110 protein-coding genes and 3 tRNA genes (1 of these 113 only partly in view) are annotated in these 112,770 nt (G+C 59.6%); 44 read left to right on the top strand and 69 right to left on the bottom strand.

Features of this window, described 5'->3' with window-relative positions:
- Positions 1-30, bottom strand: the 5' portion of a protein-coding gene (locus tag B5F28_RS07185; RefSeq protein ID WP_087294746.1) for an NAD(P)-dependent malic enzyme. 1,146 nt of this gene lie to the left of the window's left edge; only the first 30 of its 1,176 coding nucleotides appear in the window; the start codon lies at positions 28-30; the stop codon falls past the left edge of the window.
- A gap of 353 nt (positions 31-383) precedes the next feature.
- Here B5F28_RS07185 and B5F28_RS07180 point away from each other — a divergent pair, with 353 nt between their 5' ends.
- On the top strand, positions 384-581 hold the full coding sequence (locus B5F28_RS07180) for a hypothetical protein (RefSeq protein WP_087294744.1): 198 nt from the start codon (positions 384-386) through the stop codon (positions 579-581).
- Between the two features lie 70 nt (positions 582-651).
- Here B5F28_RS07180 and B5F28_RS07175 read toward each other — a convergent pair whose 3' ends face one another.
- On the bottom strand, positions 652-1,464 hold the full coding sequence (locus tag B5F28_RS07175) for an HAD family hydrolase (RefSeq protein WP_087294742.1): 813 nt from the start codon (positions 1,462-1,464) through the stop codon (positions 652-654).
- Positions 1,465-1,643: 179 nt separating this feature from the next.
- Here B5F28_RS07175 and B5F28_RS07170 point away from each other — a divergent pair, with 179 nt between their 5' ends.
- Positions 1,644-2,195 carry a PadR family transcriptional regulator gene (locus B5F28_RS07170; RefSeq protein WP_087294740.1) on the top strand — a complete coding sequence of 184 codons (552 nt, stop codon included), beginning with the start codon at positions 1,644-1,646 and terminating at the stop codon, positions 2,193-2,195.
- A 9-nt stretch (positions 2,196-2,204) separates the two neighbouring features.
- Entirely contained in the window at positions 2,205-3,221 is a 1,017-nt protein-coding gene (locus tag B5F28_RS07165) for a transglutaminase domain-containing protein (protein ID WP_087294738.1), read from the top strand.
- Between the two features lie 82 nt (positions 3,222-3,303).
- On the opposite strand, the gene B5F28_RS07160 is transcribed toward B5F28_RS07165, so the two are convergent.
- The 8 genes from B5F28_RS07160 to B5F28_RS07125 form a co-directional block, all read right to left on the bottom strand.
- Positions 3,304-3,531, bottom strand: a complete 228-nt coding sequence (locus tag B5F28_RS07160) for a hypothetical protein (RefSeq protein WP_058965216.1) — start codon at positions 3,529-3,531, stop codon at positions 3,304-3,306.
- 66 nt (positions 3,532-3,597) lie between these two features.
- Positions 3,598-4,722: a carboxynorspermidine decarboxylase gene (gene nspC / locus B5F28_RS07155; protein ID WP_087294736.1), complete on the bottom strand. Its 1,125-nt coding sequence runs from the start codon at positions 4,720-4,722 to the stop codon at positions 3,598-3,600.
- Complete coding sequence (locus B5F28_RS07150) at positions 4,722-5,981, bottom strand: saccharopine dehydrogenase family protein (protein WP_087294734.1); 1,260 nt, start codon at positions 5,979-5,981, stop codon at positions 4,722-4,724. Before B5F28_RS07150 ends, nspC begins: the two co-directional genes overlap by 1 nt.
- 63 nt (positions 5,982-6,044) lie before the next feature.
- Entirely contained in the window at positions 6,045-6,899 is an 855-nt protein-coding gene (speB, locus tag B5F28_RS07145) for an agmatinase (RefSeq protein WP_087294732.1), read from the bottom strand.
- Positions 6,880-7,740, bottom strand: a complete 861-nt coding sequence (gene speE, locus B5F28_RS07140; protein WP_087294730.1) for a polyamine aminopropyltransferase — start codon at positions 7,738-7,740, stop codon at positions 6,880-6,882. The genes speB and speE overlap by 20 nt, the downstream gene beginning before the upstream one ends.
- 13 nt (positions 7,741-7,753) lie before the next feature.
- The gene (locus B5F28_RS07135) at positions 7,754-9,202 is read right to left on the bottom strand and encodes an aminotransferase class I/II-fold pyridoxal phosphate-dependent enzyme (RefSeq protein WP_087294728.1); all 1,449 of its coding nucleotides are present in this window, start codon (positions 9,200-9,202) and stop codon (positions 7,754-7,756) included.
- A 31-nt stretch (positions 9,203-9,233) separates the two neighbouring features.
- The gene (gene speD, locus B5F28_RS07130; RefSeq protein ID WP_087181086.1) at positions 9,234-9,992 is read right to left on the bottom strand and encodes an adenosylmethionine decarboxylase; all 759 of its coding nucleotides are present in this window, start codon (positions 9,990-9,992) and stop codon (positions 9,234-9,236) included.
- Between the two features lie 569 nt (positions 9,993-10,561).
- Positions 10,562-10,894: a hypothetical protein gene (locus B5F28_RS07125; RefSeq protein WP_087294726.1), complete on the bottom strand. Its 333-nt coding sequence runs from the start codon at positions 10,892-10,894 to the stop codon at positions 10,562-10,564.
- A gap of 218 nt (positions 10,895-11,112) precedes the next feature.
- On the opposite strand from B5F28_RS07125, the gene B5F28_RS07120 reads away from it, so the two are divergent.
- The gene (locus tag B5F28_RS07120) at positions 11,113-12,264 is read left to right on the top strand and encodes an aminotransferase class I/II-fold pyridoxal phosphate-dependent enzyme (RefSeq protein ID WP_158097544.1); all 1,152 of its coding nucleotides are present in this window, start codon (positions 11,113-11,115) and stop codon (positions 12,262-12,264) included.
- A 10-nt stretch (positions 12,265-12,274) separates the two neighbouring features.
- On the opposite strand, the gene pth2 is transcribed toward B5F28_RS07120, so the two are convergent.
- A complete protein-coding gene (pth2, locus tag B5F28_RS07115; RefSeq protein WP_087294722.1) occupies positions 12,275-12,697 on the bottom strand; it encodes an aminoacyl-tRNA hydrolase in 423 nt (140 codons plus the stop codon).
- 255 nt (positions 12,698-12,952) lie between these two features.
- Between pth2 and B5F28_RS07110 the strand changes: the two genes are divergently transcribed.
- From B5F28_RS07110 to B5F28_RS07100, 3 genes are all read left to right on the top strand, one after another.
- Positions 12,953-14,305: an MATE family efflux transporter gene (locus B5F28_RS07110; protein WP_343212746.1), complete on the top strand. Its 1,353-nt coding sequence runs from the start codon at positions 12,953-12,955 to the stop codon at positions 14,303-14,305.
- A gap of 104 nt (positions 14,306-14,409) precedes the next feature.
- Entirely contained in the window at positions 14,410-16,350 is a 1,941-nt protein-coding gene (locus B5F28_RS07105; RefSeq protein ID WP_087294720.1) for a BMP family ABC transporter substrate-binding protein, read from the top strand.
- Positions 16,351-16,377: 27 nt separating this feature from the next.
- Positions 16,378-17,043: a metallophosphoesterase family protein gene (locus B5F28_RS07100; RefSeq protein WP_087294718.1), complete on the top strand. Its 666-nt coding sequence runs from the start codon at positions 16,378-16,380 to the stop codon at positions 17,041-17,043.
- An 82-nt stretch (positions 17,044-17,125) separates the two neighbouring features.
- On the opposite strand, the gene B5F28_RS15295 is transcribed toward B5F28_RS07100, so the two are convergent.
- The 5 genes from B5F28_RS15295 to B5F28_RS07080 all read right to left on the bottom strand — a co-directional run bounded on the left by B5F28_RS15295 (position 17,126) and on the right by B5F28_RS07080 (position 21,736).
- Complete coding sequence (locus tag B5F28_RS15295; protein ID WP_275532611.1) at positions 17,126-17,254, bottom strand: hypothetical protein; 129 nt, start codon at positions 17,252-17,254, stop codon at positions 17,126-17,128.
- A 195-nt stretch (positions 17,255-17,449) separates the two neighbouring features.
- On the bottom strand, positions 17,450-18,571 hold the full coding sequence (locus B5F28_RS07095) for a hypothetical protein (RefSeq protein ID WP_087294716.1): 1,122 nt from the start codon (positions 18,569-18,571) through the stop codon (positions 17,450-17,452).
- 162 nt (positions 18,572-18,733) lie between these two features.
- Complete coding sequence (fsa, locus tag B5F28_RS07090; RefSeq protein ID WP_087294714.1) at positions 18,734-19,390, bottom strand: fructose-6-phosphate aldolase; 657 nt, start codon at positions 19,388-19,390, stop codon at positions 18,734-18,736.
- A 202-nt stretch (positions 19,391-19,592) separates the two neighbouring features.
- Positions 19,593-21,038 (bottom strand): family 43 glycosylhydrolase, encoded by a 1,446-nt coding sequence (locus tag B5F28_RS07085; protein WP_087294711.1) that lies wholly within the window; start codon positions 21,036-21,038, stop codon positions 19,593-19,595.
- A 23-nt stretch (positions 21,039-21,061) separates the two neighbouring features.
- A complete protein-coding gene (locus tag B5F28_RS07080) occupies positions 21,062-21,736 on the bottom strand; it encodes a Crp/Fnr family transcriptional regulator (RefSeq protein WP_087294709.1) in 675 nt (224 codons plus the stop codon).
- Between the two features lie 179 nt (positions 21,737-21,915).
- Between B5F28_RS07080 and B5F28_RS07075 the strand changes: the two genes are divergently transcribed.
- A complete protein-coding gene (locus tag B5F28_RS07075; RefSeq protein ID WP_087294707.1) occupies positions 21,916-23,097 on the top strand; it encodes an iron-containing alcohol dehydrogenase in 1,182 nt (393 codons plus the stop codon).
- Positions 23,098-23,154: 57 nt separating this feature from the next.
- Here the strand turns inward: B5F28_RS07075 and B5F28_RS07070 are convergent, their stop codons facing one another.
- Positions 23,155-24,027 (bottom strand): AraC family transcriptional regulator, encoded by an 873-nt coding sequence (locus tag B5F28_RS07070; protein WP_087294705.1) that lies wholly within the window; start codon positions 24,025-24,027, stop codon positions 23,155-23,157.
- 191 nt (positions 24,028-24,218) lie between these two features.
- Between B5F28_RS07070 and bilR the strand changes: the two genes are divergently transcribed.
- From bilR to rlmD, 5 genes are all read left to right on the top strand, one after another.
- Positions 24,219-26,141 (top strand): bilirubin reductase, long form, encoded by a 1,923-nt coding sequence (gene bilR, locus B5F28_RS07065; protein WP_087294703.1) that lies wholly within the window; start codon positions 24,219-24,221, stop codon positions 26,139-26,141.
- Between the two features lie 43 nt (positions 26,142-26,184).
- Entirely contained in the window at positions 26,185-26,796 is a 612-nt protein-coding gene (locus tag B5F28_RS07060) for a hypothetical protein (RefSeq protein ID WP_087294701.1), read from the top strand.
- 221 nt (positions 26,797-27,017) lie between these two features.
- Complete coding sequence (locus B5F28_RS07055; protein ID WP_087294698.1) at positions 27,018-27,854, top strand: AraC family transcriptional regulator; 837 nt, start codon at positions 27,018-27,020, stop codon at positions 27,852-27,854.
- 20 nt (positions 27,855-27,874) lie between these two features.
- Positions 27,875-28,870 carry a LacI family DNA-binding transcriptional regulator gene (locus tag B5F28_RS07050; protein WP_087294695.1) on the top strand — a complete coding sequence of 332 codons (996 nt, stop codon included), beginning with the start codon at positions 27,875-27,877 and terminating at the stop codon, positions 28,868-28,870.
- A 14-nt stretch (positions 28,871-28,884) separates the two neighbouring features.
- Positions 28,885-30,246, top strand: a complete 1,362-nt coding sequence (gene rlmD, locus B5F28_RS07045; RefSeq protein WP_087294692.1) for a 23S rRNA (uracil(1939)-C(5))-methyltransferase RlmD — start codon at positions 28,885-28,887, stop codon at positions 30,244-30,246.
- 78 nt (positions 30,247-30,324) lie between these two features.
- Here rlmD and B5F28_RS07040 read toward each other — a convergent pair whose 3' ends face one another.
- The 3 genes from B5F28_RS07040 to prfB form a co-directional block, all read right to left on the bottom strand.
- Entirely contained in the window at positions 30,325-32,877 is a 2,553-nt protein-coding gene (locus tag B5F28_RS07040; RefSeq protein WP_087294690.1) for a heavy metal translocating P-type ATPase, read from the bottom strand.
- Positions 32,878-32,936: 59 nt separating this feature from the next.
- On the bottom strand, positions 32,937-34,088 hold the full coding sequence (locus tag B5F28_RS07035) for a helix-turn-helix domain-containing protein (RefSeq protein ID WP_087294687.1): 1,152 nt from the start codon (positions 34,086-34,088) through the stop codon (positions 32,937-32,939).
- A gap of 223 nt (positions 34,089-34,311) precedes the next feature.
- Positions 34,312-35,433 (bottom strand): peptide chain release factor 2, encoded by a 1,122-nt coding sequence (gene prfB / locus B5F28_RS07030; protein WP_087294685.1) that lies wholly within the window; start codon positions 35,431-35,433, stop codon positions 34,312-34,314.
- 185 nt (positions 35,434-35,618) lie between these two features.
- Here prfB and B5F28_RS07025 point away from each other — a divergent pair, with 185 nt between their 5' ends.
- Positions 35,619-36,689 (top strand): RING finger protein, encoded by a 1,071-nt coding sequence (locus B5F28_RS07025; RefSeq protein WP_158097543.1) that lies wholly within the window; start codon positions 35,619-35,621, stop codon positions 36,687-36,689.
- A 168-nt stretch (positions 36,690-36,857) separates the two neighbouring features.
- Here B5F28_RS07025 and B5F28_RS07020 read toward each other — a convergent pair whose 3' ends face one another.
- The gene (locus B5F28_RS07020; RefSeq protein ID WP_087294681.1) at positions 36,858-38,552 is read right to left on the bottom strand and encodes a carbon starvation CstA family protein; all 1,695 of its coding nucleotides are present in this window, start codon (positions 38,550-38,552) and stop codon (positions 36,858-36,860) included.
- 300 nt (positions 38,553-38,852) lie between these two features.
- Positions 38,853-39,071 (bottom strand): hypothetical protein, encoded by a 219-nt coding sequence (locus B5F28_RS07015; protein WP_087294679.1) that lies wholly within the window; start codon positions 39,069-39,071, stop codon positions 38,853-38,855.
- Between the two features lie 212 nt (positions 39,072-39,283).
- On the opposite strand from B5F28_RS07015, the gene rpsF reads away from it, so the two are divergent.
- The 3 genes from rpsF to rpsR are packed head-to-tail and all read left to right on the top strand — an operon-like array spanning position 39,284 to position 40,337.
- Positions 39,284-39,568: a 30S ribosomal protein S6 gene (gene rpsF, locus B5F28_RS07010; protein ID WP_058966576.1), complete on the top strand. Its 285-nt coding sequence runs from the start codon at positions 39,284-39,286 to the stop codon at positions 39,566-39,568.
- A 14-nt stretch (positions 39,569-39,582) separates the two neighbouring features.
- Positions 39,583-40,050: a single-stranded DNA-binding protein gene (locus B5F28_RS07005; protein WP_087294677.1), complete on the top strand. Its 468-nt coding sequence runs from the start codon at positions 39,583-39,585 to the stop codon at positions 40,048-40,050.
- Between the two features lie 32 nt (positions 40,051-40,082).
- Entirely contained in the window at positions 40,083-40,337 is a 255-nt protein-coding gene (gene rpsR, locus B5F28_RS07000) for a 30S ribosomal protein S18 (RefSeq protein ID WP_187120513.1), read from the top strand.
- A gap of 133 nt (positions 40,338-40,470) precedes the next feature.
- Here the strand turns inward: rpsR and B5F28_RS06995 are convergent, their stop codons facing one another.
- From B5F28_RS06995 to B5F28_RS06985, 3 genes are all read right to left on the bottom strand, one after another.
- Positions 40,471-42,171, bottom strand: a complete 1,701-nt coding sequence (locus B5F28_RS06995) for a PASTA domain-containing protein (RefSeq protein WP_087294675.1) — start codon at positions 42,169-42,171, stop codon at positions 40,471-40,473.
- A gap of 268 nt (positions 42,172-42,439) precedes the next feature.
- On the bottom strand, positions 42,440-43,177 hold the full coding sequence (locus B5F28_RS06990) for a YebC/PmpR family DNA-binding transcriptional regulator (RefSeq protein ID WP_087294673.1): 738 nt from the start codon (positions 43,175-43,177) through the stop codon (positions 42,440-42,442).
- Between the two features lie 119 nt (positions 43,178-43,296).
- Positions 43,297-44,658 carry an RsmB/NOP family class I SAM-dependent RNA methyltransferase gene (locus B5F28_RS06985; protein ID WP_247643428.1) on the bottom strand — a complete coding sequence of 454 codons (1,362 nt, stop codon included), beginning with the start codon at positions 44,656-44,658 and terminating at the stop codon, positions 43,297-43,299.
- Between the two features lie 124 nt (positions 44,659-44,782).
- Here B5F28_RS06985 and B5F28_RS14710 point away from each other — a divergent pair, with 124 nt between their 5' ends.
- Complete coding sequence (locus B5F28_RS14710) at positions 44,783-44,920, top strand: hypothetical protein (RefSeq protein WP_158097542.1); 138 nt, start codon at positions 44,783-44,785, stop codon at positions 44,918-44,920.
- A 176-nt stretch (positions 44,921-45,096) separates the two neighbouring features.
- On the opposite strand, the gene B5F28_RS06980 is transcribed toward B5F28_RS14710, so the two are convergent.
- The 14 genes from B5F28_RS06980 to B5F28_RS06915 all read right to left on the bottom strand — a co-directional run bounded on the left by B5F28_RS06980 (position 45,097) and on the right by B5F28_RS06915 (position 60,471).
- Positions 45,097-45,519, bottom strand: a complete 423-nt coding sequence (locus B5F28_RS06980; protein ID WP_087294669.1) for a Mini-ribonuclease 3 — start codon at positions 45,517-45,519, stop codon at positions 45,097-45,099.
- 45 nt (positions 45,520-45,564) lie between these two features.
- Positions 45,565-46,833: a GTPase ObgE gene (gene obgE, locus B5F28_RS06975; protein WP_087294667.1), complete on the bottom strand. Its 1,269-nt coding sequence runs from the start codon at positions 46,831-46,833 to the stop codon at positions 45,565-45,567.
- Between the two features lie 324 nt (positions 46,834-47,157).
- Positions 47,158-47,409 (bottom strand): 50S ribosomal protein L27, encoded by a 252-nt coding sequence (gene rpmA, locus B5F28_RS06970; protein ID WP_058966590.1) that lies wholly within the window; start codon positions 47,407-47,409, stop codon positions 47,158-47,160.
- Between the two features lie 20 nt (positions 47,410-47,429).
- Positions 47,430-47,741, bottom strand: coding sequence for a 50S ribosomal protein L21 (rplU, locus tag B5F28_RS06965; protein WP_058966591.1), 312 nt, complete (start codon positions 47,739-47,741; stop codon positions 47,430-47,432).
- Positions 47,742-47,906: 165 nt separating this feature from the next.
- Positions 47,907-48,758 carry a bifunctional methylenetetrahydrofolate dehydrogenase/methenyltetrahydrofolate cyclohydrolase FolD gene (folD, locus tag B5F28_RS06960; RefSeq protein WP_087294665.1) on the bottom strand — a complete coding sequence of 284 codons (852 nt, stop codon included), beginning with the start codon at positions 48,756-48,758 and terminating at the stop codon, positions 47,907-47,909.
- A 41-nt stretch (positions 48,759-48,799) separates the two neighbouring features.
- Positions 48,800-49,996 carry a prolipoprotein diacylglyceryl transferase gene (gene lgt, locus B5F28_RS06955; protein WP_087294663.1) on the bottom strand — a complete coding sequence of 399 codons (1,197 nt, stop codon included), beginning with the start codon at positions 49,994-49,996 and terminating at the stop codon, positions 48,800-48,802.
- Positions 49,993-51,267 carry an EF-P 5-aminopentanol modification-associated protein YfmH gene (gene yfmH / locus B5F28_RS06950; protein ID WP_087294661.1) on the bottom strand — a complete coding sequence of 425 codons (1,275 nt, stop codon included), beginning with the start codon at positions 51,265-51,267 and terminating at the stop codon, positions 49,993-49,995. Before yfmH ends, lgt begins: the two co-directional genes overlap by 4 nt.
- Positions 51,257-52,537, bottom strand: a complete 1,281-nt coding sequence (gene yfmF / locus B5F28_RS06945; RefSeq protein ID WP_087294659.1) for an EF-P 5-aminopentanol modification-associated protein YfmF — start codon at positions 52,535-52,537, stop codon at positions 51,257-51,259. The genes yfmH and yfmF overlap by 11 nt, the downstream gene beginning before the upstream one ends.
- Positions 52,538-52,582: 45 nt before the next feature.
- A complete protein-coding gene (locus B5F28_RS06940; protein WP_414600596.1) occupies positions 52,583-53,362 on the bottom strand; it encodes a M15 family metallopeptidase in 780 nt (259 codons plus the stop codon).
- A gap of 375 nt (positions 53,363-53,737) precedes the next feature.
- Positions 53,738-54,946: an aspartate kinase gene (locus B5F28_RS06935; RefSeq protein WP_087294655.1), complete on the bottom strand. Its 1,209-nt coding sequence runs from the start codon at positions 54,944-54,946 to the stop codon at positions 53,738-53,740.
- 114 nt (positions 54,947-55,060) lie between these two features.
- A complete protein-coding gene (gene thrB, locus B5F28_RS06930) occupies positions 55,061-55,954 on the bottom strand; it encodes a homoserine kinase (protein WP_087294653.1) in 894 nt (297 codons plus the stop codon).
- Positions 55,955-55,969: 15 nt separating this feature from the next.
- On the bottom strand, positions 55,970-57,187 hold the full coding sequence (locus tag B5F28_RS06925) for a homoserine dehydrogenase (protein WP_087294650.1): 1,218 nt from the start codon (positions 57,185-57,187) through the stop codon (positions 55,970-55,972).
- An 81-nt stretch (positions 57,188-57,268) separates the two neighbouring features.
- Positions 57,269-57,694 carry an ACT domain-containing protein gene (locus tag B5F28_RS06920; RefSeq protein WP_087181131.1) on the bottom strand — a complete coding sequence of 142 codons (426 nt, stop codon included), beginning with the start codon at positions 57,692-57,694 and terminating at the stop codon, positions 57,269-57,271.
- A gap of 200 nt (positions 57,695-57,894) precedes the next feature.
- Positions 57,895-60,471: a transglycosylase domain-containing protein gene (locus B5F28_RS06915; RefSeq protein WP_158097541.1), complete on the bottom strand. Its 2,577-nt coding sequence runs from the start codon at positions 60,469-60,471 to the stop codon at positions 57,895-57,897.
- A 239-nt stretch (positions 60,472-60,710) separates the two neighbouring features.
- On the opposite strand from B5F28_RS06915, the gene B5F28_RS06910 reads away from it, so the two are divergent.
- The 6 genes from B5F28_RS06910 (at position 60,711) to B5F28_RS06885 (ending at position 65,410) form a co-directional block, all read left to right on the top strand.
- Positions 60,711-61,016 (top strand): BofC C-terminal domain-containing protein, encoded by a 306-nt coding sequence (locus B5F28_RS06910; RefSeq protein ID WP_087294646.1) that lies wholly within the window; start codon positions 60,711-60,713, stop codon positions 61,014-61,016.
- Between the two features lie 131 nt (positions 61,017-61,147).
- Positions 61,148-62,926: an HAD-IIIC family phosphatase gene (locus tag B5F28_RS06905; protein ID WP_087294644.1), complete on the top strand. Its 1,779-nt coding sequence runs from the start codon at positions 61,148-61,150 to the stop codon at positions 62,924-62,926.
- Between the two features lie 15 nt (positions 62,927-62,941).
- Positions 62,942-63,184, top strand: coding sequence for an acyl carrier protein (locus B5F28_RS06900; protein ID WP_058966615.1), 243 nt, complete (start codon positions 62,942-62,944; stop codon positions 63,182-63,184).
- A 78-nt stretch (positions 63,185-63,262) separates the two neighbouring features.
- Positions 63,263-63,679, top strand: coding sequence for a MaoC family dehydratase (locus tag B5F28_RS06895; protein WP_087294641.1), 417 nt, complete (start codon positions 63,263-63,265; stop codon positions 63,677-63,679).
- A 10-nt stretch (positions 63,680-63,689) separates the two neighbouring features.
- The gene (locus B5F28_RS06890; RefSeq protein WP_087294639.1) at positions 63,690-64,421 is read left to right on the top strand and encodes an SDR family NAD(P)-dependent oxidoreductase; all 732 of its coding nucleotides are present in this window, start codon (positions 63,690-63,692) and stop codon (positions 64,419-64,421) included.
- Complete coding sequence (locus tag B5F28_RS06885) at positions 64,418-65,410, top strand: hypothetical protein (RefSeq protein ID WP_087294637.1); 993 nt, start codon at positions 64,418-64,420, stop codon at positions 65,408-65,410. The genes B5F28_RS06890 and B5F28_RS06885 overlap by 4 nt, the downstream gene beginning before the upstream one ends.
- A gap of 76 nt (positions 65,411-65,486) precedes the next feature.
- Here the strand turns inward: B5F28_RS06885 and bilS are convergent, their stop codons facing one another.
- The 4 genes from bilS to B5F28_RS06865 all read right to left on the bottom strand — a co-directional run bounded on the left by bilS (position 65,487) and on the right by B5F28_RS06865 (position 69,164).
- Positions 65,487-65,990 (bottom strand): flavodoxin family protein BilS, encoded by a 504-nt coding sequence (gene bilS / locus B5F28_RS06880; RefSeq protein ID WP_087294634.1) that lies wholly within the window; start codon positions 65,988-65,990, stop codon positions 65,487-65,489.
- A 60-nt stretch (positions 65,991-66,050) separates the two neighbouring features.
- Positions 66,051-66,536 carry a bilirubin utilization transcriptional regulator BilQ gene (bilQ, locus tag B5F28_RS06875; protein WP_087294632.1) on the bottom strand — a complete coding sequence of 162 codons (486 nt, stop codon included), beginning with the start codon at positions 66,534-66,536 and terminating at the stop codon, positions 66,051-66,053.
- 152 nt (positions 66,537-66,688) lie between these two features.
- Positions 66,689-68,035, bottom strand: coding sequence for a redoxin family protein (locus B5F28_RS06870; protein WP_087294629.1), 1,347 nt, complete (start codon positions 68,033-68,035; stop codon positions 66,689-66,691).
- Positions 68,036-68,261: 226 nt separating this feature from the next.
- Positions 68,262-69,164, bottom strand: a complete 903-nt coding sequence (locus B5F28_RS06865; protein WP_087294627.1) for an RICIN domain-containing protein — start codon at positions 69,162-69,164, stop codon at positions 68,262-68,264.
- Positions 69,165-69,565: 401 nt separating this feature from the next.
- Between B5F28_RS06865 and sfsA the strand changes: the two genes are divergently transcribed.
- Positions 69,566-70,264, top strand: coding sequence for a DNA/RNA nuclease SfsA (sfsA, locus tag B5F28_RS06860; RefSeq protein ID WP_087294625.1), 699 nt, complete (start codon positions 69,566-69,568; stop codon positions 70,262-70,264).
- Between the two features lie 60 nt (positions 70,265-70,324).
- Here the strand turns inward: sfsA and B5F28_RS06855 are convergent, their stop codons facing one another.
- The 4 genes from B5F28_RS06855 to B5F28_RS06840 all read right to left on the bottom strand — a co-directional run bounded on the left by B5F28_RS06855 (position 70,325) and on the right by B5F28_RS06840 (position 72,315).
- A complete protein-coding gene (locus B5F28_RS06855) occupies positions 70,325-71,653 on the bottom strand; it encodes a putative ABC transporter permease (RefSeq protein WP_087294623.1) in 1,329 nt (442 codons plus the stop codon).
- Positions 71,654-71,907: 254 nt separating this feature from the next.
- Positions 71,908-71,983: transfer RNA gene (locus B5F28_RS06850), tRNA-Trp, on the bottom strand.
- 175 nt (positions 71,984-72,158) lie between these two features.
- Positions 72,159-72,234: transfer RNA gene (locus tag B5F28_RS06845), tRNA-Thr, on the bottom strand.
- A 4-nt stretch (positions 72,235-72,238) separates the two neighbouring features.
- Positions 72,239-72,315 (bottom strand) — tRNA-Asp (locus B5F28_RS06840).
- 233 nt (positions 72,316-72,548) lie between these two features.
- Between B5F28_RS06840 and B5F28_RS06835 the strand changes: the two genes are divergently transcribed.
- Positions 72,549-72,932 carry a hypothetical protein gene (locus B5F28_RS06835; protein ID WP_087294620.1) on the top strand — a complete coding sequence of 128 codons (384 nt, stop codon included), beginning with the start codon at positions 72,549-72,551 and terminating at the stop codon, positions 72,930-72,932.
- Between the two features lie 69 nt (positions 72,933-73,001).
- Here B5F28_RS06835 and B5F28_RS06830 read toward each other — a convergent pair whose 3' ends face one another.
- From B5F28_RS06830 to B5F28_RS06810, 5 genes are read right to left on the bottom strand one after another with little or no spacing between them, the layout of a single operon-like run.
- Complete coding sequence (locus tag B5F28_RS06830; protein WP_087294617.1) at positions 73,002-74,243, bottom strand: hypothetical protein; 1,242 nt, start codon at positions 74,241-74,243, stop codon at positions 73,002-73,004.
- Between the two features lie 13 nt (positions 74,244-74,256).
- Positions 74,257-75,513 (bottom strand): hypothetical protein, encoded by a 1,257-nt coding sequence (locus tag B5F28_RS06825; RefSeq protein WP_087294615.1) that lies wholly within the window; start codon positions 75,511-75,513, stop codon positions 74,257-74,259.
- On the bottom strand, positions 75,510-76,256 hold the full coding sequence (locus tag B5F28_RS06820; RefSeq protein ID WP_087294613.1) for a hypothetical protein: 747 nt from the start codon (positions 76,254-76,256) through the stop codon (positions 75,510-75,512). The genes B5F28_RS06825 and B5F28_RS06820 overlap by 4 nt, the downstream gene beginning before the upstream one ends.
- The gene (locus B5F28_RS06815; protein WP_087294611.1) at positions 76,253-77,653 is read right to left on the bottom strand and encodes a sensor histidine kinase; all 1,401 of its coding nucleotides are present in this window, start codon (positions 77,651-77,653) and stop codon (positions 76,253-76,255) included. The genes B5F28_RS06820 and B5F28_RS06815 overlap by 4 nt, the downstream gene beginning before the upstream one ends.
- On the bottom strand, positions 77,650-78,309 hold the full coding sequence (locus B5F28_RS06810; RefSeq protein WP_087294608.1) for a response regulator transcription factor: 660 nt from the start codon (positions 78,307-78,309) through the stop codon (positions 77,650-77,652). The genes B5F28_RS06815 and B5F28_RS06810 overlap by 4 nt, the downstream gene beginning before the upstream one ends.
- Before the next feature lie 223 nt (positions 78,310-78,532).
- On the opposite strand from B5F28_RS06810, the gene B5F28_RS06805 reads away from it, so the two are divergent.
- The 4 genes from B5F28_RS06805 (at position 78,533) to htpG (ending at position 82,464) form a co-directional block, all read left to right on the top strand.
- Positions 78,533-78,907, top strand: coding sequence for a GntR family transcriptional regulator (locus B5F28_RS06805; RefSeq protein WP_087294606.1), 375 nt, complete (start codon positions 78,533-78,535; stop codon positions 78,905-78,907).
- 4 nt (positions 78,908-78,911) lie between these two features.
- Entirely contained in the window at positions 78,912-79,766 is an 855-nt protein-coding gene (locus tag B5F28_RS06800; RefSeq protein ID WP_087294604.1) for an ABC transporter ATP-binding protein, read from the top strand.
- Positions 79,763-80,419 carry an ABC-2 transporter permease gene (locus tag B5F28_RS06795; protein ID WP_087294601.1) on the top strand — a complete coding sequence of 219 codons (657 nt, stop codon included), beginning with the start codon at positions 79,763-79,765 and terminating at the stop codon, positions 80,417-80,419. Before B5F28_RS06800 ends, B5F28_RS06795 begins: the two co-directional genes overlap by 4 nt.
- 122 nt (positions 80,420-80,541) lie before the next feature.
- On the top strand, positions 80,542-82,464 hold the full coding sequence (gene htpG, locus B5F28_RS06790) for a molecular chaperone HtpG (RefSeq protein ID WP_087294599.1): 1,923 nt from the start codon (positions 80,542-80,544) through the stop codon (positions 82,462-82,464).
- A gap of 311 nt (positions 82,465-82,775) precedes the next feature.
- Here the strand turns inward: htpG and B5F28_RS06785 are convergent, their stop codons facing one another.
- The 12 genes from B5F28_RS06785 to B5F28_RS06730 form a co-directional block, all read right to left on the bottom strand.
- Positions 82,776-84,098, bottom strand: coding sequence for a pyrimidine-nucleoside phosphorylase (locus B5F28_RS06785; protein ID WP_087294597.1), 1,323 nt, complete (start codon positions 84,096-84,098; stop codon positions 82,776-82,778).
- 18 nt (positions 84,099-84,116) lie between these two features.
- A complete protein-coding gene (locus tag B5F28_RS06780; RefSeq protein WP_087294595.1) occupies positions 84,117-85,061 on the bottom strand; it encodes an ABC transporter permease in 945 nt (314 codons plus the stop codon).
- A gap of 3 nt (positions 85,062-85,064) precedes the next feature.
- Positions 85,065-86,132: an ABC transporter permease gene (locus B5F28_RS06775; protein ID WP_087294593.1), complete on the bottom strand. Its 1,068-nt coding sequence runs from the start codon at positions 86,130-86,132 to the stop codon at positions 85,065-85,067.
- Positions 86,125-87,624: an ABC transporter ATP-binding protein gene (locus B5F28_RS06770; RefSeq protein WP_087294778.1), complete on the bottom strand. Its 1,500-nt coding sequence runs from the start codon at positions 87,622-87,624 to the stop codon at positions 86,125-86,127. Before B5F28_RS06770 ends, B5F28_RS06775 begins: the two co-directional genes overlap by 8 nt.
- 205 nt (positions 87,625-87,829) lie before the next feature.
- Positions 87,830-88,672 (bottom strand): YjjW family glycine radical enzyme activase, encoded by an 843-nt coding sequence (locus tag B5F28_RS06765; protein ID WP_087294591.1) that lies wholly within the window; start codon positions 88,670-88,672, stop codon positions 87,830-87,832.
- Position 88,673: 1 nt separating this feature from the next.
- Entirely contained in the window at positions 88,674-90,215 is a 1,542-nt protein-coding gene (locus B5F28_RS06760) for a YjjI family glycine radical enzyme (protein WP_087294589.1), read from the bottom strand.
- A 277-nt stretch (positions 90,216-90,492) separates the two neighbouring features.
- Positions 90,493-91,566, bottom strand: a complete 1,074-nt coding sequence (locus B5F28_RS06755; RefSeq protein ID WP_206423057.1) for a BMP family ABC transporter substrate-binding protein — start codon at positions 91,564-91,566, stop codon at positions 90,493-90,495.
- Positions 91,567-91,767: 201 nt separating this feature from the next.
- Positions 91,768-92,181, bottom strand: coding sequence for a cytidine deaminase (locus B5F28_RS06750; RefSeq protein WP_087185243.1), 414 nt, complete (start codon positions 92,179-92,181; stop codon positions 91,768-91,770).
- A gap of 2 nt (positions 92,182-92,183) precedes the next feature.
- Positions 92,184-92,903 (bottom strand): purine-nucleoside phosphorylase, encoded by a 720-nt coding sequence (gene deoD / locus B5F28_RS06745; RefSeq protein WP_087294585.1) that lies wholly within the window; start codon positions 92,901-92,903, stop codon positions 92,184-92,186.
- A gap of 59 nt (positions 92,904-92,962) precedes the next feature.
- Positions 92,963-93,751: a tyrosine-protein phosphatase gene (locus B5F28_RS06740; protein ID WP_158097540.1), complete on the bottom strand. Its 789-nt coding sequence runs from the start codon at positions 93,749-93,751 to the stop codon at positions 92,963-92,965.
- 210 nt (positions 93,752-93,961) lie between these two features.
- Positions 93,962-95,944, bottom strand: a complete 1,983-nt coding sequence (locus tag B5F28_RS06735) for a fructose-1,6-bisphosphatase (protein WP_087294581.1) — start codon at positions 95,942-95,944, stop codon at positions 93,962-93,964.
- A 140-nt stretch (positions 95,945-96,084) separates the two neighbouring features.
- Complete coding sequence (locus tag B5F28_RS06730) at positions 96,085-96,954, bottom strand: DMT family transporter (protein ID WP_087294579.1); 870 nt, start codon at positions 96,952-96,954, stop codon at positions 96,085-96,087.
- 194 nt (positions 96,955-97,148) lie between these two features.
- Between B5F28_RS06730 and B5F28_RS06725 the strand changes: the two genes are divergently transcribed.
- Positions 97,149-98,042, top strand: a complete 894-nt coding sequence (locus tag B5F28_RS06725) for a radical SAM protein (protein WP_087294577.1) — start codon at positions 97,149-97,151, stop codon at positions 98,040-98,042.
- Position 98,043: 1 nt separating this feature from the next.
- On the top strand, positions 98,044-99,948 hold the full coding sequence (locus B5F28_RS06720; protein WP_087294575.1) for a hypothetical protein: 1,905 nt from the start codon (positions 98,044-98,046) through the stop codon (positions 99,946-99,948).
- A gap of 60 nt (positions 99,949-100,008) precedes the next feature.
- Here B5F28_RS06720 and B5F28_RS06715 read toward each other — a convergent pair whose 3' ends face one another.
- From B5F28_RS06715 to B5F28_RS06705, 3 genes are all read right to left on the bottom strand, one after another.
- A complete protein-coding gene (locus B5F28_RS06715; protein ID WP_087294573.1) occupies positions 100,009-101,118 on the bottom strand; it encodes a THUMP domain-containing class I SAM-dependent RNA methyltransferase in 1,110 nt (369 codons plus the stop codon).
- Between the two features lie 121 nt (positions 101,119-101,239).
- Entirely contained in the window at positions 101,240-101,719 is a 480-nt protein-coding gene (locus B5F28_RS06710) for a DUF1648 domain-containing protein (RefSeq protein ID WP_087294571.1), read from the bottom strand.
- A gap of 1 nt (position 101,720) precedes the next feature.
- Complete coding sequence (locus B5F28_RS06705) at positions 101,721-102,704, bottom strand: Gfo/Idh/MocA family protein (RefSeq protein ID WP_087294569.1); 984 nt, start codon at positions 102,702-102,704, stop codon at positions 101,721-101,723.
- A gap of 152 nt (positions 102,705-102,856) precedes the next feature.
- On the opposite strand from B5F28_RS06705, the gene B5F28_RS06700 reads away from it, so the two are divergent.
- Together B5F28_RS06700 and B5F28_RS06695 are read left to right on the top strand one after the other, a co-directional pair.
- Positions 102,857-103,309 (top strand): MarR family winged helix-turn-helix transcriptional regulator, encoded by a 453-nt coding sequence (locus B5F28_RS06700; protein WP_247643427.1) that lies wholly within the window; start codon positions 102,857-102,859, stop codon positions 103,307-103,309.
- On the top strand, positions 103,296-104,366 hold the full coding sequence (locus B5F28_RS06695; protein ID WP_087294776.1) for an FUSC family protein: 1,071 nt from the start codon (positions 103,296-103,298) through the stop codon (positions 104,364-104,366). Before B5F28_RS06700 ends, B5F28_RS06695 begins: the two co-directional genes overlap by 14 nt.
- Positions 104,367-104,814: 448 nt before the next feature.
- Here B5F28_RS06695 and B5F28_RS06685 read toward each other — a convergent pair whose 3' ends face one another.
- Positions 104,815-105,483: a hypothetical protein gene (locus tag B5F28_RS06685; RefSeq protein WP_143424701.1), complete on the bottom strand. Its 669-nt coding sequence runs from the start codon at positions 105,481-105,483 to the stop codon at positions 104,815-104,817.
- Between the two features lie 18 nt (positions 105,484-105,501).
- Entirely contained in the window at positions 105,502-106,386 is an 885-nt protein-coding gene (locus tag B5F28_RS06680) for a hypothetical protein (RefSeq protein WP_143424700.1), read from the bottom strand.
- A 196-nt stretch (positions 106,387-106,582) separates the two neighbouring features.
- Between B5F28_RS06680 and B5F28_RS06675 the strand changes: the two genes are divergently transcribed.
- From B5F28_RS06675 to B5F28_RS06630, 10 genes are all read left to right on the top strand, one after another.
- Entirely contained in the window at positions 106,583-106,927 is a 345-nt protein-coding gene (locus B5F28_RS06675; protein WP_087294561.1) for a sigma-70 family RNA polymerase sigma factor, read from the top strand.
- Between the two features lie 108 nt (positions 106,928-107,035).
- Positions 107,036-107,686, top strand: a complete 651-nt coding sequence (locus B5F28_RS06670) for a hypothetical protein (protein ID WP_087294559.1) — start codon at positions 107,036-107,038, stop codon at positions 107,684-107,686.
- A 173-nt stretch (positions 107,687-107,859) separates the two neighbouring features.
- Positions 107,860-108,252 (top strand): rhodanese-like domain-containing protein, encoded by a 393-nt coding sequence (locus tag B5F28_RS06665; protein WP_087294557.1) that lies wholly within the window; start codon positions 107,860-107,862, stop codon positions 108,250-108,252.
- A 150-nt stretch (positions 108,253-108,402) separates the two neighbouring features.
- Positions 108,403-108,975 carry an SGNH/GDSL hydrolase family protein gene (locus B5F28_RS06660; RefSeq protein WP_087294555.1) on the top strand — a complete coding sequence of 191 codons (573 nt, stop codon included), beginning with the start codon at positions 108,403-108,405 and terminating at the stop codon, positions 108,973-108,975.
- Entirely contained in the window at positions 108,972-109,382 is a 411-nt protein-coding gene (locus B5F28_RS06655; protein ID WP_087294553.1) for a peptide deformylase, read from the top strand. The genes B5F28_RS06660 and B5F28_RS06655 overlap by 4 nt, the downstream gene beginning before the upstream one ends.
- Before the next feature lie 12 nt (positions 109,383-109,394).
- The gene (locus tag B5F28_RS06650) at positions 109,395-110,117 is read left to right on the top strand and encodes an SDR family oxidoreductase (RefSeq protein WP_087294551.1); all 723 of its coding nucleotides are present in this window, start codon (positions 109,395-109,397) and stop codon (positions 110,115-110,117) included.
- Positions 110,114-110,581, top strand: coding sequence for a flavodoxin domain-containing protein (locus tag B5F28_RS06645; RefSeq protein WP_087294549.1), 468 nt, complete (start codon positions 110,114-110,116; stop codon positions 110,579-110,581). The genes B5F28_RS06650 and B5F28_RS06645 overlap by 4 nt, the downstream gene beginning before the upstream one ends.
- Positions 110,578-111,036 (top strand): metallophosphoesterase family protein, encoded by a 459-nt coding sequence (locus tag B5F28_RS06640; protein ID WP_087294547.1) that lies wholly within the window; start codon positions 110,578-110,580, stop codon positions 111,034-111,036. The genes B5F28_RS06645 and B5F28_RS06640 overlap by 4 nt, the downstream gene beginning before the upstream one ends.
- On the top strand, positions 111,036-111,548 hold the full coding sequence (locus B5F28_RS06635; RefSeq protein WP_087294544.1) for a DUF6933 domain-containing protein: 513 nt from the start codon (positions 111,036-111,038) through the stop codon (positions 111,546-111,548). Before B5F28_RS06640 ends, B5F28_RS06635 begins: the two co-directional genes overlap by 1 nt.
- A gap of 147 nt (positions 111,549-111,695) precedes the next feature.
- Positions 111,696-112,544: a hypothetical protein gene (locus B5F28_RS06630; RefSeq protein ID WP_087294542.1), complete on the top strand. Its 849-nt coding sequence runs from the start codon at positions 111,696-111,698 to the stop codon at positions 112,542-112,544.
- Positions 112,545-112,770 lie beyond the last annotated feature (226 nt).

Genomic DNA, 112,770 nt, shown 5'->3' with positions numbered 1-112,770 from the left:
CATTTCCAGCGCTTTTTTATAATAATCCATCAGAGTTTCGCCATCCTTTTCTTATGGCAATACCGCATAATTCACGCCTCTCGGCTCAGGCGGCGTATCGCGCCAAAATTTTCCGGCGCGCTCCGCCACCTGGAATTGTGCGGTATCGCTGTAGTTTTTTCCTGTTCCAGTATACAAAAGTTTCACGGGCTTGTACAGTCTGCCGGGCATAAGTCGCACTACTGTTTCGCTGCCCCGGTGCATACCATTTTATCAAAAGCGCGCACAGATTTTACAAAAGCAGGCTATCGCCCCGGCCGCCCGGTCTGGTACACTGAAGCCAGGTTCACAAAGGCAGCACGCCTTATGGGCGGCTGCGTTGCCCTGAAAGGAGTTGCATCGTTATGATTCCCTGCCGTTCCTCCTGCCCTCACTATGCCGAGGGCTGCCACAAAACTTGCACCTACTGGAAAAACTACCAGCGGGAGCTGCAGGACCAGCAGCGCAAAAAAATGCAGTGGCTCAAGGCCCAGAACGAGGTATGCACCACCGTTCTGCGACAGTATCTGGCCATGAGTAGGGTGCGCCCCACATATTTTTGATTGGTTTCCTCCTTTTGCAAAAGGGCCGGGCCCCAGACCGCTTATATGCGGCTGAGAGCCCGGCTCTGATTCATTTTTCCTGCAAGATCCATCTATCAATGGCATAGGCTACCCCGCTGTGCCGGTTGGTCCGGCTCACCTGGCTGGCCTGTGCCTTGAGCGGCTCCACTGCGTTGCCCATGGCAATACGCAGCCCTGCCGCCTCGAACATGGGCAGATCGTTCTCGCCGTCACCGATGCAGGCGATCTGCTCCTTTGGAATGTTCAGCCGGGCAGCCAGTGCAGACAGCGCAGCGCCCTTGGAGGCATTGCGGGAGAACACCTCCACATACTGGTCAGTAAAAGCCCAGCGGCAGTCCGGCGCATAACGCTCCATCATGCAGCGCAGCCTTTGGCCGGTGCGTTTGGTGAAGAAGTAGAACTGCAGCTCCTCCACATCGCTGGAACGCAGCCGCAACTGCCGGTTCATGTTGTTTACGCACAGGCTTGCGGCGGCATCCGGACCAAAGGCCAGCCGCCCCAGCAGCCAGAAGGCGCGGCCACGCACCAGATATTCCTGCTCCACATGGGCGGTGATGCTCACCGGCAGGCTCTGGGCCAGCTGAACCAAGCGCATGGCCCGCTGCTTCGGGATAAGCGCCTGAAACAGACTTTCGCCCGTGTACAGATCGGTGACCTGCGCCCCATTGGAGGAAATCACATAGCGGAAGAATTTCTCGCCGCGCAGCCGGTGAGGCAGGCAGGAAAGGCTGCGCCCGGTGGTGGGCACCACCAGAATGCCCGCCTCCGCAGCCCGACGCAGGGCCGCCAGATTTTCGGCGCTCATACGGCTGCGGCTGTCCAGGCAGGTGCCGTCCATATCCACAGCAAGCAATTTGATCACGGGATATTTCCTCCATTTCGCTGGGTATTTGAACTCACTTTACTCCCCTCGTACAGTTTTGTCAAGCATTTTTGTTTTTGCTGCAAATACACACAGATGGACTCACCACTTTCTATATGTTTTTTCTCTAAAATTTGTGCTATAATTTCATCAAAAACGACCAATACAGGAAGGGCACCATGCGCACATTGAAATATGCCATCCTGGGCATGCTCAGCCGCCGGGAGCTAACCGGTTACGATATGATGAAGGAATTCGACCGAGGACTTGCCAATTTCTGGTACGCCAGCCACAGCCAGCTGTACCCAGAGCTGAACCGACTGGCGGGTGAGGGGCTGATCCAGTACGAGACCTCCATCAAGGGCGAAAGTCTGGAACGGAAGGTTTACCGCATCACGCCGGAGGGCATGGCCGACCTGCGCCAGTGGCTGGAACAGGATGAGCCCCTGCCCCCCACTCCGAAAGATGTATTCCGGCTGCGGATGTATTTTGGCGATAACATCTCCCGTTCTCGCCTTCTGGAACTGACCCTGGCTCAGCTGGAGCGCCGACAGCAGAAGCTGGCCTTCCTGCAAACCTCACTGGAGCATGCCGCTCCGCCCACCGGCCGCTTTGATGCCGCAATGGCTGACCGCCTGGTGCTGGAGGGTGCGGTGATGCGCGAAACCACCATGGTGCAGTGGCTGGAACACTGCATCGAGACTCTGGAACACTGCGAAAGCGAGGAGTGAACCCCCTCCATGGAAGCTTACTATTACAATCAGCTGGACAAATCCAGCCAGGCTGCCTACCATGCCATGCTCACCGGGCTGCGGGCCATTGCCCCCTCTTTTCCGGTGCCGCGGCTGGAGCCGGGGCAGCTTTCCGAAATCTTTTTGAAGCTGCGGCTGGATCATCCGGAAATTTTCTACGCCGTGCGCTTCACCTACCGGTACTATCCCCAGGCCTCCAGCGTGGAGATGGTGCCGGAATATCTGTTTGAAAAGAGCAAAATTCAGGAGCACCAGAAGGCCATGACCGCCCGCATCCAGAAGCTCACCCGCCCGGCCATGAGCCTGAGCGACCGGGAGAAGGAGCAGTTCGTGCACGATTTCATCTGCCGGAATGTGAGGTACGACAAGCTGAAAAAGCCCTATTCCCACGAGATCATCGGTCCGCTGGGCCAGGGTGTGGGGGTGTGTGAGGGCATTGCCAAGACCGTAAAAGTATTGTGCGACGCGCTGGGCGTCTGGTGCATGGTAGCCCTTTCCGAGGCAAACCCGGAGCAAGGCGTAAAATACCGCCATGCCTGGAACATCGTGAAGCTGGACGGGGCGTATTATCATCTGGACGCCACCTTCGACAACACCCTGGGCAAGGCCGGACCCATCCGCTACGACTACTTTAATTTAAACGACGAGAAGCTGCTGCGGGACCACGAGCCTCTGCACTACCCTGCCCCCGCCTGCACCACCGGCGACCGGTTTTATTACCGGGAGAAAAAACTCTCGTTCACGAAACTGGAGGACGTGGAAAAGCGGGCAGCACAGGCCATCCGAAAAAATCAGCCGCTGATCTTCCACTGGCGGGGCGGACCGCTGACCCGCAGCGTTGTGGTTGAACTGACCACCGCGCTGGAAAACGCTGCCCGGCGCAAGGAGCTGCACCCCCGTATCGGCCTCAACTGGCCCCAGGCAGTGTTTCAGGTGAGCTTTGTGAGCCAGACTCCCGACCAGGAAATCACCGAGGAACAGGCCAACGAGGGCGAGACTCTGTGACCCTTTTCTCTGTTTCAACAAGCAAAATGCCCGCCCGGGCTTCCCTGAACACAGGGGCCCGGGCGGGCGTTTGTTTTTGCTTTTAATCCAGGCTGAAATCCTCCGCCGAGAATTCCGGCAGCTTGGGCTGGCGGCGGGGCACCCGCCGCAGCGGATCGTAGCTGAACTTTTTGCAGTGATAATAGGGCGAAACCACGCCCTTCTTGGCACACAAGATCATCCGGGGGTCCGCCGCCTTCTGGCCGAACTCACAATAGGTGCAGGCCGGCTGGATGTTGGCCCCGAACATTGGCTTTTTGCGCAGCAGCATATGCTTGCAACACCTCGCTTTGCTGGTTTCTATTATACCCGCGCCGCGGCCCGGTGTAAAGCCGTTTCAGGAAAGGCGGTTCTTGAAGTCCTCGTAACCGAAAGCCTTCACCAGCTTTTCCTGCCCGTTTGCATCCCGCCAGACAATGGCGGGCAGGGGCATGCCATTGAAGGTGTTGGTCTTGACCATGGTGTAAAGGGCCATGTCCTCAAACACCAGCCGGTCGCCCTCGTTCAGGGTCGCGTCGAAGGAGTAATCGCCGATCACGTCCCCCGCCAGGCAGGTGGGGCCGCCCAGCCGGTAGGTGTAGGCCTTTTCCCCGCTCTCGCCGGAATTTTTCAGCGGCGGGCGGTAGGGCATCTCCAGCACGTCCGGCATGTGGCAGGCGGCGGAGGTGTCCAGAATGGCGATGTCCATCCCGTTGTGCAGGGTCTCCAGCACGCTGGTCACCAAAAAGCCCGCGTTCAGCACCACGGCCTCGCCCGGCTCCAGATAGACCTCCACCTGATAGGTGTCCTTCAGGTGCTTCACGATGCGCACCAGCCGCTCCCGGTCGTAGTCCTTGCGGGTGATGTGGTGACCGCCGCCCAGGTTGATCCATTTCAGCCCGTGCAGGTATCTGCCGAACTTCTCCTCAAAGGCAGCCACAGTGGTTTCCAGATCGTCCGAGTTCTGCTCACACAGAGTATGGAAGTGCAGACCGTCCAGCAAAGGCAGCAGTCTCTCGTCGAAGTTGGCCAGCGTGGTGCCCAACCGGGAGCCGGGGGCGCAGGGATCGTAGATGGCGTGGCCCTCCTGGGTGGAGCACTCCGGGTTCACCCGCAGGCCCACCGCCTTGCCCGCCGCCTTCGCCGCCGGGCCGAACTTTTGCAGCTGCCGGGGCGAATTGAACACGAAGTGATCGGCGTAGTTCAGCAACTCCTGGAACTCCTCCGGTTTGTAGGCCGGGGAGAACACATGGGTTTCGCCGCCAAAATGCTCCTTGCCCAGCCGGGCCTCGTAAAGGCCGCTGGCGGTGCTGCCCGCCAGATAGCGGCGCAGCAGCGGATAGCAGGAAAACATGGAAAAGGCCTTCTGGGCCAGCAGGATCTTGCAGCCCGCCTGGTCGGCCACCTGGCGCAGGATCTCCAGATTCTGCACCAGGCGAGTCTCATCCACCAGAAAATAGGGTGTGGAAATGGTGCTCTTCATCAGTCCACCAGCTCCGGGTTATCGTTGACCTGCCAGGGCAGACCCCACTTGTTCAGGGCGTCCATGTACGGGTCCGGATCAAACTCCTCCACGGTGTACACGCCGGGCTTGTTCCACTTGCCGGTGAGCAGCATCATGGCGCCGATCATGGCGGGCACGCCGGTGGTGTAGGAGATGGCCTGAGAGCCAACCTCTTTGTAGCACTCCTCGTGGTCGCACACATTATAGATGTAGGCGGTCTTGTCCTGGCCGTCCTTCTTGCCGGTGAAAATGCAGCCGATGTTGGTCTTGCCCTTGGTGCGGGGGCCCAGGGTGGCGGGATCGGGCAGCAGAGCCTTCAGGAACTGGATGGGCACGATCTCGTGGCCCTCGAACTGGATGGGAGTGGTGGACAGCATGCCCACATTCTCCAGACACTTCATGTGGGTCAGATAGCTCTGGCCGAAGGTCATGAAGAAGCGGATGCGCTTTACACCCGGGATGTTCTTGGCCAGGGACTCGATCTCCTCGTGGTGCAGCAGGTACATGTCCTTCTGGCCCACCTGATCGAAGTTGTACTCCCGCTTGATGCTCATGGCGGGAATCTCCACCCAGTGGCCGTTCTCCCAGTAGGAGCCGGGGGCGGACACCTCGCGCAGGTTGATCTCCGGGTTGAAGTTGGTGGCGAAGGGATAGCCGTGGTCGCCGCCGTTGCAGTCCAGAATATCAATGGTGTCGATGGTGTCGAACAGGTGCTTCTGGGCCCATGCGCAGTAGGCCTGGGTCACGCCCGGGTCAAAGCCGGAGCCCAGCAGGGCGGTGAGGCCGGCCTTCTCGAACTTCTCCTTGTAAGCCCACTGCCAGGAGTAGTCGAAGTAGGCGGAGAAGCCCTCTTCCTTGCAGCGCTTCTCGTAGGCAGCCTTCCACTCGGGGTCATCCAGGTTCTCGGGCTCGTAGTTGGCGGTATCCATGTAGTTCACGCCGCAGGCCAGGCAGGCGTCCATAATGGTCAGGTCCTGATAGGGCAGGGCGATGTTCATGACCAGATCAGGCTGAACCTCCTTGATCAGGGCAATCAGCTGGTTCACATCGTCCGCGTCCACCTGGGCGGTGGTGATCTTGGTGGAGGTGGTGCCCTCCAGCTTGGCCTTCAGGTCATCGCACTTGGACTTGGTGCGGCTGGCGATGCAGATCTCGGTGAATACTTCGCTGTTCTGGCAGCACTTGTGGATGGCAACGCCGGCAACGCCGCCGCAGCCGATGATCAATACCTTGCTCATGGTTTCATCCTCTTTCTGTGTTTGATTCTCTATGTTATAAAAATGAGTTTACGCTTGTTTTCCTCAGGGCTGCAGAGCCAGCAGCATCTCCCGCACGATCTTGCAGGCCACGATGGTGGACACACCGCTCTGGTCGTAGTGGGGGCTCAGCTCGTTCACATCGCAGCCCACAACCTTGGCCCGGCTGCACACCAGGGTCACCGCCTGACGCAGAGCGTCAAAGGTCACGCCGCCGGGCTCGGGAGTACCGGTGCCCGGGAAGATGGAGGGGTCCATCACATCCAGGTCCACGGTGAAATAGACAGGCTTGCCCTCCAGCTCCTTCAGGGTCTCTTCCAGGCCCTCGAAGTCGAACCGGCGGGTGCTCACATGGCTGCGGCCCCAGCTGAATTCCTCCCGGTCGCCGGAACGGATGCCGAACTGGTAAATGCGGCCGTCGCCCACCAGCTCCCAGCAGCGGCGCAGCACGCAGGCGTGGGAGAGCTTTGCGCCCAGGTAATCGTCCCGCAGGTCGGCGTGGGCGTCAAAGTGGATGATGTGCACATCCGGGTACATGGCGGCCACTGCACGGAAGGCACCCAGAGTTACCAGGTGCTCGCCGCCCAGCATGAAGGGCCGCTTGCTGGCGTGCAGGATGTGGCGGGTGCGCTCCTCAATGCGGTCCAGCGCCTTATTCACATCGCCGAAGCACAGCTCCAGGTCGCCCAGATCGATCACATTGGCGTCCTCCAGGTCCTTGTCCTGGTAGGGGCTGTAGCTCTCGATGCCGTAGGACTCATGGCGGATGGCCGCGCTGCCGAACCGGGTGCCCGGCCGGTAGGAGGTGGTGGAATCAAAGGGTGCGCCGAACAGCATGGTGGACGCGAAACGGGGGCCCTTGTCGCACCCCAGGAAAACCTCAACATTCTTGCTCAACATCTCTTAAAAGCTCCTCTACGTATGCGGGCAGGTAAAACGCGCCCTTGTGCAGTGTGGTGGTGTAATAACGGCAGGTCAGCCCGCGCATGTTCCAGCGGGTCTCGTCCAGATCCTTCAGCGGGTGATATTTCTTGGAGGCAAAGCCGAACAGCCAGTGCCCGGAGGGATAGGTGGGAATGTGCGCCTGATACACCCGGCTGATGGGGAAGGATTCCACGATCCGCTTGTGGGCGCGCTGGCAGGCCACCGCGTCCTCGGCGTAGAAGGGGCTCTCATGCTGGTTGACCATGATGCCGTCCTCCCGCAGGGCGTTGTAGCAGCTGCCGTAGAACTCCCGGGTGAACAGGCCCTCGCCGGGGCCGAAGGGGTCGGTGGAGTCCACGATGATCAGGTCGTACTGATCCTTGCAGGAGCGGATGAACCGCACGCCATCCTCGTAATGGATGGTCAGGCGGGGATCGTTCAGCCGGCAGGAGGTCTGGGGCAGATACTTCTTGCACACCTCCACCACCAGCGGGTCGATCTCCACCATGTCGATGTGCTCGATCTCCGGGTAGCGGGTCAGCTCGCGGATCACGCCGCCGTCGCCCGCGCCGATGACCAGCACATCCCGCACCTTGGGATGTACCGCCATGGGCACATGGGTGATCATTTCGTGGTAGATGAACTCATCCTTTTCGGTGAGCATCATATAACCGTCCAGCGTCAAAAAGCGGCCGAACTCCGGCGCTTCAAACACATCGATGCGCTGGAATTCGCTCTTGCCGCTGAACAGCTGCTTGTCCACCTTGATGGACAGCTTCACGTTCGGGGTCTGCGCCTCGGAAAACCAAAAATCCATCGCTTCCTCCTTTTTATTTGAGCACGTTCAGCCGCAGGATGTCCGCATCCTCGGGGCCGGTCATGGAGCAGCCCTTGGCCTTCGCGTACTGAATGTAGTCCAGAATTTCCTTGGTGATGCGCTCGCCGGGGGCCAGAATGGGAATTCCCGGAGGATAGCACATCACGAATTCGCTGCAGATGCGGCCCGCGGTGTCCTCAATGGGCAGCGACTCCTTCTCGGCGTAGAAGGCTTCCTGGGGGGAAGCCGCCACGATGGGGTCGATGTACTCCTGCTGCATCAGGCCCGCCTTGCTGCCGCCAAACCGGCGGCGCACCTCGGCCAGCGCGCTCACAAGCCGCTCCACCTCGCGGGGACGGTCACCGATGGACAGATAGGCCAGAATGTTGCCCAGGTCGCCGAATTCGATCTGGATGTCGTATTCGTCCCGCAGCAGGTCGTAGACCTCGATGCCGGCCAGGCCCACATCCAGCGTGTTCACCGAAAGCTTGGTGGTATCGAAATCAAAGATGCTGTCGCCGTTGCACAGCTCCTTGGAGAAGGCGTAATAACCGCCGATGGCGTTGATCTCCTTGCGGGCGTATTCCGCCAGCTCGCTCACCCGCTTGAACTCCTGCTTGCCCCGCAGCGCCAGGTTGCGCCGGGAAATGTCCAGGCTGGACAGCAGCAGATAGGAGCCGCTGGTGGTCTGGGTCAGATTGATGATCTGGCGCACATGGCCCTCCGGCATGGCCGGGCCGGTGAGCAGCAGCGAGCTCTGGGTCAGGCTGCCGCCGGATTTGTGCATGGAGACGGCGGCCATATCTGCCCCCGCCGCCATGGCGGACACGGGCAGGTTCTCGCCGAAATAGAAGTGGGTGCCGTGGGCCTCGTCCGCCAGGCAGAGCATGCCGTTCTCATGGGCCAGCTTTACGATGCTACGCAGGTCCGAGCAGATGCCGTAGTAGGTGGGATTGTTCACCAGCACGGCCTTGGCGTCCGGGTTTTCCCGGATGGCCTTTTCCACCGCCGAGACGCTCATGCCCAGCGGGATGCCCAGCCGGTGGTCGCATTCCGGGTTCACATACACCGGCACCGCGCCGCACAGCACCATGGCGCCCATTACGCTGCGGTGCACGTTGCGGGGCAGAATGATCTTTTCGCCCCGCTTGGCCACCGACAGGATCATGCTCTGCACCGCGCTGGTGGTGCCGCCCACCATCAGAAATGCGTGGGCCGCACCGAAGGCCTGCGCGGCCAGGATCTCCGCGTCACGGATCACCGAGATCGGGTGACACAAATTGTCCAGCGGCTTCATGGAGTTCACATCCATGCTTACACACTGCTGGCCCAGCAGCTCCGCCAGCTCCGGGTTTCCTCGCCCGCGCTTGTGGCCGGGCACGTCAAAGGGCACCACCCGCATCTTGCCGAAGCGCTCCAGCGCCTCGTAGATGGGGGCCCTTTGCTGATCCAAACGTTCCATTGCTCTCTCCCCCTGCCTCTTTTGACAAACGTTAGTAGATATTGCGGCCGCTGAAGATCTCGATCATCTCGCGGCGCAGGTTGTTCATGATCTCCAGCCGGGTCTTGGGCGGGAGCTCATACACATCGGTCTTGAACAGATAGTTCTGCAGATCCACTTCCTTGAGCATCATCTTGGTATGGAAGATGTTCGCGTCGTAGACATTGATGTCCACCGCATCGTACCGGCGCAGCAGCTCCGGCTCGATGTAGTCCTGAATGCTGTTGACCTTGTGGTCCAGGAACAGCTTGCGGCCGTTCATGTCCCGGGTAAAGCCACGCACCCGGTAGTCCATGGTGATGATGTCTGAATCGAAGGAGCGGATCAGGTAATCCAGCGTGGACAGCGGCGTGATCTCGCCGCAGGTGGCTACATCGATGTCCACCCGGAAGGTGGCCAGACAGGTCTCCGGATGATACTCCGGGTAGGTGTGCACCGTCACATGGCTCTTATCCAGATGGGCCAGCTGAGTCTCACCCATGGGCAGCATGCTGCCCTCGGCGATCAGAATGGTCACCGATGCGCCCTGCGGATCGTAGTCCTGCCGGGCGATGTTCAGCACCTTGGCGCCAATCATATCGGTGAGGGTGGTGAGGATATTGGTCAGACGCTCGGAATTGTACTGCTCATCGATATAGGCGATGTAGTCCTTCTGCTCCCGGGCGGTTTTTGCGTAGCATACGTCGTAGATGTTGAAGCTCAGCGCTTTGGTCAGGTTGTTAAACCCGTACAGTTTCAGCTTTTCTCCCATCGGTTTCCTCCTGAAATTGACATCGCCTTTTTGCCCGGCGGCAACAAAAAACAGGCAATGTGTATTTTTGCATACACATTGCCTGTAAACGAATCATATTCTGGTGATACAGCGCGGGCCCCGAAAACCGACAAGTTTCCGGATGGACACAGCAGGATACAGCGAATCAACGCCGTCTGGGCGCAGCCCGGCTTGCTTTCACACAGAGTCTATATAGCAAATACTTACTTTTACTACTCTTATTGACCGTTTTACAAGTTGATGTACGCAGAATACGCACTGGTTGTAAAGTAACCAACTTATAAAATTGAGCTTTTAACTCAATCAATAATGGCGGTATCGCACCGCCCATCGGCAGTTGACCCGGCTGTCCGTATGGCCTTTAACCCACGATTGGGTGGTCAGAAGAAATATTTGCATGGATACTCTGTATGAAAACTCATATCGCATGACGGAAAAAGTATACCCTGTTTTTTTGCCGTTTGTCAACGGCTTTTTTCAGTTTTTAGCAAAATTTTAACGCTCGTTTTCCCTGCTTTTTTCATGGGATTTTCCAGCTTTTGGAATAATTATACATGAATCAACTGCAGGCCGTTGGCCTCCATCAACGCCTGCATTTCAGCGTCCGTCAGGCTGTATTCCACCTTTTTGGTCATGGCCTCGTCGGCAAAGGCCGCCACCCAGCCGCCCTCAGCCTGCTGGCAGAAGGCCACGGTGTCCGCCAGGTCCAGACCCTGCTGGGCCAGCTGCCCGCGCAGCGGCTCGGCCAGCTCCACATTCACAAAAAAGGTGGTCAGCCCGTGGCCTTCGTTGTACTGAAATGCCCCCTTCACACTGTTCTCTCCGGCAGCAGCCGTCCGGGGTTGAATGGCCTGCAGCCAGGCCGGTTCCATTGCTTCCATCTCATTGCCTCCTGTTCTGAGCAGACAGGGCCTTATGCCCGCCGCCTTCTATTTTACGCTCTGCTTTCTGCAGAACGCAAGGCCCGCCCTGCTTTTGTGTTTGTTTATTCACAAAATGCAGATTTTCATACACTGATTTGTGCAAAAGAGCACTGCCCTTTTGCGTGCTGATGTGCTATGATAAAAAAGAATGTTTTGGAAAAAAGGAGAGCATTGCCATGAGGAATTACATCGCCCGCCGCTTCCAGACCGCGCAGGACAGCGTGATGGCCAGCGCAGCCGCCGAGAAGGGCGCATACAGCGACCTGATCGACCTGAGCATCGGCGACACCGATTTCACCACCGACGAGCGGATCATCCGCGCCGCCATGGAGGATGCCCTGGCCGGGCATACCCACTACACCTCGCCCCAGGGTGACCCGGAGCTGATCGACGAGATCCGTACTTATTATAAAACTGCCCACAATATGGACCTGGCGCGGGAACAGGTGTTCATCTCCGCCTCCAGCTGCTTCGGCATGGAGCTGGCGCTCATGAGCATTCTGGACCCGGGCGACGAGGTGATCCTCTTCGCGCCCTACTTCTCCCCTTACAAGGAACAGGTGGAGCTGACCGGCGGCGTTGCCGTGGAGGTGCCCTGCCTGGAAGAGGAGGGCTTTGCCATCAACGCCCAGCGGCTGCGTGCGGCCATTACCCCCCGCACCAAGGCCATGATCGTGAACAATCCCTGCAACCCCACCGGTGCGGCCTACGACCTGCAGACCTACCAGACCCTGGCCCAGGTGGCTGAGGAGTTCGACCTGGTGGTGATTCTGGATGAGATCTACACCGATTACATGTTCGAGGAGCCCTTCCGCCCCTTCCGTGGCCTGCCCGGCATGGCGCAGCGCAGCATCACCCTGAACAGCTTCTCCAAGAACTACATCATGACCGGCTGGCGCGTGGGTTCCATCATTGCCGAGCCTGCGGTGATCGACACCATCAAGCGCATCAACGAGAACATGGTCTACTCGGCGCCCTCGGTCTCCCAGCGGGCGGCCATCCATGCGCTGCGGCTTCGCAGTGAGATCGGCGACAAGTACACCGGGGAATACCGCCGCCGGGTGTTCTACACCGCTGAGCGCATCAACGCCATCCCGAAGCTCTCGGTGCGCGAGCCCCAGGGCACCTTCTACCTGTTCATGAACATCAAACAGACCGGTCTGGACTCCATCGCCTTCTGCCAGAAGTGCGTGAAGGAAGCCCATGTGGCCATGGTGCCCGGCGTGGCCTTCGGCGCAGCGGGCGAAGGCTATGTGCGCATCGCCTGCACCACCAGCGAGGAAAAGCTGGGCGAAGCCTTCGACCGCATTGCGGCTCTGAAATTCTGAGTGTGGCTGTTCAATACAGCGGCAGGCCGCCGGTGAATTCGTCGGCCTTCTCCGCCGCCAGCGGCTCCAGCGCCAGGCAGGTATAGGTGGGCTCGCCGTGAAATTCAGTCATGCCCGCGTCCTGAATCAGGGCGCTGATGACCCCGGCGGCCTGTGCCTTTTCGTGCAGCCGCAGCAGCTCCTCCTCGGAATCCACATACACACAGATCTTGGCCACTCCCTTGTCGAACCACTCGCTCAGGGGGGTGGCCTGCTGTTCGCTTGCAGCCAGACCCACCCAGCCATCGGCCACCTGCACCTGGCCCAGGCGGCCCTCCTTCTGCAGGGCCATCAGGGTGGCGGTGACGCAGGCATGGCCCGCCTGAGCGGCGATCTTACCCTTGCGCATCTTCAGATCCCGGCGCATTACAATCATCTGCTTGGATGAATACATTCTGTTTCCTCCTTACCACTAGCCGGAAAAAATTTTCCCGGCGATTCCCTGCTATTATACCAGCGCTCGGTCATGGCTGCAACGCCGCTTTACCGCTCTGCTCCAATAGCACAGCACCATCTTGCGCATTCCCCCGTGCAGATGGTATGATAGAATTGAAAATATATTGTCACGCCTGTTTCGCGGTCCTTCCGGGTGCACTTTGTGCCCATGGGCCGTTTTTTATGCGCGATGCGAAAGCGAAGTGGCTACATTATGACAAACGATCAAAATCTTCTGACAGTGGGCAGCGTTCCCAAAAAGATTCTGCTGTTCGCGGTGCCCATTTTCTTCAGCAATCTGTTCCAGCAGCTGTACAACGCGGTGGACTCACTGATCGTGGGCAACTTCATCGGCGAGCAGGCGCTGGCGGCGGTGGGCTCCTCCGCCAGCCTGATCATGCTGATGATCGGCTTCATCAACGGTGTTTCACTGGGCGCGGGCGTTCTTGTGGCCCGGCTTTACGGTGCGCAGGACCACAAGACCCTGAAGCAGGCGGTACATACCACCGTGGCGCTGGGCCTGGTTGCCGGTGTGCTGCTCTCGATTCTGGGTATCCTCTTCACACCCCAGATCCTGCGCTGGATGGGCACCCCCTCTGATGTGCTGCCTCAGTCCGTGCTGTATTTCCGGGTCTACTTCATGGGCTCGCTGTCGGTGGTCATGTACAACATGGGCGCCAGCATTCTGCAGTCGGTAGGCGACAGCCGCAGCCCCATGAAATATCTGATCATCGCCTCCATCACCAATGTGGTGCTGGACCTGGTGTTCGTGGCCGGCATGGGCCGCGGGGTGGAAAGTGCCGCCCTGGCCACCATCATCAGCCAGACCCTCTGCGCCTTCCTTGCCTTCCGCAAGCTGACAGTGGTGCAGGCACCCTACCGCATCACCTGGAAGGAGGTGGGCTTCCGGGCGGACATGCTGCGCCAGGTGCTCACTCTGGGCGTTCCCTCCGGCGTGCAGAACTCGGTGATCTCGCTGGCCAATGTGATCGTGCAGTCCAACATCAATGCCTTCGGTTCCGCCGCCATGGCGGGCTGCGCCGCCTACAGCCGGGTGGAGGGCTTTGCCTTCCTGCCGGTAACCTGCTTTGCACTGGCGCTTTCCACCTTCGTGAGCCAGAACATCGGCGCGGGCCGCTTTGACCGGGTCAAGCAGGGCATGCGCTTCGGCCTGATCTGCAGCCCGCTGCTGGCCGAATGCATCGGCCTGATCATCTTCACCTTCTCGCCCCAGCTGATCGGTGCCTTCAACAATGAGCCTCAGGTGGTGGCCTACGGCGTGGCGGATGCGCACACCGTGGCGCTGTTCTACTTCCTGCTTGCCTTCTCTCACTGCTGCGCGGGTATTCTTCGGGGCATGGGCCGGCCCATTATTCCCATGACCATCATGCTGAGCATCTGGTGCGTGCTGCGCATCTGCTACATCACCATTGCGGTTCGCCTGATCCCGGACATTCATATGGTCTACTGGGCCTACCCCATCACCTGGACCATCAGCTCGATCCTGTTTGCCCTGTGTCTGACCAAGCTGCGATTCCCGCCCATGGCAGCTCAGCCGGAAAATTGAGACGAGCCGGGTATTGTAATTTGAACGAACATGCTTTACCATAAAGTGGGGCCGTAACGGCGGCTCTGCGATTCAGCTTCTTATTATTAAGGAGGGATCTTACTTTGGCAATTGAAGATTACAAAAAGGCCCAAAAAATGGGCCAGCGAAACTTCCGGGCCTGCGTTTCCAAGGGGCAGTACCCTTATCTGCAGGTGCTGGATGATATTCTGGAAAACAGCGAGCTGGACGGCACCCAGCCTCTGGGCGTGGTGAACATCCCCCTGGATTCCATCGTGGGCACCAAGACCGAGGGGCGCAAAACCGCCTTTGCCCGGAACTTCATGCCCCTTCTGGGCGAGCGCACCGAGTTTGCAACCAAGTGGAGCGCCCTGTGCGATTCCCAGATGGAGGAAGGCATCCGTGACCCCATCGAGGCAGTGGAGTTTCTGAACCGCTTCTACGTGGTGGAGGGCAACAAGCGGGTATCGGTGATGAAATACTTCGGCGCAGCCAGCATTCCCGGCACCGTGACCCGCTACATTCCCAAGCGCAACGGCTCCAAGGAAGTCAACATCTACTATGAGTTCCTGGATTTCTACAAGCTGACCCAGATCAATCTGCTCTGGTTCACTGAGGAGGGCCGCTTCGCCAAGTTCGTGGCCGCGGCGGGCAAAGCCCCCGGCGAGCGCTGGAGCGATGACGACAAGAGCATGCTCTCCTCGATGTATTACCGGTTCCGCTCGGTGTTCATGCAGCGCGGCGGCGACCGACTGCCCATTACCCCCGCCGACGGCCTGCTGGCCGTGATGGGGGTCTACCCCTACCGGCAGCTGTGCGGCATGAGCATGCCGGAGCTGCAGCAGGCAGTGGAACGGGCCTGGAGCGAAATCCTGGTGCTGACCCGCCCGGATGCGGTGGAGCTTTCCATGGAGCCTGCGCTGCCGCCCCAGAACACCGGCCTGTTCTCCCGGCTGCACAACCCCATCGCCTTCCAGGCTCCCAGCCTGAAGGTGGGCTTTGTGTACGAGAAGAGCGCCGACACCTCCCCCTGGACCTACGCCCACGATTTTGGCCGCGGCGAGCTGGAGGAACACTTCGGTGGCCGGGTGACCACCCTGTGCTACGATCATGTACAGCCGGAAACAAACGGTGACGAGGTGCTGGAGAAGGCTGTGGCCGATAGCTGCGATGTGATTTTCACCACCACACCCAAGCTGATCAACGCCAGCCTGAAGGCCTCGCTGGCTCACCCGGAAGTGAAGATCATCAACTGTTCACTGAATATGTCGCACCCGTCCATCCGCACCTATTACGGCCGCATCCACGAGGCCAAGTTCCTGCTGGGTGCCATCGCAGGCGCGCTGGCGGATGACAACAAGATCGGCTATGTGGCCACCTACCCCACCTACGGCATGATTGCGGCCATCAACGCCTTTGCTCTGGGCGCGCAGATGACCAATCCCCGGGCAAAGGTATATCTGGAGTGGACCTCGGAAAAGAACGTGGACATCGCCGCCCGTTTTGCAGAAAACGGCGTGACTCTGATCTCGGACCTGGATAACCGGGCTCCCCAGCAGCCCCCCTGGAAGTTCGGCCTCTACCGGCTGGAGGGGGACCACATCTGCAATTATGCAATGCCCTTCTGGAACTGGGGCGAATTTTATGTGCGTATCGTGCAGTCCATCATGAACGGCGGCTGGTCCGCCGGCAACAGCGGTGAGCGTGCGCTGAACTACTGGTGGGGTATGGATGCCGGCGTGATTGATGTGCTGTGCTCCCGCAGCCTGCCCGTCGAGACTCAGCGTCTGGTCAATCTGCTGCGCCAGGCGGTCTGCAGCCGGGATTTCGATCCCTTTGCGGGTGTGCTTTATGCCCAGGATGGCCATGTGGTGATGCCCGAAGACCACAGCCGCCTCACCGCGGAGCAGGTCATCACTATGGACTGGCTGGCCAGCAACGTGATCGGCCGCATCCCCCGCTTCGACGAACTGATCGATGAAGCCAAACCGTTGGTTTCTCTGATCGGCGTTCACAAGGACGAATCAACCACCAAGATCCTGTAATACAGGCTCGGCGAGGAGAAGTCAAACATGAAAATTTTGCTGCTGGCGGATGAAGAATCAAAGTATCTGTGGGATTTTTTCAGCCCGGACAAGATCCGCGGCTATGATCTTATCATCTCCTGCGGGGATCTGAACCCCCATTATCTGACCCTGCTGGCCACCTTTACCTCTGCCCCTCTGCTTTATGTACACGGCAACCACGATACTCGTTATCTGCACGATCCGCCGGAGGGCTGCATCTGCATTGAGGATGATATTTTTGAATACCGCGGAATCCGTGTTCTGGGGCTGGGCGGATCCTTCCGCTATAAGGAGGGGCCCTTTCAGTACACCGAGCGTCAGATGTCCAGTCGCATCCGGCGGCTTCGCCGCAAGCTAAAAAGCTACAAGGGCTTTGATATTCTGGTCACTCATGCACCCGCGCGGGATCTGAACGACGGGGAAGACCTGCCCCATCGGGGCTTCGAGTGCTTCAACCACCTGCTGGAGGAATATTCCCCCAGTTATTTCGTGCACGGCCATGTACACATGAGCTACAATTCCAATCTTCCCCGCTGCTGCCAGAAGGGCAGCACCACCGTGGTAAATGCCTACGAAAAGCATGTGATCGAGATCGAGCCGGACCCGAACCGGCCGGTCCGCCCCGACTGGTGGCAGGTTTGGAAGCGTCTTCCCATCGTCAGCCAGCTGTAAGCAGCAAAAAACTCCGCTCCCGCACCCTGGATTCCAGGGCTTGCGGAAGCGGAGCTTTTCTTTTGTCAGAATGTTTGACCGCTCAGCGGCGCGCACGGGCCCGAACCGGGCGCAGCCACTGGGGGATAAAAGGCAGTTGTTCCAGCCAGGCCAGCACCTGTACCGAGGGGCCGAGCCGAACCAGGGCCTGCTGCAAAAACGATTGGATCATTGTGGTGCTCTCCTTTGTCAGTTTCTTCTGGGAAAATCCATCGATTGGATTTCCTATCTACATGGTAGCAGATTCATCTGTCGGCTGCGGTAACTTTATCACCAAAGCCTTGACTGCTTTGACCATGGTTTTACTATACCAGTTGAATTTGAACAGAATATGAGCACACTGCGAAAGATCCGCGAAATGCCCGGCTCAGCGGCCTTTGCGGGACAATGCAACCAGCACCAGCAGACAGAACAGCACCACACCGCCCAGGGCCCAGGGCAGCCAAGCATGCTTCTGCATGGTCTGTGCCAGCGAGCTTTGCCCCAGAACCGGGGCAGTGGACTGGGCGGGCTCCGGCTGGGTGGGCTGCTCGCCGCTCTCCGTCTGGCCGGCCTGCGATTCACTCGTCTGTGCCGGAGCTTCGGTCACCTTCGCGCCGCCCAACATATCAGCCAGTGTATCAGCGGTCAGGCTGCACACTGCATTCAGCGGTGCATCCATGGAATCCACCGCAACGATGTTCCGCTCCTCGTCCAGCGTCATCTGTTTCTGACTGAGCAGGAGCAGCTGAACACCGGAATCCGCGAAAAATTTATCCTTCACCTGCTGGCGGAAGGCCTCCCGGTCACCGGTATCCGCCTCCCCGAACTGAGCCAGCACAAACTGCCGGGCACGCTTCTCATCGGTAATGTCCTGATAATACTGCCCGATGGCTTCGGACAGATCGCTGCCGCTGCTCAGTGTGATTCCAATGTTCACTCCGTCCAGATCTGCCAGCCAGTCGCTCTGCGGCATCAGGCTTGCGTTCTCGTCCTCGCAGACAAAGTAGGGCTTCAGCTGCTGGATGCAGCCCTCCTCGTCCGCGCCGGTTCCCTGGATGCTGCCCGCCAGCTGGATGCAGTCGCCGCCCCAGGTACACACCACCGGCATCCGCTTGTAGGTGGCCCCGATGCCCGCCACCAGATGCACAAAGTCCACCGGCTCACCGGTGGCCGGGATCTGCACGTTTTCCAGCGTTTGCAGCTGCTCCAGCTCCGGGTCCTGCCCGGCCACAAATTGGGCAAACTCCTCACTGGGCGCGCCCAGAATCATATCCCAGCTGGCATCCGCGTAGCGCTGGGTGCGTATGTAGTTGATCGTGAGCATCAGCGGATCGCTTTCGCTCTGCTGGCCGGCGGCATATTCCTCCGCCAGCTGCTGCAGGCGGGCGGTCTGGTCCAGCGCATCGGCCAGCGAAGCGGTTTCGGCCGCATAGACCGGCATGAGCATACAGACTGCCAGCAATACGGCACTCAGTGCGCTCAGTCCTCTTTTTATCATCTGTTTCATGGCTTCTCCTTTGCCCCTCATTTTCGTGTGGTTCGTGCCTTATTATACCGAATGCTGCCCGCAATGCAATGAAAATTTTGTAAAACACCCCTTCGCAGGCACGAAAAAAGCCGCGTGTGCAGCCCCTGAAGGAGCACGCCCGCGGCTTTTTGCTTTTTGGAATTACTGACCGAACACCGCCAGGTAATCCTTTTTGAACTTTTCGATGCCCTGATCGGTGAGAGGATGCTTTGTCATCTGCTCGATCACCTTATAGGGCACGGTGGCAATGTCCGCCCCGGCCAGAGCGCAGTCGGTCACGTGGATGGGGTTGCGCACGCTGGCGGCAATGATCTGGCAGTTGATGTCCGGATAGTTGGCGAACATCTGGCAGATCATCCGGATCAGATCAATGCCGGGCTGGCTGATGTCGTCCAGACGGCCCAGGAAGGGCGACACATAGGTGGCACCTGCGCGGGCGGCCAGCAGCGCCTGGTTCGCGCTGAAGATCAGGGTGCAGTTGGTCTTGATGCCCTCGGCACTCAATGTCTTGATGGCCTTCAGGCCTTCGGTTGTCATGGGGATCTTCACCACCATGTTGGGATGCATGGCCGCAATGGCCCGGCCCTCGGCAATCATGCCCTCGGCATCCTCGGTGGTGGCCTTCACCTCACCGGAGATGGGCCCGTCCACAATGGCGGCAATCTCCTTCAGTGTTTCGGCGTAATCCCGGCCCTCCTTGGCGATCAGGCTGGGATTGGTTGTCACACCGGCGATCACGCCCATCTCGTTGGCTTTGCGGATTTCGTCCACATTGGCAGTATCAAGAAAGAATTTCATGGCTTGCATCTCCTTTCGGCTCTTGTTGCGCCATTTGCCATATATTCCAAACCTTGCCGAAGCATTTTTCGTAACCCGTCACGGAACCGTTCGGCAGCTTTTGCGGCTTCATCCTGCTTTAAGTGTACCGGTCCGAAAAGCCGCGCACAATATTCAGATTCCACAAAATCCGACTCTGTTTTTTTACCCTTTGCCCAAGCTCTCATTCCAGAGAAAATCCGATAAAATCCACTGCGTCCATACCACGGAACACAAAATACAGCGGGCGTACTCCGGCCTTTGGGCAGAGCCTTGCCGGATGCAGCAGGGATTTGTCCTCAGGGATCGGGATCACCGCCAGCGGCTGACTGCCATCCTCCCGGTGGGAAACCCGCATCACACCCCGCCCGCGGCCCCGCAGCTGTAAGGCGATGCGCCGCTCCTCGCCGGTAAAGGCAAAGGACAAAAAGCCCGCGCTGCTGCCGCTGCGCATGTTGGCGATGTACTGGTCCGGCCGCTCTTCCCGGTCCGCGCCGGTCTGGGTGAAATAGGGGTGCGCCGCCAGCCGGAGCCGGGGCAGGCGGATGTCATACCGGGCCGCACCTTTGGCACTGCGCAGATGGCAGGCAATTCGGGCCTCATAGCTGCCCCGATCCGGCAGGGGCTCTATCCGCAGGCCGGTGCTGCTGAGGGGCGCCTGGAAAAAGCCGCCGTCCGGCCTGCGGCGAAGCGGCTCGGCACAGGCCTGGCGGGAATAGGAATGCCGGTTTGTCTGCCGGTGATAGAACACATACCACTGCCCCCGGATGCAGGCGATGCTGCCGTGGGTGTTGCCCAGATAGTTGACCGCCTGTTCCTCGTCGGGCCGACCGGGCAGGAATACATCCCCGATGTCCACCAGCGTTCCGCCGAAGGTAAACGGTCCGAAGGGATGGTCCGCCATGGCGTAGCAGAGCTCGTGATTGTGCTCGGAGGAATAGATAAAGCAATAGCGGCCGTCCACCTTACGGATGGAGCTGGCCTCAAAGAAGGCGTGGTTTTCAAAGGCGCCGGGCAGCCCCTTGCGGGGAAACAGCAGCCGCGGCCCCTGCCGGATGGTGCGCATGTCCGGCTCCAGCTCCACCGCCACGCCGCCGGGATTTTCCAGCTGGCGAAAGCCGGTGACCGGCGCCGGGATGCGGGTGGCAAACCCGGAATACAGGTAGACCCGGCCGTCGTCATCCACCAGCACGCCCGGGTCAAAGGGGAAGGGCTCCCCGGACCGCTCGCCCCAGAGGTGCCCATCCGGAAAGGCCACATGGCCGTAAAATTGAAACGCGCCCGCCGGTTCGTCGCACACGGCTACCCCGATGCGGCCCATAAAGTCGAAGGCATAGTAAAGATAATACCGCCCGTCCGGCCCCTGCACCACGTCCGGCGCATAGAGGCAGCGCCGCCCGCCCGGGTTCATGGGGTCCTGGTCCTTGCGGTAGATCACGCCCTCAAACCGCCAGTCGCTCAGGTCCTCCTCCGGGGCGGACCAGCACACATAGTCGTTCATGCAGAACAGCGGCCCGCCGAAGCGGTCATGGGAGCCATACAGATACACCCGCCCGCCGAACACCCGAGGTTCGCCGTCCGGCACATATTCCCAGCTGGGCAGATACGGATTGAACACTTCTTTTTTCATAACTTTCCTCTCCCTTGCCCGGCTCAGAATTCCCGGGGCAGCTCCAGCAGTTCAAACTCCTTTTTGCGGCAGCGCAGAATCCCCTGGCGCTGAAGCTTGGACAGCTCGGTGCACATGGCGCTCCGGTCCACCGACAGATAGTCCGCCAGCTCCTGCCGGTCATAGGGGATGGAAAACCGGGCGCTGCCCGCCCGCTGCGCCTCGCCGGAAAGATAGGACAGCAGTTTTTCACGGGTGGTTTTCTGGGCCATGTGCTCCACCTTCTGGGTGAGCATCAGGTTGCGGCCTGCCAGCACCTGGGTAAGATTCTGGATCATCTGTGTGTGAAAGCCGCAGGCCGTGGAGCAGGTCTGAAACAGACGGCCCACATCCAGAAACATCACCCGGGTGGTGGCGGAGGCCACCACGCTCACCGTAAGGTTCTCACTGCCCAGGCAGGCGTAGGATTCCGCAAACAGCTGCCCTGGGCCGGATTGTCCCAGAATTACCCGGTTGCCCCAGAAGTCCTCCTTGATGATATGCGCGGTGCCCTCCAGCACAATGCCCATTCGCCGGGTAGGCTCACCCCGATGCAAGATGAACTCCCCTTTCTGATACGTATTCACCACCGCGCACAGGCAATGCAGCAGGCTCCGGATCTGGTCCGGCTGGATGTCCTGGAACAGCTGCGACGACTGCAGAACTTGAATGTCTTCCATAAGCGCTCCTTTTGTTGGATTTGCAACTCTCTTGCCTTCATTGTAGTGCTGCCTGATTTTTCTGTCAATGCTCCGGCCAAAGCACTGTTTCCCCTTTCTCTTGCAAAGTCCCTTCCCCTTTTGTAGAATAAAAGCAGCAGTGGGGCTGTTCCGCCCCGCACAGAGAGGAGCGTTTGGCAATGCAGGCATTTGTTTATCATATCCCCACCCGCGTGATTTTCGGCCAGGGGACCGAGGCGCAGACCGCAGAGCAGATCGGGCTGGCGGGTGCAAAGCGGGTCTTTCTGGTATACGGCGGCGGCAGCGCAAAGCGCAGCGGCCTGATAGACCGGATTCTGGCGGATCTTGCCCGGGAGGGCATCGCCTGCATGACGCTGGGCGGCGTTCAGGCCAATCCCCGACTGGGATTGGCCCGACAGGGTGTGCAGCAGGCCGTGGAATTCGGGGCCGACCTGATCCTGGCGGTGGGCGGCGGCAGCGTGATCGACACTGCCAAGGCCATCGCCCACGGTGCGGCCTGCCCAGGCACCGATATCTGGGAGTTCTGGCTGGGCCGCCAGAAGGTGACCGCCAGCCTTCCGGTGGGTGTGGTGCTGACCATTTCCGCCGCCGGAAGCGAGACCAGCGATTCCGCCGTACTCACCGATGAATCCACCGGCACAAAGCGGGGACTGAGCACACCGTTCAACCGGCCGCTTTTTGCCATTCTGGACCCGGAGCTCACCTACACGCTTCCCCGCTACCAGATCGCCTGCGGCATTGTGGACATTATGATGCACACCATGGACCGGTACTTCACCCCCACCAAAGGCAACCAGCTCACCGACGCCTTTGCCGAGGCGCTGCTGCGCACGGTGATTGCCAACGGCCCCGCCGCGCTGGCAAACAGCAAGGATTACCAGGCCATGAGCGAGCTGATGTGGTGCGGCAGCGTTTCCCACAATGGGCTCACCGGGCTGGGTGCTGCAGTCGATTTTACCCCCCACAAGCTGGGCCATGAGCTGAGCGGTCGGTTTGATGTGGCGCACGGAGCCAGTCTTTCGGCAATATGGGGGCACTGGGCCCGGTACTGCCTGCATCAGGACCCCGCCCGCTTCGCCCGATTCGGCCGACAGGTCTGGAATGTGACTGAGCCAGACGACCAGAAAGCTGCGGAGCAAGCCATCCAGTGCACCGTGGATTTCTTCCGTTCGCTGGACATGCCCACCTGTTTTTCCGAACTGGGCATAGGCGTGCAACCGGAAGAGGTGCTCTATCAAATGGCAGACAAGGCCACCCGGGGCGATACCTTCCTGCTGGGCAGCTTTTTGCCTCTGAACCGGGAAAAGGCCCTGGAAATCTACCGGCGTGCCAATTGCTGAGCTGTTTTAAAAATCAATCCCCCGCGCAGCCGATGTGGTCTGCGCGGGGGATTTTTGTTATGTATCGTTTTTCTTTGTTTCCGGCAGGGCTTCCTCCGGGTATTCCCGGGCGCGCTGGCAGCACTGGCGGTAATATTCCGCCGGGGTCACACCAAACTCCTGCTTAAAGCTGCGCAGCATGGCACTGTAGCCGGAAAAGCCGCACTGCATCCAGATGGCCGACAGCGGCACTCCGTTGCACAGCAGCTCCCGGCAGCGGCTCAGCCGGGCTTTTATGATGTATTGATGCAGGGTCTGACCGGTGCGCTGCTTGAACTGGCGGGCCAGATGTTCCGGGCTCACATAAAAATGAGCGGCCAGGTCCTTCAGCTGCAGCGGCTCAGCCAGATGAGCGTTGATATAAGCGAACACCTCATCCACCACCAGCCGCTTGCGTCCCACCAGGGCGGTCTTGCGCTCCTCGTTCACACAGCAGCGCAGCACTCCGGCCACCAGAAGCTCCACCAGCCCCCGGCGATAGACCCCACCGGCCAGTGCCCCCGGCTGTTCGGTCTCCTTTTGCAGCATGGAATACAGACGTCGCAGCAGGGTGGCATTCTGGGTATTCAGCCGGACCACAGCGCACCGGAAAGGTACCACCGAAAAGCAGGCTTCCAGATCGCAGCCCGGGCAGGAGATCTCCTCCAAAAGGCCCTGCTGCAGCCGAAGCTGCCAGAGCTCCAGCCCCCGCTCACCCGCACGGGCCCGGGCTGTGGCACCCGGCCGCAGCAGGGCGATGCTGTCTGGCTCCAGGACCGCTTTTCGGCCGGACCATTGCAGCTGACCACTGCCGCTGTTCACCAGAACGATCAGCTGGCCGCTTTGTGCATCCAGCTCTTTTTCGTCGCCTTTCTCCAGCGGCCACTGCTTCAGCCGATACCTCTCCTCCATGGAAATTCCCTCCAGTTTTTCTCCCAATCCTTTTGTTTATTTTATCAAAAGCGCGCTTTTTCATCAAGTTTTGCCTAATTCACATCAAGAAACGAGATATATTTTTAACAATCCCCGGGCTTATAATGGCCTTAGAAAGCGGGATGAAGTCCCGCGCCGCTGCTTTTTGAGATCGGAAAGGAGATCGCATCATGGAACTGCTCACCCCCATCAAGGTTGGCAACATCACCCTGAAAAACCGCATCATGTTCCCCCCGCTGACCACCGGCTACGAAGGCCGTGACGGCAGCATCACCGAACAGAGCAAAGCCTTCTACACCCGCCTGGCCAAGGGCGGCGTTTCCTACATCGTACTGGGTGACGTGAGCCCCGTGGCCTCCTTCTCCCCCACTCCCCGCCTGTTCCACGACGGCCAGATCGCCGGCTTCAAGGACCTGGCGGACAGTGTGCACGCCTACGGCGCCAAGATCGGCGTGCAGATCTTCCACCCGGAGTACGACGTGAACGCCTTGATCGAGCTGTTCCAGAAGAAGGACATGATGGGCGTGCGCCAGAAGATGCACCATGACATGGAGCATTACGTGACCGACGTGACCGAAGAGCAGCTGATGGACATCATCCAGAAGATGTGCGACTGCGCTGTTCGCGCCGAAAAGGCCGGCATCGACTTCGTGCAGGTCCATGGTGACCGGCTGGTGGGCTGCCTGTGCAGCCCCCTGATGAACCGCCGCACCGACAAGTTCGGCGGCAGCTTTGAGAACCGCACCCGCTTTGCCGTAATGCTGGTAAAGGCGCTGCGTCAGGCGGTTCCGGGCATGGGCATTGACTACAAGTTCTCTGTCATCACTCCCGAGCGCGGCAAGGGCGGTATCCCCCTGGCCGAGGCCGTGGACTTTGCCAAGCTGCTGGAGGAGGCCGGTGTGGACATGCTGCACGTGGCCCAGGCCAACCACACCGGCAACATGGCCGACACCATTCCTCCCATGGGCGTGCAGCCCTACGGCTTCTTTGTGGACATCGCCGGTCAGGTGAAGCAGGCCGTGAACGTTCCCGTGAGCTGCGTGGGCCGCATCATTGATCCCGAGATGGCCGAGCGCGCACTGGACAGCGGCAAGGCCGACATCGTTGCGCTGGGCCGTCCTCTGCTGTGCGACCCCGACTGGGTGGTCAAGCTGGAGGCCGGTAAGGGCTGCGACATCCGCCGCTGCATCTCCTGCAACAAGGGCTGCACCGACAACATCCAGAACCGCAGCTTCCTGTCCTGCGTGCTGAACGCCGAAAACGGCTACGAGCTGACCCGCTCCATCACCCCCGCCCAGACCAAGAAGAAGGTTGCCGTGATCGGCGGCGGCGTGGCCGGCATGGAGGCTGCCCGTGTGGCCGCTGCCAAGGGTCACGATGTGGTTCTGTTCGAAAAGAGCGCACAGCTGGGCGGCCAGCTGAACATCGCCTGCGTACCTCCCCGCAAGGAGGAGATGCGCCGCGCCACCGCCAACCTGGTTCACCAGGTCACCAGCGCCGGTGTGACCCTGCGCATGGGCAAGGCCGTCACCGCCGAGGACGTGCTGGCCGAAAAGCCGGACGCTGTAATTCTGGCTGTGGGTGCCTCCAGCTTTGCTCCTTCCATTCCCGGCAAGGAGAACACCAACGTATGCGATGCCTGGCAGGTTCTGGCCGGCGCCCAGCAGGTTTACGGCAAGGTGGCCGTGATCGGCGGCGGCATGGTAGGCTGTGAGACCGCCGAGTACCTGGCCGAGCGTGGCTGCAAGGTAAGCGTTGTGGAGATGATGGACAAGATCGCCAGCGGCGAGAGCAACACCATCCTGCCCACTCTGATGGAAAACTACGCCCGCTACGGCGTGGAGCAGTATGTAAACCACAAGGTCAGCCAGATCGCCCTGGACCACATCCTGTGCGAGGACAAGGACGGCAACACTGTGACCATCCCCTGCGACTACGTGGTTCTGGCCGTGGGCGCCCGCCCGGTGGCCTTTGACGCCGAGCCCCTGAAGGCTGCCGGTATCCCGGTGATCGCCGTGGGCGACTGCGGCGAGCGCGCTGCGGATATCTCCAATGCCATCCGCACTGCCTACGACGCGGCCAACAGCCTGTAATCCATTTAACGGATTTAATAAAAAAGGAGAATTCTGTATCACCATGAAAAAACTTGCCATTGCACTGCTCACCCTGACTCTGGTCTTCAACCTCTGCGCCTGCGGCCAGAGCAGCAGCTCCACCGCGACCACTTCTTCCACCACCTCCACCAGCACTTCCACCAGTGAGGCTGCCAACGAGACCACTTCTTCCGAGGGCGCCTCCAGTGAAACCGCTGCCAGCGAGACCTCGGTTTCCGCCGATGCCGCCGCTACCGCCAGCGCCACCACCGGCCTGTACACCAACCTGGATCAGGCCGCTCTGCTGGAGGCCATTGGTCAGTTCAAAGGCCTGTGCAATGTGTCCACCGTGAACGCAGACGGCACCCCCAACATTGCCATCGTTGTGCCCGGCGTGGCCGATGACAGCCACATCTTCTTCAACTGGGCCGACAACGCCACCAAGGCCAACGTGCTGCGGGAGAAGACCGCCATTATGAGCTACGACATTGCCGACCCCACCGCTGAGGAAAAGGCTGGCCGTCACTCCGGTGCCGTGGTCAAGCTGGAGCTGGAGGAGGACGCCGAGGTCCTGGCACAGCTGCAGGAGGCCAACGAATCCGTAAGTGAAGCCAGCGTGGTGCTCAAGATCGTTGAGGTCCTGCCGGTGGGCTGATCCCCCTGTTTTTTGCACCAATCTTTCATGCCGTGCCCCTGTTTTTCAGGGGTGCGGCATTTTTTATGGACTTTTGTTGAATTTTCTGTTATACTGGGTATCAATGCGGAAGCCCGCCGGAAAAGCATCCGTCTGAACCGGCTTATCGGCCGCGCCTTTCCCCGCGTGTCCCCCCGGCTGCCGCCTTTTTCTTTTTGATACCTTGCGGAGGTGCCCTCGTTATGGCGGAAACCTATAAACAATCCTTTAAACAGCACTACACAGACAATGTGGAGCTGTCCATCTTCAACTGCGGGCTGCAGTCCTGTGCGCCCTCACACACCTGGGGTCCCGGCGTGCGGGACCATTATCTGATCCATCTGGTGGTGAGCGGCCACGGCCAGTACACCGTGAACGGCCGCAGCTTTACCCTTGGCCCCGGTGACCTGTTTCTGGTCAAGCCCAACCAGCTGGTGAGCTACTGTGCCGATGCCAACGATCCCTGGGAATACTACTGGGTGGGCTTCAACGGTGCGTTTGCCAACAAGCTGGTACAGCAGACCCCCTTCACCGATCAGTCCCCGGTGTATCATTGCGGGGAATCGGAATCTCTGAAGCAGGCTTTGCGCTCCATCTACGACTGCCGTGGCCCGGAATCCCACCACGAGGCCGCCATGGTGGGCCATCTGTATCTGTTTTTGTCCTGCCTGATGAAGCAGGCCCACGAATGCGACCCCCGGGTGAGCAACACCAGCTCCCAGTATGTGCACGGGGCCATCAAGTTCATCCAGTTCAATTATTCCCACGACATCAGCATCGACGACATTGCCAAGGCGGTGGGCGTGAGCCGCAGCCACCTGTACCGGGTGTTCATGAGCAATGTGGGCCAGAGCCCCATCGATTACTTAACCAACTACCGCATCGGCGAGGCCTGCAATCTTCTGCGGGATTCCAAGCTTTCCATCGCCGAGATCGCCGTTTCCGTGGGCTTTTTCGACCAGTTCTATTTTTCCCGGGTCTTTAAAAAGACCAAGGGTGTGCCGCCCAGCCGCTATCTGAGCAGCATCGAAAAGTCTTGACCTTTTCAGGAGACCTGCCAATGAAACGAATCGCGCTTATCCTTGCCAAGCTGTTTGCCGTCTGCGCCGCCCTGGGGCTGTGCATTCTTCTGTACCTGTTCAGTGTGGGTTATTTTGACCCCCAGCCCGCCATCGGTTATCTGCACTCGCCCAAGGAGCTGCCCTACGTGGACCTGGACGCGCTGGAGGATCGCTTTGCGGAAAACGGAGTTCGTTTTCTTCTGGGGGATGAATCCGCCGGCTATGAGCCCGCCGCCCGGGAGCTGATCGAGCAGGGCGCGCAGGTGCTGATCGTAAGCGAGGACGAGGACATTCTGGACCCGGCGCTGCTGCGCCTTGCCCGCCGCCACAGTGTACCGCTGGTGGTGGTCGGCCGCAGCCCTCAGCTGCAGGAGATGGAGGACTACGACAAGCTGTGGTATGTGGGCAGCAATCCCGCACTGGGCGGCGAGCTGCTGGGCGAGGAGATGGCCATGGGCTTCCGTGATGGTACCATTGCGGATGCAAACGGCGACCTGCTGCTGCAGTACAGCCTTTATCTCAGCGACATCGGCCCCTATCACCAGGCGCTGAGCTACTATGCTTTGCAGGAATGCGAGCATTATGGGGTCTATTCCAACCTGCTGGAATACCTGGACGAGAACGACGACCCCCTGCCCTTCACCGCTGAGGCGCTGGCCGGGCAGCAAAAACCCGAGCTGCTTTTGTGCACCACCGCCGGGGATGCCCGGTTCCTGTATGACCTGGCTGAGCAGCTGGGCTGGCTGGAGGGCGATGCGCCGGTGCGCATTGCCGCCGTGGCCGAGAATCCCGAACTGGCCCAGGCTCTGGTGAACGACGGCGTTGCCGTGGCCGCCTCCTACTACGACATTGACCAGATTACCCAGGTGGCGGGACAGCTTGCTCTGAACGCCCTGGACAAACAGTTTGCAGGCCAGGGCCTGGAGCTGCAGCCCGACGAAACCGGCCGCTTCTTCATCCCCTTCGGCCTGGTCACCACCATTGAAGACGAATAAAAAGGAGCGTTTTTGTGCCCATTCACAAGAATTCCATCATCCCATTGACCATCGAGAGCCTTTCCAGCGACGGCAGCGGCGTGGCCCATTACGAGGGCAAGGCGGTGTTTGTGCCTGCCACCGCCCCCGGTGATGTGCTGAACGCCCGCATCGTGAAGGACCTGGGCCGCTATTCCTTCGCCATTGTGGAGGAGATGTTGCAACCCTCTCCCGCTCACATCGAGCCGGATTGCCCGGTATGCAAGCCCTGCGGCGGCTGCTGCTTCCGCCATCTGAACTATGAGACCGAGGCCCGGGCAAAGCAGAGCTTTGTGGAGGATGCCTTCCGGCGCATCGGCGGGCTGGATACCCCGGTGCTGCCCATCTTGTCCTCTCCGCTGGAGGAGCGCTACCGCAACAAAGTCCAGTTCCCGGTGGGGCTGGATGCGGAGGGCCATGTGATCGCAGGCTTCTACGCGGGCCGCACCCATCGCATCGTGCCCTGCGCCGACTGCAAGCTGCAGCCCGCTGAGCTGAATCAGATCGCCGCCTTTGTGTGCGAGTTTATGGAAGCCCACGGCATTGCCCCCTATCGGGAAGAAAAGCACACCGGCCTTGTACGCCATATTTTCCTGCGCAAGGGCTGGCACAGCGGCGAGATTCTGGTCTGTCTGGTGGTGAACGGCCGCAAGCTGCCCCACGCGCAGGAGCTGTGCACGGCGCTTACCGAACAGTTCCCCGCCATCCGCAGCATCGTGCTGAACGTGAACCGCCAGAAAACCAACGTGATCACCGGTCTGGAGAACATTTCCCTGTACGGACCGGGTTATATTGAAGACACCCTGTGCGGTGTGCCGGTGCGGCTGGGTCCGCTCTCCTTCTATCAGGTGAACACCCCCGCTGCCGAGCAGCTGTACGGTGTGGCCCGGCAGTTCGCTCAGCTTCAGCCCGGCGACACCCTGCTGGACCTTTACTGCGGCATGGGCACCATCGGGCTTTCCATGGCGGCGGACTGCAAGGAGCTGATCGGCGTGGAGATCATTCCCGAGGCGGTGGAAAGCGCCAAGTTCAACGCGGCCGCCATGGGCGTGGAGAATGCCCGCTTCTTCTGCGCCGACGCAGGCAAGGCCGCTGCAAAGCTGGCGGACGAGGGCCTGCGACCGGATGTGGTCTGCCTGGACCCGCCCCGCAAGGGCTGCGACGCGGCGACCCTGAACGCGGTGATCGCCATGGGTCCCCGGCGCATCGTAATGGTAAGCTGCAACCCGGCCACCGCCGCCCGGGACTGTCGGTATCTGGCCGACCGGGGCTACCGCCCGCTGCGGGCCCAGCCCGCGGACCTGTTCCCCCGCACCAGGCATTGCGAGTGCGTGGTCGAGCTGGTCCGGGAAGACTGATTTTTCTGATAGTACTACGAACAAAAAGGCACGCAGCCGGTTGAAGGGCTGCGTGCCTTTTTCTGTTCGTTGCGGGGCTTATTCGATGCCGGTCACTTCGTAGCCTGCCTCGGTCACGGCGGCGGCCAGGGTCTCGTTGGACACATCGGCGCTCAGGGTCACCCGGGCGCACTTGCCCTCCAGATCAGCCACGGCCTGAACGCCCTCGATGGCGTTCAGGGCTTTCTCCACGTGGGCGGTGCAGTGGTGGCACATCATGCCCTCAATGTGAATCGTCTTTTCCATGTGTAAAACTCCTTTCGGCGGCTGTGCCGCGGGAATATGAGGGGTTGCCTCCTCACTGGGCAGGGCGGCGGATTCCGCCCGGCTTGCTTTGAAGAAGTTGAGCCGCAGCGCGTTGGATACCACGCACACGCTGGAAAGGCTCATGGCGGCGGCCCCGATCATGGGGTTCAGCACCAGACCAAGGCCATAGAACACACCGGCCGCCACCGGAATGCCGATACTGTTATAGAAGAAGGCCCAGAACAGGTTCTCCCGGATGGTGCGGATGGTGGCCCGGGAGAGCCGCAGCGCGTTCACCAGGTCCCACAAATCGCTCTTCATCAGCACCACATCGGCACTGTCGATGGCCACATCGGTGCCCGCGCCGATGGCGATGCCCACATCCGCCCGGGCAAGAGCCGGGGCGTCGTTCACGCCGTCGCCCACCATGGCCACCCGGCGGCCCTGGGCCTGCAATGCGCGCACCTGGGCCTCCTTATCCTGGGGCAGCACCTCGGCCACCACCTGTTCAATGCCCAGCCGGCTCTGGATGGCCGCGGCGGTGCGGGCGTTGTCGCCGGTGAGCATGACCACCGTCAGGCCCATGGCCTTCAGCTGACGGATGGCCGCCGCGCTGGTGGGCTTGATGGGGTCTGCCGCCGCCACGATGCCCAGCAGCCGTTTGCCGCTGGCAAAGAACAGCGGGGTCTTGCCCTGCCGGGCCAGTTCCTCGGCTCGCTTTTCCGCATCGCCCATCTCTACGCCGGACTCCTGCATCAGCCGGGCGTTACCCGCCAGATATTCCACGCCGCTCAGGGTGGCCCGCAGGCCCCGGCCGGGCAGCGCCTCAAAGCGCTCCGGGCCTGGCAGCTCAGTGCCCTCCGCCGCACTCAGAATCGCCTCAGCCAGCGGGTGCTCGCTGGGCTTTTCCAGACTGGCGGCAAGACCCAGCAGCTCGCCCTCGCTCTGGCCCGCCAGCGGGATCAGGTCGGTGAGCACCGGCTTGCCGGCGGTGATGGTGCCGGTCTTGTCCAGCACCACGGTGTCGATCTTATGGGCGTTTTCCAGCGCCTCCGCATTCTTATAAAGGATGTTCAGCCGGGCACCCTTGCCGGTGCCCACCATGATGGCCACCGGGGTGGCCAGGCCCAATGCGCAGGGGCAGCTGATGACCAGCACCGAAATGGCCCGAGCCAGTGCGAACTCCAGCCCCTGGCCCAGCAGCATCCAGACCACAAAGGCCAGCAGGGCAATGCCCATGACCACCGGCACGAAGACACCGCTGACCCGGTCGGCCAGCTTGGCGATGGGAGCTTTGGTCGCGGCGGCATCCTGCACCAGAGCGATGATCTGGGCAAGGGTGGTATCCTCGCCCACCTTTTCGGCCCGGAAGGTAAAGCTGCCCGCCTTGTTCAGCGAGGCGGCGATCACCTTATCGCCGGGGCCCTTTTCCACCGGGATGCTCTCGCCGGTGACGGCGGCTTCATCCACGCTGGACAGACCGGCAAGGACCACGCCGTCCACCGGGATGCGCATGCCGGGCTTGATGACCACGGTATCGCCCACGGCCACCTCGGCCGCCGGGATCTCCACCTCCTGCCCCTGCCGCAGCACCAGCGCGGTCTTGGGTGCAAGGTCCATCAGTGCCCGGATGGAGGCACTGGTGCGCCCCTTGGCCCGCGCTTCCAGATATTTGCCCAGAGTAATCAGGGTCAGAATCGTTCCGGCGGACTCAAAATACAGGTCCATCCGGTAGCGGTCCACCAGAGCCAGGTCACCGGTGCCCAGGCCCCAGCCGATGCGATAGAGGGCGAACACGCCGTAAATCACGGCCGCGCCGCTGCCCAGAGCGATCAGGCTGTCCATGTTGGGCGAGCGGTGCCACAGGCTTTTCAGGCCTACCTGATAAAATTTGCGGTTCAAATAGAGGATGGGCAGCACCAGCAGCAGCTGAGTCAGGGCAAAGGGCACCGCACCTGCCTGCCCGTGCATCCAGGCAGGCAGCGGCAGGCCCATCATGTGGCCCATGGACACGTACATCAGTGGCGCCAGGAACGCCAGTGAAGCAATGAGTCGGTGCTTCATCCCGGCCAGCTCGGCGGCCACCGGGTCTTCTTCGGCGGTCTGAGGTCCAGCGGTTTTTGCAGCCGCCGGGGCATTGGCCGGGCTTGCGCCGTAGCCTGCCTGCTCCACCGCCTTGCAGATGCCCGCGGCGTCCAGCGCGGTCTCGTCGTACTCCACCTGCATGGAATTGGCCAGCAGGTTCACCTGGGCACTTTTCACGCCGGGCAGCTTGTTCACCGCCCGCTCCACCGCCGCTGAACAGGCCGCGCAGCTCATGCCGGTTACGTTGTATTTTTCCTTCACGGGTCTTTCCCCCACTTCCTGAATGGATTCCGATTCTATTATAGCGCCATCCTCGCTTCTTACACAATGGAGGTGCAGTTTGAATCGCACTCTGTTTTTTCAACTTTAGTTCCAGCTGGGCAGGAGTTTTCCTCCGCGCGGGCATCCTGTACCGCCTGCTCCAGCCGTTCCACCGCCCTCTGCCAGGCCGGTTGTTCGGTAAGCCGGGCAGGCAGATTGGCTTCGGTGAGCATCTGCAGCGCGTTCTGCATCAAAAAGGCTCTGCTCACACCCCTATTGCAGGCCGGGCAGCTGCCGCCGCAATCGCCCTCCGGTGCCCGGATGCTGTCAGCCACAAACCGTTCGGTCTCCCGCTGGGCCTCCTCCCATCGGCCAAGGTCCGCATACAGCTCCACCCGGCGCAGCGAGGCCACCCGGCCGATGCCCTGCCCGCCCTCCGGGGCCGGGAACAGCTCGATCAGCCGGTTGATCCGGTCCAGCAGCTCCAGCTGCTTTTGTTCGTCGTCCCGCTGTTTGGCAATGTTGGCAAGCCCCAGCAGGCTGAGCTGGGCGTTGTGCAGATGAACGGAGAGGTTCGCGGTCTCCAGCTGTTCGGCCTCGTCCAGTTTGCCCTGCCGCAGCAGGATGGAGGCCCGCATGTTCTGTGCGTCCTGATTGCAGCCGGGCAGCCGGTCCAGCGTGGCCATGGCATCGTCCAGCCGGTCCTCCAGCACATACAGCCCCGCCAGCGACAGCAGCGCCGCCCGCTGACTTTCCTCCTCGGGGATGGCACAGGCCCGCTCTATCAGCTGGATGGCCCGGCGCAGCTGCTTTTGGGACTGCTCCTCCTCGCCGCTCACTGCCAGATACTTGGCATACAGCCCGCCGCAGCGAAACGCCAGATACAGATCGCCGGGATATTCCCGCAGCCGCCCCTCGCAAAAGTCCCATGCCTTCTGCCACTTGCCCGCCTGGAACATGCACTCGGCGGTCTCGCCCAATGCGTCCACCTCCTGCTCGGTGAGCTGGGGCTTGAAGTCCAGCAGCTCGTCCGGCGTGCAGTCCAGCGCGCGGGCCAATGGACAGAGCAGCGCCACATCCGGCAGGGCGCTGGCCGTCTCCCATTTGCTCACCGCCGCGCTGCTCACTCCCACCAGCTGGGCCAACTGCTCCTGGGTCATGCCCTTGGCCCGGCGTTTTGCCTGAATCACCTTTCCCATGGTCTGTTCCATTTTCTTCGCCCCTTTCCCGGCTTTTGCCGCTCGTCGATTGTCCTTTGTTCTGATTTTATGCTACCACGGTTTTCGCTTCGGCACAATGGAGCCGTTTTCCGAACAACAGTTGAAAAACAGGAGCACTATTCTATATTTCCATGAAAATGCGCACAGAAAAGGCACAGGGCGAATCCCCTGTGCCTCTAGGTTGCTTGGTATCCGTGCCGGGTATGCAAAAGGATTATACGTCCTGCAGCTCGTTCCGGCTGGCCGCCTTCAGATAGGCATTGATGAAGCCGTCCAGATCGCCGTCCATCACAGCCTGCACGTTGCCGCTCTCGTAGCCGGTGCGGTGGTCCTTGACCATGGTGTAGGGCATGAAGACGTAGCTGCGGATCTGATGGCCCCAGGCGATCTCCTTCTGAACACCCTTGATGTCGCTGATCTTATCCAGATGCTCCTGCTCTTTAATCTGATACAGCTTGGAAGCCAGCATCTTCATAGCAGTGTCGCGGTTCTGGAACTGGCTTCGCTCGGTCTGGCAGCTCACCACGATGCCGGTGGGCTTATGGATCAGACGCACCGCGGAGGAGGTCTTGTTGATGTGCTGACCGCCGGCGCCGGAGGAACGGAACACCTGCATCTCCACATCCTCGGGACGGATGTCCACCTGGATGCTGTCGTCCATCTCGGGCATTACCTCCAGAGAAGCAAAGCTGGTCTGACGGCGGCTCTGGCTGTCGAAGGGGGACACGCGCACCAGACGGTGCACGCCGTTCTCGCTCTTCAGCATACCGTAGGCGTTGGGGCCCTCCACCAGAATGGAGGCGCTCTTCAGACCGGCCTCATCGCCGTCCTGATAGTCCAGAGTGGAAACCTTGTAGCCGTGGGCAGTGCCCCAGCGGTTGTACATACGGAACAGCATGTCGGCCCAGTCCTGAGCCTCGGTGCCGCCGGTGCCTGCGTGGAAGGTGAGGATGGCGTTGTTCTTGTCGTACTCACCGCTGAGCAGGGTGATCATCTGCAGCTCGTCCACCGCATGGGCCACCGCCTCCACGGCGCTCTCGGCCTCAGGAATCAGGTCCGGGTCGTTTTCTTCCTCGCACAGCAGCAGCATGGTCTCGGCATCGTCATACAGGCCCTTCAGCTTGGTGTATCGCTCCAGCTTGCCCTTCAGCGAGCTCATCTCGGCAAATACCTTCTGGCTGGCCTCGGTGTCATCGTAAAAGCCGGGCATGGTCATTTTATGCTCCAGCTCGGCCACCCGCTTCTCGCTGGCGGCGATGGCCAGGGCGTCGCCCAGCTCGTCCACCGCGTTCTTGTGGCCGCCCATCTGCATTTTCAATTCGTCGATCGTGATCATATGGGAAAACCTTTCTGTTATAAAATATACATGAATACAAAATTATACAGCTAACAGTATACCGAAAAATCCTGCCAAAAGCAAGGGGAAACCTGCCTTCCCGGGGGATTTTTGTTTTGCATTTTGCAGCGATTTGCGTTAAAATGTGTTTACCTGTATTTTTCCCATCCGGGAGGTTTATTTCTATGTCCAATTACATCGGCTGCAAGTGCCCTGTGTGCCAGCAGCCCTTCACCGAAACCGACGACATCGTGGTCTGCCCCGAGTGCGGCGCGCCCTACCATCGGGCCTGCTACCAGAAGCAGGGCGGCTGCGTGTATGCATCCAAGCACGGCACCGGCTTTGAGTGGAAGCCGGACCCCGCCGCCAACCAGGCGGCGGAAGCAGGCCGGGCAGACTCCGCCCGCTATTCCGATCCGCAGGTGGCCTGCCCGGTATGCGGCGCACCCAATCCGACCACCGGCCTGTTCTGTGAAAACTGCGGCGCTCCCCTGCGCGGCATGCAGGACGGACACGGCCCGGCCACCGGCCAGACGCCTCCGGCCTACGGCGACTATGGCAGCTTTGGCGGCGGTCAGGCCCCGCCCCAGTACGGCCCCGGCTCCGGTCAGGAGGACCCCTTCGCTCCCCGTGAGCCGGACTTCTCCAACCCCTTCGGCGCGTTCCAGGCGAACTTTGTTTTCAGCGGCATGCGGGTGGACCCGGAGGAGGAGCTGGAGGGCGTGAAGGCACGCCACTGGGCAGCCTATCTGGGCAAAAACGCCTCCTTCTACCTGAACGGCTTCAAGGCCATGAAAGAAACCGGCCGCAAGGTGGTCGCCTCCTTTGCCGCCTTCTTCTTTGGTCCCTTCTATTTCTTCTACCGCAAAATGTGGACCGAGGGCCTGGCGCTGCTGGCCATTAACGCGGTGCTGCGCATTCCTGTTGTGCTGCAGCTCATGTCCTATGCAGGCCATCCTCTGGCGGTTGCCATGCCTGAGCAGACACTGAACATTCTGCTGGCGGTATCCAGCACACTGAACATCGTGCTCATGTTCCTGCAGGGTATGTTCGCTCTCTGGCTTTACCGCCGACGGGGTGCAGCAAACATCCGCCGTATCCTGAAGAATTCCCAGAACGCTGACCCCACTGCTGCGCTGGCAAAAGCAGGCGGTGTAAGCGTGGCAGGCACCTTGATCAGCGTGGTCGCCTGCACCGCGCTCACCTATGCGGTTTCCGTGTTCGCCCTGTGGCCGGTCCTGACCACCATGCTCTAAGTTCATAAAACAGTGAATCCCCGGCCGGACTGCGCGCAGCCTCCGCCGGGGATTCTTCTATATTATTTATACATACGGAAAAGCGCCCGCCCCGGAAATTGTCCGGAGCGGGCGCTTTGTCCTTGCTTTTGGGGTATTTATCCTTCCATCCGGATCAAAAAGCCGGAATCAGGCGGCAGTGGTCTCGCTGTTTTTGCGGGCGGCCGCATAGGCGCGCAGCGAGTTGATCACGATGGTCAGGCCCAGCGCGATGAGCAGCACAGCCAGGATCAGCTGCAGCCCCTCCACCAGGAAGGCGGCGCTGCCCGCCTGGTAGGCCTTGATCAGAGCGATCAGACGCTGCACCAGTGCGGTGAAGGTGACGCAGAGCATGATGACCAGCGGCGGGAACAGCATCTTGTTGCTGCGGCCGGTGACCTTCAGGAACACACACAGGGTAACCAGCACCAGTGCACTGAGCAGCTGGTTGGCGGAGCCAAACAGAGGCCAGATGTTGGAATAACCGATACGGGTGAGCACAAAACCGCCTGCCAGGGTGATGATGGTGGCAAAGTAGGTGTTGCACAGCAGCTTACGCCAGCCCTCGGCCTTGCTCATATCATCCAGGCTGAACAGCTCCTGGAAGCTCATGCGGCCAATGCGGGCCACCGCATCCAAACTGGTCAGCGCCAGGGCGGACACACACATGGTCATGAAGCACTGGGCCACATACACGGGCACGCCGAACATCTGGAAGAAACCGGCCACGCCGTTGCTGAACACCTGGAAGGGGGTACCGGCCGCGGGGGTGCCATCCGCCGCGGCGGCTGCACCGGCCACGCACAGGGCCAGCACCGCCAGCAGGCTTTCCAGCACCATGGCGCCGTAGCCCACCTTCAGCATATCCTTCTCGTTGCTCACGGTCTTGGAGGAGGTGCCGGAGGATACCAGGCTGTGGAAGCCGGACACCGCACCACAGGCCACGGTAACAAACAGGATCGGGAACAGCGTACCCAGGCTGGCGTTGTCAAAGCCGGTGTAGACCGGCAGGTTCATGGTGGGATGCGCCACCAGCAGGCCCAGCACTGCACCGGCGATCATGCCGATAAACATAAAGGTGGTCATATAGTCACGGGGCTGTTTCAGCAGCCACATGGGCAGCACAGCCGCGAAAAAGATGTAGATAAAGGTGATGTAGATCCAGGCTTCCTTGCCTGCGATCAGAGGCATGGCCATGCCCAGGGCCAGAGCGGCCACGGTGCATACCAGGCCCACCGCGCCCTCCTTCCAGCCGGTGAAGGCAAACTTTTTCTGCAGCAGGCCGAAGATCATGGCAAACACAATGAACAGCAGGCTGATGGTACCAGCCGCACCGTTCACCTGCGCGGCTTCGGCCAGCACGCCGGGCTCTGTGTAGGCATTGAAGGTACCAGCCACCATGTCCGCAAAGGCCGCGATGACCAGCAGGGTGAACAGCCAGCAGAACAAAAGGAACAGCTTGCGGCCCAGCTTGCCGATGTATTTCTCGATCAACAGGCCCATGGAACGGCCCTCGTTCTTCACACTGGCATACAGTGCGCCGAAGTCGGTGACTGCACCAAAGAAGATGCCGCCCAGCAAAATCCAAAGCAGCACCGGCAGCCAGCCGAAGGCCGCTGCCTGGATGGCACCGGTAACCGGGCCGGCGCCCGCAATGGAGGAAAATTGGTGGCTGAACACGGTCCAGCCGTCGGTGGGAACATAGTCTTTGCCGTCCTTATGGCGTACAGCAGGTGTCTCGGCCTTGGGGTCAATGCCCCAGGTTTTGGCCAGCCAGCGGCCGTAAAGAGCATAGGCGCACACCAGGCACACCGCCGCAATCAGCACGATGACAAGCGTATTCATGATTCGTTTTCTCCCCTTCTATCAAATGTCTGCCCACGGCATGTCCGCCCGCATTCGCAAGTTGTCGTGGTAGTGATTTCTAAGTTTATCCAGTTAAAGCATGAATGTCAACCTGCTCATCCATTTTTTGGAGAAACGTTGTTAGTTTTTCTCTTGCGGTGCACTCTCATTGTCCAAAACGACAATGCATTTTGTCTATGTTTTCAACATATATGGTTTATCTTCCCCTAAAAAACGGGAGCGAGGAAATTCTCCCCGCTCCCGTTCTCTGCTTATTCACATTACAGGCCTGCACAAAGGCTACTGCTCCAGAAATTTTTTCAGCCCGTTTCCCACCAGCCAGGCACCCGGCACAAGCAGCAGCGGTACCCCAAGCAATGCAAACAGAAACAGCACGTTCCCCCATGCGATCTGCTGCCCGCTGCAGATCAGATCGATCAGCGCCCAATAGAACTTCCAGAGCAGCAGAAAACTTACCACATAGAGCAACACCATCAGTTTTCGTTCATTGACCTTCATTTGCAGCAGCCTCCCTTTTCTTTTGGATACTTTTATTGTATCATAGAAAGCAGATTCCTTATATCAGGCCGACGCGTAAAAAAGACGATATTTTTTCAAAAATCTCTTGACACTGACGTTCTGTGTTTGATATAATGAGTTGCTGCCTTGCGAAGGGCAGTGATCCTTGCCCGGTTTTGCCGGGCCATAAGTCCAAAAGGAGGTGCACAGAAATGGCAAAGTATGAGACCATGCTGGTTACCAGCGCTGCTCTCGATGAGGAGGCTTCCACCGCTCTGGTTGGCAAGTTTAAGAGCCTGATCGAGGCCAATGGTACCATCGATTCTGTTGACGATTGGGGCAAGCGCCGTCTGGCTTATCCCATCAACGACGAGGAAGAAGGCGTCTACACCGTGATTAAGTTCACCAGCGAGCCCTCTTTCCCCGCCGAGCTGGATCGCGTTTACAAGATCACCGACGGCGTACTGCGTACGATGATCGTGGCCGAGGCTGAATAAGGAGGCATTTTTCAATGCTGAACGTTGTAGCTTTGATGGGCCGGCTCGTGGCTGACCCTGAACTGCGCCACACCCCCCAGGGCGTTAGCGTGACCACCTTTACCATCGCCGTGGACCGCAGCTTTGTGCGGCAGGGCGAGCAGCGTCAGGCCGATTTCATTGATATCGTTGCCTGGCGTTCCACCGCTGAGTTCGTTTGCAAGTATTTCCAGAAGGGCTCCCTGATCGCCGTTGACGGCAGCATTCAGACCCGGAGCTATCAGGATAAGAACGGCAACAACCGCAAGGCGTTTGAGATCGTTGCGAACAACGTGAACTTCGCCGGCGGCAAGGGCGGCAGCGGAACTGGTAATGGCGGTGCTTACAGCAGCGCCCGCCCGGAATACACTCGCGAGGCTCCCATGGAGGCAGCCCCCACTTACTCCGCCGGCAGCAATGATGATTTTGCTGTGATCGACGAAGGCGAGGATCTTCCGTTCTAACATGAATCGATTCTAACAGGAGGTAACAAGCCATGGCTTTTGAGAGAACCGAAGGCCGTCCCCAGCGCCCCATGCGCCGCGGCCGTAAGAAGGTTTGCAGCTTTTGCGTAGACCGTGTTGAGCACATCGATTACAAGGATGTTGCTCGTCTGCGCAAGTACGTCAGCGAGCGTGCGAAGATCATTCCCCGCCGCGTGACCGGTACCTGCGCGTTCCATCAGCGTGAACTGACCGTCGCCATCAAGCGCGCCCGTCACGTTGCTCTGATGCCCTACGTGAGCGACTAATCGTTGCACCGATCCCCTGCCCTTTCGGGCGGGGGATTTTTTTGTATTCTTACCTGCTTTAAATAAAAAAGCCGTCGGCAGGCTTTCTGTAGAAAGCGCTCTGCCGGCGGCTTTTATATCTGTTTTTCCTGACTCAGCCAGCGGGAACCGTTCCGGGAGAAGGCTCCGGACTAGGCGAAGGGGTGGGACTGGGTGTGGGCGCAGGCGTTGGCTCCGGCGTGGGGTCCGGCACCTGCGGAATATCCCGTTCCTTGGCAATATACACATTCACCGTGGTAGTACCTGCATCGATCTCGGTTCCAGCTTCCGGATCTGTGTAAACCACACAGCCGCTGGCGTATTCGCCGTTGTTGTCAATCATCGAGAAGCTGGCCTTGATGTGCTCCCGCAGCAGCTCCTGCTGGGCCGCTTCCTGGGTGAAGCCCTTGATATCCGGAACCTCCACCAGCTCCGGCCCCATGCTCACCACCACGCTGATCAGCGGGCGCTCCTCACTGGTTTCCGTACCCGCCTGGGGCGACTGCTCCAGAATGATTCCGGCTTCGTATTCCGAGCTATATTCCTGCGATACCGCAATAAAACGGAACTGGGCGGTGTATTCCAGATTGCTCTGCACATCCTCATAGGAAAGCCCCACCACATTGGGCACCGTAAGCACCTGAGGCGTACTTTGACTGGAAGAGGGTTGTGCCTCACTGCTGGGAGAAGGAGCGGGCGTTTGCCACCTCAAAATGCTCCACATAAGCAGCGCAAACAGCACCGCGATCACCAGAAGCGAGCCGGTGAGCAGCGTGCGGGTGCTGATGCTGATATGCTGCTCCCGAACCGGAGTGCGTTCCGCTTGGCGCTGGGGCGGGGTGATGCTGTCCGCCGCACGCTGGCTGGTAAGCGCCCCCATCAGCTCCGGCACATTCTGGATTCGGCTGCCCGGGTCCATGCGCATGGCTGCGGAGAGCACCACCGAGATATAGCCGGGAACCTCCGGCTCCAGGGCGCGGGCGGTCTGCAGGCTGTCGGTAACACGGCGCTGGTTGGCCGGAAGCGGTGCCTGGCCGGTAAGCAGCCGGTAGAACACCGCTGCAAGGCCGTACACATCGGTATAGCGGCCTTCAAACTCCGCGGCGGAATACTGCTCAGGAGCGGAATAACCGTCGTACAGCTGGCTTTTCAGCTCGCTGCCTGCGGTGCGCAGACCCAATGTGGCATAGCCGCACAGCCGGGCCTGCGTGCCGCCCGGGCTCAAGATGATGTTATCCGGGCAAACACCTCGATGGACCAGACCGGCCTTGTGCATGGCCGCCACGCCCTCCATGATGGGCTGCAGCAGGATGCGGGCCTGGGCAGGGTCCAGATTCTGGGTATGCTCCGCCAGATAACGGCTCAGGCTTTCGCCCTCCACTTGTTCCAGAACTGCATAGATGGTGTTGTTTGCCTCCACCACATCCAGCACAGCGGCAAGGCCGGTGGCGGGTGTGATGCGCTGGATGCTGCGGTACAGATCCGCAAAATCCATGCGGGTGGTTTTGAACAGCACTTCCCTGCCCTCTTTGGGCATCACAAGGCCGTTTTCGTCCCGGCCCACACTCAGGGTCACCGGGTAATATTCCTTCACGCTCACCCGCACGCCGCCGGTGTTTTCCACCGCTTCGTACAGAATACCCTCACCATCGGTGGCCTGATGGCGGCCGATGGTATACCGCCCCGCCAGCAGCGAGGCAAAGGGCAGGGTGCCCGGAGGATTCAGATTGTTCAGCTCTTTGCCGCAGAAGGGGCAATCCGGCCGGCCCAGGTCCACCTTGGAAAGGCAGTATGGGCAGAGAATGGTTTGACCCATGGGTCAGAGGCCTCCTTTATTGAATGAAACACCCCGACAGCAGGGACTGCAGGGCGGATAAATTGCACAAATTTTTCCTGTTTTATTTGTATGGGCTCATTATAGCATGCCCCCCGGCAAAAAGCAAACCGGCGCATCGGTCCTGTCCTTTCAGTCTGGTCCGGACGCACGACGGCTAATCGTTTCTATTGGGGTATAAAAATGCCCCGGCCTCCCCTTTGCATGGAAAGCCGGGACTCTTATTTCAGCAATGAGCCGAAGGGCTGGATCAGCGATCCAGATCCTCCTCGTTCTCCAGGTTGTGCCACACGTTCTGCACGTCGTCGTCGTCCTCCAGAGCGTCCAGCAGCTTGGCCATCAGCTTCTGGTTGTCCTCATCGGTGATGGAGGAGGTGGTGGAGGGCACCATTTCCACTTCAGCGGAGATGAAGGTGTAGCCCTTGTCTTCCAGAGCCTGACGCACAGCAGAGAAAGCGTCGGGATCGGTGGTCACTTCCACCACATCATCGCCCATGTCGAAGTCCTCGGCACCGGCGTCGAAGCAATCCTCCATGACCTTCTCCTCGTCCAGACCCTCGCCGTCCAGCACGATCACACCCTTCTGGGTGAACAGGAAGCCCACGCAGCCCATGTTGCCCAGGTTGCCGCCGAACTTGTCGAAGTAGTGGCGCAGGTTGGCAGCGGTGCGGTTGCGGTTATCGGTCAGGGTCTCCACCATCATGGCGATTCCGCAGGGGCCGTAGCCTTCGTAGGTGATGGATTCGTAGTTGTCCTTCTCGCCGCCCTCAGCGCGCTTGATGATGCGCTGGATGTTATCGTTGGGCACGTTCAGGCTCTTGGCCTTGGCGATCAGGTCACGCAGCTTGCCGTTGCTGGCGGGGTCCGCGCCGCCCATACGCACGGCAACGCCGATCTCGCGGCCAACCTTGGTGAACAGCTTGGCCTTCTGGCCGTCGGTCTTTTCCTTCTTACGCTTGATGTTATTCCATTTGCTATGTCCTGACATGGAAACTTCCTCCTATTTTATGCCGGGCCGCAAGCCTGGGCCCGAACGATGTGCGGTAACTAAATAATTTTAGCACAAAAAGCCCTGTTCTGGCAAGTGCTCGGGGCTGCCGAAGCCCATTATTTCAGGTTTCGCAAGGCTTTGGGGTAGTGGTTTTTCACCTTTCCTCCGCTCACCTTGCCCGCGCCCAGGGAAAAGCCATCCACCAGCACGCAGCACCATCCGTTTTCCGCGGTGCGGGCCTCGATCTCCTCGCCCCGCAGCCAGGCGGCGGTGCGCTCGTCGTCCAGAGTCAGCCGCTCCTGATTGGTGCAGGTGTGGCCAAAGGCGGTGAACAGATGGTGGGCGGGAACAAACCGATTCTTCTGCACGGTGCCTGCTGCCACACCGCAGCGCATCACCCGCAGCTTATGAGGCGGCAGCGGCATCTCGGGCGGCAGGAGCAGCAGCTCGCCCGCCTTGAGCAGCGGCCGGTCCGCCAGCGCCGGAAAATACTTCCCGGCAAATTCCAGCCATTCCTTGCAAGGCTTGGCTGGCTTTTCCGGCTTGAAGGGCCGGGCGCTTTCCCCCTCAGCTGCCTTCACCAGCTTTGCCATAAAGTGTCCCTCGCCGCCCTGGAAGGGCCAGATGCGCCGCACCAGGCTCACATCAAAGGGATGCTCGCCATAGCGGTTTTCTTCGCCGGGGCTGCCGAAGGCCGCGCCGGTATCCACCAGCGTAAATTCGGGGTGACGGGCCAGGAATTCCCCGATCTGACCCTCATCCTCTTCCGGCGCAAAGGTACAGGTGGAGTACACCAGCACCCCGCCGGGGGCCAGCAAAGCCGCGGCGTTGTCCAGAATTTCCCGGCCAATGGCGGCGCACTGGCGCACCAAGCCCTCGTTGTGCCGGGCCAGCGCCTGGGGCTCCTTGCGGAACATGCCCTCGCCGGAGCAGGGCGCGTCCACCAGAATACGGTCAAAAAAAGCCGGGAAGGCCTTAGCCAGCGCGTTTGTATCGCTGTTCAGCACCACCGCGTTGGACACCCCCATCCGCTCCAGATTGGAGCGCAGGATCTCGGCCCGCCCTGCGTTGTACTCGTTGCTTACCAGAAGGCCCTGGCCCTGCAGAGCCGCCGCCAGCTGGCTGCTCTTGCCGCCGGGCGCGGCGCACATGTCCAGCACCTTCATGCCGGGGTGTACGTCCAGCAGCGCCGCCGGAGCGCTGGCCGAGGGCTCCTGGGAATAGAAGGCCCCGCCGTGGTGATAGGGATGGCGGCCGGGCTTGAAGTCCGGCTCCTCCACCGCGAAGCCCTCGGCGCAGAAGGGAGAGGGCCGCAGCGCCAGCCCTGCCAGCCGGACAAACTCCTCCGGCGTACAGCGCAGCCGGTTCACAGTCACGCCCCGGGCCGCCTCCTCGCTGGGGGCCGCGTAGTATTCCGCGTAGCGCTCACCCAGAAGGGCCCGCTCCCGCTCTTCAAAATATTTTGCCTGCAATGCCATACCACCTTTGTATAATGGGTCTTGTTTGGGGTTACACTAGGAGCGAAGAGGCACGGCGGACAAGATCACACGCCGGGCAAACGCCCCCGCCCCCTCTTCGGATTCGGAAAGGAGATCACAAACCATGGAAAACCGTAACGCAAAAAACTACACCAGCCGCAGCGCCAAGAACAGCGCCAAGAATGAAAGCACCAATGCTACCAGCAGCACTTCCAAGAACAGCAAGAGCACTGGCGCTTCCAACATGAAGACCGGCAAGTAACACCGGCTTTCCCCTCGCCGGACACACACCGGCAAACACGCTTTTAACCAATCACAGAGCGTGAAAAGGCTGAGACCCTCGGAACCACTGTTTCCTGTTCCGCCGGTCTCAGCCTTTGTTTGCGTTTTCCGGCAATGCGCCCGCTTTTCACAGCAGAGCATCCCGGGAAATGCCGTTTATTCCGGCTTTTCCACCGCCAGCGGGTCGTAACCCTCCCACAGTGCATCGAACAGCTCCTGGATGCGCTGGTTCTGGCCGGTGAGATACAGCCAGCCGAACAACGCCTCGAAGCCGGTGGATGCCCGGTACTCCTGAGGGGTGGCGTGCTTGGCCACGGTGGCCTTGCTGGCGTTCTTGCCCCGGCGCAGTACCGCCTGCTCCGCCTCGGTGAGCTGGTCCTCAATGGCGGCCAGCGCCCGGTTCTGCCCCTTGGCGGATACATACTTCACGCAGGCCGCGTGAAGCTTGCCGGGCACCAGACGGGTGCGTTCCACCAGCCGCTGGCGCACCAGCAGCTCGAACACACCGTCGCCCACAAAGGCCAGATTCAGGGGGGACTGCTCCCGGATATCCACTTCCGGATTTGCTTCAAACAACATGGTTTTTGCCTCATTTCATGCCGCGCCGGGCGCGGCTCAGGTGCCTTAGAAGATATAGTCGAACTGATATTCGCCGATCTTGATGGTGTCCTCTTCCTCAACGCCCTGGGCCACCAGATCACGCAGAATGCCGCTCTCGTCCAGCTGGCGCTGGAAGTACTGCAGGCTCTCGTAGTCGTCCACGTCGCTGCCCGCCAGGATGCGCTCCAGCCAGGGAGCGGTGATGGTGAACTCGTGGTCGGCGGTCTTCTCGATGGTGTAGGTGCGCTCGTTGGGGTTGACAGCGTAGGGCACGAAGTCCGGCTCGAATACCTGCACCGGAGGCAGCTGCTGCAGCCGCTCCCACACGATGCCGGGCAGGTTCTTCAGGCCCTGGTTGGTGGCGGCGGAGATGGGCATGAAGGTCAGGCCCTTATCCTCCACGTAGGCCTTAAAGCTCTCGATCTGCTCCTCGGTGGCGATGTCGCACTTGTTGCCCAGCACGATCTGGGGCCGGGTGGCCAGCTCGGGGCTGAAGCTCTGCAGCTCGGTGTTGATCTTCTCGAAGTCCTCCACCGGGTCGCGGCCCTCGCAGCCGGAAACGTCCACCACATGCAGCAGCAGGCGGCAGCGCTCCACATGGCGCAGGAAGTCATGGCCCAGGCCGATGCCCTCGCTGGCACCCTCGATCAGGCCGGGGATGTCGGCAGCCACGAAACTCTGCTCGGGGCCCACCTTGACCACACCCAGCACCGGGCTCAGGGTGGTGAAATGATAGTTGGCGATCTTGGGCTTGGCCGCGCTGATCACGCTGATCAGGGTGGATTTGCCCACGTTGGGGAAGCCGATCAGGCCCACGTCGGCAATCAGCTTCAGCTCCAGACGCACCTCATACTCCTCGCCGGGCAGGCCAGGCTTGGCGAACTTGGGAATCTGGCGGGTGGGGCTGGCGAAATGGGTGTTGCCCCAGCCGCCCTTGCCGCCCTTGGCCACGATCACCGGCTCGTCGCCGGAGATATCGGCCATCAGCAGACCGCTGGCGGCGTCACGGATGAGGGTGCCACGGGGCACCTTGATGACCAGGTCCGGGGCATTTTTGCCGGTGCAGCGCGAGCCGCTGCCGTTCTCGCCGGGCTGGGCGGCATACTTGCGCTTATAGCGAAAATCCATCAGGGTGGACAGGTTGTCGTCGGCCACGAAGACCACGTTGCCGCCACGGCCGCCGTCGCCGCCGTCCGGGCCGCCGGCTGCCACGAACTTTTCCCGATGGAAGCTCACAGCACCGTCGCCGCCTTTGCCTGCTTTGATGGTGATCTTCGCCACGTCTACAAACATCGACATTGTTTTTCTCCTTTTCTGATAATGGGAAATGGGGATGGAGCGGGCGGCAGCAGTATCACGCTGCCCTTGTGCCCTGCCAAGGGCAACACCGCATAATTCACGCCTCGCGGCTCAGGCGGCGTATCACGCCAAAATTTTCCGTGCTATTTTCCAAAAATGCTCGCCAATCCACCAAGGATTGGCTGTGCTTTTTGGTTCATATCACAAAAAATTTTCTGGCGCGCTCCACCACCAGGAATTATGCGGTATTACCCTAACAGTATGCCCCGTTACAACAAAAAGCCAGGCCCAATCAACAGGCCTGGCTTTTGAAAGATCTTACTGCTTAACGCTGACCTTCTTGCGGTCACGGCCTACGCGCTCGAAGCTTACGCGGCCGTCCACCAGAGCGAACAGGGTATCGTCGCTGCCGCGGCCCACGTTCTCACCGGGATGGATGTGGGTACCACGCTGACGAACCAGGATGTTGCCGGCCAGAACGAACTGACCGTCGGCGCGCTTAACGCCCAGACGCTTGGACTCAGAGTCACGACCGTTCTTAGTAGAACCTACGCCTTTCTTATGTGCCATAGTAGTTTACACCTCCGTTATTAGCCCTTGATGGCAGTGATCTCGACCTTAGTGTAGGGCTGACGGTGGCCCATGCGGCGGGCGCTGCCCTTCTTAGGACGATAAGTGATGATGTTCAGCTTCTTGCCCTTGCCGTTCTTCACGACCTTGGCCTCGACGCTGGCGCCCTCAACAACGGGAGTGCCCACCTTAACGGAGCCCTCGTTGCCGACAGCCAGAACGGAGTCGAAGTTCACATTGGTGCCTTCAGCAACGTCCATCTTCTCAACGAAGATTACGTCGCCTTCCTGTACCCGGTACTGCTTGCCACCGGTAACAATGATAGCGTACATAGTGTTTTGCCTCTCTTATATAAGTCTCGCTGGACTAGTGGGCGGGTGATCTTGCACACCTCTTGGGTGCCCGAACCATGCGGCTATACTACTATACCACAACTTTTTGGGGATTGCAAGCCCTTTTTGGCTTTGCAAAGCCGTTTTTTGCAGATTCGGCTCTTTTCAGCAGCCGGTCTGCCGCCGGGCGGCCTGGATGGTGTTCACCATCAGCATAGCCCGGGTCATCAGGCCTACGCCGCCGGGCACCGGAGTGATGAAGGAGGCCTTGGCTTCGGCAGCGGCAAAATCCACATCGCCGCACAGCTTGCCGTTCTCGTCCCGATTGATGCCCACATCGATGACCACCGCGCCGGGCTTGATCATATCGCCGGCAACAAACTTGGGCTTGCCGATGGCCGCCACCAGAATGTCGGCTCCGGCGCACACAGCGGCCAGATCCTCGGTTTTGGAGTGGCAGATGGTAACGGTGGCGTTCTCCCGCAGCAGCAGCATGGCCGCGGGCTTGCCCACGATGTTGCTGCGGCCCAGCACCACCGCCTGCTTGCCCGCGATGGGCACGCCGGTGCTTTTCAGCATCTCGATGCAGCCCGCGGGGGTACAGGGCAGAAAGCACTCCTCGCCGATCATCATCCGGCCCACGTTCACCGGAGAAAAGCCGTCCACATCCTTTTCGGGGGGAATGGCGGCGATCACCGCCTGCTCGTCGATCTGGGCGGGCAGGGGCAGCTGCACCAGAATGCCGTGGACGCTTTTGTCCTCAGCCAGCTGTTGCAGCTGTTCCAGCAGCTGGTCCTGTGTTGTGTCGGCGGGAAGGCGAAGCATCCGGCTCTCGATGCCGCACTCGCGGCAGTCCGACTCCTTGCCCCGCACATAGACGGCGCTGGCCGGGTCATCGCCCACCAGAACCACCGCCAGACAGGGGCTCACTCCCCCGGCCTTCATTTCCTCCACCTGATCGCTCACCCGCTGTTTGATGCGGGCGGCCAGCTCCTTGCCGCTGATGATCTGCGCCATGGTTTCCTCCTCATCGCACGGGCGGTGCGCCCGGCTATACTTTATTTTTCATCCAGCCCCTGGGTGAGCGAGCTGTTGGTAGCAGCCCGTTCCTCCGGGTCCACCGGCAGCTGAGCGAAGCGGACATTCTCCTGCCGCACACTCTCCTGCATTCCGGCATCCATCTCCGCCTGCTCCAGCTTCTGGCGGATCAGCGCCTCCCAGTCAAAATCCTGCTGCTGTTTCTGGGCCTCCACAAACTTCTTATGGGAAGCAGAGGCGGGCAGCTGCTGCCGCATCTCCTCCAGGCTCACACTCTGGCCCAGAGCCTCCAGCTTGTCGGCCCAGGCGTTTTTTGCCTCCTGGAATTTCTTTTCCGAAGCTGTGCTGACCGGAACATCCACCAGCAGCTCTTTTTGGCCGATCTTGCGGCGGATCACCACAATGGCGATCACTGCCGCCACCACACTGATCAGAGCAATCAGCTGGCTGACCCGCAGGGTCATGCCGGGCAGCATCAGACTGTCGGTGCGCAGGCCCTCGATCCAGAAGCGGCCCGCACCGTACCAGGCGGCATACATCAGGGCGATCTCGCCGTTAAAGCGACGCTTTTTCATGTAGGCCCACAGGGCGAAAAAGCCCACCGCGCACCAGATGCTCTCGTACAAAAAGGTGGGATGCACCGGCATGCTCGGGTCCACGATCACGCCGTCCTGTGCCAGAACCGTCTGCCAGCTGCTCAGATAATTGGCCGTCGCCTGGCTGTACATGCCCCAGGGCAGAGTGGTGTTGCTGCCGAAGGCCTCCTGGTTCACAAAGTTGCCCCAGCGGCCGATGGACTGACCGATCAGAAAGCCCATGGCCACCAGATCAAAGGTGGCCGGAATGGACAGCTTGCGCCACTTGCAGGCAAGACCGCCGAACAGTGCCGCGCCGATCACGCCGCCGTAGATGGCCAGGCCGCCCTGGCGGATGTCGATCATATCGGCAAAGCTCTCATAGGGCACCGGTGAAAAGATCACATAGTAGGCCCGGGCACAGATCACCGCGCACACACTGCCCACCAGCACCACGTCCACCAGGCGGTCGGCATCAATGCCGAAATCCACCGCGTAGCGGAAGGCGAACACCAGCGCCAGCAGAAAACCGGTGGCAATGAGCACACCGTACCAGTAAACATCCAGGCCGCCGATGGTGAAGGCCACCCGGTTGATGTTGAATTCCAGCCCCAGTCCGGGGAATTGCACCAGATTCGTCATGCGTTCTCCTCCTGCTTGGGCCAGATGATCACGGTGGAGGACCGTTCCGGGCGCAGCATGGTCTGCAGCGCCTCGTCCACCTCCTGACGGGTCACGCTGGCCAGTGCCTCGATCTCCTCGGTCAGGCTGCGCTTGCGGAAGAAGCTGCCTGCCAGTGCGGTGGCGCTGTCCTCAATGTTTTCCAGGTCCTGCAGCATCTCACCGTAGGACTGGTTCTTGCACAGGGTGAACAATTCCTCATCTACGCCTTCCTTGCGCAGCCGCTCGATCTCATCCATCAGCAGACCGCGAACCTTTTCCGGCTGGTCGGTCTCGCCGGTGAACAGGAAACAGCAGCAGCCGTCCAGCACAAGGAACTCACCGCCGAAGCCCGGGTTCACCAGGCCCTGGTCATACAGGCTGCGGTAGAAGTCGGTCATGCCGCCGCACACCAGCTCGGTGAGCATGTCGCAGATGATCTCGGCCTTGGCGCCCTCCACCGGAGCTTCCTTGAAGCCCACGCCCAGGCAGGGCTTGGCCAGCTGCATGGAGAATTCCAGCCGCTCTTTCGCGACGGTTTCCGGCTCCTGGGGCTGGATGCGCTTGACCTGAGCGGGCTTTGCGGGCAGCTTGGCCCGCTTGCAGGCCGCCAGCACCTGATCGGTGGTGATGTTACCCGCCGCCGCCAGCACCATGTTGCCCGGGTTGTAGAAGCCCTTGCAGCAGTCGTAGAGCATCTCCGGGGTGATCTGCGCAATGCTCTCCACGGTACCTGCGATGTCGTTGCGGATGGGATGATTGTGATACAGGCAGCCGAACAGGCCGGTCATGATCCGCCAGTCCGGGCTGTCGTCGTACATCTTGATCTCCTGGCCGATGATCCCCTGCTCCTTCTGGATGGTCTCCTTGGTGAAGTAGGGCTCGTTCACCATGCTCAGCAGGATATCCAGACTCTCGTCCACCTGCTGGGTGGCGGTGAACAGATAGCAGGTCTTGTCAAAGCTGGTGTAGGCATTGGCCGACGCACCGGTTCTGGCGAACTTGGCGAAGGCGTCGCCGTCCTCGCTCTCGAACATTTTATGCTCCAGGAAATGGGCTACGCCCGCGGGCAGGCTTACCCGACGGCCATCCACCTCAAATTCCAGATCGATGGAGCCGAAGCGGGTACCGTAAATGGCGTGGACGCCGCTGTAGCCGGGCATGGGCCGCACCAGAACGGTCAGGCCGTTTTCCAGCGTCAGGGCCTCACAGGCCACGGCGGCGCGCACCGCCTGCATGGGTTCATTCTGCATGGCTGGGCTCCTCCTTTTTGGTCACAAGATAGCCGACCGAGTATCGGAACCCGGCCAGGATCTGGCGCACATCCTCGGCACTCACCTGCATCAGCTGGCTGGCCGCCTGCTCGGGGGTATTGATCACACCGCCCCGCAGGATCTCGTTGTAATACCAGTTCTCCAGACCGGCCAGGCTGTCGCCCACGCTGGTCATGCCGGACAACAGGCCACGGCGGCTGTTTTCCAGCTCTTCCTCGGTGATGGGGCCGTTCACCAGATTCTCCAGCTCCTTCAGGATGGCCTGCTCGGCCTTTTCGGCGTTGGCAGGTTCCACCCCGCTGTCCACCATCATAAAGGCGGTGGGCGAAGCGAACCGGCTGGCGCAGTAGTAGCAAAGGCTCTGCTTTTCCCGCACGTTCAGGAACAAACGGCTGGTGGTGGAGCCGCCGAACACGCTCATGGCCAGCCGGAAGGCATTCAGCTGCTCCGGCTTTGCGCACTGGTTCCAGGTAAACATCATGCACAGCTTGGCCTGCACCAGATCCATCTCCTCCCGGAAATGCTCGGTGGGCTGAGCAGGCATATACAGATAGTTCTCCAGCTGGGCAGGCTCACGCTGGATACCCGCCAGCTTTTCCAGAATCATGCGGCGTACCACGGCTTCGTCCGCACCCATGCAGATCACATCCAGCTGGGCAGTGCGCAGCATCTCCTGATACACAGCGGTCAGGCTCTCGCAGGTGACGGCGGGCAGATCGGCCAGATAGCCGTCCCGCTCGATGCCCGCAGGGGAATCGCCGAAGAATTTGCGCCGGGCCTGCCGCACGCAGTACAGGCGCTTGTCGTTGATCTCGCTCTCCAGCTGGCGGGCCAGGGTAGTCTTTTCGATCTCCACCGCCTCGCGGCTGAAGCAGCCATTCTCAAAATAGGGCTCAAAGGCCACGCCGAAGGCAATGGCCGCGTATTCCGCGGTCAGAGCCTCGCCGTTCAGGGCAAACCGGTCCTTGATGCCGGTGATGGACACGCTGAGCACCCGGCTGGCGCCCTGCATGCTGGTCTCCACCGAAAGAGCCGCGCCATACAGGCGGGCCAGCTTGCGGGAGAGCTGGGTCATGTCCGGGCAGGCGGCATAGCCTCGGTCCATCACCAGAGGAAGCAGGGCCTGATCGGTGGCCTTCTCCCGGCTGGCGGGGAACCGGAAATGCAGCGAGATCCGGCAGCGGTTGAATTTATCCGCCGGGATGCAGTTCAGATGCACCCCAGGCGCAAGGCATTCGCGTTGTAACATCGGTACTCCTTAATTTTGACGGACAAAAATTGCGGCCCGCACTCGTCAGGCCTTTTGCAGATTCTCGTCCAGATATTCTTCCAGGCACAGGCCGCTGGCGGTGATGGCTTTTGCGTTTTCCACACCCACATAGCGGTAGTGCCAGGGCTCATAAATAATGCCGGTAATGGCCTGTTTGTTCTCCGGATACCGGAGGATAAAGCCATATTCCGGCGCGTGCTCGAACAGCCACTTTGCGGCGTCTGTTTTGCCGAAAGCTTCGTCCAGATTCTGATGCTTCGGGGTCACGATATCGGCGGCCAGGCCGGAATTGTGCTCGGAATAACCGGGAACGGCCACCACGGTCTTGGCCTGATTATAGGCTTCCTCTTCCGAGTTGCCCTTATCCAGCCATTTCTGCTTCTCCGCATCGAACAGGCTCTGCTGGTATTCCACGCTGCGGTAGCCGGAGCAGAGCATCAGGTCGATGCCCTCCGCGGCGGCGGCGTTCTTCATATTGATGAAGGCATCGGCTGCCACGGTGGCCAGCTCCTTGCCGGTGGAGGTATCAGCCACCTTGATCTCCAGGGTTTCCTCCCAGCCGTCCGGAAGCTTCACATTGTTATTCACCAGAGTGAGCAGCCAGTCAGCATCGCCGCCACCAGTGGTGGCGGCGGTGCCGGTGGCGGAAGCCGCATCGGAGGTGCTGGCAGAGCCGGATTCCGGGCTGCTGGCAGGTTCCGAAGTCGAATCAACGCTGGACGAAATGCTGGTGGAGCTGCTGATGGAGGTGGAACCACTGGAAGAGTCCTTATCCTTGGTAAACAGGCCTACCAGCTTTACCATTCCGAACACGATCAGCGCCAGAAGCGCCAGGCAGAGAATCGCAAAAATGATCCGGTTGCGGCGGATCTCCTTCTTGCGCCGGGCACGGGCGGCAGCCCGGCGGCGGCGCTCGGCTTCGCTCATTTCACGGGGCGGATAACTTGGCATTTGATGCAACACTCCTTAACTGTGAGGTTATAAACGAGGGCGCCGATGCGCCCGGGCTTCCGATTCGATCGCGGATTGCAAAACCTGTTTTATAGTTTCATATTATACACGTTTTTGCCGGTACTGTAAACGTGCAAAGCTGCAAAGAAACTGTGAACGAATTGCCTTCCGGCGCAAAAACGCCCCTTTGCAGACACATAGGTTTGCAAAGGGGCGCTGCATAAAACGTTAGTGAATGAAAGCGTCGTGAATGGCAGCCACAGCGCGGTCAGCGTCAGACTTATCAATGATGACGCTGATCTTGATCTCGCTGGTGGAGATCATACGGATGTTCACATTGGCCTCAAACAGGGCCTCGAACATGCGGCTGGCAACGCCGGGGTTGCTCTTCATGCCGCCGCCCACCACGCTGACCTTGGCGCAGCCGGTGTCCACGGTGATGTCCTTGCCGCCGAAGCGGTGCTGGTTCTCCTTCAGTACCCGCAGCGCAGTGTCCGCGTCGCTCAGGGGAACGGTGAAGGTCAGGTCCTTGTCGCCCTCACGGCCGGTGCCCTGCAGAATAATGTCCACGTTGATGTTCTTCTGTGCCAGCACACCGAACACCTTGAACGAGGTGCCGGGCACATCCGGCACATTCAGGATGGTGAGAACAGCCACGTCGGTGTCCTTGGCCACGCCCTTGATCAGCATACCTTCCATATCGCTAGTAACCTCCTTAACAACTGTGCCGGGCACAGGATTCAGGCTGGAGAGCACTTCCAGCTCCACGCCGTATTTTTTTGCAAGCTCCACGCTGCGGTTGTTCAGCACCTGCGCGCCGGCGCCCGCAAGCTCCAGCATCTCGTCGAAGGTGATCTCATCCAGACGCTTTGCGCGGGGGATGAAGCGGGGATCGGCGGTGTAAACGCCCTCCACATCGGTGAAGATCTGGCAGCGGTCCGCATGCAGAGCAGCGGCCAGAGCCACCGCGCTGGTATCGCTGCCGCCGCGGCCCAGGGTGGTGATGTCTTCCATGCGGTTCAGACCCTGGAAGCCTGCCACCACCACAACACGGTTGCGGGCCAGCTCGCTTTCCACCCGCTCACTGTCCAGCCGGCGGATGCGGGCCTTGGTGTAGGCCCGGTCGGTGTGGAAGCCCGCCTGCCAGCCGGTCAGGCTGATGGCAGGCACGCCCAGCTCGCTCAGGGCCATGGCCAAAAGCGAAATGGAGATCTGCTCACCGGTGGCCAGCAGCATATCCATCTCCCGCTGGGAGGGATTGCTGGTGATCTCGGCGGCCTTCTGGATCAGGTCGTCGGTGGTATCGCCCTGGGCGGAAACCACGACCACTACCTCGTTGCCCGCGTTGCGGGTGTTCGCTACAATTCGGGCCACGTTGAAGATCCGTTCCCGGTTCGCAACCGAGGTACCCCCGAATTTCTGCACGATCAACGCCATTGTTTCTCTCAACTCCTCTATACCAACTGCTTGCTGCCCGCACCGGAGCAGCACGCCTGCACATGTACTCCGCGAAGTTCCGTTCCCTCTCCGGGGAAACGGCGCGTCATTTTACTATTCTACCACAGCGCCAGTATTGTCTGCAAGCATTCTGCGCAAAGAAAAGGCCATGGTTTCCGGCTGCTCCAGCAGCGCCTCCTCGGCTTTTTCAAAGAACTCGCAGTTGTCCCGGTGGACCACCGCCATGATGGTGGGGCCTGCGCCGGAGATGTATACCGCATAAGCACCCAGGTCCCAGGCGATCTCGAACACACGCTCGCCGCCGGGGATCAGGGGCAGACGGTACTGCTGGTGCAGTGCGTCCTTGGTGGCGACCCGCAGCAGCTCGTAGTCGCCGTCACAGAAGGCGGCGGTGGCCAGTGCCGCGCGGGACAGATTGTACACCGCATCCCGCCGGTCCACGGTTTTGGGCAGCGCGGCGCGGGCCTTTTCGGTGAGCAGCTTGAAGTTGGGGATGAAGGCCGCAAAGGCCAGCTCCTCATTGATCTCCTTGCGAGCAGTGAACACCTGGCCCTCGTCGAACACGCTGCTCACAAAGCCGCCCAGCATGGCGGGGGCCACGTTGTCCGGGTGGCCCTCGATGGAGGTGGCCAGGGTGAGCATCTGCCGCTTGGTCAGCGGGTTGCCCAGCAGTGCGTTTGCCCCCAGAATGCCCGCCACGATGCAGGCGGAGCTGGAGCCCAGGCCCCGGGCCATGGGAATGGGATTTTCCTGCCGAATGCGCAGGCCCTTGATGGGCTTGCCCAGCTGCTCGTATACCGCCTTGGCGGAGCGGTAAATCAGGTTGGAGGTGCCGGTGGGCACCAGCGAACCGTCGCTGGCCATGATGTCCAGCTTATCCCACTCCTCCATGGTCACGGTGTTGTGGAGCGAGAGCGCAAGGCCCAGCGCGTCGAACCCGGCGCCCACGTTGGCGCTGGTGGCGGGGACCAGAATTTTAACTGCCATATTGCCTGTACCTCCTTACTGTTCCAGCCGGCGCAGCTCCATCTGTACGCTGCCGCCCAGGGCTTTCACCTGCCGGGCCGCTTCATAGAGCTTTTTCGGGGTGATGTTTTCCGCCAGATAGGCGGCCTGACCGCCGTCGTCCGCCACCAGCTCGCCGGGGCCGTACAGGCCGGGCAGCATGGAAGCGGCAAGCCCCTTCACCCGCACATAATATGCGGCGGGTTCGCCGCTGGTGAGCGGCGCGGGCAATGCGGGAGAGGGCTCCCAGAAGATGCTGTCGTGCACCGCGGCCCCCTGCTGTGCAGCCAGAACCAGATCGGCGGCGATGGCGCTGGCGGTGGGCAGCTTGCCCGCGCCGCGGCCGTAGAAGAACACATCGCCCACCATGTCGCCCCGAACCAGCACGCCGTTGAACACATCCTCCACACCGGCCAGCTGATTTTCCAGCGGTACCAGCATGGGCTCCACGCCCACCGCCGGGCCCGCTTCGGTCTGCCGTGCCCAGGCGATCAGCTTCACCGCACAGCCCAGCCGGGCGGCGGCGCGCAGATCAAAGGGCTCCAGCCCCCGGATGCCCCGGGTGGGAATGTTCTGGGTGTGGACCTGCTTGCTGAAGGCAAGGCTGGCCAGAATGGCGATCTTGCGGCAGGCGTCCGGACCGTCCACGTCGTCCGAGGGGTCCTTGGTCTCGGCATAGCCCAGCTGCTGGGCCTCCTTGAGCGCGGCGGCAAAATCCATGTTCTCCCGGCTCATGCGGGTGAGCATGTAGTTGGTGGTGCCGTTCACGATGCCGTAAACCTCTTCCACCTGGTTGGCCAGCAGACTCTGGCACATGGGAGTGATCAGCGGCATGCCGCCGCCCACACTGGCCTCAAACAGGAAGGCCACGCCCTTCTCTTTTGCCAGGGCCAGCAGCTCGGCACCGTGGGTGGCCACCAGTTCCTTGTTGCTGGTCACCACGCTGCGGCCGCTGGCCAGCAATGCCTTTACATAAGGATATGCAGCCTTCACGCCACCGATGGCCTCTGCCGCCATGGTAATTTCGGGATCGTTCAGAATATCGTCGATGCTGCTGGTAAACAGCTCCGGGTTTTCGGTAACTTCCAGCACCAGCACCCGCTTGACCCGGATCTCCTGGCCCGCCCGCCGGGCAATGAGTCCGGCGTTTTTCTGCAAAACGGCATACACGCCGCTGCCCACGGTGCCAAAGCCCAGGATCGCAATGTTGATCATAAATCCTCCCCGCCCGGCACAACGCCCGCCGGGCACTTGTGATGAAAATGGAAAAACGGCCATTGGCCGTTTTTGAAAGCGTTACACGCCCTGATGTACCTCGACCACAGCACGCTGCTGGGCCAGCTGAGCCAGCATCTCCTCGATGCTCACCCGCAGGGTATCGGTGCGCACAGTGACCTCCACCTTGGCTGCGCCGTTTTCCGGCGTGGCCTGATTGATGGTGACCACGCTGCCGCCCGCGGCGGAAATACCGCCCAGCAGCGCCTGCAGCGCGCCGTTCTCATCCAGCAGCGTGGCCAGCACGGTGATGATCTGCTGGGTGCTGCGGGCATCGAAGATGCAGTCCTTATATTTATAGAATGCGCTGCGGGAAAGATCCACCGCCCGGGTAGCCGCCGAGATGTTGCGGGCTTCGCCGCTGGCGAGCAGCTCCTTCGCCTTGAGAACCTTCAGAAATACCTCGGGCAGGACCGCTGCGTCCACCATCAGAAAATGCCGTTTCATGCTGTTTTGTACACCCCTTGAACACATTTGTTTTTACGCATGTGTATAGTGTACCACTTTAGCATGTCAAAACGCAAGATGCAGTTTCAATTTTGTAAAAAGCCGCACATTTCTCACCCGGGCCCGGTTTTGTATGCACAGAATGCACAAAAAAGCCTGCTGTTCGCTCACCGCGTACAGCAGGCTTTTTCAATCAGGTTTTACGGATGCATGGGGCAAACACCGGGCATGTTGTCCTCTGTGTAGTAACCGGTCTGCCGGTTGGGGCAGTTGGCACCGGCCAGCTCGCCGCTGTCCACACAGAAGGCAGCGGTCTTCACATCCTCGCTCACCGGGAACTGCTTGACCTCCAGGCCCTCCTGCACGGTTTCCATATAGGCCTTCCATACCTTCTGGATGGCCTTGGCGTTCTTGGCACCCACCTTGCTCATATCGTAGGGCTTGTCGTAACCCCACCACATGCTGGTCACGTAATAGGGGGTCAGACCAACGAAGGTGTAGTCCTTGTTGTCGCTGGTGGTACCGGTCTTTGCGGCAGCTTCCATCTCACCGCTGGGCTTCATGCTGCTGGCGGTACCGCTGGAACCCAGAACGCCCTGCAGCAGGCGGTTCATGATCATGGCGGTGCTCTCCTTGATGGCCTGGGTGTGCACCACATTGATCTCGTTATCGATCAGCACCTCGCCGGTGGTGGCGTACTCCACACGGGTATACAGATGCGGGGTCACATACTCACCGCCGTTACCGAACATCAGGTAAGCGCCTGCCAGTTCGATGGGAGTGGCACCGCCGTTCTGGCTGCCCAGCACGATAGGAGCAAGGTCCATATCGTTTTCGTTAAGGTGAGCCATTCCCACGGTATCCTTGGCAAAGTTGTACATGGATTCCACGCCCACCAGCTGGCCCACCTGCACCGCGATGGTGTTCAGGGACTGGGCAATGGCATAGTTTACATTTACGGTGCGCTCGCCGTGACCGGTACTGGTCACATAGTTCTGAGGCCAGTCACGCCAGATGCCGGGATTCGCCAGCACCTCGGGCGCATCGTTCTCGAACATCTTGCCCTTATACTGGGGATAGCTGCTTTCGTAATTTTCCAGCAGCATCTTGCCCACACCGATGTCCACAAAGTTGGTGGAGTAGTTGATCCAGCCCATGTCGATGCCCAGGGAATAGGCTGCAATGGGCTTCATGGTAGAACCGGTCTGCTTGGCAACATTTACGCGGTTCAGGCTCAGATCGGTGGTCTTTTCACCCAGACCGCCCACCAGCGCCTTGATCTCACCTTCGTAGTCCATGGTCACCATGGCTACCTGGCTGTGGACGGTCTTATAGTAGTAGACCTTGCCGTCCTTGTCGGTCTTGGTTTTCAGGGTGCCGTCCTCGTTGTAAACCACGCCCTCTTCCTTGGCCAGATCCTCTTCGGTCTTGTTGCCCAGTTCGAATTCCTCTTCCCGTTCCATCCAGGGAATGCTCTCGTCCTCGTTGAGCAGCATCTTCTCCATCTCTTCCTGCAGATAGGGGTCCACAGTGGCATAGATGCGCAAGCCGCCGTTGAAGATCTCGTTCTCCGCCTCGGCCTCGGTCCAGCCCAGCTCGTCCACCAGCTGCTGCTTCAGTGCAGTGTAGACCGCATCGCTGAAGTAGGAGCGAACACCGGTGCTGGTGGAGCTGTCGGTGTCGGTCTCAGCCAGGGTCAGGGGGGAGTTCACTGCTTCGTTGTACTCCTCCTCGGTCAGGTGCCCCTGATCGTACATGTTCCACAGCATCAGATTGCGGCGCCGCAGATGCTCTTCCGGGTTTTTGTAGGGGTTGTAGGTATTGGGGCTTTTCGTAATGGCCGCGATGCTGGCGCACTCGGCGGCGGTCAGCTGGCTCAGATCATCCTTACCGAAGTACTGAATGGCCCCGGCCTTAACACCGGCGGTGTTGCCGGTAAGGCTGATGGTGTTCAGATAAGTCTCCAGGATGGTATCCTTATTATAACGGTTGTCCAGACCCCAGGCGCGGAAGATCTCGCGGATCTTACGCATGGCGTCCTGCTCATCGTCGCCGGTAAGGTTCTTGATCAGCTGCTGCTCCAGGGTGGACGCACCCTGACGGCCACCAAACAGCTTGATGGGGGTGTACTCGTTGATGGCCGCGGCGATGGTACGCTTGAAACTCACGCCGTGGTGCTCGTAGAAGTCCTTATCCTCGGTGCAGATGAACGCCCACTTCAGATACGGGCTGGACTCGATCTCGCTCAGCTCAGCCCACTCACGGTTGTTGGTGCGGTAGAAGTCCTCGTACTCCACCCACTCGCCGGTGTCGTGGTCCTGGGCCATGATCCAGGTGGTCTGGGCCAGCTTGACCTCGGTCAGGTCAAGATTGTCGTCTGCAGTGGCTTCCACCAGATACAGACTCAGCGCCACAGCCACCACGCTGGCTACCATCACACCCAGGCAGAAGCAAACGGCGATGAACCGGAACAGACCGCCGAAAAAGCGGCGCACGCCGCTCTTTTTCTTCCGTTTCGGGGTATGCCCGCCGGAGCTGGGCGCGCCGGAAGACCCCTGGCCGCCGGTTCGCTGGGCACCGGTGCTGCGCTGGGTGCCGGCCGCCGCGCTGCGGTTGACCGTGCGCTGCGTGCCCGCACCGGGCGTGCGGTTTACCCGGCGGGGCGCGCTCTGGCCACTCTGGCTGTTCTGCGGGCGCCGGATATTGCGGTGTTCGTTGTTTTCGATGGGGACCGCCTCCTTTGCGGAAATAATTCGATGAAAAAATGTGTGGGACATCGCCGCAGGGCCCATTCGCCCCGGGCAGCCCCGCCGGAACACGGCCAAAGCCGCCTTGCCGGCACAGCCAAACAGGCCCGAATGCTTTATAAAAAGTTTTTCACATTCAGGCGCTGCTCTGCCTATTTTGATATTATACCACAAGTGCCTGCCGCAAGTACAGCAAAAACGGAATTTCACATCTGTCCGTTTGAAACCCGCCTGCCCGGGCCATACTGTTTTCAAAGAGGTGAATCACTATGCCGAAAGTATGGATCTATCTTCTGGCTCTGCTCTGTGCGCTGGGCCTTGCGGCGAGCGTGGCCGTATTTGCTCTGCGCCCGTTTGAAAAGGAATCCCCCTCCAGCGGCTATACCCTGCGGGACTGGCACGGCAAACTGGCCCTGTTCGCCTCCGGTGAGTCTGGCGAAGAGGACCAGCCGGTGGAGGTGTATGATGTTTACACGCATCTTTTGCCTGAACAGGATGTGCTGAGCCTGCAGGCGGGCATCCCACTGGAAAGCCAGGAGCAGCTGCAGCGGCTTTTGGAGGATTTTGGGTTGTGACGCGTTGCGCGTCGCCGGGGTTTATAGTATAATCAAGCTGTATGTGACTGTACGTGACGGGCCCTGCTTGCGCCCGCGGCTTTGGCCGCCCCCTTCCGGCGGGTCATGACTTCTGCGAGGAGGAATTTGCCGTGAACTGTTTTGATTATCCCCTGGACCCGGCCTATCTGCTGCAAAAAAAGCGCAGCCTCAAGCGCCAGCTGCTGGAAAAACAGGGTCTGATTGAAAAGAAAGTCGCCATTATGAGCGGCAGCACCATTGGCGAGATCAAAAATATCCTGGAGCTGTTTTTGCTGGAAAACGGCATCAAGCCCACCTTCCACGAGGGCGCTTATGCACTGTTCTATGAAAACCTGGTCTTTGACGACGGCTCGCTGAAGGCCTTTGCACCGGATGTGATCTACATCCACACCAGCGTGCGCAACATCAAGCTCTGGCCCGATGCCGCCGACGAGCCCTCCCGGGTGGAGGAAAAGCTGAACGCGGAATACACCCGCTTCGAGCAGGCCATCCGGGCCGCGCTTTCCTTCGGCTGCCCGGTCATTGCCAACAACTTTGATCTGCCGGTCTACCGGGTAATGGGCAACCGGGAGGGTGTGGACTGCCACGGCCGGGTGCGCTTTGTACGTCAGCTGAACGAGAAGCTGGCCGCCCTGGCGGAGGCCACCCCCAACCTTTATCTGAACGACCTGGCCTACCTGCAGGCAGTGCACGGCATGGACGCCTTCAGCAGCCAGACTGCCTGGTACGCCTACAAGTACGCGGTGAGCATTGACTGCATCCCCTACCTGTGCCAGAGCGTGGCCAACATCATCAAGAGCCTGCTGGGCAAGAACAAAAAGGCTCTGGCTCTGGATCTGGACAACACCCTGTGGGGCGGCATCATCGGCGACGACGGCCCCGAGGGCATCGTGATGGGCAATGAGACCCCCGCCGGCATGGCCTACGCGGAGTTCCAGAGCTACTTAAAGGAGCTGTCCAAGCTGGGCATCCTGTTGAACGTGTGCAGCAAGAACGAGGAGAAGATCGCCCTGACCGGCTTCGAGCGGGCGGACACCGTGCTCAAGCGGGATGATTTCCTCTGCTTCAAGGCCAACTGGGAGCCCAAGAGCCGGAACATCGCGGCCATGGCCCAGGAGATCAACATCCTGCCGGAAAGCTTCGTGTTCGTGGACGACAACCCCGCCGAGCGGGAGATCGTGCGTCAGGAGCTGCCGGGCGTAACTGTACCCGAGTTGGGTGCGCCGGAGGAGTACATCGCAGCCATCGACCGCAGCGGCTACTTTGAGGTGACCACCCTCTCAGCGGATGACAAAAAGCGGGCCAGCATGTACAAGCAAAATCTGGAGCGGGCCCAGCTGGAGCAGAGCTTCGGCGATTACAACGACTATCTGAAGAGCCTGGAGATGCACTGTGAGATCGGTGCCTTCGACGCCCCCCACGCCGAGCGCATCACCCAGCTGATCAACAAGACCAACCAGTTCAACCTGACCACCCGCCGCTACACCGCCGCTGAGGTGGAGGGTATCATGGCCGATCCGGCTTACATCACCCTCTACGGCCGCCTGGTGGACAAGTTCGGCGACAACGGCCTGGTCACCGCCATGATCGGTCACATCCAGGGCAACGTGCTGGATATGGATCTGTGGATCATGAGCTGCCGGACCTTCAAGCGCCGTCTGGAGCACGCCATGTTCGACGAGCTGGTGCGCCGCGCCGCCGCCGCCGGTGTGGAAAAGATCGTGGGCCATTACTACCCCACCGCAAAAAATTTGCTCGTTCGCGATTTTTATGCTACAATCGGTTTTGAACAAACCGCCCAGGATGACCAGGGCAACCTGACCTTCGAATTCACCGGCTTCGCGGGCTACGAGCCCCAGTGCGGTGTGATGGAGATCGAGATCGTTTAAAAAGGAGTTTTTCAAATGGATAAGCAGAGCATTTTTGACGCTGTACAGCAGATCTTCCGCGACAACTTCGACGACGAGGAGCTGGTGATCACCCGCGAGACCTGCGCCGACGACATCGAGGATTGGGACAGCCTGGAGCAGATCAACCTGCTGACCGCCATGGAGAAGAAGTTCGGCCTGAAGTTCAAGCTGGACGACGTGCGCGGCCTGGAGAACGTGGGCGACCTGCTGGATCTGATCGAGCGTCTGACCGCGTAAACGACCGAAAAAAGGGGCTGGGCTGCGGGCCCGGCCCCTTTTCTGTTTGAGCCCTTTTTAAAAGGAGGACATATTTCCATGAACAGCTACACTCTGGCGGACATCACCCCCGGCATGACCGAGAGTTTCACCGTAACCGTGACCGCCGAAATGATGGACGCCTTTTACGCCATTACCGGCGACAACAGTCCCATCCACATGAGCGAGGAATACGCCACCGGGCGGGGCTTCCCCGGCCGTGTGGTCTACGGTATGCTGGGCGCCAGCTTCTTTTCCACCCTGGCAGGCGTCTACCTGCCCGGCGAGCACTGCCTGCTGCACAGTGTGGAATCCAAATTCGCCAAACCCGTCTTCATCGGCGACACCCTGACCATCACCGGCAAGGTGGATGAAGTAAACGAGGTATTCGGCGAGATCACCATCAAGGCGACCATTACCAATCAGGACGGCAAAAAAGTGACCCGCGGCATCATCAAGGCGGGCGTGGCAAAATAAGGAGGATTTTATGGGCAATGTATATCTGATCACCGGCGCTTCCAGCGATGTGGGCTGCGCGCTGATCGAGCGGCTGTATCAGGAGGGCGACATCTTCATCGCCCAGGGCGCGGGCGATCTGAAGGGTCTGGCTGACCTGTGCCAGGCGCATCCCGGGGCCATCCGCACCTATGATGTGGACCTGACCAACGAGGCAGCGCTGTGCGCCTTCATTGAGGACGTGCAGAAGAACTGCCCCGCCCCCACCCATTTTGTGCATCTGCCCGCCCTGCGGGTGGTGAACACCAAATTCAAGAAGTTCGACGAGGAGCGCTTTGAGCTGGACCTGTCGGTGCAGGTGCGCAGCGCCGTTGCCCTGTGCAAGGCCTTTGTGCCCGGCATGGCCAAGGCCAAAAAGGGCCGGGTGCTGTTCATGCTCACCAGCTACCTGCTGGGCATGCCTCCCAAGAACACTGCCGCCTATGTGATGGCCAAAAGCGCCCTGGCGGGCCTGGCCAAGAGCCTGGCCGCGGACTACGCCAGCTTCGGCGTGACCGTGAACTGCGTGGCCCCCAGCATGATGGAGACCAAGTTCCTGGCCGAGACCAGTGACCTGATCGTACAGGCCAGCGCCGAGACCAACCCCATGGGCCGCAACGCCCGTCCCAGCGATGTGGTGCCCGCCATGGCCTTCCTGCTCAGCGACGAGGCCGGCTTCATCACCGGCGTGACCCTGCCCATCACCGGAGGCAGCGCCCTATGAGCGATTCTCTGACCCTGCGCCTTGCCCGGCCGGAGGAGACCGAACGGGTGATTGGCTTCATCAACGAAAACTTTGACTGGAAGCTGCCGCTGGTGAACCTGCCGGAATATTTCAACTTTTACTACCGCAGCGGCGATGCGCTGCAATACGCGCTGGCCGAGGAAAACGGCCAGCTGCTGGCGGTGGCCGGATACATCCGGGCCAACGAATCCCCCACGCCGGACATCTGGGTCTCGGTGTGGGTGGCGAAGAAGGGCCACAATGGTGTGGGGCTGGACCTGATGAACGCCCTGCCCGAACTCACCGGTGCTTCGGTGGTGGCCTGCAACAACATCCGGCCCAAGACCATGGCCTTTTACCGGTTCCTCGGCTGGCACGCAGACCGGGTGCCCCACTTCTACCGGCTTTCCGGTCAGGAACACTACACCCTCGCCCGGGTGACAGACCCCACCGTACTGCCGGTGGGCGGCGACCTGACGCTGGAACGGGTAAACAGCCCGGAGCAGCTGGCCGAGCTGGGTCTGCCCGAAACGCCCCACACCCCCAAAAAGGACCTGTGGTACCTGACCCGTCGGTATTTCGCCTTCCCTCATCTTACATATGATGTATACTGTGCCCGGGAGAACGGCGTAACGCTGGCCTGCCTTGTGGCCCGGGTGGTGGACAGCGGCTGCGGCAAGGTGCTGCGCATCGTGGACTTCATCGGCCGGGACGAAACACTTCCACGGCTGGGCAAGGCCATTGACAGCCTGCTCCATGCCGCCGGGGCGGAATACGCCGAGTGCTACTGCGCGGGCATTCCCGCCGAAGTGTTTGCGGCAGCAGGCTTCTGCGAGCGGGGCGAGGACAGTGAGAATATCCTGCCCAACTATCTCACTCCTCCCCTCTTCGAGAACACCGAATACTATTACTTCACCAATAACCCGGACCAGTTCGTGCTGTTCAAGGCAGACGGCGACCAGGACCGGCCCAACCTGACGGTGGACTGATTTTTTCTGCAACAAAAAAGCACTGGGAACGGCATACCCTGCCCGTTTCCAGTGCTTTTGTTATTTTTGGAAATACTTACGCCAGGCAGCCTTTGGCCCAGGCAGCAGCGGCTTCCAGATCGTTGGTATCCGGGTGGGCCAGCGCCGCATCAAAGTTCTCGATGAGCATCTGATAGCGGGCGTTCTCCGGCTCCTTGGCCTGCATGGCCTCGTAGCGGCTGCGCACTGCCTGGGGCATCCGGCCCTGGCACATATAGCCGCCGCCATACACCGCACCGGCGGGCAGGTTTTCCCGCACACGGGCCAGGATCTGATCGAAGTACTGCTGGCTCTGGCCGAACCCGGCGGTGCCGAACAGATACACGGTCTTGCCTTCTGCCTGCTTCAACAGCTCGGCCACCTTTGCATCACAGCTGCCTTTATCGGTCCAGAAGCCCACAAACAGCACATCCGCCTGCAGCGCTGCCGCGTCCGGCGCGCCGCAATAGAGCAGCTCCCCGGTGGGCAGCTGCTGTTCAATTGCCTCGGCCAGCTGGCGGGTGTTGCCGGTGTTGCTGGAATATACAATGGAGTAACGCATAGTTTTTCCTTTCCTGCATGGTTGCAGATTGCCGCCAGCCTGGCGGCGGTGATGGGTGATTTATTCCTGACAAGTTTCCTTGCGGATTGCTTTTCGCACCGGCCCCGGAGCCGATTCCATGGGGGATTTTGGCATGGGGATACCGGCCATTGCTTTTTGCAGCAGCCCCTTCAGCTGCGTCACCTCTTCCTCGCTCATGCCCTGGGTGCGCTGGGCTTCCCACTGATAGAACCACCGGCCCGCCTGAACAAAGGCCTCCCGGCCCTGTTCGGTCAGCTCCAGCACCACCGCCCGTTTATCCTGCTGGGAACGGGTGCGAGTCATGAAGCCCTGCTGCACCAGCTTTTCCACCGAGCGGGTGGTATGGCCGCTGTCCGCCCCGATCACCGAGGCCAGCTCCCCTGCTGAACAGCCCGGATGCCGCCCCACATACAGCAAAAAGTAAAGCAGCCCCTGAGAAAGCCCCAGCTCCTTGAGCCGCTGGGCGCAGAATTGGGTGAAGTCCCCCCGCAGAAGATTGATATAGAACGCTAGTGTCTGTTCCATGTTCCGTCTTCCTCCTGTTTGATTTTCACTGACAAAATCAATTATATGAATTTATCTGCATTTGTCAAGTATTTTCTCAAAAAAGAGGCGTTTTCCCCATTTGCGGGAAAACGCCTCTTTCTTTTTCCAATATCAATCGGCCGATGGCGGGATCAGTTTGCCCGAATGCCGCTCACGGTCTGGTCGATGATGCTGTCCATGATCTCGCGGGTCATGCTGCCCTGCAGATAGCCAAACAGGTTGCCCTCGCTGTCGATCATGAAGGTGGTGGGGAAAGCCGAGATGCCGTAGTTCATCAGTACATCGCCGGTGGTATCCATCAGCACCGGATAGGTGTAGCCGCCCTCCTCCAGGAAGTCTGCAATGCCGTCCGCATCCAGGGTCTCCTGATTGAAGGGGTTGTCCTCACTCTTCGGTGCAGCCACGCCCAGAATGATCACATCACCGGTGTTTTCGCCGTGGTCCAGATACAGCTGCTGGATATCCGGCATCTCCTTTTTACAGGGACCGCACCAGGTAGCCCAGAAGTTCAGGAATACGGTCTTACCCTTGTAGTCGGAAAGGGTATGCTCATTGCCGTACTGGTCTACCAGAGTGAAGTCCGGCGCGGCAACCACCGGGTACTCCTCTTCCTCCGGGCTGCTGGCCGCACTCTCCGGCTGGCTGGAAGTGCCCGATTCCGCCGGGGCGCTGCTGGCCTGCGGCTGGCTTTCAGCCTGAAACTCCGGCTGACTGCTGCTTACCGCCTGGGACGAGGATGCCCCAGTGCCGGAACCGCCCACGCCGGACAGATAACCGGTGAAGCTGTTCATCCAGCCGGTAAACATCATTACACCCATCAGGATCAGCAGCACGCCGCCCGCCTTGGCGGTGTACTTGAGCCAGGAGGTATGGCGGCGGAAGAAGGACAGCACCTGGCTGGTGAACAGGCCCACCGCCAGAAAAGGCAGCACAAAGCCCAGGGTATACACGCCGATGAGCAAGAAGCCCTGGGTCCGGGAGGCGGAGGAACCGGCCATAACCAGCACACTGGTGAGCGCCGGGCCCACACAGGGTGTCCAGGCAAAGCTGAAGGTGAAACCCAGGATCAGGGCGGTGAGCGGGTTCATGCTGAACCGGTTCAGATCAAAGGGCAGGCGGCGTTCCTTCTGCAAAGCGTCCACCTGCAAAAAGCCCACCTGATACAGGCCCAGCAGGATGATCAGAATACCGCCCAGCCGGGCTACCAGAGCCCGGTTGCCGCTGAGCAGCTTGCCCAGCGCCGTGAAGCCCAGACCCAGCATGAAAAAGGCAAAGCTTACACCCAGAATGAAGAAGATGGTATTGCGCAGCGCAATGCGGCGGCGCTGCTTGTCGGTCAGACTGGCACTGGCCGTGCCGCCCGCCAGATAACCCAGATAAAGCGGTACCAGCGGCAGTACGCAGGGCGAGAAAAAACTGAGCAGGCCCTGTATGAATACCGTAAACACCGAAACACTGGTTTCCAGATTAAAACCCATAAGCGAATGGTCCTCCCATGGTAAGAATATGTATCAGTATAGCAAAACTGGCCACGCGGTTACTGTAGCATAATCACAGACGCGGCAAAATTTCACATTTTGCATCGCTGCACATAAAAAGCAGCCCACCTGCCTGGGGCGGGACGCCGGCGACGCAAATCACCGGAACATCTCTCTCCAGGGCAGGCGGACCGCCCTGCGTTCTATTTAAATTGCCGTGCTCAGATTACTTGGCAGCGCGGCGCTTGCCCACCTTTTTCAGGTTCGGCTTAGGAGCGGGCTTCGGAGCCTCAACCGGCTTCACAGCTTCCGCGGCCTTCTGTTCCTCGGCAGCCTTCAGGGCCTTGGTTTCCTCAGCGGCCTTCAAGGCCTTCTGCTCTTCAGCAGCCTTCAGAGCTTTCTGCTCCTCGGCGGCTTTCAGGGCCTTCTGCTCTTCAGCGGCCTTCAAAGCCTTCTGCTCCTCGGCAGCCTTCAGGGCCTTGGGCGCCTCGGCGGCGGGCTCAGCCTTTTTGCGGGCAGCGCGGGGCTTCTTGGGGGCCTCTGCTTCCTCGGTCTTTTTGGCAGCGGTCTTCTTGGCCGCGGGCTTGCGGGCGGCGGTCTTCTTTGCGGGCTTGGCTTCCTCGGCGGGAGCAGCTTCGTCCGCGGGCTCAGCCTTTTTGCGGCTGGCTCTCTTGGCCTTTACTTCCTCCACGACCCACAGCTGGTTGTCGCCGTTCACATCCTGCCAGATCTGCAGGCGGGCGCCGTTGTCCTGGCTCATGCCCACCACATCCAGGCACTTGCCGGACAGGTTAGACTTGATCTTCACTCGGCCGTCGCCGGTGTTCTCCAGAACCCACAGCTGGCTGGAGCCGCTGGTGCCTTCCCACTGGTGCAGCCAGGTGCCGTCTACCACGCCGCCGGCGATCAGGTCGAGCATCTTACCGGTGAAGCGGTTGCAGATGCGATACACGCCTTCCCCGGCGCGCACGAAGGACCACTGCTGCCACTCTTCGCCCGCGTAATCCCACAGCTGAATGGCCGCGCCATTTTCAGTGTTGAAATCCGCTACTTCAACAACCTTGCCATTTGCACTTGCAATGGTGTAGAATTTATCGGGACTGATTACCGTCTGAACCGTCTTTTTCATGATGTTCGCTGCTCCTTCCTTATCTAAGGCAATACCGCACAATTCACGGTTCAAGCCTCAGGCGCGTATCACGCCAAAATTTTCCGTAATATTTTCCCAAAATGCTCGCCAAGCCACCAAGGCTTGTCTGCGCGTTTTGGTTCATCTCACAAAAAATTTTCCGGCGTGCTCCACCACCTGGAATAATGATGCGGTATCGCCCTGAAACCGCAAACCAAGCCAGCCGTACGTTCCTCTCTCCTCCAAAGCTGACACGTTTGCCTTTTGCTTTGTTTCTTGCCTGATTATACCATATTATTCTGTTAAAATCCAGTGGTTGCGCCCCTGCGAAGAATACTTCACAATTGTGCCAAAATTCGTCAGAAAAAAAATGCCAGCCACATTTCAGGAGGCCGCTTTCTATGCAATATTCCGCCGTTGTTCCCGCCCACTTTCTCAGCCGCCCCAACCGGTTCATCGCCCGGGTGGAGCTGGAGGGGCAGATTCTGAATGTCCACGTAAAAAATACCGGCCGCTGCGCCGAGCTGCTGCGCCCGGGCTGTACCGTTTACCTGCAGCCGGGCGACAATCCCGCCCGCAAAACGCCCTACGACCTGATCGCTGTGGACAAGGACGGCCTTCTGGTGAATATGGATTCCGCTGCCCCCAATCAGGCGGTGGCGGAATGGCTGGCCGCAGGCGGCATCGGTCCCCTGGACGAGCTGCGCGCCGAGTATAAGCTGGGTGCTTCCCGCTTCGACTTCTTTGCCCGTCGGGGCGAGGAGAAGATTCTAATGGAGGTAAAGGGCTGCACCCTGGAGGAAAACGGCTTTGCCCGCTTCCCGGACGCACCCACCCTGCGGGGGCTCAAGCATGTGGAGGAGCTGGCTGCTCTGGCCGGTCAGGGCTGGCGCTGCTATGTGATGATCCTGCTTCAAATGGAGGGGATGAAGCAATTCTCCCCCAACTGGGCCACCCACCCGGACTTCGGCCATGCGCTGCGCCGGGCGGTGGAGGCCGGCGTCACACTGCTGACCTACGACTGCCGCGTCACCCCCTCCAGCCTGACGGTAAATGCTCCGGTCCCCGCGGATCTGACCCCGCCGGAAAGTCTTATGTAAACGGAACAAAAAACGCGCCCTGGCCAGAGACCAGAGCGCGTTTTTTCTGTTTCGGGCCAATCAGCCCGCAAGCTTCATATTCTGATACCGCTGGGTGAGATATTCATCCGGATACTGCTCATCCAGGAATTGCTGCACCGCGTTGGTGGCGGGAATGCCCTTTTCCCGCTGGTCCATACGGCCCAGCGCCATGCAGGAGAGAGCCACATCCACTGCCAGCAAAACCACCAGCACCCAGGTGAGCACCTTGCCCACCTTCATGGGGATCTTCTCGATCAGGGCCGAGAGGCGGGGGTAGACCTCCTTGACCCAGACCACCGCGGCAATGCCCCAGAACACACAGTACAGCAGGTTGATACGGCCGTTCAGGTTGAAGGGGATCTTGCTGTAATCCCAGAAAACCTTGCCGAACAGCTTCTCGGTGACCACGCTGCACATATACTCGTACACGCCGCCCATCAGCGCGCCGCCTACGAAAATGTAACGGTCGCTCTTGTCCATCAGGCCGCGCAGCACCACGGTGAGGATCGCCGCACCCAGGCCCCAGACCACGCTGAACGGACCATACAGAAGACTGCTGCGGCTCATCAGCACGCCGGAGGTGCCCCACACGAAAACGGTCTCGATCAGATCGCCCACAAAGGCACCGATCAGAAACAGCCAGAACAGCTTATAAAAGCCGATGCCCTCGGCAAAAACATTGGAGGCGGGACGCACCTCCTCACCGGACAAGCGGGTCAGGTTGGGGAAGGCCTTGGCCAGATGCCGTTTCTGGTAGCCGTGATACCAGCCCAGGGTGCGGGTGGTCACGCCATCGCCGATGGTCTCGCTGGCCTGCTGCAGATATTCCGCAATGGGGCCGCTCATCTTCCAGCGGCGGCGCACCGCATGCACGCCATAGACCATGACCAAACCGTCCACCGCCAGCACAACTGCCAGCACCAGCGCCAGAATCTGCAATGCAATTGCAGGCAGGAAGCTCAGGCCCCAGTGCAGCACCGGGGTCAAAAAGCGCACGGCCAGAGCCACCAGAATGCCCTTAACCAGAGAACTCTCCAGGCAGATATAGCCCTTCAGGTTCATGGGCCGGTCGGAGTAATCCCACCAGCGCCGGCCAAACTGCCGCTCCAGAATGACACCGGCCACCACTTCAATGGCGGCACACAGAACCACAGAGCCCAGCACAAACACAAAAAGATTATTTTCTCCCGGTTCCAGAAAAACGCCGGCCAGGGTGGCCATCAGGCCGTAAAGCGGAACAATGGGACCGTTCATGACGCCTCGGTTCACAAACCGGCGCTGCTTCACCGCGGTGACCGCAACCTCAGCGCACCAACCCAGAAAGGCATAGATAATAAAATACAGGAACAACATGCTTAATTCATACATACAATTTCTCCTTTGGGCGGAAATTCTCCGCCACCTTCAGCAATAGTTCGCCGGGATTGCTTCCTTTCTTCCGGGCTTAACAGTGTAGCTTAAGTGTACCATATCCTACCGTAAAATCAATTGCACAAACAACGAACTTCGTTCCAGGATCATTTTTTACCGGTTTCATATATGATTATTGCCCCGCATCGCAGAATTACCTTCCGAGTCAAAACAACAAAAAACCCGTGAATGCTTTCGCATTCACGGGCCTTTGGCAGGGGCAGAAGGATTCGAACCCTCGGCACGCGGTTTTGGAGACCGCTGCTCTACCAGCTGAGCTATACCCCTTTATTCTGTTGCCCCGTTCGTCGGGTGCCTTATTACTATACCAAAAAACGAGCCGCCTGTCAACAAGTATTTTCGATTTTTTTACACTTTTTTCTGTCCCGCTTTCGGGACAGAAAGCACTCTGTCTCAAGGCAAAAAATGAGCCCTTTCGGCAAATTCCGAAAGGGCTCTACCATGGAGCTGCTAAGCAGATTTGAACTGCTGACCTCATCCTTACCAAGGATGCGCTCTACCGACTGAGCTATAGCAGCAAGATGGCGACCCGGATGGGGCTCGAACCCACGACCTCTAGCGTGACAGGCTAGCGTTCTAACCAACTGAACTACCGGGCCATCTTTGCGTTGCCGCATCAGCGACGTTGTTTATTATACGTCATGAAAAGAGAAATGTCAACAGCTTTTTTCACATTTTTTCAAATTTTTTCGAACTCGTTTTTTCGTCTTATTTTGCTCTCTTTTTGCCCCCTTTTTCTGGCGGCAGAAGCCTAAACCTGTTATAATAAAGGAAATACACGCCGCCTGCTCTGCCGCCTGTTGGCGGCCCGGCAGCGGGAAGGGAAACTGCCATGAACATTTCTGCCAAACAGCTGGCGGGTGCAAACTGCGGCCGCCGCTACGAAAAGGAATACCTGAACAAATTCCGTGACTGCCTTTCGTTCTACTACGACGGCAAGGTCCGCTTTGAGCGCTTCTGCTACGGCGAAGGCGCCTGCTTCGTATTCGGAGTATGGGCCAGCATCTCGCCGGAGGGCGTGCTCAGCTACCAGCAGCCCTTTAACCCGCTGGTGGACCCCAACGCTCTGCCCAAGGCCCTGACCGGACAGGAGGGTGATGTGCTCTACTTCGACAATCAGCGCTGGAAGTGGGAGGTTGCCTCCGATTTCACCTCCGATGCCAAAAACGGCTATACCCCTCTTAAGGTAAAGCTGGACAAGCTGCTGGGCCGGTAACCTTTATTAAAATCAACAGCCCGCCGGGTAACGCGTTCTGCATGCGCTACCCGGCGGGCTGTTTTTTTGTCAGAATTCCGCTTCCGCCTGAACCGGCAGATACTCCTTTCCACCCTGACAATACTCATCCAGTGTGAAAATACCATACAGCCGTTCGCTGGTATTCATGGAAAAGACCTTGCCGTCCGTACCGGTTTCCGTTATGGGATATTCCAGATCTCCCAGATCCGCCAGAAGACGTCCGTTTCCCAACGCCTGCAGCGCAATGACATCCGTTACACCCCCATTGTGACCGCGGGAAAGAGCCTTGATCTCCACCGGCTGGCCATTCTGCTCCACCCAGCTCTGCCCATGGGCTTCGCCGTCATTCCAGCTATAGATCAATCGGCCCTGAGTCAGATGGACCGGGTTTGCATATCGAATGCCCGGCTGCACCTGCGCAAATTCCGTCCGTGTACCATCGGCCGGATTAATTTGCTCCAGCATTCCGCTTGCCCGCTGATACGCAAACAATGCCGTATCTCCTTCCGCTTTCCAGATCATGCCCTGAGCCAGATCCTGCTCAAAAATCTTCTGCACCGTGTTCTCCCAGCGCAGCAGATACAGGCAGGTCGTCCCCTGATTTTCCTCTTCTCCGGTACCGCTGGTCTGTTCCACCACAATGCCATTCTCTGTATAAAGCAGCGGGTACGGATTCTCCGCCAACTGCCAGCGACAAACCTCTTCGCACTGGCCGAACCGCTCGGAGTCCTCCACATTCACCCGCCACAAATTCTGGTATTGCTCGGCGCTGCACATATAGTACAAACTGCCCCCGTCCCGATACACGGGTCCGCTCACCGGCAATGCGGAAATCTTTGTCTGCGAACGGAGCACCTTTCCGCTCAGGTCCCGCAGCTCCACCGACGCTTCGCCATCGATCTGCCAGAACAGCGCCAGCTGCCCCGACTCCGTCTCCGTCATCTGAATGAATCCATCCCTGCGCAGCCATGCATCGCAGTCCCGGTCGGAATGTGCACAGCCCGCTTTACCGCACAAAACCGTCCGCTGCCCGGTTGTTAAATCCACCGATTGCAGAAGGCATCCCCCGTCGATCTGCCGTCCGCCCGCCAGAAATGCCTGATCGCCGGACACGATCCAAACACTTCCGTCCCCCTGACTGGATTGCGCAAAATGCAGTCCCCCCAGGGTCTGTTCCACATTGGCCTGCTCCGCTGCCGGGATTGGCTCGCTTTGGCTCCGGGCGGTGCCGCAGCCGACTATCAGCAGCAGGCTAACCGCCAATGCCGTTGCTTGGATATGCTTTTTCATCGTTTCTCACTCCTCAAAATGCCCCTTGAATGGGCAGACATTCCGCATCGTTCGCCATATACTGCTCCGGTGTGAACAGGCCGTAACGGAATTCACTGGTCTGGTCGGAGACCAGTTTTCCGTCCTTATCCCGGTAACTGGTTTCCACCATGGTTTCGTTCAGCTGCACCAGCAGCCTGTCCCCAATCACGGCCAACGGAACCGCCGGACCAATTGTTCCGTTCCGGCTGGTCTGGCGGACAATCGGCTCCACGGTTCCATCTTCATGGATAGCGAGCGCCTGCTCTGCTCCGCCTTCCCGTAACATCCCTACATATAATGTATCCTCCAGCCAGAACGGTGTTCCCACCAGCGAAAGCCCCGTTTCCAATTCAGCGATCTGCACGCTCTCACCCGTGGCAGAGTCCAGCCGTTCCAGCCAGCCGCTCACACTGTCGTACAAACAGATGGTAGGCTCCGGTTCCAGGCTGCCGGAATATTGGGCTGTCCAGAACATCTGCTGGGGCTGCGCCCGGCGGATGGTGCGTATTTCTCCATTCCACAGCAGTTCGCTGAGAATCTGCCCACCATCGGTCAGTTGACAAACCAGCAATCCGTTTCCGGTGGTCTGCCCGGTGAGGATCGAGGTATTTTCCAGCTGCCAGCTTGCTGCTTCCTCCATACTTCCGAACGCATCGTCCGCCTGCGTATGGATGCGGTACAGCCGATACAGAGGCAGCCAGCCGGACTGGTACCACCGATCCTCCCGCACCACATATAAATCTTTACCGTCGCTGTAAAATCCGGAAGGAGACCAGCCCTGCCCTTCCTCCGGCAAGGCTATGGGCGCCTGAATCAGGGTGCCGTCCGCTGCCCGCAGCTCCACGGCTGCTTTGCCGCCCAGCGCCTTATTGGTCAGATAATATAAGACCAGATCGCCGTTTTCCAGGCAGTTCACATAGGGCAGCGTGCCCTGCTCTTCCACCCAGGCCGGACAATCCGCGCCGCTGTGGGGGCATTCCCGCTGCGAACAGAGCGGTGTACAGCTGCCATCGGTCAGGTCGATGGCCTGCAGAAAGGCCCCCTGTCCACTTCGGGCCACGGTGAAGGCATTCTCGCCTTTGATGCTCCAGTCCACCCCTCTGCTTCCGCCGGTCTGGTACAATGCACTCTTCACTGTGGGCTGCGCTGTCGCTTCTGTGAACACTTCGCTTTGAGCGGGCTGTATGCCGCAGCCTGCCAGCAGCAGAAGGCTCAATGCCAGCGCCGTCGTTTTTGTTATGCAGTTCATGCCGTTCCCTCCTTCTTGTCTTTCATTGCCGTGGCGATCTGTTCCGGCGTTTTGTGCTCTGCGCCAAGCTCTGTACCGCCCTTGTCCGATGCATACACATACAGCTGCGCCGCCGGGGAATAGGCAGCGGCAAGATGGCCGTCCTCACTGGAAAGATCCTGCCAGTCGGTAAATTCTGTCACGTTCAAAAATCGTTTGTATTCCTCCAACAGCTCAGCTGCCCGCAGCTGCCCGCCAACACTCCATCGCAGCCGCACCACTTCTTCACCGGGGCCCAGCTCCAGCAGAAGGCTGTCGGCCTCTGTGCTCCACTCATAGCGCACAAAGCCCGCCGTATCCCGCATAGCATTTTTGCAGGCATCGGGTTGTTCGGTTTCAAGCAGCGCATACGCTGCCGCAGTTTGCGTTTCATCCAGCAGGCCTGCTTTTCGCAATTGTTCCAGTGCTGCGCCAATCGAATTCATCTGTCCCTCTTCGGTTTGCTCCAACACCTGCCAGCCGTTGGAATCCCATTCCGGCGTGCTGCCCGCCAGGAACTGCCGGTCATACAGAAGCTTTGCCAGCGCGTTCTCCCGCCCCTGGCTGGAAAGGGCATTTTCTTCCGCCGGGCGGGAATGGCTGGTTTGCAGCAGCCTTGCCTGCTGCATGACACAGAAGGCAGAGGGCAACCCCATACAGGCCAGCACCAGCAGCAATGCTCCGGCGCAGAACAGGCTCGTTTTGATTCGCTGTTTTTTGCTCATCCCGCCGCCTCCTTTAATGTAAATCGTACCGTTGTGCCCTCTCCGGGCTGGCTCTCAAATTCCAGCCGGGTGCCGTGCAGCCGGGCAATGCGATCGCAGAGTGCCAGACCGAAACCACTGCCGTTCTGGGCTCTGGCGCGGGATTTATCCACCATATAGAATGGCTCGGTGATGCGTTCCAGCTCTGTCTGCGGGATTCCCCGGCCCCGGTCACGCACCGTGATCTCCATCTGACTGCCTTCCCAGCAAGCGGCAATGTGTATCCTGCCGTCCTTCGGCTCGGCCCGCATTCCGTTGCTGATCAGATTTTCCAGCAGCGCAGTGAGCAGCTCCTCGTCTCCCAGAACACAGCCTGTTTCAAAGCCCTGCCAGCACAGCCGGATCGGGCATTCTGCGGGCAGAGCGCGGGCGGTCTTTTCCGCCAGCGCCGCCAGCGAAACCGGGCGCAGCTCCAACGTTTTATGCTCCGGGTCCAGCGTCATGAAGGTCATCAGCTTGGCGCTCAATGCTTCCAGCCGTTTTGTCTCGTGATAAATGTAATTTGCCGCCCGCTGGCGCAGCTCCGGCTTCACCTCGGCGCTGCGCAGCAGATCCGCATAGCCCAGCATACTGGTCATGGGAGTTTTCAACTCATGGGTAAAGGCGCTCACAAAGTCCTCTCGCTGGTGCACCGCCAGATCCAGCTGCCGCGCCCGCTGCTCCACCGCCTCGGCCATGACATCAAAGCTGGCGGCAAGGCTGGCCACCTCATCGGTTCCGGTCATGCCGGTTCGCCGGTCGTAGGAGCCCGCCGCGATGGCCCGTGCGGATTCCTCCAAGGCTTTCAGCGGCCGGGTCAGGCGGCGGCTCACCGCCCACACCACCAGCGCCACCCCGGCAAAGGCAAGCACTTCCAGGCGGGCAAACCCCGCCAGCTGCTGGTTCCGCAGCCGGAACACCTCGCTCACATCGCAGCTGCTCACCAGCCACAAGGTTCTCCCCTGCCACTGCACCGGGCTTGCAAACAGCTGCCAGATGTTTGCCCCCTCTTTGGCGTAGGTCATTTCGTCCGCTCCTGCATCCACTGCCCGCAGCACCGGCTGCCAGCCATTCACCATTCCGATACCGGAATAGAGGAAGGCTCCCTCTTCGCTGAGGATGGCCAGCCCTTCCCCTGTCTGCGCGATGCGCTGCTGCCCGTATCGGGTCACCAGTGGGGACTGGGTCTCCAGGTCCGGGTTTTCAATCATTTCCTTTTGCAGCTGATAGCACTCCGCCCGATGTGCGGCCGCATTCTGCTGCGCCGCCGCCCGCAGCTGGGCGGAAAATCCGCTGCCGATCAGCCAGGCCGCCCCCAGATTCAACAAAAGCGCCAACAGCAGCAGGATGGCAAATGTCAGTTTGGCTGCCAGTTTCACGTTTCCACCTCCAGTAAATAACCGATTTTATACACCGTCTTGATCTTATCTGCAAGGCCCAGCTTTTTGCGCAGACGCTGGATGTGCAGATCCAGCGTGCGGCTGCCCGCTTCCTCCTCGCCGCCCCACACCCGCTCGTACATCACATCCCGGTAGAGGGCAATGCCCTGGTTGCGCAGAAGCAGCACCAGCAAATCAAACTCCCTGGGCGTGAGGGCCACCGGTATACCGCCTTTTTCCACCCGGCGGGCCACCGGGTCCACCACAATGTCAAAGGCCCGCAGCACCCCGCCGCCCCGTCCTGCCCGGCGCAGCACACTTTCCACCCGGGCCAGCAGCTCCAGCGGCTCGAAGGGCTTCACGATATAATCGTCCGCTCCCATGCGCAGGCCCCGCACCCGGTCTGCCAGCATGCCCTTAGCGGTCAGGAAGATCACCGGCGTTCCGGTGGGTCGCACGTATTCCATCAGCTCATAGCCATCGACACCCGGCAGCATGATGTCCAGCAAAATCAGATCGTACCGGCCGGTCTCGATCTTATCCGCGGCAGTATCGCCGTCCAGCGCGATCTCGCACTGGTAGCCCGCCTGCAACAGGGTAAGCTCGATCAGCTCGGCAATGGGGCGTTCATCGTCAACAATCAAAATGGGATTCATTGGGGTTCCTCTTTTCTCTGTTCCAGTGCGGATGCCCGCCCTGTGCTTTGATGATATCTGCAGTTCGTATCAAAATTGTATCATGCTCTTATCCAACCGGGTGATTTTTGCGCTTTTTTCAGATTTTTTCTCCGGAGCCTTGACAACTGTGTATATAAGCGTATATACTGTATATATCAGATATGTACAGTCTGATAAATTAAAGGAAAAGCGAGGAAGACTGATGGAGATCTACATCAGCAATTCCAGCCCAAAGCCGATCTATGCCCAGATCACCGACCAGATCCGCGCCGCCATTTTTGACGGCAGGCTCAAGGAGGGTGAGGCGCTGCCCAGCATCCGGCTGCTGGCCAAGGAGCTGCGCATCAGCGTGATCACCACCAAACGGGCCTATGAGGACCTGGAAAAGGCCGGGTTCATCAATACGGTGCCCGGCAAGGGCTGCTTCGTTGCACTCCAGAACATGGAGCTGCACCGGGAGGAGACCCTGAAAAAGATGGAGGGATACCTGCAGCAGGCGGTGGACACCGCGCTGGCCGGGGGCATCAGCAAGGCGGAGGTGCTGGCAACATTGAACCTGTTGTTGGAGGGAGACTGATCCTATGGAAAACGCAATCTGCATCCGCGGCCTGTGCAAACATTACAAGGATTTTTCGCTGGAGAATCTGGACCTGACCGTGCCCACCGGCACCATCGTGGGCTTTGTGGGTGAAAACGGCGCGGGCAAAACCACCACACTGAAGGCTATCTTCGGGGCCATCCGTACCGACGGTGGCAGCATTGAGGTGCTGGGCTGCACCGACCCCAACCGGCTGGACAAATCCCAGATCGGCGTGGTGATGGAGGATTCCTTCTTTTATGAGACACTCACGCCCCGCCAGGTGAACAGCATCATGAAGAGCCTGCAGCCCGGCTGGGACTGCGCCGAATTTGCCCGGCTGCTGGAGGCCTACCAGCTGCCGGAGAAAAAGCTCATCAAGGATATGAGCAAGGGCATGCGGATGAAGTTCCAGCTGGCCACCGCCCTGGCCCACAAGCCCCGGCTGCTGATTCTGGATGAAGCCACCAGCGGTCTGGACCCGGTGGTGCGCGGCGAGGTGCTGGACTACCTGCGGGACTACATCCAGGACGAAAACCACAGCGTTCTGATGAGCAGCCACATCACCAGCGATCTGGAAAAGGTGGCGGATTCCATCGCCTATCTGCACAAGGGGCGGCTGCTGTTCCAGATGGACCGGGACGAGCTGCTGGAAAAATACGGCATTCTGCGCTGCAGCCCGGAGCAGCTGGAGGCGCTGGACAGCCGGATCAAGGTGGCCACCCGCAAGACGGGCTTCACCTGTGAGACGCTGGTCAGCGACGCGGCCGCCGCCCGCCGGGCTCTGCCGGATGCGGTGATCGACCGGGCCAGCATCGAGGACATCATGCAGTTTTATACCGGGAGGGATGCACAATGATCGGCCTGCTGAAAAAAGACTTCTTCATTCTCTGGCATGCGTACCACAAAAACCTTGCCCTGGTCCTGGTGCTTTACAGCGCTATGGCTCTGGCGATGGACTTCACTTTCATGGTGTTTTTCTTCGCCTGGATCTCCGGCTTCTACATTCTGAGCGGTTTGACCATCGACAACTATTCCAAATGGGACCTGTACGCCGCCAGCCTGCCGGTAAGCAAGCGCCAGCTCGTGGGGGCCAAGTTCATCCTCATCACCCTTGCGCTGCTCATCAGCTTTGCCATCGGCACACTGCTGTGCGGTCTGCTGGCTTTGCTGAAGGGCGAACCTTTGATGGAAAACCTGCTTAGCCTGCTTGCGTTTTCCTTTGTCTGCCTTGCCTACTTCGGCATTTCGCTGGTGCTTTCCTACAAATACGGCGTGGAAAAGGCCCGCACCGCAGTGCTGCTGGTTGCGGCGGCGCTGTTCGGCTGCGTGATGGTACTGGGCAAACTGGATCTGCTGCAGGATATGGCACTGCCTCCCCTGCTGCAAACGCTGTTTCTGGGGGATCTGGCCGTCTGGGGCTGGGCTGTGGTGATGCCGGTGGGCTGCATCGCGGTATACCTGATTTGCTGGGCCCTTGCCACCCGCATCTACAGCCGCAAGGAGTTTTAAACTTTTTGTGAACCCTCTTGCAGTTTTCTTCAAAAAGGTGTATATTAGATTAGCACTCAATCATAACGAGTGCTAATCTTTTTTGTTTTACAATAACTTTTCATAAAAGGGAGCGTTCAATCATGGCTGTGAAAGAATTTAAGGCCGAAAGCAAAAAACTGCTGGATATGATGATCCATTCCATCTACTCCAACAAGGAGATCTTCCTGCGCGAATTGATCTCCAACGCCAGCGACGCCATCGACAAGCTCTATTTCAAGAGCCTGACCGACCACGCCGTTACCACCAAAAAAGAGGATTATCAGATCCTGCTGGAGCTGGACAAGGCAAACCGCACCCTGACCCTGACCGATAACGGCATCGGCATGACCAAGGAAGAGCTGGAGGAAAACCTGGGCACCATCGCCCGCAGCGGCAGCCTGGACTTCAAGAAGGACAACAAAGCCGAGGACATCGACATTATCGGTCAGTTCGGCGTGGGCTTCTATTCCGCCTTCATGGTGGCCAGCCGGGTCACCGTGATCAGCCGCGCCTTCGGCAGCGACACCGCCTGGCAGTGGGAGAGCACCGGTGCTGAGGGCTACACCATCACCGAGGCCGACAAGGAAGACGTGGGCACCAAGATCATCATGGTGATCAAGGAGAATGCCGAGAACGAGAACTACGACGAGTTCCTGGACGAATACAACCTGGTGCACATCGTGAAGAAGTACAGCGACTATGTGCGCTACCCCATCCGCATGGAGCGGGAGAAGACCCGCGCCAAGGAGCGCCCCGCCGATGCCGGTGAGGATTACAAGACCGAATACGAGACCTACACTGAACTGGAGACCCTGAACAGCATGGTTCCCCTGTGGAAGCGCAGCAAGAGCGACGTGACCGACGAGGAGTACAACCAGTTCTACAAGGATAAATTCTACGATTTCACAGATCCCGCCCGGGTGATCGTGAGCCGCACCGAAGGCACTGCCACCTATAACGCTCTGCTCTTCATCCCCGGCCACGCTCCCTTCAACTACTACAGCCGAGACTACGAGAAGGGTCTGCAGCTGTACGCCTCCGGCGTGCTGATCATGGACAAATGCGCCGACCTGCTGCCCGACCACTTCAGCTTCGTGAAAGGCATTGTGGACAGCCAGGACCTGAGCCTGAACATCAGCCGTGAGATGCTGCAGAAAGACGGCCAGCTCAAGCTGATCCGCAACAGCCTGGAAAAGAAGATCAAGAACGAACTGAACGCCATGAAGAACAACGACCGTGAGAAGTACGACGAGTTCTTCAAGAGCTTCGGCCGTCAGCTGAAGTTTGGCTGCTACGAGGGCTACGGCGCCAACAGCGACCTGCTGAAGGATCTGCTTCTCTTCCACAGCGCCAAGGAAAACAAGCTGATCAGCCTGCAGGAATATGTGGACAAGATGCCTGAGGAGCAGAAGTACATCTACTACGCTGCCGGCGATTCCACCGAGCGTCTGGCCAAGCTGCCCGCCGCTGAGCTGGTGCTGGACAAGGGCTATGACCTGCTGCTGCTCACCGAGGATGTGGATGAATTCTGCCTGCAGATGCTGCGTCACTACGGCGAGAAAGACAAGGAGAAGGAGTTCAAGAACATTTCCAGCGGCGATCTGGGGCTGGAATCCGAAGAGGAGAAGAAGGCCGCCGAGGAGGCCAGCGAGGCCAACAAGGACCTGTTCGAGGCCATGAAGACCGCACTGGACGGCAAGGTCACTGCGGTGCGCCTGTCCACCCGTCTGAAGAGCCACCCGGTCTGCATCGCCAGCGAAGGTCCTCTGAGCCTGGAGATGGAGAAGGTTCTGAGCTCCATGCCCAACAGCGGCGACATGCCCGCCCCCAAGAGCGAGAAGGTGCTGGAGCTGAACGCTTCTCATCCTGTATTCGAAACTCTGAAGAACCTGCAGGCAAACGGCGAAACCGAAAAGCTGGGCAAGTACGCGAATATCCTGTACAATCAGGCCCTGCTCATTGAAGGCATGCCCATCGAAGACCCCGTGGCCTATGCCCAGGCTGTGTGTGAGCTGCTGAAGTAATTCTGGCTCCCCTGCCCCGATCTCCCCAAAAGCAAACAGAACAAAACCGCCCGATATCGTCAGTCACGCTGATGATATCGGGCGGTTTTTTAATTCCGCTTTGTTTATTCAATCCGATATATTCCTATTAGTTTATAGAATACGCACTTTTTCTGCCCGCACGTACAAAGAACGACTCTCTACAGCTCTTCGAGAGTATAGTCTGTTGATGCCTCCAAACTCCCCCAGGTCTGACCGGCTTACAGTCATTTTTGCGATAATAAAAAGACCCGGTGGAAAACCGGGTCTTTTTATTACGTTTCGTATAAGGCTTAGAACCGCTCCACGCCTTCCTCAGTCACACGGGCCATAACCAGTGCGGGCACCGGCTCCGGCTCGGGACCGAAGGTGAGGGCTGCGCGGAACATCTCTTCCGCTGCATCAAACTTTTCTTCCTGATCCGCATACAGGGTGGCCAGGCATTCGCCCGCCTCCACCTTGTCGCCAGTCTTTTTGTGCAGCACAATGCCTGCCGCAAAGTCGATGACATCCTCTTTGGTGATGCGGCCCGCGCCCAGGCCGACGCTGGCGTTGCCCACCATTTCGGTGTTCATCCGTACCAGATAGCCGCTCTCAGCTGCCAGCAGCGGCCGGCTGAACTTTGCCTTCTGGAACTTGTCCGGGTCGTCCAGCACCGACACATCGCCGCCCTGGGCGGCAAACATCTGCTTGAGCTTCTCGTAGGCCGCGCCGCTGGCAACAGCCTCTTCCGCCATGCGGCGGCAGTCCTCCAGCGAGCCTTTGCCCGCCAGATACAGCATGTTGGCAGCCAGCTGGTAGCATACCTCGGTCAGGTCTGCCGGACCGTGGCCCTTGAGCACCTCCACCGACTCGATGACCTCCAGGCTGTTGCCGATGTTGTGACCCAGCGGGGTATCCATATCGGTGATGAGAGCAGCCACCTTGCGGCCGTTGTGCTGACCGATGCTCACCATGGCCTTTGCCAGCTCGATGGAATCGTCCAGTGTCTTCATAAAGGCACCGTTGCCGGTTTTCACATCCAGCAGGATGCAGTCAGACCCGGCGGCCAGCTTCTTGCTCATAATGGAGGAGGCAATCAGCGGTACACAGCCGATGGTGGCGGTCACATCCCGCAGGGCGTACATCTTTTTGTCCGCCGGAGCCAGGTTACCGCTCTGACCGATCACGCTGATGCCGATCTCATTCACCTGAGCGAAAAAGCGCTCCCGATCCACGGCGGTCTGGGTTCCGGGCACGGCTTCCATCTTATCCACCGTGCCGCCGGTGTGGCCCAGTCCACGGCCGCTCATCTTGGCGATTTTCACCCCGCAGGCAGCCACGATGGGCGCGATGACCAGAGTGGTCTTATCACCCACACCGCCGGTGGAGTGTTTATCGGCCTTGATGCCGGAGATGGCGGAAAGATCCACCATGTCGCCGGAATGAGCCATCACATCGGTGAGCTGAGCAGTCTCCTTTTCGGTCATGCCTCGCAGATAGATGGCCATGAGCAGGGCGCTCATCTGGTAATCCGGCACCTGGCCGTTTACGAAACCCATCACCGCAAATTCCAGCTCTTCGCGGCTCAACACGCCGCCATCGCGCTTTTTCGCGATAATATCAAACATACGCATAGGGCCGCAGCCTCCTTGTTATTTTGCTTTCACGTAGGGCTTGCCGTTTGCAGAAGGCACATGAGCCTTACCCACGAACAGAATCAGCACAACCACGGTGACCACATAGGGAATCATGGAAATCAGCTGAGCGGATACCATCGCGTTGCTGCCCACGACCACGCGGATGCCGGAGCACATGCCAAACAGCAGACAGGCAATCATGGCACCCTGAGGACGGAACTTACCGAAGATAACGGCAGCGATGGCAATGAAGCCCTGGCCCACGATGGAGGTGGGACGGAACTGGTTCATGGTGGCCATGGTCACACAGGCGCCGCCCAGACCGGCCAGGAAGCCGGAGATGCAAACGGCGGAGAAGCGCATGCGGATCACGTTGATGCCCAGAGTATCACAGGTCTCGGGATGCTCGCCACAGGCACGCAGGCGCAGACCGTAGCGGGTCTTGTAGAACACAAACCACACGATGACCAGCACGATGAACACCAGATAGGTGGTGGCATAGGTGGAGAACACATTCTTCATAAAGTTGTTCCACACGCCGCCGCCGGTGAAGGCATCGGCAAACAGGGTGGGAATCTTGCTGGTGGAGTCCAGAGGCGCCGTATCGGAAGAATTGAACAGCGCTTTCGCCATCAGCACCGCCACACCGGGAGCCAGGAAGTTGATGGCAGTACCGGAAATGGTCTGGTCTGCGTTCAGCTTCACAGTGGCCAGCGCATGCAGCGCGCCGAACAGCATACCCGCCAGGCCGCCGCAGATAAAGGACAGCCAGGGATTGCCGGTGTAATGGCCGGTGGCCGCGCCCACGAAGGCACCGATGGTCATCATGCCCTCGATACCGATGTTCACCACGCCGCTCAGCTCAGAGAAGCAGGAGCCCATAGCCGCGAACAGCAGCGGAGGGGTGAACAGCAGGGTGGCGTAAATGATAATGCCAAGGTTGTTTACGATCAGATCCATTGCTCAGGCCTCCCCCTTCTTGTTGTTCTTGCGTTTTTTCACAAAGCGGAACACATGGGAGATGGCGATGAAGAACACGACCGTACCCATGATGATGTTGATCACCTCAGACGGGGCACCGATCAGGTTCAGCTTGGAGCCGCCATACTTCAGCGCACCGTAGAACAGGCCGGCAAAGAACACGCCAATGGGATTGGAAGCGCCGATCAGCGCCACACTGATGCCCTGGAAGCCGAAGCTTTCCTGAGCGGTGAAAATGCTGATACGGCTGCCCATGCCCAGCAGCTGGATCGCGCCGCCCATGCCGGCCAGCGCGCCGGAAATGGCCATGGCGATGTAAATGGATTTATTCACGCTGATGCCGCCATATTCCGCAGCCGAGCGGTTGAAGCCCACCGCCTTCAGCTGATAGCCCAGGGTGGTCTTTTCGATGATCACATAAACCAGAATCACAGCCAGCACAGCCAGCAGGATACCCCAGTTGGAAGCAGGGCACAGAGCGTCCAGCCAGGCCTGAGGGAACAGAATGCGGGCCGCATCCTGCACATTCTTGGTTGCCTCGGCATTGCCCTCGTTGTGGATCATGGGCAGATCCGCAATGTAGTTGGACAGATAGAAGGCGATCCAGTTGAACATGATCATGCTGAGCACCTCATTGATGCCCCACTTGACCTTCAGGAACGCCACGATCAGGCCCCAGACCGCGCCCACAGCCAGTGCCGCGATAAAGCACAGGGGAACCAGAATGATCGCCGGTGCGGGCACCAGAATGCCCACCACACAGGCCGCCATGGAGCCCATGACGAACTGACCTTCGGCACCGATGTTGAACACGCCGGTGCGGAACGAGAACGCCACCGCCAGACCGGTGAAGATCAGCGGGGTGGCATATACAACGCTGTAGGCCATGTTGCGCACGCTGCCGAACACGCCGTCAAACAGCTTGGCATAGGCCTCAACAGGGCTGATGCCCATGGGCAGCAGGAACAGTGCGCCCACCACAAAGCCCAGCAAGATCGAGAACAAAGTCACCAGGAACTTGCTGTTCAGGAATTTTTCCAGTTTATTCATCCGCCTTACCTCCTGCCATCCACAGGCCAAGGGTATTTTCGTCCGCATCTTTGCCGGGCAGACTGCCGTTGATCCGCCCGTCAAAGATCACGTCGATCTCGTCTGAAAGGCTGATGATCTCATCCAGCTCAAAGGATACCAGCAGCACGGCCTTGCCCTTGTTGCGCTGCTCCACGATGTATTTGTGCACATACTCAATGGCGCCCACGTCCAGGCCGCGGGTGGGGTTCACCGCGATCAGCAGGTCCTTGTTGTTGGTGACCTCGCGGGCGATGATGACCTTCTGCTGGTTACCGCCGGACAGAGTGCCGGCAGGCTTGTTCAGACAGTCGCGGGGGCGAATGTCGAACTTTTCAATGGCCTCCTGGGTAAAGCTGTTCACCGCATCCATCTTACGAATGCCGTGGCTGGAGTATTTGTCCTCCGCAAAGTTCTGCAGAACCATGTTGTCAGCCACACTGAACTCCAGCACCAGACCATGCTTCTGCCGGTCTGCAGGAATGCTGGATACGCCATGCTCGAAGCCGTAGCGGGGCGATTTGTTGAAGATGTCGGTGCCGTTCACAGTGATGGAGCCCTTGGTGGCCTTACGCAGGCCGGTGATGCATTCCACCAGCTCGGTCTGGCCGTTGCCATCGATGCCCGCAAGGCCCAGGATCTGGCCCTTGCGCACCTGCAGGTTCAGGCCGCGCAGGATCTCCACGCCACGGTAATCCACCGCGTGCAGGTCCTTCACATCCAGAACCACATCGCCGGGCTCCTGCTCCTGCTTGTCCACCTTGAAGTTCACGTTGCGGCCCACCATCATACTGGCCAGGTCGTCCTCGCTCACCTTGTCCACTTCCACGGTATTGATGTACTTACCCATGCGGATGATGGTGCAGAAATCAGCCGAGGCCTTGATCTCCTTCAACTTGTGGGTGATGAGGATGATGCTCTTACCGTCCGCCGTGAGGCTGTGCATAATGTCGATCAGCTCGCTGATCTCCTGGGGGGTCAGCGAAGCGGTGGGTTCGTCCAGAATCAGGATCTCCGCGCCGCGATACAGCGCCTTCAGGATCTCCACGCGCTGCTGCATGCCAACGGAAATATCCTCGATCTTCGCGTCGGGGTCCACCGCCAGGCCGTATTTCTTGGAAATGGCTTCCACATTCTTGCGGGCGGTCGCCATATCCAGCATGATGCCCTTCTGAGGCTCCATGCCCAATACGATGTTCTGCGTAACGGTGAAAGGCTGCACCAGCATGAAGTGCTGGTGAACCATGCCGATGCCGGCGCTGATGGCCTTTTTGGGGCTGTCCATGTGGATTTTCTGCCCCTTGATATAAATTTCACCCGAGGTGGGCGGATACATGCCGTACAGCTGATTCATCAGCGTGCTCTTACCGGCGCCGTTCTCGCCCAGGATGGCGTGGATCTCACCCTTGTGCACGGTGAGTTGGATGCCGTCGTTGGCGGTAAAATCACCGAATTTTTTGGTGATGTTCCGCATGTCCACCACGACGGTGTTCAGGTCCAGGTTTGGATTGTGCAAAAATAAGCCTCCTTTTCACCTTGCGCTCCGCCCGCGTCATCGGCCTGCGTGCGGAGTGCAAAGCGGTCTCATATCCGACAGACGCCGCCCGGTTCACAAGCGGCGCCCATCGGTTCCGGGAAGGGTGCATGCCCTGCCCTGTTTTCCAGGATAATCGCGGCGATCAGGTGATCACCACATCGCGGATGCCCTGGCCGCGGGCCAGATCGGCCAGCTGCTGCAGGTATTCCGCCGTGGGCTGCTGCAGGCGCTCCTTCTCGCTTTCCCGCACGCCCATGGGACGGTAACAGATGATTTTATAGCGCATGGGGTGTTTGTCCTGCCAGGGGGCAGCTACCGCCGACGACTCCCGCACAGCGGTCTCGGCGTCAAACAAGCCGGGCACCACTACGGTACGCAGCTCCTCCAGCTTGCCCGCCTGGGCCAGAAACTCCAGATTCGCCCGCACCTGGGTGTTGTCCACCCCGGTGACGGCCTTGTGGTCCTCGCTGGTCCATGCCTTGATGTCCAGCATCACTCCATCCGTCACAGCCAGCAGCTCCGGGTCCGCGGAAAAGTCATAGCTGCCGTTGCTGTCCAGCAGGGTGGACAGCCCCTCGGCCTTGGCAATGCTCAGCAGCTCCACCAGAAAATCCCGCCAGCGGGTGCATTCTCCGCCGGAAACGGTGATGCCCCGAATAAACGGTACATTCTTGCGAACCTCCACCATGACCTCTTCCGGAGTCAGGGAGCGAACACGGGGCGACGAGCTGTTGGGGCACTGCTTGAAGCAGGCGTCACAGAACACACATTTGGTGTGATCGTAGCAGACCTTGCCCTCCTGCATGGAAAGCGCGCCCACCGGGCACACCGTTACGCACTGACCGCAGTTCACACACTGATTGATGGTCTCGGGGTTATGGCAGTAAAGGCAGTTGAAGTTGCAGCCCTGCAAAAAGATCGCGGTACGGTTGCCCGGCCCGTCCACCGAACTGAACGGGATGATCTTATTTACCAGCGCCTTCATATCAGCGCACCCGACGATCCTGAGCGTGGCAGTTGCGGGTGGCGCCAAGGGCCAGGCCGGTAGTGTTCAGCAGCACGTTGTGGCCCTCGGCCAGCTTCTCGATCTCGGAGCGCTTGGCCAGATAGCCGGTCACGCGGATCACATCACTGTCGCTGCCGTAGAAGCTCAGGTAGCGGATATCCAGATCGAAGGAGCCGCGGATCACATCCAGCAGGAACTTGTGGTTCTTGTGAACGGTCAGATCCACCGGGAAGATGTCGCCTGCGCCGGAGATGAAGTATTTGTGGAACAGGTTGATATTCTTCAGATGGTCGATCAGCTCGGCCGGCTCCTCACCAACGGGGATACGGGTGCCGGGAGTGCTGTTCTTGTCGTAGTCCATACCAACCTGAGCATGCAGCAGGTAATGGCCGCCGGTGGCCTCGCAGTAGGGTGCGGGATGAGCGTTGCAGAAGGCATTGATCTGCTCCATGATCTCCACGCCCAGCTTGTCCGCAGTCTCGCTGTGGCCGAAGCGGCCCTCGATGCCCTCTTTGGCCAGCAGGTCGTTCACACACTCGGCCATGCCCACCAGACCGAACATGGCGCTGAAGCGCTCGCGATGGAGCAGGCCTTCCTCCACCAGGAAGTTGCTCTCGAAGAAGCCGCTCTCCTCCACCAGGAAGCGAACCCGGGCATCCATGTAGCGGGCCATCACATCCATCACGTAGGGCAGCTGGTTCTCCTTGAAGTCCTGAATGTTCTTGCTGCGCTTGGCGATACCGGCCAGCAGCAGGCGGCACAGGGTGTAAGATCCGCCGCCCTTGTACAGGCCGTTGTAGCAGCTGGCGATGCAGTAATCATCGCCCAATTCGCTGCGGAACATACGGTCGTTGGCAAAACTGGGCTTTGCGCAGCGCAGCGCACACTCGATGCCCGCCACCACAAACTCATCCGGAGTGTCCTTGCTCACACGCATGGTCAGGTTGGGCACGGCGTTCTGCAGCTCAGCCTCAACCTCCATCAGCAGCATGCCCGCGCGGGTCATGGTGGGGCCGATGTTGGCATGGCAGAAGGAGTCCAGGATAGTGCGGTCCACACTGGTGAGGAACAGGCGCAGCGCCTTCTTCACGGTCTCGTCGTCCAGATCCTGCACGAAGGGCTCCAGCAGCAGGTCCAGATCACCGATGTAAACGGGATAGTTGGTGATGCTGGGCACGTTGTGATACAGGATCTGCAGGCTGTTCAGGGCCTCAAACAGATCCTTCGGGGGGTCCAGCTGCAGGAACGCACTGCCCTCCTTCATGAATTTGGGGTAGTCCGGGCAGATGTAGCGGGGCCGGTAGGGCGCATCGCCCTCAAACAGATTGCAGATGCAGCGGTCCTCCTGGGCGCAATACATCAGCTCCTCCAGCTCTTTCGGCTCGTCCAGCACGGTCAGGAAATTTTCCGCATGACGGGCCAGATAAGTGACCTTCTGCTCATGCGTAGCCGTTTTGTCCTTCAAAGTGGCCAGAATCTCAGCGCGCTTTGCCTCCACAGTCTCCATTGAAATGCTTCTCATAATATAAACATACCCTCCCTTGATTTCAGCTTTATAGCTATCCAGAGTCGGCAAAAAGCCAACTATTTTTCAGTATTATTGTACCAAAAAGACCGCCTTATTTCAACACGGATCACGTGTTTCCTACCAAACAGACTGAAATTCATTTGCCCTTTTGGTCAAAAAACCGAAAGTAGCACTTTACACCTTTTGCAATGCAAAATGGCAGCCTGTCACTTCCCCAAAAAAAGAGCCGCGCACCACAAGGGTGCGCGGCTCTTGCAAGCCAGAAATGCGCTTACTTCAGGGTGAACAGGCCGTCGCCCAGCTCGTCGGGAGTGGAGGGAACGGTCACTTCGCCGGCAATGATCTTGGCCTTGGCATCCTCAACAGCGGTCAGCATCTCTTCGGTCAGCAGATCGCGGGTGGGAGACAGGTCAACACCGCCGTTCTCCAGGCTGTACAGGTGCACGCCGGGAGTGAAGGTGCCGTTGGCAACTGCCAGAGAGATATCCTGAGCAGCGATGTCAACGCGCTTCATAGCAGAGGTGATCACGGTTTCGGGAGCCAGAGGAGCCTGGTCTGTGTCCACGCCGATGGCGTATACGCCGTTGGCCTTGCAGGCCTCGATCACACCGTTGCCGGTAGCGCCGGCAGCGTGGAAGACCACGTCAGCGCCCTTGGTGATCATGTCGGTGGCAGCGGTGTTGCCGCCAGTGGGGTCGCCGAAGCTGTTGGCATTGAACTGCAGAACGGTAGCCTCGGGGTTCACAGACTTAACGCCGGCGATGAAGCCGCAGCCGAACTGGTTCATGGAATCGGAAACCATGCCCTGAACGTAACCAACGGTGTTGGACTCGGTAGCCAAGCCGGCCACGATGCCCACCAGGTAGGAAGCCTCAGCCTGAGAGAACATCAGGCAGGCAACGTTGGGCAGATCAATGGAGGAATCATCGATGATGGCGAACAGCTGATCGGGGTTAGCCTCGGCAGCAACCTTGGTGGCCTCAGCCAGCATGTAGCCCACGCAGATGATCAGGTCGGTGCCCTCGCTCAGGTAAGTCTCGATGTTGGCGCTGTAGTCAGCATCGGTCTTGGACTCCAGGTAGCTTACCTTGATGTTGGGGTTCTCCTCGGCCAGAGCCTGCAGGCCCTCCCAGGAGGTCTGGTTGAAGGAACGGTCATTTACGCCGCCTACGTCGGTGATCATACCAACGGAGAGCTCCTTACCGGAGGTCTCCTCGCCGGAAGTAGCAGTGGAAGCAGCCTCGGAAGAAGCGCCGGTGGAAGCGGGAGTAGAGGAAGCGCCGCCGCAAGCCACCATGGACAGAGCCATAGCTGCTACCAGTACGATCGAGATCAGTTTTTTCATGATTCAATCTCCTTTGTTCTGTTGTGGAAAACCGCGCCGCAAACAGGCCGCGGTCCTTGGGGAAATTCCCCATTAGCTTCTTTATTATAGCTATCAGGATGACAAATTTCAACCAGTTCCCGCAAATACAGAGCATTACAATTTGTTAACATTAGCCAAAATAAGTCATACTTTGCTGCATTTTCGGAAACATTTCATCCCTCAGGCCAAGTCGCGGGGTCCGAAGTTGTAGGGCAGCAGCTCACCCAGAGTGACCTCGGTCCAGCTGTCCGGCCCGGTCACCAGCAGGATGGGCATATCCAGTTCGCAGAACTCATTCAGCGCCTGGCGGCAGACTCCGCAGGGGCCGGTCACCGGGAAGGGCGGCTGCTGGCCGGCGGGCGCGCCCACCACAGCCAGCATGGAGAATTCCCGCGCGCCCTCACTCACTGCCTTGAACAGAGCGGTGCGCTCCGCGCAGTTGGAGGGGGTGTAGGCGGCATTCTCGATGTTGCAACCGGTGAAGACCCGGCCATCCTTTGCCAGCAAGGCCGCGCCCACATTGAAATGGGAATAGGGCGTGTACGCCATCTCCCGCGCCTGAATGGCCAGACGCGCCAGTTCAGCCTTCTCCATGCTTACACCTCCGCGCCCAGCGCGATCTTCATCATGTTGGTGAAGCTGAGCTGGCGCTCCTCGGCGGTGGTAGCCTCACTGCTCACAAAACTGTCGGAAATGGTGAGCAGGCAGGCTGCCCGCTTGCCCAGCACATTTGCGTTGTGGAACAGAGCAAAGCTTTCCATCTCCACGGCCACGCAGCCCTTTTCGTCCCGCAGGCGCTCCCAGTAGGTGGGATCGGTGCGGTCGTCGTGGCGATAGAACACGTCGCTGGAATGGATCACGCCCTCCACCATGGGGATGCCCAGCTTGGCAGCGCTGGCGCGCAGGGCATCGCACAGCTCGGCACTGGGGGCCAGGGTATCGTCCTCGCAGCCATTCTGGGTACGAGCATAGCTGCTCTCGGAATAGGCACCGGTGGCCAGCACCACATCGTAGAGCTTGGCCTTATCGGTGTAGGAGCCGGCGGAGCCGATGCGGATGATGTTCTCCACGCCGTACTGGGTGTACAGCTCGTAGGAGTAGATGCCGATGGAGGGCATGCCCATACCGCTGCCCATCACGCTGACAGGGCGGCCCTGGTAGGTGCCGGTGAAGCCCAGCATGCCGCGCACGTCATTGAACAGCACCGGGTTCTCCAGGAAGGTCTCGGCAATGAATTTTGCGCGCAGGGGGTCGCCGGGCATGAGAACGGTTTTTGCGATCTGGCCCATTTCGGCTTTGTTGTGAGGGGTAGGCATAATGTGTCAACTCTCCTTTTTGTGATTGGTTGCTTGTTTGCGGCCGGGAATCCCCGGCCTTATTCCAGGCACCGGTCCCGCAGCAGCTTCAGCTGCTCAGGACCCATGCCATATTCGGCTTCAAAAAAATCCTCCATGCAGGCATAGCGCCGGTCAATGGCGTCAAATACCGCCTGCAGGCTTTCCGGCCGCACCCCGCTGACTGTTTCCAGTATGGGGCGCAGCTCCGGCTCTCGCTCCAGCTCAGCTTGGTACACCTCCAGGCATTCCCGCACCGCGCCGGGGCGACAGTCGTTGGTGGCAAGAAAATCCGCCATCACTGTTTCCCTGCTCGCACCCAGCGCCAGCAGGATCAGCGCGGCAGCAACACCGGTGCGGTCCTTTCCGGCAGAGCAGTGGAACAGCAGCGGCAGCTCACCGGCCAGTATTTCCCGGAACATTTCCCGGTAGGCCGGATTGGAAAAGGGAAGCGCGGAATAGATGGCTTCCATCTCCCGCGAAAGAGCCCGCAGTCCGTCTGCATCCAGATGCAGCGAATCGTTGGCGTCGATGGGCAGTTCCCCGCCCCGGGCATCCCGGATGGCGCCGATATCATGGCGGCGCACCTCGGAAAATTCCGGGTCCGGCTCCCGTGTTCGCTCCACACCGGAGCGCAGGTCGCACACCACCCGGATGCCCAACTTCTCAAAACGCTCCCGGTCCTCCGGAGTCATAATATGACGCAGCGCTCCGCTTCGCCAGAACAGGCCCCGCTTCACCCGGCGGCCGTCCGCCACAGGCCAGCCGCCCAGCTCCCGGAAGTTTTCCGCCGTTTCAAAGGGCAGCGGCGTGCCCGGAGTCCATTCCATCGGTCTCACCTCTTTTTTCATCTGACCGGAACGGTCGGGGCAATACCACACAATTTCAGGTGGTGGAGTGCGCCGGGAAATTTTTCGTGAGATAAACCGAAAAGCGCAGCCAATCCTTGGTGGATTGGCGAGCATTTTGGGAAAATATCACGGAAAAATTCGGCGCAATACGCCGCGTGAACCGTTCGGTGCGAACTGTGCGGTGTTGCCTCAGGTCTTTTCCTTGACCAGGCCCATCTGGTAGGCCTGCACCAGCAGCTTCAGATCTTCAATGTCAGCAGCAAGGCGGCGGCCGTTGTCGGTATCCCCCACTAGGGTGCGCTTTTCACAGGTCTCGAACACATCCACTGTGGAGACGATATCCAGATTTTCCCGGATGGCCTTTTCCGCACTCTCGAAGGGCTGATGCTGCCGCAGGGACATACCCCGGCTGTTGTATACCAGAGTGTAGCCCGCGATGCCGGTCTTTTCGTGGTAGGCACGGCAGAAGCCGCCGTCGATCACGATCAGCCGGCCTTCCCCCTTCACCGGAGTCTCGCCCTTGGCCGCGCGCACCGGCACATGGCCGTTCACGATATGGCTGTGGGTCTGATCCAAACCGAACTCCGCCAGAATAGCACGGGCCATCTTGGAATCGTTCACATGCCGGTAATAGGGGTTCTTGGTCTCGGTATGGGTATCCGGGTCTTCCACAAAGAGCCGCTCGAAGGTGGTCATCTTATCGCGACCGTACAGGGGCGACAGCTTGCCGCACCACAGATACCACAAAAAGTCCTCGCCGCTCTGGCGCTCGGCGCTGCCCTCGGGAGCAAAATAGCCTCGCCGGGCCCGCTCGTCGCAGTAGTCCATCAGCGCCCGGCCCGCGTAGCCGTGCTGCTCGAAGGTTTCCACCGCAAAGCTGCCGCTGTCGGTCAGAGGTACCGCACCGTGGAACAGCAGGTTGCCGTTTTCGATGTGGTACACGCCGCCCTTGGAGAACAAAAAGCGCACATGCCGCTGCAGCCGCTCGCTCTCCATGAAGCTGCGCTGCAGCGCCTCCATAACCTCCTGCTCCTGACGGGTGAGGCGGGCAGGGTCCGCCGGATTCACGGTTGGGAAATCGTCATCCCGCAGGGGGTAGCGCTTGCCCTCCACCTCCACGGTGCCCTCCCGATAGTCGATGCGGCGCAGGAAATCCCGCCCTTCCAGTTCAAAATCCGGGTTGCGGTCGATGACCTGGCATTCCAGCTTGAACATGATGATGGCGATGGCCTTGTGCATCCGGGCGGTGCGGATCAGCTCGCTGCGGTGATAGGGTCCCCGGGCCTCGTCGGTGCGGGGGTAGAAATGGTGCATATCGCAGTCCCGGTATTCGCTTTCGGCAAACAGGGCCAGCGGCCGCAGATTGATGCCGTAGCCGTCCTCCAGGGCCTCCAGATTGTTATAGGCCAGACTGGTGCGCAGCACGGTGGCGATGCAGATGGGGCTGCCCGCGGCCGCACCCATCCAGACCACGTCATGGTTGCCCCACTGGATGTCCACCGAATGGTGGTTCAGCAGCTGCTCCATGATCTGATCCGGCCGGGGGCCACGGTCGAAGATATCGCCCACGATGTGCAGCTTGAATACCGCCAGATTCTTGATGAGCACGCACATGGCCTCGATGAAATCGTCGGCCCGGCCCACATCGATGATGCTGGAAAGGATCTGACCGTAGTAGAATTCCTTGTCGTGGTCCTCAAAATGGGCGTGGAGCAGCTCGTCCAGAATATAGGCATAGTTCTTGGGCAGGCGCTTGCGCACAAAGCTGCGGGTATGCTTGGAGGAGACCACCCGGCACACATCGATCAGCCGGTAGAGGGTCTGCCGGTACCAGGCGTTCAGATCGGTCTGGCGCTCCTTCAGCTCGTCCAGCTTCTGGGCAGGGTAGTAAATCAGGGTGGCGAACTCCGCCCGCTCCTGATCCGGCACACCAGGGCCCAGCACCCGGTCCACCTTTTCCTTGATGACACCGGACGCATTGTTCACAATATGAGTAAAAGCCTCAGCCTCGCCGTGCAGATCGCTCATGAAATGCTCGGTGCCCTTGGGCAGCTTCAAAATAGCCTGCAGGTTGATGATCTCGCTGCTGGCGGCGGCAATGTTGGGGTATTCCCGGGCAAGCAGCGTGAGATATTTCAGATTTTTACGCGCCCGGGCGGATTGATCCTGCACTGGCAGCGCCTCCTTTCAAACGGTGTTTTTCGCCCCTCGTGTGCTGAAACTGCACCTGACGCGGACGATAAGTATCATTATTATAGCATGAACCACACCAAAATGGTAGGATGTGCCGGAAAAAGCCGCTCACCCGCCGCTCACTTTCTTCCGGCCTGCAGCGAAGCCGCAAGGCTCACGCCCAGAATCACCGCGCCGCCCGCCAGCTCCCGGCCGGTGGGCGCTTCCCCCAGAAAGGCAAGAGCGAACAGAATGCCGTAAACCGTTTCCATGCCGGACACGATGCCCGCCGTCTGGGCGCTTACCCGCCGCTGGGCCGCCACATACAGCGAATGGGCCAGCGCCGTGCACACCACGCCCAGCGCACCGATGCCGAAAAGATCCGCCGCCGTCCAGCCGCCGGACAGGAGCAGCACCGCCGGAAGCAGCACAACCGCCGCCGTGGCCTGCTCATACAGGCAGATCACCCGGGCCGGATACCGGGCGGAAAGATGCCGGTTTGCCAGTGAGAGCACCGCATAGGCCAGACCGGACAGCATGCCCCAGGCCGCCCCGGCCACGGCGCCATTATTCAGGCCGTCCGGTGGAAGGGTGATGAGCACGCCCGCCAGCAGCAAAACTGCTTCCGCTGCGCTTCTCGCCCGCAGCCGCTCCCGGAACACCAGCGGCTCCAGCACCGTGAGGAACAGCGGGAAGGTAGAAAAGGTGATGGTGCCCATGGCAACCGACGAGACCTGGATCGCCTGAAAAAAGGTGGTCCAGTGAAGAGCCAGCACCAGCCCCGCAAACACTGCCAGAGCCAGATCCCGTTTTTCTGCCAGCCGCAGCGACGTGCGTGTGATCAAGGCCAGCACCAGCAGCACCACTGACGAACAGATCACCCGGCCGCCCGCGATCACCGCCGCCGGGACCTGTACAAAGCGGCCGATCACCGCCGCAAGGCCGAACAGCATCACCGCCAGGTTCAGCGCGGCCACGCTTCTGGCCACATTGTTTTGTTCCTTTTTCATTTCTCTTCCCCGCCCTCCTGCAGCGCACCCCTTCGCGCTTTGTTTCGTCAACTGGATATTATACGGGAGGCCGGCGCAGTGCGTCAACCGGAGTTTTTTCTGGCACAGCTGCCGGAAAATATGGTATAGTAAGGGTTGTTCTATTTTGTATTGCAGGCGGACCGAGCAGCCCGCCTGTTTCGGGAGGTTTTATCTTGCGGATTCCCACATCCTGTACCCTCTGCCCCCGGCGCTGTGGCGCGGACCGGACCCGGCGCGCCGGTGTGTGCGGTGCGGCCGGTCAGCTGATGGTGGCCCGGGCAGCGCTGCACCACTGGGAGGAGCCCTGCATCAGCGGCAGCAAAGGCAGCGGCACGGTGTTCTTTTCCGGCTGCAGCCTGAAATGCTGCTACTGCCAGAATTATAAGATCAGTCAGGAAGGGCTGGGCAAGGACATCGACACCGGGCGCCTGACCGAGATCTTTCTGGAATTGCAGCAAAAGGGCGCGCACAATATCAATCTGGTCACTGCCACCCAGTGGCTGCCCTGGGTACTGGAGGCCTTGGAGCAGGCAAAAGCCCGGGGGCTTTCCATTCCCATCGTGTACAACACCGGCGGCTACGAGACGCTGGAGACCGTACAGCTGCTGGACGGCATTGTGGACGTGTGGCTGGCGGATGTGAAATATGTTTCGCCGGAGCTTTCGGCCCGGTATTCCGCCGCACCGGATTATTTTGAAGTGTGCAGCCGGGCGATTTGTCAGATGATCCGCCAGACCGGCACGCCCCAATTTGATGAGGAAGGGCTGCTGCAAAAGGGCGTGATTTTGCGGCATCTGGCCCTGCCCGGTGCACTGGCAGATTCAAAGGCCGTGCTGGACTTCATGGCCAGTCTGCCTGCCGGCAGCTTTCTGCCCAGCCTGATGAGCCAGTATACCCCTTTCCATAAGGCGGCACAGATGAAGCCGCTGGACCGGCGCATCTCCACCTGGGAATACCGCCAGATGGTCAACCACGCCATCGACCTGGGGCTCACCGAGGGCTACATGCAGCAAAAGAGCAGCGCCAAGGAGGAGTACACCCCACCTTTTGATCTGGAGGGCGTTTGATATGGGAATTCTGTTCAGTATCGCTTATATGGCCGTATTTCTGGCCGCAGGTTTTTCACTGGCACGGCGGCTTTTGCCCACATCCGGTGCCGAAGAAAAGCTGGTGTTTACCGCTGCCTTCGGGCTGGTGCTGCTGATCGCGCTGCCCGCGCTCTTTGCACTGGCTCCGGGCTTCACTCTGCCCGCCGCCCTGCTGGCTCTGGTTGCCGCTGGTGCATTGGCAGTGGCCGGCCTCTGGCCCCGGCACCCGGTGCAGGACCAAACACCGGGCCAGCCGGACGGCTCCTCCGCCCGGTCCCTCCTCCCTACCTTCTGGGTTTGTGTGGTGCCGCTTTTTCTGCTTTCTGTCTGGCTGCTGCACACCCATACCCTTTATTACAAGGATGGCGGCTACTGGTGCGGGCAAAGCACCTACGGCGATCTGCCCATGCACCTTTCCTTCATCAAGAGCATTGCCGAGCAGGGCCTGTTTCCGCCGGAATTTCCCATGCTGGCGGGCCAGACCCTTTACGGCTATCCGTTTTTGTGCGAGAGCGTTTCCAGCGTGTTCCTTCTGCTGGGCGCTCCGCTGAAGTTTGCCTGCCTTCTGCCTCAGGTGGTGGCACTGGCAGCGGTGTTCGGCGGCGGCTGGCTGCTGGCCAAAAACCTGCTGCAAAGCAGCGTCAAGGCCAGCCTTGCCTATGTGCTGTTTTTCCTGGGCAGCGGCTTCGGCTTCGCTTATTTTCTGGAGGGCGGCGTGGAGAACTTCACCCGCATCTTCACCGCCTATTATGAAACCCCCACCAACTATGTGGAAGAGAACATCCGCTGGGTGAACCCCATCGCGGACCTGCTCATTCCTCAGCGGGCCACCCTGTTCGGCTGGGCACTGCTCTTTCCATGTCTGGCCCTGCTGGCACACTTTGCCCTGAACGAGGAACGCCGCCTCTGGCCCGCTCTGGTGCTGCTGGCCGCCTCCATGCCTCTGGTGCAGACCCACTCGGCATTGGCGCTGGTGCTCATCTGCGGGGTGCTCTTTGTGCGGGCACTGGCGTTGTACCGGACGGATTTGCACGCTTTGCGTCCCTGGCTGCTGTTTGCCGGAGCAACGGGTGTGATCTGGCTGCCGCTGATGCTCACCCAGATTCTGCCCCACACTCAGGAGGGCTCGGGCTTTCTGCGCTGGCACTTTAACTGGTCCAACGAGGGGGATAATTACTTCTGGTTCTACATCAAGAACATCGGCCTGGTCTATCTTCTTCTGCTGCCTGCTTTCCTGTGGGCGGGCAAAAAGTTGCGCTGGGTCTATGGCGGCGGGCTGCTGATCCTGCTGCTCAGCGAATTTGTGGAGTTCCAGCCCAACAACTACGACAACAACAAGCTTTTGTTCATCTGGCATCTGCTGGGCTGCATTCTTGTGGCGAATCTGATCGTGGACCTTCTGAAAAAGGTAGACAAGAAAAGCGTGCAGGCCGTGCTTGCCGTCATGCTGGTGTTCACCGGCACCTTCGGCAGCTTCCTCACCCTGGGTCGGGAGGCAATAAGCCAGTACCAGCACTTTGATGCAAACGCCATTGCCGCTGCGGAATATGCAGAGGAAAACACCGACCCCATGGGCCGCTTTCTGTGCGGCACCCAACTGCTGAACCCGGTGCTCAGCCTGGCCGGACGGCCCATTCTGTGCGCCTCCGGCACCTGGCTGTATTACCACGGCATGGATTACTCCGTTCAGGAAGCGGCGGTGCGCCAGCTGCTGGAAGCCCCCCGCGAGGAAGGGCTTGCTCAATGGGGCATCGACTATGTGATGGTGGGCCCCTCCGAGCGGGCGGACTACGCGGTGGACGAAAGCTGGTTCGCCGCCCACTGCGCCCTGCTCTACGACCAGGGCGGCTACAGCATCTATCAGGTCACCCAAACCGCCGAATAATTCCATAAACAAAAAACGGAATCTCCTGTTTTGGAGATTCCGTTTTTGTTTGCTGCAAAATCAATAATACATGTACACCTGGCAGGGGATCATGCCGTTGTACAGCTTGCGGCGGCGGCTGGCCTTTTTGCCAAGGTGCTTTTCCAGGTCCGCGTCCGCTGTGATGATGTAGGCGCCGGCCACCGGATGTTCCTCCAGCGCCTTGCCCAGCACACCGGCCAGCCTGGCGGCGGTGGCCAGATCGCCCAAGCGCTCGCCGTAGGGCGGGTTGGTCAGCACGATCATCTCCGGCCGGGGGGCGAAGTCCTTTACGTCGGCCAGCTCAAAATGGCACCGGTCGCCCACACCCGCCAGCTTGGCGTTCTGGGTAGCCAGAGCCACCGCAGCGGGGTCGATGTCGTAGCCGAAGCCCTCGAAGGCTGCGTCCCGCCGAATCTCAGACAGGGCCTTTTCCCGCTGCCGGGCCCAGATCTCGGGCGGGCAGAAGGTGTAGTGTTCGGCGGCAAAACGGCGGCGCAGACCGGGGGCGATGTTCATGGCCTTCTGGGCGGCCTCAATCACCATGGTGCCGCTGCCGCAGAAGGGGTCGGCCACGATGGAATCCCGCCGTACACGGCCCAGGTCCGCGATGGCGGCGGCCAGGGTCTCCTTGATGGGTGCGCCGGTGGCGTTGCGCCGGTAGCCGCGCTTGTGCAGGCCGTCGCCGGAGGTATCCAGCATTACCTCTACCACATTCTTGCGGATGGAGAAACGAATCTTGTACAGGGCACCGGTCTCGGGCAGCATCAGGGTCTTGTGGCCCTTTTTCAGCCGCTCCACCACCGCCTTTTTCACAATGCTCTGGCAGGCGGGCACGCTGGACAGGGTGCTGGACAGGCTGGAGCCCTTCACCGGGAACTGGGCGTCCGCCGGGATCAGATCCTCCCAGGGGATGCTGGTCACGCCGTCGAACAGCTCGTCGAAGGTGGTGGCGGTGTAGGTCTTCAGCAGCACCAGCACCCGCTCGGCGCAGCGCAGATTCAGGTTCGCGGCGGCGATGATGTCCGCTGGGCCGGAAAAGGCAATGCGTCCGTCGGTCACCTTCACGTCCTCGGCGCCCAGGCGACGCACCTCAAAGGCGGCGGTGCTTTCGGTACCAAAGTAGCAGGGGGCAATCAGATCAAATTTCATAATAAGGCAAACTCCTTTTGGATGCGGCCTGTTGCGGTTGGGTTTCACAGGCCGGTGTGAATGGTCGCAGGGTCTATCATATCATGGGGCAGCGGACGGCGCAAGGCTTTTTCTTCCCAGATCATTTCTTCCGGTAAAGCTGAAGCAGGCAGATCACAATGGGCCCAAACACCAGCAGCATGACCAGCGGCATGAACCAGCCACCCAGCGGCTGGGAGCGGGCCGAGCAGACCGGCATCCAGGCAAAGATGGCTGCAATCACGAGCCGGATGGTCACCAGCAGATTTTTCAGAATGCGGTAAACCCGCACCCGGTTTTCCTCGGTCACCGTCACGCCGGTGTTCCAGATCATGGGAACCTGCTCTATGCCCCACATCATCAAACACATCACCACGCCGATCACCAGCAGAACCACACAGCTGCTCTTGTCGCCCCAGGCGTCCGGCTGGCCGCTGAAGCCGTAATGGGTGGGAATCTCCCGGGGGATCGCCTGCCAGTTGGCCCACAGGTAAAACCCGGATGACGCCAGAAATCCCACACTCATCCAGTCCGCAAGCCGATCATACCAGGTTTTGGGGATCTTCCATTTGGTATCCTTCATCTCACAGCTCCTCTCCGGGGTAGCGCACGCCCCATTCCCGGCGCAGGACGGTCATGATGTTCATCACATCCCGGCTCCAGCCCAGCTGCATGGCCGACGCGTCGCCGGTACGCACCGCCTGCTCCATGGCAGCCACCTCATACTCCAGCGCCCGGCCGGTTTCCCCCGCCTGAATCTCAGTTACCGCTCCGGTGGCCGCATCCACAATCCGGGCCAACTGGGCGCGGGGGTAATCGTCAATTTCGATGTAAGCCCGCTCACAGCCGATCACCGCCCGCTTGGGCAGCTTGGAGCGCAGGCTCATGGTCACGGTGGCCATCTGGTTTTCCGGGTTTTGCAGCAGAATGGCTGCCTGCTCATCCACCCCGGTGGGGGCAAGCTTCACCCGGCTGATTACCTGATCGGGCACACTGGTCAGAAAACTCCGGGCACAGCTGAGGGCATACACGCCGATATCCAGCAGCGCACCGCCCGCCAGCTCCGGATTGAAGAAGCGGTTGGTCATGTCATAGTCCTTGAAGCTGCCGAAGTTCAGCTGAATCAGCTGGACTTTTCCCCATTCCCCTGCCGCCAGACGCTGCCGGAGCATCTGATGCAGGGGCATGTGCCAGATGGTCATGGCCTCGGCCAGCACCAGACCCTTTTGTTCAGCCAGCTTGGCACAGTGCTCCAGTTCGCCGCTGTTCAGGGTGATGGCCTTCTCGCACAGCACATGCTTGCCCGCGGCCAGCGCCTGCTCGATCAGTTCCGCATGGGTATTGTGGGGCGTGGCCAGATAGACGATGTCCACCTCCGGATCTGCGAAAGCCTGCTGCGGGCTTTCGTACAGCCTCTCAGCCCCGCAGCGCTGGGCCAGGGCCTGCGCCTTTTCCCGGGTGCGGCCTGCCACACCGTAGGGGCAGCGGCCCATGGCAGTGAACGCCGAGGCCATCTCGCCGGCAATGCCGCCTGCCCCCACAATCACCCAGTTAAATGTTCTTTCCATCCGTCATCGCCCCTTTTTCTGGTTCTGGCGCCATTATACCACGCCGCCAACCGCTCGGCCAGAGCCAAAGAGTATTTTCCACACCCCGTTCTTGACAGAAAAATCCCGCAGGCATATAATTAACACCGTTAACTATATGCAGGAGGACCCCAATGCAAATCGAATGGACTGATATGGCGCGCTATCAGCAGCAGCTGCAAAAAATTGTGCGTACGCTGCTGCCGGTGCGCAGCACCACACTGACCGCCAGCGAATGCGAGCTGCTGGCAAGGCTGTATCTGCAGCCGCAGCAGAACACTCCGCTCCTGCTCAGTCAGGGCAGCGGCATGAAAAAGGAAGCAGTGAGCCGCTGCCTGAAAGCGCTGTATGAAAAAGGCTGCATCCGCAAAGAGCGGCAGCCCGATGATGAACGCAGCTACCGGCTGTTCATTACCGAGACCGGGCTTGCGGAGCTGAAAAAAGGCTACGAGAGCATTCTCCAGCCCTTTTATGATCTGTGGCGCAGCGCCGGAGAGGATTTTGAAGCATTTATACAGTGCACCGACCGACTGGCGGCGCAGATCGAGGAAAGGAGGGAAACAAACAGTGGACATGAAATTTTATGACGCCCTGCAGCTGGACCCGGCGATTCTGAAGCGAAAGATCGCCGCCCGCTCCACCCGGCGGGAAAAGGCCTGGTACTGGACGGCCATGGCGGTGCACTCGGTGCTGATTGTGGCCTTTGCGATTCTGTTCATCAGCGCACTGTCCGGCCTGTTCGGTTCGGACAATACGCCCATGGCGGTGGCGCTGTTCTGCATCATGCTGGGCATCCGTTTTGTGAACTTTGAATACTGCATCGGCGACTCGCTGGTCACACTGGCACTGGCGCTTGCCATTCTGGTGGCAGCTCCCTGCGCGGCGGCGGTAATTCTCGCGCCACTTTTGATTCCCATGCACGCTGTGGCCTTTTTTACCCTGCTGTACACCACCACTCAGCGACCGGAGCTGGGCAACGGCGGGCTTTACAGCTTCGCCTATGTTTATCTGACCGGCAATCCGGTGGTGGGTGAGGCTTTGGTTCGCCGGGCGCTGCTGGCCCTGATGGGGTATCTGATCTGCGGCGCGATCCTGTTCGCCAAGCACCGGCGCCAGCACAAAACGGTTCGCTTTCATCATGTGGTCCGTCGGTTCGACCTTGCCAACATCGTACATCTCTGGCAGCTGCGCATGGCGTTGGGCGTTGCGCTGGTGCTCACCGCCGGGCAGGTGTTCGGGGTGGAACGCTTCATGTGGATGGGCTTTGCCTGCGCCTCACTGCTTTCGGAATATCCCTATTCCGGCAACGCCGCACCCCGCTTTTTCCAGCGTATCGTGGGCGCGTTGGCAGGTTCGCTGGCATTTTTCGTTCTTTACTCCATCACGCCTGCCGGCCTGCACTCCATGCTTGGCCCCCTGGGTGGACTGTGTCTGGGCTTCTGTACCGACTACCGGTACAAGACTGCCATGAACTGCTTCGGCGCCCTGATGCTGGGCGCAGGCATCTACGGTATTCACGGTGCAGTGGTCCTGCGCATCGTGGACACGGTGCTGGGCGTGGCCTTCGGACTGCTGTTTGCCGCCGTGTTCCACCGGCTGGTGGCGGTGCGCTTCCTGCCCCGCCCGGAAGGTGCAGCGGGATAACAGCTGTCGATTTTCATCTCAAAAGAGGCCTGCCGGAAGGAACAATCCTTCCGGCAGGCCTCTTTACTTTCATACTCGTCCGCGGTTTAACCGATGTAAGACACTCCACCCGGCACCTTTTGACACCGATACACACACCAATGACCGGTACCGTCCAGGGACCGCTCCATGGTGTATACCAGGTCGTAATCCGGTACGAGGCCCAGTGTATCCTTGTAATACCGCCGGATCACTGTGCCCGTTCCCGCGGCAAGGTCGCCTCCCAGATTCCGGCAATTGGCTCCAATATCCGAAGTCAAGCCTCCCATTTCCATCAGGCTAAACCGGCCATCCTGCTCATAACAGCAGCGGAGAAGAGTTTCCCTATCCGCCTGATACTCCGGCGCGTTCAGGTAATCCCGCGCCGCCTGATTAAATTGCTCCTCCGTGAACAGTCCATCCGTTCCGATCAGGCCATCCTGATGCATTCGGGCATAGCGCAGTTGGGAGGCCAGTTCTCTGTCGGCTCGCCATCATCACCACACAGCTCTGCCTGCAGGCTGATGCTGTCCTCCATGCGACCTATCACCATGAAGTTTCCGGTGTATCGGAACACATTCTGATAATCAAACCCAAAGTCCCCATTTGCATACAGCATCCCATTCTGCTCGTACAAAGAATACGGTACATCCGGATGAAAAATGGTTTCCATCTTTTTGTCCACATAATTCCGGCTGAAGATTTTCAGCAGAGCATTCTCCACCTGAGCCCTGCTCTCCATATCCGGCAGCCGATACAGGGTGACCGGCTCACCCAGGCGTTCCACCGTAATGCTGTCGGAATAATCCAGCTGCTGAGCCGTCGGATCAGATGCCCAGTTCTCCCAGCGCTGACCCGTTTCCACCAGCTCACTGGTCAGGCGGACAATCTCCTCGTCGGTCATTTCTGTGCCTGAAAGGGCAGTGTTTTCTGCTGTTTCCGCCCCGCTCGAAGCCTGACTTTCCGAACCAGACGCGCTTTGCATGCTTTGCGCCGGGCTTCCTTCCTGGTGAGTGCATCCAGCCAGGCTTATCGCCAGCATCACCGTGCATCCCACAGCACCGACCTTTTTCCAATAGCCGCTCTGTCCTTGCCTCATCCTGTAGCGCCTCCCTCTTCAACAAGTTTGACCCTGCTCCAGCCGAGTCTTTCTGCGCTCAAACTCCCGTTCCATAAAATACCACTGCTGCTCGTCCGCATGGATACAGTCGTTGTATTCCCGGGAATCATATTTCGCAAACACCGCGGCGGGCACCCGCTGGCGCAGGCAGTCCAGCGCGGCCTGCAGCTCCTTCGGCTGGCGCAGATCAGTCGATCTGCACTGCCGGCGGTCATCCAGAATCCACAGCTGCAGAATGCGGGTGGTGGTGACCCGGTTGCCGCTGCGCCTTGTTCTGATTTCATCCCGCCAGAACACGCCCCGGATGCGCGGGATATACGATACCTCATCCCCAAAGATCCACTCACGGCCCACTGCCAGCTTTCCGAACCACCGGCCATTTTGGCGGACATCCTCATCCACCATGGCAAACAGCTCCTTCACCTGCGGAGCTTCCTCCGGGTAGGGCAGCTGGTCCCGTATGGATCGGGCCAGCCGGCTTTTTTCCGGGCAGAAGGCATCCCGCAGACCGATATAGGTCAGATATCCGGCCACCAGCACTCCGCCCACCGCCAGCAGACCGGCAGCCGCCAGTTTGATATATTCCATATAGTCCCAGCCGGTTTTGTCCGCTTCCCGGGAAAGGGTCAGATAGGCTGCCCCTGCCGCGGCCAGCAGCAGAGCGCCCGCCGCCCATACCAGCAGAATCAACTGCCCTCGGGTGCGCTGCAGGCAATAGCCTTCAGCCGGGCCGTTCAGCTGCTGCTTTTTGTTCCACCGGATCAGCAGCAAAATCACCGGGATGGAAAATACCCGCAGCAAAATTACCAGCAGAACATAGACTACCAGATTCCAGGGCCATTTGAGATACAACCGCTTCTTCTCTTTTGTTTCCGGACGCACAAAAGCCCTCCTCACATATCCGGCCCGCGCTTGGCGTTCCTTACCTTTTTCTTATTATAGCACTGCCGCCGATTTTCCGCAGCCAGGAGTTCCCGGGTACAGCGCCTTTTGGTTTTGCTCTGCCTGCAGAGCGCATAGGCTATAGCAGGCAATATCCGCCGAATTTCCATACACATTCAAAAAAGGAGGCTTTTTTATGCTTGAGGTATTCCTGCAATTTCTGGCCAGTCAGGTGCTGTATCTGGCGCTTCATCTGGAAAGCGGCAGCTTTCCCCGCCCGCTGACCCCACGCCAGGAGGTGGAGGCCTTCGCGGCCCTGCGCCGGGGTGACCTGGAAGCGCGGGACACCATCATTCAGCACAACCTGCGCCTGGTGGCCCATATCGTTAAAAAATACTGTGCCCTACCCGGAGATGCGGAAGATCTGATCAGCATCGGCACCATCGGCCTGATCAAAGCGGTGGGCAGCTTCGACAGCACCAAGCAGGTGCGCTTTTCCACCTATGCGTCCCGTTGTATTGAAAATGCAATCCTCACATAAGCGCATTTTCAATACAGCCGCTATCCGCTCGCTGCTTGTTCCCTTTGCCTGAATGCGCTACAATATAAGCAAAAATTGCTGCCTGCCCGGGCCGGGAAGGAGTTTTTGATGGATAAGCACTCTCTGCTGGCATACCTGAAAACAAAACCAGAACTTGTACCGCTGGCGATTCAGGCGGGAGGGAATCGGGAGCTTTTGGAATCGTTTTTCTCCATCGTCCAAACCGAGCACAGCCCGGTACGCTACAGCTGCACAAAAGCCATCCGTATATTGAGTGAGCAGCAGCCCAGAATCGTCTATTCTTATTTTGATGAGATTGCAAGCTGGCTGCACGATGCTAACAGCTTTGTCAAATGGGATGGCATTCTGATCCTGGCTAATCTGGCGGCGGTGGACACGGAAAATCACTTTTCCCGCTTGTATGAAGAATATTTTGCTCTGCTTCGTTGCCCGCAGATGATCACCGCGGCCAATGTGGCGGGGAACGCCTGGAAAATTGTACAAGCCAGACCGGAGTGGGAACCGGACATAACCAAACGACTGCTGGAAGTGCCGCACATCGTTTATCTGCACCATGGCGAGCCATCTCCCGAGTGCACTCGCGTGCTGTGTGGTCATGTTCTGGACTGCTTCGATCACTATTTTGATGAATCCAACCACCAGGCTGACATGCTGCGGTTCGCACAAAGCCTGCTGGACTGCCCTCGAAAGGCGGTGGCTAGGCGCGCTGCCCGCTTTCTGCACCAGTACGGCCACTAGCCTCTCCGAGGGGCACATTGTGCTGAACGAACAGGCCAGACTTGATCCGCATTTCTCTTCTGTGATCTCATCTCATTCAAGCGTTGACAGCTTCACCATTCAAACGGTATGATAGGGGCACAAAACAGTTTTTACACCGGAACGCCGCGGCGTTCCCCAAAAGAGGTATCTGCATGAAACGTATTTTTTCCGCACTGCTCTGCCTGCTCTCTCCCATTCTGCTGCTCACCGGCTGCGGCGGAACGGCAGCCAGCGGCTCCTACCAGCAAATCAGCCAGGAAAAGGCAAAAGAAATGATGGACACCGAAGAGGTCATTATCCTGGACGTGCGGGAGCAGAGCGAATACGACGGCGGCCATATTCCCGGCGCGATCCTGCTGCCTGTGGGCACCATCGATGAGGACACCGCCGCAGCGGTCATTCCGGAAAAGGATTCCACTGTGCTGGTCTACTGCCGCAGCGGCAACCGCAGCAAAACCGCCTCCGCCGCCCTGGCAGAGCTGGGCTACACCGGCATTTACGAATTCGGCGGCATCAACACCTGGCCCTACGAGACCGAGCAGTAATTTTTTTGAAAACCTTCGCAAAACGCCCGGCAGGATCATCACGATCCCGCCGGGCGTTTTTATCGGACACAGCGTTCCTCCGCAGGGCTTGTTCCCGCCCGCGCAACCATATATAATACAAGTGATACAAACCGGGTAAGGAGCGGTACTATGCGCATTCTCATGCTGGGCAACAGCCTGACCTTTGCAAACGATATGCCCCGGATGCTGGCACAGCTGACCGGCGCGCAGGTGGTGCACCACACCCGAGGCGGGGCAAGGCTTTCGGAGCAGCTGAACCCCAAAACCCGTCTGGGTACGCAGACCCAGACAGCGCTGAGCCGGGAGCACTGGGACTATGTGATCCTGCAGGAGATGAGCCACGGGCCGTTTTCCTCCCCTGAGCGCTTTTTCGCCAGTGCAAGGCAGTTGTGCGCACAGATTCAGGCAGCCGGGGCTGCGCCCGTTCTCTATGCCACCTGGGCCTACCAGAAAGGCAGTACCAAACTGGCAGCCAAGGGCTGGAACTACGACGAAATGGCCCACGGTCTGGCCGAAGCCTACCGCACTGCCGCCCGGGAAAACCACGCCCTCCTTGCCGAGGTGGGGCTGCGGTTTTACCAGCTGGCCGACACCCAAAACCTATACGCCGCCGACGGTGTTCATCCCAGCGAAGCGGGCTCCCGCCTCGCTGCCGAGACCATCGCGTCGGTGATTCAAACCCATAAGGAGAACCAACCATGATTCGAGACATCTGCAAGGACGAAGCATTTCTGGCCCAAAAGGCCGAGCCTGCCACCCCCAAGGACATTTCCGTTGCGCTGGACCTGCTGGAGACGCTGGAGCACCACCAGGACGGCTGCGTGGGCATGGCCGCCAACATGATCGGCGTGAACAAGCGCATCATCGCCTTTGAGGACGAGGGCGGCTACACCGTGATGTTCAACCCGGAGATCATCAAAAAATCCGGCCCCTACGACACCGAGGAGGGATGCCTTTCCCTCACCGGCACCCGCCCCACCAAGCGCTGGCAGTCCATCAAGGTGCGCTGGCAGAACGAGAAATTCCAGGAGCGTCTGAAGACCTTCACCGGCTGGACGGCCCAGATCATCCAGCACGAGATCGACCACTGCGAAGGCATCATCATTTAAGGAGGGGTTCCCATGCCGGAATTTGAAAACAAGGTGGTGGTGATCACCGGCGGAGCCAAGGGCATCGGCAAGGCCATTGCCGAGGAGTTCCGCAAGGCTGGCGCTCTGGTGTGCATCATCGACCTGCTGGAAAACGACTGTTTTGTGGGTGATATTGCCGACCAGACCGTTCTAGAACGCTTTGCCCAAAAAGTCATTGCCGACCACGGCCATGTGGACTATCTCATCAACAATGCCCTGCCCCTGATGAAGGGCATCGACGAATGCAGCTACGAGGAGTTCAATTACGCATTGCGGGTGGGTGTTGCCGCCCCCTTTTATCTGTCCAAGCTGTTCGCCCCCCATTTTGCGCCCGGGGCGGCCATTGTGAACATCTCCTCTTCCCGGGACCGGATGAGCCAACCCCAGACCGAAAGCTACACCGCGGCCAAGGGCGGCATCTCGGCTCTGACCCACGCGCTGGCGGTGAGCCTGGCGGGCCGGGTGCGGGTGAACTCCATCTCCCCCGGCTGGATCGACACGGATTACACGGTATACCAGGGCCCGGACGCGGACCAGCACCCCGCCGGTCGGGTGGGCAACCCGCTGGACATTGCCAACATGGTGCTGTTCCTCTGCTCGGACAAGGCGGGCTTTATCACCGGCGAGAACATCTGCATCGACGGCGGCATGACCCGCCAGATGATCTACCACAACGACTTCGGCTGGACCCTGCAAGGAGGGAACAATCCATGAAAACCGCCGTTTGCTACTACTCCCGCCACCATGGCAACACCCTGAAGGTGCTGCAGGCCATGGCCGATGCGGGCGAGATCGACCTGATCGACGTGACCAAACCGAAGACCGCCAGCCTTGCGGACTACGGCTGCGTGGGCTTTGCCTCCGGCATCTACGGCTTCGAATTCCAGAAGGCTGTGGTGGAGTTTGCCCGCCGCCAGCTGCCCCAGGGCAAACCGGTGTTTTTCGTTTACACCTACGGCGGTGCAAAGGGCACCGGTGCGAAGGCAATGGCCGAGATCGCCGCCCAAAAGAACTGCCCGGTGCTGGGGGAATTCAGCTGCAAGGGTTTCGATACCTTCGGTCCCTTCAAGCTGGTGGGCGGCATCGCCAAAGGCCACCCGGATGAACAGGACCTTTCCAACGCCCGCCGGTTTTATCGGGATGTGCAAAACAAACTGGAAAACGAGGTTCAAACATGAAGCTTGCCATTCTTTCCGACACTCACGGTCTGCTGCGGCCGGAGGTGCTGGAGCATCTGAAAACCGCCGACGCTATCCTGCATGGCGGCGACATCAACAAACAGAGCATCGTGGACCAGCTGCGGCAGTACGCACCGCTGTATGTGGTACGTGGAAACAACGATAAGGAATGGGCGGAAGAAATCCCCCATGACCTGACTGTCACCCTGGGTGGCGTGACCTTCTATCTGGTCCACAACAAAAAGGAACTGCCCGCAGACCTTTCCGGCGTGGATGTTGTTTTGTTCGGCCACTCCCACAAATACGTGCAGGAGGAAAAGGACGGCCTGCTTTGGCTCAATCCCGGCTCCTGCGGGCCTCGGCGCTTTCATCAGGAGATCACCATGATGACGGCAGAGGTCTCGGACGGAAGCATTCAGGTGGAGAAAATTCTCATTCCCCACGAGGTGCAGTGATGGAGCTGGGACTGACCTTTCCGCTGCAGCGGTTTTTGAAAATGAAAACGCCGGGCTACGGCATCCAGCCGGACCGGCGTTTTTGCTGGGATCTGCACTGCATCGACCTGCAGGGGCGCAAGTGTCTGCTGGCGGTCCATTGCCACACCCGTTATACCTTCGTGTACTACGATGTTGCCCCCTTCCAGTGGGCGGACCTGCCTGGTCTGTTCCGCCAGGGACTGGCCGAAAGCCTTTCCGCCGCCGGGTTCGACCCGGTACAGACAGAAGGCTATCTGCGTCGGGCGGATGCCATCGCCCTCACCCGCACCCACGGCCGCCGGGAGGTTGCCTTTCTCAACCGGGCCTGGGAGGACGTGCTGGCGCTGGACCTGTGCCTGGACACTGCCAGCCAGACCCAGCCCCTGCTGGACCACGCGGTGAACACCCGCCCCAGCCGCTGCGCAGGCTTCGAGGGCCTGGGCACCGGGCTGGAGCGGATGCACAACACATTGCACACAGGCGGATATTAATTTGCGGCCCGCCTGTGCATACTTCGCGAAAATTACAAAGCTCATTATGAGAGCAGGCAGCTTGACGGAGGTGACAAGCACAGCAAAGCTGCCTGCCGGAACGAACTGCAAATCAAGGCAGTCAAATAAAAAAGAGGAGAGTCAATCATGAAAGAAACCTTACAAAAGAAAAGCCTGCACATCATAATCCCTGTACTGATCGCGGTATTGTCCTTTTTTGTGCTGTCCGGCTTTGCCTCGTCCGCCGATTTCCACAAGGGCACCCTCACCGCATTGGAGGAAAAGCAGACCACTGTGCTGGAGCTGTCCGCTGCTTCGGCAACCGCCTCGGCGGCGATCACACTGATTCCCGGCGATGTGGCCACCCCGATTGCCGACAAACTTGCGGACCTGAGTTCGCATTTTCTGCTGGTCCTGTGCGCCATTTTCCTGGAAAAATATCTGCTGACCATCACCGGCTCCATCACCTTCTCGCTGCTGATTCCTCTGGCCTGCTTGCTTTATGTGGCTTACATCCTGTTCGACTGGGACAGCCTTCGCCTGTTGGCGTCGAAGCTTGTTATCTTCGGGCTGCTGATCTTCCTTCTGATTCCTGCCAGCGTCAAGCTTTCCAACATGATTGAGAGCACCTATCAGGCATCCATCGAGGCGACCATTGAATCCGCCACTGCAACCGCCGAAGAAATCGAAAGCAGCACGGACACCACCAGCGAATCCGAAGAGGGCTTTTGGTCCAGCCTGGTTTCCTCGGTGACCGAGGGCGTTTCCAATGCAGTTTCCGGCATCACCGACAAGGCCGGTGAGATGGTCAACCGCTTTATCGAGGCTCTGGCCGTTATGCTGGTAACCTGCTGCGTCATCCCGATTCTGGTATTGATGGCCTTTGTCTGGTTTGCAAAAATCCTGCTGGCTGTGGATCTGCCGGTAAATTACGGTCAGCTGCATCAGGGGCTTCGAAATACCATTTCCCCCAAAAAGCCCAAAGAGTTGCCCTGATTCGGTTCCAAGCTTTCCTTCGTATCGGACTGGAAACGCAGGTGCGGATCTGTTAGCCACTGTAATCATAACCCCACGTTAAACGTGGGGTTTGCAGAACGGCCCTATAAGGGCCATTATTCCAGCAGCACCTAAAGGTGCGTAATGAACAACGCCAACCGCACTTGGCGTTGCTTTTTTACTTCTTTATTCTACTGTCGGTCGGGATATCTGGTGAATCATCATC

This window comes from Gemmiger sp. An194, assembly GCF_002160145.1.
In the GTDB taxonomy this organism is placed as follows: domain Bacteria; phylum Bacillota; class Clostridia; order Oscillospirales; family Ruminococcaceae; genus Allofournierella.
This window is presented reverse-complemented; position numbering and strand designations above follow the sequence as displayed.

Excerpts from the sequence above, each read along its gene's own strand:
- B5F28_RS07100 (WP_087294718.1), top strand. The coding sequence starts at position 16,378 with ATGAAAATTTTGCTGCTGGCGGATGAAGAATCAAAGTATCTGTGGGAT.
- htpG (WP_087294599.1), top strand. The coding sequence starts at position 80,542 with ATGGCTGTGAAAGAATTTAAGGCCGAAAGCAAAAAACTGCTGGATATG.
- B5F28_RS07170 (WP_087294740.1), top strand. The coding sequence starts at position 1,644 with ATGCGCACATTGAAATATGCCATCCTGGGCATGCTCAGCCGCCGGGAG.
- deoD (WP_087294585.1), bottom strand. The coding sequence starts at position 92,903 with ATGCCTACCCCTCACAACAAAGCCGAAATGGGCCAGATCGCAAAAACC.
- bilR (WP_087294703.1), top strand. The coding sequence starts at position 24,219 with ATGGAACTGCTCACCCCCATCAAGGTTGGCAACATCACCCTGAAAAAC.
- B5F28_RS06710 (WP_087294571.1), bottom strand. The coding sequence starts at position 101,719 with ATGAAGGATACCAAATGGAAGATCCCCAAAACCTGGTATGATCGGCTT.
- B5F28_RS06785 (WP_087294597.1), bottom strand. The coding sequence starts at position 84,098 with ATGCGTATGTTTGATATTATCGCGAAAAAGCGCGATGGCGGCGTGTTG.
- B5F28_RS06820 (WP_087294613.1), bottom strand. The coding sequence starts at position 76,256 with ATGAGCAAAAAACAGCGAATCAAAACGAGCCTGTTCTGCGCCGGAGCA.
- B5F28_RS07160 (WP_058965216.1), bottom strand. The coding sequence starts at position 3,531 with ATGCTGCTGCGCAAAAAGCCAATGTTCGGGGCCAACATCCAGCCGGCC.
- B5F28_RS07075 (WP_087294707.1), top strand. The coding sequence starts at position 21,916 with ATGCAGGCATTTGTTTATCATATCCCCACCCGCGTGATTTTCGGCCAG.
- B5F28_RS06915 (WP_158097541.1), bottom strand. The coding sequence starts at position 60,471 with ATGTCCCACACATTTTTTCATCGAATTATTTCCGCAAAGGAGGCGGTC.
- B5F28_RS06825 (WP_087294615.1), bottom strand. The coding sequence starts at position 75,513 with ATGAACTGCATAACAAAAACGACGGCGCTGGCATTGAGCCTTCTGCTG.
- B5F28_RS07070 (WP_087294705.1), bottom strand. The coding sequence starts at position 24,027 with ATGGAGGAGAGGTATCGGCTGAAGCAGTGGCCGCTGGAGAAAGGCGAC.
- B5F28_RS07060 (WP_087294701.1), top strand. The coding sequence starts at position 26,185 with ATGAAAAAACTTGCCATTGCACTGCTCACCCTGACTCTGGTCTTCAAC.
- B5F28_RS06835 (WP_087294620.1), top strand. The coding sequence starts at position 72,549 with ATGAACATTTCTGCCAAACAGCTGGCGGGTGCAAACTGCGGCCGCCGC.
- prfB (WP_087294685.1), bottom strand. The coding sequence starts at position 35,433 with ATGATCACGATCGACGAATTGAAAATGCAGATGGGCGGCCACAAGAAC.
- B5F28_RS07165 (WP_087294738.1), top strand. The coding sequence starts at position 2,205 with ATGGAAGCTTACTATTACAATCAGCTGGACAAATCCAGCCAGGCTGCC.
- rplU (WP_058966591.1), bottom strand. The coding sequence starts at position 47,741 with ATGTACGCTATCATTGTTACCGGTGGCAAGCAGTACCGGGTACAGGAA.
- thrB (WP_087294653.1), bottom strand. The coding sequence starts at position 55,954 with ATGGCAGTTAAAATTCTGGTCCCCGCCACCAGCGCCAACGTGGGCGCC.
- rpmA (WP_058966590.1), bottom strand. The coding sequence starts at position 47,409 with ATGGCACATAAGAAAGGCGTAGGTTCTACTAAGAACGGTCGTGACTCT.
- B5F28_RS06730 (WP_087294579.1), bottom strand. The coding sequence starts at position 96,954 with ATGAAAAAGGAACAAAACAATGTGGCCAGAAGCGTGGCCGCGCTGAAC.
- B5F28_RS06805 (WP_087294606.1), top strand. The coding sequence starts at position 78,533 with ATGGAGATCTACATCAGCAATTCCAGCCCAAAGCCGATCTATGCCCAG.
- speB (WP_087294732.1), bottom strand. The coding sequence starts at position 6,899 with ATGTTGAGCAAGAATGTTGAGGTTTTCCTGGGGTGCGACAAGGGCCCC.
- B5F28_RS06770 (WP_087294778.1), bottom strand. The coding sequence starts at position 87,624 with ATGCGGAACATCACCAAAAAATTCGGTGATTTTACCGCCAACGACGGC.
- B5F28_RS06995 (WP_087294675.1), bottom strand. The coding sequence starts at position 42,171 with ATGGGTCAAACCATTCTCTGCCCATACTGCCTTTCCAAGGTGGACCTG.
- yfmF (WP_087294659.1), bottom strand. The coding sequence starts at position 52,537 with ATGTTACAACGCGAATGCCTTGCGCCTGGGGTGCATCTGAACTGCATC.
- B5F28_RS06990 (WP_087294673.1), bottom strand. The coding sequence starts at position 43,177 with ATGTCAGGACATAGCAAATGGAATAACATCAAGCGTAAGAAGGAAAAG.
- B5F28_RS06940 (WP_414600596.1), bottom strand. The coding sequence starts at position 53,362 with ATGGTAAAGCTGGTAGGCCTGTTTACCAAGGATAAGGACTCTTCCAGT.
- rpsR (WP_187120513.1), top strand. The coding sequence starts at position 40,083 with ATGGCTTTTGAGAGAACCGAAGGCCGTCCCCAGCGCCCCATGCGCCGC.
- obgE (WP_087294667.1), bottom strand. The coding sequence starts at position 46,833 with ATGTTTGTAGACGTGGCGAAGATCACCATCAAAGCAGGCAAAGGCGGC.
- B5F28_RS06870 (WP_087294629.1), bottom strand. The coding sequence starts at position 68,035 with ATGGGTTTTAATCTGGAAACCAGTGTTTCGGTGTTTACGGTATTCATA.
- bilS (WP_087294634.1), bottom strand. The coding sequence starts at position 65,990 with ATGCGTTACTCCATTGTATATTCCAGCAACACCGGCAACACCCGCCAG.
- B5F28_RS06685 (WP_143424701.1), bottom strand. The coding sequence starts at position 105,483 with ATGAGGCAAGGACAGAGCGGCTATTGGAAAAAGGTCGGTGCTGTGGGA.
- B5F28_RS15295 (WP_275532611.1), bottom strand. The coding sequence starts at position 17,254 with ATGATCCAATCGTTTTTGCAGCAGGCCCTGGTTCGGCTCGGCCCCTCG.
- B5F28_RS06890 (WP_087294639.1), top strand. The coding sequence starts at position 63,690 with ATGGGCAATGTATATCTGATCACCGGCGCTTCCAGCGATGTGGGCTGC.
- B5F28_RS07150 (WP_087294734.1), bottom strand. The coding sequence starts at position 5,981 with ATGAGCAAGGTATTGATCATCGGCTGCGGCGGCGTTGCCGGCGTTGCC.
- B5F28_RS07125 (WP_087294726.1), bottom strand. The coding sequence starts at position 10,894 with ATGGAAGCAATGGAACCGGCCTGGCTGCAGGCCATTCAACCCCGGACG.
- B5F28_RS07020 (WP_087294681.1), bottom strand. The coding sequence starts at position 38,552 with ATGAATACGCTTGTCATCGTGCTGATTGCGGCGGTGTGCCTGGTGTGC.
- B5F28_RS06780 (WP_087294595.1), bottom strand. The coding sequence starts at position 85,061 with ATGGATCTGATCGTAAACAACCTTGGCATTATCATTTACGCCACCCTG.
- B5F28_RS07080 (WP_087294709.1), bottom strand. The coding sequence starts at position 21,736 with ATGGAAGACATTCAAGTTCTGCAGTCGTCGCAGCTGTTCCAGGACATC.
- B5F28_RS07050 (WP_087294695.1), top strand. The coding sequence starts at position 27,875 with ATGAAACGAATCGCGCTTATCCTTGCCAAGCTGTTTGCCGTCTGCGCC.
- B5F28_RS06675 (WP_087294561.1), top strand. The coding sequence starts at position 106,583 with ATGCTTGAGGTATTCCTGCAATTTCTGGCCAGTCAGGTGCTGTATCTG.
- B5F28_RS06775 (WP_087294593.1), bottom strand. The coding sequence starts at position 86,132 with ATGAATAAACTGGAAAAATTCCTGAACAGCAAGTTCCTGGTGACTTTG.
- B5F28_RS06695 (WP_087294776.1), top strand. The coding sequence starts at position 103,296 with ATGAAATTTTATGACGCCCTGCAGCTGGACCCGGCGATTCTGAAGCGA.
- B5F28_RS06715 (WP_087294573.1), bottom strand. The coding sequence starts at position 101,118 with ATGAAATTTGATCTGATTGCCCCCTGCTACTTTGGTACCGAAAGCACC.
- B5F28_RS14710 (WP_158097542.1), top strand. The coding sequence starts at position 44,783 with ATGGAAAACCGTAACGCAAAAAACTACACCAGCCGCAGCGCCAAGAAC.
- B5F28_RS07035 (WP_087294687.1), bottom strand. The coding sequence starts at position 34,088 with ATGGAACAGACCATGGGAAAGGTGATTCAGGCAAAACGCCGGGCCAAG.
- B5F28_RS06655 (WP_087294553.1), top strand. The coding sequence starts at position 108,972 with ATGATTCGAGACATCTGCAAGGACGAAGCATTTCTGGCCCAAAAGGCC.
- B5F28_RS07005 (WP_087294677.1), top strand. The coding sequence starts at position 39,583 with ATGCTGAACGTTGTAGCTTTGATGGGCCGGCTCGTGGCTGACCCTGAA.
- B5F28_RS06700 (WP_247643427.1), top strand. The coding sequence starts at position 102,857 with ATGCAAATCGAATGGACTGATATGGCGCGCTATCAGCAGCAGCTGCAA.
- B5F28_RS06660 (WP_087294555.1), top strand. The coding sequence starts at position 108,403 with ATGCGCATTCTCATGCTGGGCAACAGCCTGACCTTTGCAAACGATATG.
- B5F28_RS06855 (WP_087294623.1), bottom strand. The coding sequence starts at position 71,653 with ATGTATGAATTAAGCATGTTGTTCCTGTATTTTATTATCTATGCCTTT.
- B5F28_RS06765 (WP_087294591.1), bottom strand. The coding sequence starts at position 88,672 with ATGAAGGCGCTGGTAAATAAGATCATCCCGTTCAGTTCGGTGGACGGG.
- B5F28_RS06755 (WP_206423057.1), bottom strand. The coding sequence starts at position 91,566 with ATGAAAAAACTGATCTCGATCGTACTGGTAGCAGCTATGGCTCTGTCC.
- B5F28_RS07180 (WP_087294744.1), top strand. The coding sequence starts at position 384 with ATGATTCCCTGCCGTTCCTCCTGCCCTCACTATGCCGAGGGCTGCCAC.
- B5F28_RS06645 (WP_087294549.1), top strand. The coding sequence starts at position 110,114 with ATGAAAACCGCCGTTTGCTACTACTCCCGCCACCATGGCAACACCCTG.
- B5F28_RS06740 (WP_158097540.1), bottom strand. The coding sequence starts at position 93,751 with ATGGAATGGACTCCGGGCACGCCGCTGCCCTTTGAAACGGCGGAAAAC.
- B5F28_RS06630 (WP_087294542.1), top strand. The coding sequence starts at position 111,696 with ATGAAAGAAACCTTACAAAAGAAAAGCCTGCACATCATAATCCCTGTA.
- B5F28_RS06885 (WP_087294637.1), top strand. The coding sequence starts at position 64,418 with ATGAGCGATTCTCTGACCCTGCGCCTTGCCCGGCCGGAGGAGACCGAA.
- B5F28_RS07110 (WP_343212746.1), top strand. The coding sequence starts at position 12,953 with ATGACAAACGATCAAAATCTTCTGACAGTGGGCAGCGTTCCCAAAAAG.
- lgt (WP_087294663.1), bottom strand. The coding sequence starts at position 49,996 with ATGACGAATCTGGTGCAATTCCCCGGACTGGGGCTGGAATTCAACATC.
- nspC (WP_087294736.1), bottom strand. The coding sequence starts at position 4,722 with ATGAAGAGCACCATTTCCACACCCTATTTTCTGGTGGATGAGACTCGC.
- B5F28_RS06750 (WP_087185243.1), bottom strand. The coding sequence starts at position 92,181 with ATGGAGAAGGCTGAACTGGCGCGTCTGGCCATTCAGGCGCGGGAGATG.
- fsa (WP_087294714.1), bottom strand. The coding sequence starts at position 19,390 with ATGAAATTCTTTCTTGATACTGCCAATGTGGACGAAATCCGCAAAGCC.
- B5F28_RS06925 (WP_087294650.1), bottom strand. The coding sequence starts at position 57,187 with ATGATCAACATTGCGATCCTGGGCTTTGGCACCGTGGGCAGCGGCGTG.
- B5F28_RS06720 (WP_087294575.1), top strand. The coding sequence starts at position 98,044 with ATGGGAATTCTGTTCAGTATCGCTTATATGGCCGTATTTCTGGCCGCA.
- B5F28_RS06935 (WP_087294655.1), bottom strand. The coding sequence starts at position 54,946 with ATGGCGTTGATCGTGCAGAAATTCGGGGGTACCTCGGTTGCGAACCGG.
- B5F28_RS07085 (WP_087294711.1), bottom strand. The coding sequence starts at position 21,038 with ATGAAAAAAGAAGTGTTCAATCCGTATCTGCCCAGCTGGGAATATGTG.
- B5F28_RS07135 (WP_087294728.1), bottom strand. The coding sequence starts at position 9,202 with ATGGAACGTTTGGATCAGCAAAGGGCCCCCATCTACGAGGCGCTGGAG.
- B5F28_RS06910 (WP_087294646.1), top strand. The coding sequence starts at position 60,711 with ATGCCGAAAGTATGGATCTATCTTCTGGCTCTGCTCTGTGCGCTGGGC.
- B5F28_RS06670 (WP_087294559.1), top strand. The coding sequence starts at position 107,036 with ATGGATAAGCACTCTCTGCTGGCATACCTGAAAACAAAACCAGAACTT.
- B5F28_RS06705 (WP_087294569.1), bottom strand. The coding sequence starts at position 102,704 with ATGGAAAGAACATTTAACTGGGTGATTGTGGGGGCAGGCGGCATTGCC.
- yfmH (WP_087294661.1), bottom strand. The coding sequence starts at position 51,267 with ATGCAGAATGAACCCATGCAGGCGGTGCGCGCCGCCGTGGCCTGTGAG.
- B5F28_RS06640 (WP_087294547.1), top strand. The coding sequence starts at position 110,578 with ATGAAGCTTGCCATTCTTTCCGACACTCACGGTCTGCTGCGGCCGGAG.
- B5F28_RS06650 (WP_087294551.1), top strand. The coding sequence starts at position 109,395 with ATGCCGGAATTTGAAAACAAGGTGGTGGTGATCACCGGCGGAGCCAAG.
- B5F28_RS06920 (WP_087181131.1), bottom strand. The coding sequence starts at position 57,694 with ATGAAACGGCATTTTCTGATGGTGGACGCAGCGGTCCTGCCCGAGGTA.
- B5F28_RS07095 (WP_087294716.1), bottom strand. The coding sequence starts at position 18,571 with ATGAAACAGATGATAAAAAGAGGACTGAGCGCACTGAGTGCCGTATTG.
- B5F28_RS06895 (WP_087294641.1), top strand. The coding sequence starts at position 63,263 with ATGAACAGCTACACTCTGGCGGACATCACCCCCGGCATGACCGAGAGT.
- B5F28_RS06665 (WP_087294557.1), top strand. The coding sequence starts at position 107,860 with ATGAAACGTATTTTTTCCGCACTGCTCTGCCTGCTCTCTCCCATTCTG.
- B5F28_RS06830 (WP_087294617.1), bottom strand. The coding sequence starts at position 74,243 with ATGAAAAAGCATATCCAAGCAACGGCATTGGCGGTTAGCCTGCTGCTG.
- B5F28_RS07025 (WP_158097543.1), top strand. The coding sequence starts at position 35,619 with ATGTCCAATTACATCGGCTGCAAGTGCCCTGTGTGCCAGCAGCCCTTC.
- B5F28_RS06760 (WP_087294589.1), bottom strand. The coding sequence starts at position 90,215 with ATGAGAAGCATTTCAATGGAGACTGTGGAGGCAAAGCGCGCTGAGATT.
- rpsF (WP_058966576.1), top strand. The coding sequence starts at position 39,284 with ATGGCAAAGTATGAGACCATGCTGGTTACCAGCGCTGCTCTCGATGAG.
- B5F28_RS06900 (WP_058966615.1), top strand. The coding sequence starts at position 62,942 with ATGGATAAGCAGAGCATTTTTGACGCTGTACAGCAGATCTTCCGCGAC.
- pth2 (WP_087294722.1), bottom strand. The coding sequence starts at position 12,697 with ATGTATTCATCCAAGCAGATGATTGTAATGCGCCGGGATCTGAAGATG.
- B5F28_RS06800 (WP_087294604.1), top strand. The coding sequence starts at position 78,912 with ATGGAAAACGCAATCTGCATCCGCGGCCTGTGCAAACATTACAAGGAT.
- B5F28_RS07055 (WP_087294698.1), top strand. The coding sequence starts at position 27,018 with ATGGCGGAAACCTATAAACAATCCTTTAAACAGCACTACACAGACAAT.
- B5F28_RS06810 (WP_087294608.1), bottom strand. The coding sequence starts at position 78,309 with ATGAATCCCATTTTGATTGTTGACGATGAACGCCCCATTGCCGAGCTG.
- B5F28_RS07120 (WP_158097544.1), top strand. The coding sequence starts at position 11,113 with ATGAGGAATTACATCGCCCGCCGCTTCCAGACCGCGCAGGACAGCGTG.
- B5F28_RS07015 (WP_087294679.1), bottom strand. The coding sequence starts at position 39,071 with ATGAAGGTCAATGAACGAAAACTGATGGTGTTGCTCTATGTGGTAAGT.
- B5F28_RS06865 (WP_087294627.1), bottom strand. The coding sequence starts at position 69,164 with ATGAAAAAGACGGTTCAGACGGTAATCAGTCCCGATAAATTCTACACC.
- sfsA (WP_087294625.1), top strand. The coding sequence starts at position 69,566 with ATGCAATATTCCGCCGTTGTTCCCGCCCACTTTCTCAGCCGCCCCAAC.
- bilQ (WP_087294632.1), bottom strand. The coding sequence starts at position 66,536 with ATGGAACAGACACTAGCGTTCTATATCAATCTTCTGCGGGGGGACTTC.
- B5F28_RS06795 (WP_087294601.1), top strand. The coding sequence starts at position 79,763 with ATGATCGGCCTGCTGAAAAAAGACTTCTTCATTCTCTGGCATGCGTAC.
- B5F28_RS06985 (WP_247643428.1), bottom strand. The coding sequence starts at position 44,658 with ATGGCATTGCAGGCAAAATATTTTGAAGAGCGGGAGCGGGCCCTTCTG.
- speD (WP_087181086.1), bottom strand. The coding sequence starts at position 9,992 with ATGGGAGAAAAGCTGAAACTGTACGGGTTTAACAACCTGACCAAAGCG.
- folD (WP_087294665.1), bottom strand. The coding sequence starts at position 48,758 with ATGGCGCAGATCATCAGCGGCAAGGAGCTGGCCGCCCGCATCAAACAG.
- B5F28_RS06635 (WP_087294544.1), top strand. The coding sequence starts at position 111,036 with ATGGAGCTGGGACTGACCTTTCCGCTGCAGCGGTTTTTGAAAATGAAA.
- speE (WP_087294730.1), bottom strand. The coding sequence starts at position 7,740 with ATGGATTTTTGGTTTTCCGAGGCGCAGACCCCGAACGTGAAGCTGTCC.
- B5F28_RS06980 (WP_087294669.1), bottom strand. The coding sequence starts at position 45,519 with ATGTTGTTTGAAGCAAATCCGGAAGTGGATATCCGGGAGCAGTCCCCC.